This is a genomic window from Terribacillus saccharophilus (assembly GCF_002272745.1).
Lineage (GTDB): Bacteria > Bacillota > Bacilli > Bacillales > Amphibacillaceae > Terribacillus > Terribacillus saccharophilus_B.
The window spans coordinates 519,045-634,387 of sequence record NZ_NPBD01000007.1; the positions used below are offsets into that span (position 1 = coordinate 519,045).

The 115,343-nt window shown below is 43.9% G+C and carries 103 protein-coding genes (2 of these 103 cut by a window edge); 86 read left to right on the top strand and 17 right to left on the bottom strand.

Annotated features, from left to right (window positions below; translation table 11 throughout):
* Nucleotides 1–271: the 3' portion of a DUF1934 domain-containing protein gene (locus CHH58_RS09765; RefSeq protein ID WP_095232261.1), read on the top strand. 170 nt of this gene lie to the left of the window's left edge; the window shows 271 of its 441 coding nt (coding positions 171–441); the start codon falls outside the window, past its left edge; it ends in the stop codon at nucleotides 269–271.
* Nucleotides 268–1,938: an arginine--tRNA ligase gene (argS, locus tag CHH58_RS09770; RefSeq protein ID WP_095228027.1), complete on the top strand. Its 1,671-nt coding sequence runs from the start codon at nucleotides 268–270 to the stop codon at nucleotides 1,936–1,938. Before CHH58_RS09765 ends, argS begins: the two co-directional genes overlap by 4 nt.
* Nucleotides 1,939–1,979: 41 nt before the next feature.
* Here argS and CHH58_RS09775 read toward each other — a convergent pair whose 3' ends face one another.
* Nucleotides 1,980–3,167 carry a phospholipase D-like domain-containing protein gene (locus CHH58_RS09775; RefSeq protein WP_170937581.1) on the bottom strand — a complete coding sequence of 396 codons (1,188 nt, stop codon included), beginning with the start codon at nucleotides 3,165–3,167 and terminating at the stop codon, nucleotides 1,980–1,982.
* Between the two features lie 276 nt (nucleotides 3,168–3,443).
* Here CHH58_RS09775 and rsgA point away from each other — a divergent pair, with 276 nt between their 5' ends.
* The 21 genes from rsgA (at nucleotide 3,444) to glyA (ending at nucleotide 23,526) form a co-directional block, all read left to right on the top strand.
* The gene (gene rsgA, locus CHH58_RS09780; RefSeq protein WP_095228031.1) at nucleotides 3,444–4,502 is read left to right on the top strand and encodes a ribosome small subunit-dependent GTPase A; all 1,059 of its coding nucleotides are present in this window, start codon (nucleotides 3,444–3,446) and stop codon (nucleotides 4,500–4,502) included.
* 109 nt (nucleotides 4,503–4,611) lie between these two features.
* The gene (rpoE, locus tag CHH58_RS09785) at nucleotides 4,612–5,148 is read left to right on the top strand and encodes a DNA-directed RNA polymerase subunit delta (protein WP_095262440.1); all 537 of its coding nucleotides are present in this window, start codon (nucleotides 4,612–4,614) and stop codon (nucleotides 5,146–5,148) included.
* Between the two features lie 179 nt (nucleotides 5,149–5,327).
* Nucleotides 5,328–6,935, top strand: coding sequence for a CTP synthase (locus CHH58_RS09790; protein WP_095228034.1), 1,608 nt, complete (start codon nucleotides 5,328–5,330; stop codon nucleotides 6,933–6,935).
* Between the two features lie 142 nt (nucleotides 6,936–7,077).
* On the top strand, nucleotides 7,078–7,455 hold the full coding sequence (locus CHH58_RS09795; RefSeq protein WP_170937582.1) for a response regulator: 378 nt from the start codon (nucleotides 7,078–7,080) through the stop codon (nucleotides 7,453–7,455).
* Nucleotides 7,456–7,577: 122 nt separating this feature from the next.
* Nucleotides 7,578–8,441: a class II fructose-bisphosphate aldolase gene (locus CHH58_RS09800; protein ID WP_095219315.1), complete on the top strand. Its 864-nt coding sequence runs from the start codon at nucleotides 7,578–7,580 to the stop codon at nucleotides 8,439–8,441.
* 368 nt (nucleotides 8,442–8,809) lie between these two features.
* Nucleotides 8,810–9,451: a fructose-6-phosphate aldolase gene (gene fsa / locus CHH58_RS09805; protein WP_095232265.1), complete on the top strand. Its 642-nt coding sequence runs from the start codon at nucleotides 8,810–8,812 to the stop codon at nucleotides 9,449–9,451.
* A gap of 62 nt (nucleotides 9,452–9,513) precedes the next feature.
* Complete coding sequence (locus CHH58_RS09810) at nucleotides 9,514–10,800, top strand: UDP-N-acetylglucosamine 1-carboxyvinyltransferase (RefSeq protein WP_095262441.1); 1,287 nt, start codon at nucleotides 9,514–9,516, stop codon at nucleotides 10,798–10,800.
* A 478-nt stretch (nucleotides 10,801–11,278) separates the two neighbouring features.
* Complete coding sequence (gene rho, locus CHH58_RS09815) at nucleotides 11,279–12,565, top strand: transcription termination factor Rho (RefSeq protein WP_095228041.1); 1,287 nt, start codon at nucleotides 11,279–11,281, stop codon at nucleotides 12,563–12,565.
* Nucleotides 12,566–12,698: 133 nt separating this feature from the next.
* A complete protein-coding gene (locus CHH58_RS09820; protein WP_038564035.1) occupies nucleotides 12,699–12,944 on the top strand; it encodes a type B 50S ribosomal protein L31 in 246 nt (81 codons plus the stop codon).
* A 186-nt stretch (nucleotides 12,945–13,130) separates the two neighbouring features.
* Nucleotides 13,131–13,700, top strand: a complete 570-nt coding sequence (locus CHH58_RS09825) for a thymidine kinase (RefSeq protein WP_095228043.1) — start codon at nucleotides 13,131–13,133, stop codon at nucleotides 13,698–13,700.
* A 41-nt stretch (nucleotides 13,701–13,741) separates the two neighbouring features.
* Nucleotides 13,742–14,764 (top strand): SDR family oxidoreductase, encoded by a 1,023-nt coding sequence (locus CHH58_RS09830; RefSeq protein ID WP_095262442.1) that lies wholly within the window; start codon nucleotides 13,742–13,744, stop codon nucleotides 14,762–14,764.
* Between the two features lie 48 nt (nucleotides 14,765–14,812).
* Nucleotides 14,813–15,883 (top strand): peptide chain release factor 1, encoded by a 1,071-nt coding sequence (gene prfA / locus CHH58_RS09835; protein ID WP_095228047.1) that lies wholly within the window; start codon nucleotides 14,813–14,815, stop codon nucleotides 15,881–15,883.
* Nucleotides 15,864–16,748, top strand: coding sequence for a peptide chain release factor N(5)-glutamine methyltransferase (prmC, locus tag CHH58_RS09840; protein WP_249275089.1), 885 nt, complete (start codon nucleotides 15,864–15,866; stop codon nucleotides 16,746–16,748). The genes prfA and prmC overlap by 20 nt, the downstream gene beginning before the upstream one ends.
* Nucleotides 16,749–16,864: 116 nt before the next feature.
* Nucleotides 16,865–17,491 (top strand): stage II sporulation protein R, encoded by a 627-nt coding sequence (gene spoIIR, locus CHH58_RS09845; protein ID WP_095234142.1) that lies wholly within the window; start codon nucleotides 16,865–16,867, stop codon nucleotides 17,489–17,491.
* Nucleotides 17,492–17,554: 63 nt separating this feature from the next.
* On the top strand, nucleotides 17,555–17,923 hold the full coding sequence (locus CHH58_RS09850; protein WP_095234143.1) for a hypothetical protein: 369 nt from the start codon (nucleotides 17,555–17,557) through the stop codon (nucleotides 17,921–17,923).
* A 72-nt stretch (nucleotides 17,924–17,995) separates the two neighbouring features.
* Nucleotides 17,996–19,012, top strand: coding sequence for an L-threonylcarbamoyladenylate synthase (locus CHH58_RS09855; RefSeq protein ID WP_095228154.1), 1,017 nt, complete (start codon nucleotides 17,996–17,998; stop codon nucleotides 19,010–19,012).
* A gap of 250 nt (nucleotides 19,013–19,262) precedes the next feature.
* A complete protein-coding gene (locus CHH58_RS09860) occupies nucleotides 19,263–19,868 on the top strand; it encodes a low molecular weight protein arginine phosphatase (protein WP_095262443.1) in 606 nt (201 codons plus the stop codon).
* Nucleotides 19,869–19,917: 49 nt separating this feature from the next.
* Nucleotides 19,918–21,294 carry a methyl-accepting chemotaxis protein gene (locus CHH58_RS09865; RefSeq protein ID WP_170937583.1) on the top strand — a complete coding sequence of 459 codons (1,377 nt, stop codon included), beginning with the start codon at nucleotides 19,918–19,920 and terminating at the stop codon, nucleotides 21,292–21,294.
* Nucleotides 21,248–21,688 carry a ribose 5-phosphate isomerase B gene (gene rpiB, locus CHH58_RS09870; RefSeq protein ID WP_038564056.1) on the top strand — a complete coding sequence of 147 codons (441 nt, stop codon included), beginning with the start codon at nucleotides 21,248–21,250 and terminating at the stop codon, nucleotides 21,686–21,688. Before CHH58_RS09865 ends, rpiB begins: the two co-directional genes overlap by 47 nt.
* A 15-nt stretch (nucleotides 21,689–21,703) precedes the next feature.
* A complete protein-coding gene (locus CHH58_RS09875) occupies nucleotides 21,704–22,243 on the top strand; it encodes a TIGR01440 family protein (protein ID WP_095234145.1) in 540 nt (179 codons plus the stop codon).
* Between the two features lie 47 nt (nucleotides 22,244–22,290).
* A complete protein-coding gene (gene glyA, locus CHH58_RS09880) occupies nucleotides 22,291–23,526 on the top strand; it encodes a serine hydroxymethyltransferase (protein ID WP_095234146.1) in 1,236 nt (411 codons plus the stop codon).
* 95 nt (nucleotides 23,527–23,621) lie between these two features.
* Here the strand turns inward: glyA and CHH58_RS09885 are convergent, their stop codons facing one another.
* On the bottom strand, nucleotides 23,622–23,927 hold the full coding sequence (locus tag CHH58_RS09885; protein WP_095228059.1) for a hypothetical protein: 306 nt from the start codon (nucleotides 23,925–23,927) through the stop codon (nucleotides 23,622–23,624).
* A 599-nt stretch (nucleotides 23,928–24,526) separates the two neighbouring features.
* Between CHH58_RS09885 and upp the strand changes: the two genes are divergently transcribed.
* The 31 genes from upp (at nucleotide 24,527) to CHH58_RS10040 (ending at nucleotide 54,062) form a co-directional block, all read left to right on the top strand.
* Complete coding sequence (gene upp, locus CHH58_RS09890; RefSeq protein ID WP_038564063.1) at nucleotides 24,527–25,156, top strand: uracil phosphoribosyltransferase; 630 nt, start codon at nucleotides 24,527–24,529, stop codon at nucleotides 25,154–25,156.
* The gene (gene wecB, locus CHH58_RS09895) at nucleotides 25,143–26,303 is read left to right on the top strand and encodes a non-hydrolyzing UDP-N-acetylglucosamine 2-epimerase (protein WP_095228060.1); all 1,161 of its coding nucleotides are present in this window, start codon (nucleotides 25,143–25,145) and stop codon (nucleotides 26,301–26,303) included. The genes upp and wecB overlap by 14 nt, the downstream gene beginning before the upstream one ends.
* A gap of 65 nt (nucleotides 26,304–26,368) precedes the next feature.
* A complete protein-coding gene (locus CHH58_RS09900) occupies nucleotides 26,369–28,552 on the top strand; it encodes a S8 family serine peptidase (RefSeq protein WP_249275090.1) in 2,184 nt (727 codons plus the stop codon).
* A gap of 424 nt (nucleotides 28,553–28,976) precedes the next feature.
* On the top strand, nucleotides 28,977–29,348 hold the full coding sequence (locus tag CHH58_RS09905) for an ATP synthase subunit I (protein ID WP_095228064.1): 372 nt from the start codon (nucleotides 28,977–28,979) through the stop codon (nucleotides 29,346–29,348).
* Between the two features lie 20 nt (nucleotides 29,349–29,368).
* Nucleotides 29,369–30,100 (top strand): F0F1 ATP synthase subunit A, encoded by a 732-nt coding sequence (gene atpB / locus CHH58_RS09910; RefSeq protein WP_095228066.1) that lies wholly within the window; start codon nucleotides 29,369–29,371, stop codon nucleotides 30,098–30,100.
* 37 nt (nucleotides 30,101–30,137) lie between these two features.
* A complete protein-coding gene (gene atpE / locus CHH58_RS09915; RefSeq protein ID WP_038564072.1) occupies nucleotides 30,138–30,344 on the top strand; it encodes a F0F1 ATP synthase subunit C in 207 nt (68 codons plus the stop codon).
* Between the two features lie 126 nt (nucleotides 30,345–30,470).
* Nucleotides 30,471–30,989 carry a F0F1 ATP synthase subunit B gene (gene atpF, locus CHH58_RS09920; RefSeq protein WP_038566153.1) on the top strand — a complete coding sequence of 173 codons (519 nt, stop codon included), beginning with the start codon at nucleotides 30,471–30,473 and terminating at the stop codon, nucleotides 30,987–30,989.
* A 3-nt stretch (nucleotides 30,990–30,992) separates the two neighbouring features.
* Complete coding sequence (locus tag CHH58_RS09925; protein WP_095228068.1) at nucleotides 30,993–31,538, top strand: F0F1 ATP synthase subunit delta; 546 nt, start codon at nucleotides 30,993–30,995, stop codon at nucleotides 31,536–31,538.
* 18 nt (nucleotides 31,539–31,556) lie between these two features.
* The gene (gene atpA, locus CHH58_RS09930) at nucleotides 31,557–33,062 is read left to right on the top strand and encodes a F0F1 ATP synthase subunit alpha (protein ID WP_038564077.1); all 1,506 of its coding nucleotides are present in this window, start codon (nucleotides 31,557–31,559) and stop codon (nucleotides 33,060–33,062) included.
* 59 nt (nucleotides 33,063–33,121) lie between these two features.
* Nucleotides 33,122–33,988 carry an ATP synthase F1 subunit gamma gene (atpG, locus tag CHH58_RS09935; RefSeq protein WP_095228070.1) on the top strand — a complete coding sequence of 289 codons (867 nt, stop codon included), beginning with the start codon at nucleotides 33,122–33,124 and terminating at the stop codon, nucleotides 33,986–33,988.
* Nucleotides 33,989–34,011: 23 nt separating this feature from the next.
* Nucleotides 34,012–35,406: a F0F1 ATP synthase subunit beta gene (gene atpD, locus CHH58_RS09940; protein ID WP_095262446.1), complete on the top strand. Its 1,395-nt coding sequence runs from the start codon at nucleotides 34,012–34,014 to the stop codon at nucleotides 35,404–35,406.
* A gap of 38 nt (nucleotides 35,407–35,444) precedes the next feature.
* Nucleotides 35,445–35,849 carry a F0F1 ATP synthase subunit epsilon gene (locus CHH58_RS09945; protein WP_123921909.1) on the top strand — a complete coding sequence of 135 codons (405 nt, stop codon included), beginning with the start codon at nucleotides 35,445–35,447 and terminating at the stop codon, nucleotides 35,847–35,849.
* A 193-nt stretch (nucleotides 35,850–36,042) separates the two neighbouring features.
* A complete protein-coding gene (locus tag CHH58_RS09950) occupies nucleotides 36,043–36,276 on the top strand; it encodes a DUF1146 family protein (RefSeq protein ID WP_095228074.1) in 234 nt (77 codons plus the stop codon).
* Between the two features lie 78 nt (nucleotides 36,277–36,354).
* Entirely contained in the window at nucleotides 36,355–37,062 is a 708-nt protein-coding gene (locus CHH58_RS09955; RefSeq protein ID WP_095262447.1) for a YwmB family TATA-box binding protein, read from the top strand.
* A gap of 33 nt (nucleotides 37,063–37,095) precedes the next feature.
* Entirely contained in the window at nucleotides 37,096–38,403 is a 1,308-nt protein-coding gene (gene murA / locus CHH58_RS09960) for a UDP-N-acetylglucosamine 1-carboxyvinyltransferase (protein WP_095219341.1), read from the top strand.
* Between the two features lie 165 nt (nucleotides 38,404–38,568).
* Nucleotides 38,569–39,393 carry a M55 family metallopeptidase gene (locus CHH58_RS09965; RefSeq protein ID WP_095262448.1) on the top strand — a complete coding sequence of 275 codons (825 nt, stop codon included), beginning with the start codon at nucleotides 38,569–38,571 and terminating at the stop codon, nucleotides 39,391–39,393.
* A gap of 12 nt (nucleotides 39,394–39,405) precedes the next feature.
* Nucleotides 39,406–40,341 (top strand): ABC transporter permease, encoded by a 936-nt coding sequence (locus CHH58_RS09970; protein ID WP_095262449.1) that lies wholly within the window; start codon nucleotides 39,406–39,408, stop codon nucleotides 40,339–40,341.
* A 1-nt stretch (nucleotide 40,342) separates the two neighbouring features.
* A complete protein-coding gene (locus tag CHH58_RS09975) occupies nucleotides 40,343–41,296 on the top strand; it encodes an ABC transporter permease (RefSeq protein WP_038564099.1) in 954 nt (317 codons plus the stop codon).
* 4 nt (nucleotides 41,297–41,300) lie between these two features.
* Nucleotides 41,301–42,290: an ABC transporter ATP-binding protein gene (locus CHH58_RS09980; RefSeq protein WP_095228079.1), complete on the top strand. Its 990-nt coding sequence runs from the start codon at nucleotides 41,301–41,303 to the stop codon at nucleotides 42,288–42,290.
* A 24-nt stretch (nucleotides 42,291–42,314) separates the two neighbouring features.
* Nucleotides 42,315–43,940 carry a peptide ABC transporter substrate-binding protein gene (locus tag CHH58_RS09985; RefSeq protein WP_095232276.1) on the top strand — a complete coding sequence of 542 codons (1,626 nt, stop codon included), beginning with the start codon at nucleotides 42,315–42,317 and terminating at the stop codon, nucleotides 43,938–43,940.
* Between the two features lie 77 nt (nucleotides 43,941–44,017).
* On the top strand, nucleotides 44,018–44,944 hold the full coding sequence (locus tag CHH58_RS09990) for a S66 peptidase family protein (RefSeq protein ID WP_095232277.1): 927 nt from the start codon (nucleotides 44,018–44,020) through the stop codon (nucleotides 44,942–44,944).
* Nucleotides 44,941–46,038: a mandelate racemase/muconate lactonizing enzyme family protein gene (locus CHH58_RS09995; RefSeq protein ID WP_095232278.1), complete on the top strand. Its 1,098-nt coding sequence runs from the start codon at nucleotides 44,941–44,943 to the stop codon at nucleotides 46,036–46,038. Before CHH58_RS09990 ends, CHH58_RS09995 begins: the two co-directional genes overlap by 4 nt.
* Nucleotides 46,035–46,922, top strand: a complete 888-nt coding sequence (locus CHH58_RS10000; RefSeq protein WP_095262450.1) for a C40 family peptidase — start codon at nucleotides 46,035–46,037, stop codon at nucleotides 46,920–46,922. Before CHH58_RS09995 ends, CHH58_RS10000 begins: the two co-directional genes overlap by 4 nt.
* A gap of 106 nt (nucleotides 46,923–47,028) precedes the next feature.
* The gene (gene spoIID / locus CHH58_RS10005) at nucleotides 47,029–48,069 is read left to right on the top strand and encodes a stage II sporulation protein D (RefSeq protein WP_095228089.1); all 1,041 of its coding nucleotides are present in this window, start codon (nucleotides 47,029–47,031) and stop codon (nucleotides 48,067–48,069) included.
* A gap of 75 nt (nucleotides 48,070–48,144) precedes the next feature.
* Entirely contained in the window at nucleotides 48,145–49,062 is a 918-nt protein-coding gene (locus CHH58_RS10010) for a peptidoglycan DD-metalloendopeptidase family protein (protein ID WP_095262451.1), read from the top strand.
* Nucleotides 49,063–49,285: 223 nt separating this feature from the next.
* The gene (locus CHH58_RS10015; RefSeq protein WP_095228092.1) at nucleotides 49,286–50,353 is read left to right on the top strand and encodes an AimR family lysis-lysogeny pheromone receptor; all 1,068 of its coding nucleotides are present in this window, start codon (nucleotides 49,286–49,288) and stop codon (nucleotides 50,351–50,353) included.
* 213 nt (nucleotides 50,354–50,566) lie between these two features.
* Nucleotides 50,567–50,836, top strand: coding sequence for a sporulation transcriptional regulator SpoIIID (gene spoIIID / locus CHH58_RS10020; RefSeq protein ID WP_038564118.1), 270 nt, complete (start codon nucleotides 50,567–50,569; stop codon nucleotides 50,834–50,836).
* A gap of 180 nt (nucleotides 50,837–51,016) precedes the next feature.
* Nucleotides 51,017–52,018 carry a rod shape-determining protein gene (locus CHH58_RS10025; RefSeq protein WP_095228156.1) on the top strand — a complete coding sequence of 334 codons (1,002 nt, stop codon included), beginning with the start codon at nucleotides 51,017–51,019 and terminating at the stop codon, nucleotides 52,016–52,018.
* A 131-nt stretch (nucleotides 52,019–52,149) separates the two neighbouring features.
* On the top strand, nucleotides 52,150–52,968 hold the full coding sequence (locus tag CHH58_RS10030) for a flagellar hook-basal body protein (protein ID WP_095228094.1): 819 nt from the start codon (nucleotides 52,150–52,152) through the stop codon (nucleotides 52,966–52,968).
* 12 nt (nucleotides 52,969–52,980) lie between these two features.
* Nucleotides 52,981–53,778, top strand: coding sequence for a flagellar hook-basal body protein (locus CHH58_RS10035; RefSeq protein ID WP_095228095.1), 798 nt, complete (start codon nucleotides 52,981–52,983; stop codon nucleotides 53,776–53,778).
* A 20-nt stretch (nucleotides 53,779–53,798) separates the two neighbouring features.
* Nucleotides 53,799–54,062 carry a DNA-directed RNA polymerase subunit beta gene (locus tag CHH58_RS10040; RefSeq protein WP_095219355.1) on the top strand — a complete coding sequence of 88 codons (264 nt, stop codon included), beginning with the start codon at nucleotides 53,799–53,801 and terminating at the stop codon, nucleotides 54,060–54,062.
* A 34-nt stretch (nucleotides 54,063–54,096) separates the two neighbouring features.
* Here CHH58_RS10040 and CHH58_RS18185 read toward each other — a convergent pair whose 3' ends face one another.
* Nucleotides 54,097–54,255: a lmo0937 family membrane protein gene (locus CHH58_RS18185; RefSeq protein WP_123921910.1), complete on the bottom strand. Its 159-nt coding sequence runs from the start codon at nucleotides 54,253–54,255 to the stop codon at nucleotides 54,097–54,099.
* A gap of 122 nt (nucleotides 54,256–54,377) precedes the next feature.
* On the opposite strand from CHH58_RS18185, the gene fabZ reads away from it, so the two are divergent.
* The 9 genes from fabZ (at nucleotide 54,378) to CHH58_RS10085 (ending at nucleotide 63,620) form a co-directional block, all read left to right on the top strand.
* A complete protein-coding gene (gene fabZ / locus CHH58_RS10045) occupies nucleotides 54,378–54,800 on the top strand; it encodes a 3-hydroxyacyl-ACP dehydratase FabZ (protein WP_095220913.1) in 423 nt (140 codons plus the stop codon).
* Between the two features lie 116 nt (nucleotides 54,801–54,916).
* Entirely contained in the window at nucleotides 54,917–55,402 is a 486-nt protein-coding gene (locus tag CHH58_RS10050) for a competence protein ComK (RefSeq protein WP_170937585.1), read from the top strand.
* A gap of 88 nt (nucleotides 55,403–55,490) precedes the next feature.
* Nucleotides 55,491–56,117 (top strand): hypothetical protein, encoded by a 627-nt coding sequence (locus CHH58_RS10055; protein ID WP_095262452.1) that lies wholly within the window; start codon nucleotides 55,491–55,493, stop codon nucleotides 56,115–56,117.
* Nucleotides 56,118–56,309: 192 nt separating this feature from the next.
* The gene (locus CHH58_RS10060) at nucleotides 56,310–57,428 is read left to right on the top strand and encodes an acyltransferase (RefSeq protein ID WP_170937586.1); all 1,119 of its coding nucleotides are present in this window, start codon (nucleotides 56,310–56,312) and stop codon (nucleotides 57,426–57,428) included.
* A gap of 102 nt (nucleotides 57,429–57,530) precedes the next feature.
* On the top strand, nucleotides 57,531–58,205 hold the full coding sequence (locus tag CHH58_RS10065; RefSeq protein WP_095262454.1) for a hypothetical protein: 675 nt from the start codon (nucleotides 57,531–57,533) through the stop codon (nucleotides 58,203–58,205).
* A gap of 13 nt (nucleotides 58,206–58,218) precedes the next feature.
* Nucleotides 58,219–59,463, top strand: coding sequence for an efflux RND transporter periplasmic adaptor subunit (locus tag CHH58_RS10070; protein ID WP_095262455.1), 1,245 nt, complete (start codon nucleotides 58,219–58,221; stop codon nucleotides 59,461–59,463).
* 97 nt (nucleotides 59,464–59,560) lie between these two features.
* Nucleotides 59,561–60,649, top strand: a complete 1,089-nt coding sequence (locus CHH58_RS10075) for a glycosyltransferase (protein WP_095262456.1) — start codon at nucleotides 59,561–59,563, stop codon at nucleotides 60,647–60,649.
* A 179-nt stretch (nucleotides 60,650–60,828) separates the two neighbouring features.
* Nucleotides 60,829–63,228 (top strand): cell wall-binding repeat-containing protein, encoded by a 2,400-nt coding sequence (locus tag CHH58_RS10080; RefSeq protein ID WP_095262457.1) that lies wholly within the window; start codon nucleotides 60,829–60,831, stop codon nucleotides 63,226–63,228.
* Nucleotides 63,229–63,341: 113 nt separating this feature from the next.
* On the top strand, nucleotides 63,342–63,620 hold the full coding sequence (locus CHH58_RS10085; RefSeq protein ID WP_095228114.1) for an AbrB/MazE/SpoVT family DNA-binding domain-containing protein: 279 nt from the start codon (nucleotides 63,342–63,344) through the stop codon (nucleotides 63,618–63,620).
* A 43-nt stretch (nucleotides 63,621–63,663) separates the two neighbouring features.
* On the opposite strand, the gene CHH58_RS10090 is transcribed toward CHH58_RS10085, so the two are convergent.
* Nucleotides 63,664–64,434 (bottom strand): SDR family NAD(P)-dependent oxidoreductase, encoded by a 771-nt coding sequence (locus tag CHH58_RS10090; protein WP_095232286.1) that lies wholly within the window; start codon nucleotides 64,432–64,434, stop codon nucleotides 63,664–63,666.
* A gap of 190 nt (nucleotides 64,435–64,624) precedes the next feature.
* On the opposite strand from CHH58_RS10090, the gene CHH58_RS10095 reads away from it, so the two are divergent.
* The gene (locus CHH58_RS10095; protein ID WP_095228118.1) at nucleotides 64,625–65,239 is read left to right on the top strand and encodes a TetR/AcrR family transcriptional regulator; all 615 of its coding nucleotides are present in this window, start codon (nucleotides 64,625–64,627) and stop codon (nucleotides 65,237–65,239) included.
* Between the two features lie 15 nt (nucleotides 65,240–65,254).
* Here CHH58_RS10095 and CHH58_RS10100 read toward each other — a convergent pair whose 3' ends face one another.
* From CHH58_RS10100 to CHH58_RS10115, 4 genes are read right to left on the bottom strand one after another with little or no spacing between them, the layout of a single operon-like run.
* The gene (locus CHH58_RS10100; protein ID WP_249275092.1) at nucleotides 65,255–65,554 is read right to left on the bottom strand and encodes an EamA family transporter; all 300 of its coding nucleotides are present in this window, start codon (nucleotides 65,552–65,554) and stop codon (nucleotides 65,255–65,257) included.
* A gap of 7 nt (nucleotides 65,555–65,561) precedes the next feature.
* Complete coding sequence (locus CHH58_RS10105; protein ID WP_095234163.1) at nucleotides 65,562–65,918, bottom strand: EamA family transporter; 357 nt, start codon at nucleotides 65,916–65,918, stop codon at nucleotides 65,562–65,564.
* Nucleotides 65,884–67,632: a DUF6020 family protein gene (locus tag CHH58_RS10110; protein ID WP_095232289.1), complete on the bottom strand. Its 1,749-nt coding sequence runs from the start codon at nucleotides 67,630–67,632 to the stop codon at nucleotides 65,884–65,886. Before CHH58_RS10110 ends, CHH58_RS10105 begins: the two co-directional genes overlap by 35 nt.
* Nucleotides 67,632–68,600 carry a glycosyltransferase family 2 protein gene (locus CHH58_RS10115; protein WP_095232290.1) on the bottom strand — a complete coding sequence of 323 codons (969 nt, stop codon included), beginning with the start codon at nucleotides 68,598–68,600 and terminating at the stop codon, nucleotides 67,632–67,634. The genes CHH58_RS10110 and CHH58_RS10115 overlap by 1 nt, the downstream gene beginning before the upstream one ends.
* A gap of 291 nt (nucleotides 68,601–68,891) precedes the next feature.
* Between CHH58_RS10115 and murJ the strand changes: the two genes are divergently transcribed.
* The 5 genes from murJ (at nucleotide 68,892) to CHH58_RS10140 (ending at nucleotide 74,093) form a co-directional block, all read left to right on the top strand.
* Complete coding sequence (gene murJ / locus CHH58_RS10120; RefSeq protein WP_095228126.1) at nucleotides 68,892–70,403, top strand: murein biosynthesis integral membrane protein MurJ; 1,512 nt, start codon at nucleotides 68,892–68,894, stop codon at nucleotides 70,401–70,403.
* Between the two features lie 32 nt (nucleotides 70,404–70,435).
* On the top strand, nucleotides 70,436–71,818 hold the full coding sequence (locus tag CHH58_RS10125) for an O-antigen ligase family protein (protein WP_170937587.1): 1,383 nt from the start codon (nucleotides 70,436–70,438) through the stop codon (nucleotides 71,816–71,818).
* Between the two features lie 34 nt (nucleotides 71,819–71,852).
* Nucleotides 71,853–72,329: a PssD/Cps14F family polysaccharide biosynthesis glycosyltransferase gene (gene pssD, locus CHH58_RS10130; RefSeq protein WP_095220896.1), complete on the top strand. Its 477-nt coding sequence runs from the start codon at nucleotides 71,853–71,855 to the stop codon at nucleotides 72,327–72,329.
* Nucleotides 72,326–72,805, top strand: coding sequence for a PssE/Cps14G family polysaccharide biosynthesis glycosyltransferase (pssE, locus tag CHH58_RS10135; RefSeq protein ID WP_095228130.1), 480 nt, complete (start codon nucleotides 72,326–72,328; stop codon nucleotides 72,803–72,805). Before pssD ends, pssE begins: the two co-directional genes overlap by 4 nt.
* A gap of 196 nt (nucleotides 72,806–73,001) precedes the next feature.
* Entirely contained in the window at nucleotides 73,002–74,093 is a 1,092-nt protein-coding gene (locus CHH58_RS10140; RefSeq protein WP_095228131.1) for a glycosyltransferase family 4 protein, read from the top strand.
* A 60-nt stretch (nucleotides 74,094–74,153) separates the two neighbouring features.
* Here CHH58_RS10140 and CHH58_RS10145 read toward each other — a convergent pair whose 3' ends face one another.
* Nucleotides 74,154–75,233: a CDP-glycerol glycerophosphotransferase family protein gene (locus CHH58_RS10145; RefSeq protein ID WP_249275093.1), complete on the bottom strand. Its 1,080-nt coding sequence runs from the start codon at nucleotides 75,231–75,233 to the stop codon at nucleotides 74,154–74,156.
* 112 nt (nucleotides 75,234–75,345) lie between these two features.
* On the bottom strand, nucleotides 75,346–75,744 hold the full coding sequence (tagD, locus tag CHH58_RS10150; protein WP_095228135.1) for a glycerol-3-phosphate cytidylyltransferase: 399 nt from the start codon (nucleotides 75,742–75,744) through the stop codon (nucleotides 75,346–75,348).
* 384 nt (nucleotides 75,745–76,128) lie between these two features.
* Here tagD and CHH58_RS10155 point away from each other — a divergent pair, with 384 nt between their 5' ends.
* The 6 genes from CHH58_RS10155 (at nucleotide 76,129) to CHH58_RS10180 (ending at nucleotide 89,265) form a co-directional block, all read left to right on the top strand.
* The gene (locus CHH58_RS10155; RefSeq protein ID WP_170937588.1) at nucleotides 76,129–78,255 is read left to right on the top strand and encodes a CDP-glycerol glycerophosphotransferase family protein; all 2,127 of its coding nucleotides are present in this window, start codon (nucleotides 76,129–76,131) and stop codon (nucleotides 78,253–78,255) included.
* A gap of 322 nt (nucleotides 78,256–78,577) precedes the next feature.
* Nucleotides 78,578–82,231, top strand: coding sequence for an N-acetylglucosaminidase (locus CHH58_RS10160; RefSeq protein ID WP_095262460.1), 3,654 nt, complete (start codon nucleotides 78,578–78,580; stop codon nucleotides 82,229–82,231).
* Between the two features lie 201 nt (nucleotides 82,232–82,432).
* A complete protein-coding gene (locus tag CHH58_RS10165) occupies nucleotides 82,433–84,928 on the top strand; it encodes a peptidoglycan recognition protein family protein (protein WP_095262461.1) in 2,496 nt (831 codons plus the stop codon).
* A gap of 98 nt (nucleotides 84,929–85,026) precedes the next feature.
* Nucleotides 85,027–86,631, top strand: a complete 1,605-nt coding sequence (locus tag CHH58_RS10170; protein WP_095262462.1) for a glycosyltransferase family 2 protein — start codon at nucleotides 85,027–85,029, stop codon at nucleotides 86,629–86,631.
* Between the two features lie 206 nt (nucleotides 86,632–86,837).
* The gene (locus CHH58_RS10175) at nucleotides 86,838–88,385 is read left to right on the top strand and encodes a glycosyltransferase (RefSeq protein ID WP_095262463.1); all 1,548 of its coding nucleotides are present in this window, start codon (nucleotides 86,838–86,840) and stop codon (nucleotides 88,383–88,385) included.
* A 148-nt stretch (nucleotides 88,386–88,533) separates the two neighbouring features.
* Entirely contained in the window at nucleotides 88,534–89,265 is a 732-nt protein-coding gene (locus CHH58_RS10180) for a WecB/TagA/CpsF family glycosyltransferase (protein WP_249275094.1), read from the top strand.
* Between the two features lie 34 nt (nucleotides 89,266–89,299).
* On the opposite strand, the gene tagH is transcribed toward CHH58_RS10180, so the two are convergent.
* The 3 genes from tagH to CHH58_RS10195 all read right to left on the bottom strand — a co-directional run bounded on the left by tagH (nucleotide 89,300) and on the right by CHH58_RS10195 (nucleotide 92,446).
* Entirely contained in the window at nucleotides 89,300–90,088 is a 789-nt protein-coding gene (gene tagH, locus CHH58_RS10185) for a teichoic acids export ABC transporter ATP-binding subunit TagH (RefSeq protein WP_095262464.1), read from the bottom strand.
* A gap of 16 nt (nucleotides 90,089–90,104) precedes the next feature.
* A complete protein-coding gene (locus CHH58_RS10190) occupies nucleotides 90,105–90,938 on the bottom strand; it encodes an ABC transporter permease (protein WP_095260391.1) in 834 nt (277 codons plus the stop codon).
* 161 nt (nucleotides 90,939–91,099) lie between these two features.
* The gene (locus CHH58_RS10195; RefSeq protein ID WP_095262465.1) at nucleotides 91,100–92,446 is read right to left on the bottom strand and encodes an LCP family protein; all 1,347 of its coding nucleotides are present in this window, start codon (nucleotides 92,444–92,446) and stop codon (nucleotides 91,100–91,102) included.
* Nucleotides 92,447–92,695: 249 nt separating this feature from the next.
* Between CHH58_RS10195 and CHH58_RS10200 the strand changes: the two genes are divergently transcribed.
* The 3 genes from CHH58_RS10200 (at nucleotide 92,696) to CHH58_RS10210 (ending at nucleotide 93,356) form a co-directional block, all read left to right on the top strand.
* Nucleotides 92,696–92,923, top strand: a complete 228-nt coding sequence (locus CHH58_RS10200; RefSeq protein ID WP_093880544.1) for a DUF1659 domain-containing protein — start codon at nucleotides 92,696–92,698, stop codon at nucleotides 92,921–92,923.
* Between the two features lie 25 nt (nucleotides 92,924–92,948).
* Entirely contained in the window at nucleotides 92,949–93,158 is a 210-nt protein-coding gene (locus tag CHH58_RS10205; RefSeq protein WP_095228173.1) for a DUF2922 domain-containing protein, read from the top strand.
* 63 nt (nucleotides 93,159–93,221) lie between these two features.
* Nucleotides 93,222–93,356, top strand: coding sequence for a YvrJ family protein (locus tag CHH58_RS10210; protein ID WP_077307232.1), 135 nt, complete (start codon nucleotides 93,222–93,224; stop codon nucleotides 93,354–93,356).
* 20 nt (nucleotides 93,357–93,376) lie between these two features.
* On the opposite strand, the gene CHH58_RS10215 is transcribed toward CHH58_RS10210, so the two are convergent.
* Nucleotides 93,377–96,379, bottom strand: a complete 3,003-nt coding sequence (locus CHH58_RS10215) for a hybrid sensor histidine kinase/response regulator (RefSeq protein ID WP_095262466.1) — start codon at nucleotides 96,377–96,379, stop codon at nucleotides 93,377–93,379.
* 16 nt (nucleotides 96,380–96,395) lie between these two features.
* The gene (locus CHH58_RS10220; protein WP_095262467.1) at nucleotides 96,396–97,514 is read right to left on the bottom strand and encodes a response regulator; all 1,119 of its coding nucleotides are present in this window, start codon (nucleotides 97,512–97,514) and stop codon (nucleotides 96,396–96,398) included.
* A gap of 215 nt (nucleotides 97,515–97,729) precedes the next feature.
* On the opposite strand from CHH58_RS10220, the gene CHH58_RS10225 reads away from it, so the two are divergent.
* From CHH58_RS10225 to CHH58_RS10245, 5 genes are all read left to right on the top strand, one after another.
* On the top strand, nucleotides 97,730–106,420 hold the full coding sequence (locus CHH58_RS10225) for a SpaA isopeptide-forming pilin-related protein (RefSeq protein ID WP_095262468.1): 8,691 nt from the start codon (nucleotides 97,730–97,732) through the stop codon (nucleotides 106,418–106,420).
* A gap of 1 nt (nucleotide 106,421) precedes the next feature.
* On the top strand, nucleotides 106,422–107,012 hold the full coding sequence (locus CHH58_RS10230) for a class D sortase (RefSeq protein WP_095262469.1): 591 nt from the start codon (nucleotides 106,422–106,424) through the stop codon (nucleotides 107,010–107,012).
* A gap of 432 nt (nucleotides 107,013–107,444) precedes the next feature.
* Nucleotides 107,445–109,499, top strand: coding sequence for a choice-of-anchor I family protein (locus tag CHH58_RS10235; protein ID WP_095262470.1), 2,055 nt, complete (start codon nucleotides 107,445–107,447; stop codon nucleotides 109,497–109,499).
* A 106-nt stretch (nucleotides 109,500–109,605) separates the two neighbouring features.
* Nucleotides 109,606–110,532, top strand: a complete 927-nt coding sequence (locus CHH58_RS10240; RefSeq protein ID WP_095262471.1) for an AEC family transporter — start codon at nucleotides 109,606–109,608, stop codon at nucleotides 110,530–110,532.
* Between the two features lie 354 nt (nucleotides 110,533–110,886).
* Nucleotides 110,887–112,182, top strand: coding sequence for a CitMHS family transporter (locus CHH58_RS10245; RefSeq protein ID WP_095228187.1), 1,296 nt, complete (start codon nucleotides 110,887–110,889; stop codon nucleotides 112,180–112,182).
* Nucleotides 112,183–112,271: 89 nt separating this feature from the next.
* Here CHH58_RS10245 and CHH58_RS10250 read toward each other — a convergent pair whose 3' ends face one another.
* Together CHH58_RS10250 and CHH58_RS10255 are read right to left on the bottom strand one after the other, a co-directional pair.
* Nucleotides 112,272–112,472, bottom strand: coding sequence for a DUF2536 family protein (locus CHH58_RS10250; RefSeq protein ID WP_095234176.1), 201 nt, complete (start codon nucleotides 112,470–112,472; stop codon nucleotides 112,272–112,274).
* A 40-nt stretch (nucleotides 112,473–112,512) separates the two neighbouring features.
* Nucleotides 112,513–113,391: a GNAT family N-acetyltransferase gene (locus CHH58_RS10255; protein ID WP_170937589.1), complete on the bottom strand. Its 879-nt coding sequence runs from the start codon at nucleotides 113,389–113,391 to the stop codon at nucleotides 112,513–112,515.
* A gap of 166 nt (nucleotides 113,392–113,557) precedes the next feature.
* On the opposite strand from CHH58_RS10255, the gene CHH58_RS10260 reads away from it, so the two are divergent.
* The 3 genes from CHH58_RS10260 to galE all read left to right on the top strand — a co-directional run.
* A complete protein-coding gene (locus CHH58_RS10260; protein WP_283162821.1) occupies nucleotides 113,558–114,412 on the top strand; it encodes an ROK family protein in 855 nt (284 codons plus the stop codon).
* Nucleotides 114,413–114,431: 19 nt separating this feature from the next.
* The gene (locus tag CHH58_RS10265; protein WP_095228194.1) at nucleotides 114,432–114,689 is read left to right on the top strand and encodes a YciI family protein; all 258 of its coding nucleotides are present in this window, start codon (nucleotides 114,432–114,434) and stop codon (nucleotides 114,687–114,689) included.
* A 71-nt stretch (nucleotides 114,690–114,760) separates the two neighbouring features.
* Nucleotides 114,761–115,343 carry the 5' portion of a UDP-glucose 4-epimerase GalE gene (gene galE, locus CHH58_RS10270; protein WP_095262474.1) on the top strand. It continues 407 nt past the right edge of the window, so only the first 583 of its 990 coding nucleotides appear in the window; it begins with the start codon at nucleotides 114,761–114,763; its stop codon lies beyond the right edge, outside the window.

The following is a 115,343-nucleotide window of genomic DNA, read 5'->3' on the forward strand; positions in this document are numbered from 1 at the left end:
GATTACCATCACGGATGATAAGGTAAGTATCAAACGCTCAGGCGGATTTGATATGAAGCAAGTTTTCATAAAGAATCAGCCGACAGAGAACGTATACCGCCATCCTTATGGTACAATGCATATGGAAACAAGCACACACGCGATGACGTTCTCGCCGCTGGTAGCTGACAGCCCGGCGGAACTTACGATAAGCTATACAGTAACTTTAAATCAGGTGCAGTCTAGAAGACATGCACTGACGTTGCGTGTGCAGGAGGAGAGTAACGGATGAATATCGTACAACAAACAGAACAAAAATTAAAAACGGCGATCCAGGATGCTGTTTTAAAGGCTGGCTTAGCTGATAAAGAAACAATTCCTGCTATCATTTTAGAGCAGCCGAAAGATAAAGCGCATGGCGATTATGCAACGAATATTGCGATGCAGCTTGCTCGTGTTGCAAAAAAAGCACCTCGTGCTATTGCAGAGGATTTGCAGAATAACTTCGATTATGATCAGGCACCTGTAGAAAAGATTGAAATTGCTGGACCAGGATTCATCAACTTTTTCATGCGTAACAGCTACCTCGGTGAACTAGTATCCACTATTTTAGAAGCAGGAGATAATTTTGGCCGCACGGACGCAGGTAAAGGGGAGAAAGTTCAAGTTGAGTTCGTTTCGGCGAACCCGACCGGTGACTTGCACCTTGGACATGCCCGTGGTGCAGCAGTAGGGGATTCTCTTTGCAACATCCTCGATGCAGCAGGCTATGAAGTTGGACGCGAATATTATATCAATGATGCTGGTAACCAGATCAACAACCTTGCACGCAGTGTGGAGGCGCGTTATCTGCAAGCGCTTGGACAAGCAGCCGAGATGCCAGAGGATGGCTATCATGGTAAGGATATCATTGGTATCGGGAAACAGCTTGCCGAAGAGTATGGGGACAGCTATGCAGCGAAGCCGGAAGAGGAACGCCTTGCTTTCTTCCGCCAATATGGATTGGCATATGAACTGAAAAAGCTGGAGAAGGATCTTGCTGATTTCCGTGTTCCATTTGACGTGTGGTATTCAGAGACTTCCTTGTATCAAGACGGAAAAATCGATACGGCACTAGCCACACTTCGTAAAACTGACTATGTCTTTGAAGAAGATGGAGCAGTTTGGTTCCGTTCGACAGAGTTCGGTGATGATAAAGACCGTGTACTTATCAAACAAGATGGCAGCTACACGTATCTGACTCCGGATATCGCCTATCATAAAACAAAACTGGACCGCGGATTCTCCAAGCTGATCAACGTGTGGGGAGCCGATCACCATGGCTATATCCCACGTATGCGTGCTGCTATTCAAGCACTAGGCTATGACGCCGATACACTGGAAGTTACGATTATCCAGATGGTCAACCTGTTCGAAAATGGCGAAAAGGTGAAAATGAGTAAACGTACTGGAAAAGCAGTTACACTGCGTGAATTAATGGAAGAGGTCGGTATCGATGCGATGCGTTACTTCTTCGTTATGCGTTCCAGTGACTCTCACCTTGATTTCGACATGGATTTGGCGAAATCACAATCAAACGAAAACCCTGTTTTCTATGTGCAGTACGCATATGCCCGGATTAGCACGATGCTCGCGCAGGCTGCTGAAAAAGGATTCCAGGCAGAAGGTTCTTATGATGCGAGTCTTCTGACTGCTGAGAAAGAATTGGATCTTCTAAAACGTCTTGGAGAATTCCCTCAAGTAGTTGCAGACGCGGCTGAAAAACGCATGCCGCACCGCATCACACAATATAGCTTTGACCTGGCTTCTGCACTCCACAGCTTCTATAATGCGGAGAAAGTATTGAATCCAGATAACGAAGAGCTAACCAAAGCGCGGATCGCGTTGATGAAGTCTGTTCGTATCACAATTAAAAATGCACTGCGTCTCATCAGTGTTGAAGCACCAGAAAAAATGTAAAAATACAAAAGCCCGTCAACAGCAATGTTGGCGGGCTTTTTCTATAGGTAATTCCGCAATGGCCTAAAAAGGATTCCGGTCACCTTAGCAATCCATGGGCGTTTTTGGATAGTCTTAACTGAAGCTGCAATGCTTGATTGTTCATCTTTTTTCCAAAGAGCGAGCAGCTGGGCATAAAAGAGGTCGTTCTCCCTGATAGTCACAGTAAGCTCCTTATTAATTAGCAGACTCCGTCCATCCAGATTGGCAGAACCGACAGCACACCATAATCCGTCACTAAGCAGGATTTTCGCATGATAAAAGCCATTCTGATACAAGTTGATTCGTACGCCGTGCTGCAGCAGACGCCGGGCAAAGTGGAAAGACACTTGATTGACTACATAATGATCCACTTTGGACGGAAGCATCAGCCTGACATCCACACCTCTTTCTGAAGCTCGTTTGAGGGCAGCCTCGACACGTCTGGTCGGAGCACAGTAAGGTGTGCCGATATAAAGGTATTCCCTCGCATGATGTATTTGGTGCAGCAGCCAATCTTCGTAGCCATCTGACTCTGTAATAACAACTTCTATCTGCGCACCATCATGTGCTGGAGATTGTTTCGGTAATACGTGAAATGGATTCCCCCAATCAGCGGCAAATAGTTGTACAAATGTGTATACTGCCTCGCCTTCAAGCTTGACGACGCAATCACGCCAATAACCAAAACGTGGCTCCTTGCTCAAGTATTCTTTTCCGATATTGAATCCTCCGATATAGACACTGCGCTGATCAATGATGGTCACTTTCCGGTGGTTGCGGAAGTTCAGGTTATACAGGAAATAAGGAAAGCGCGGAATATTAGCAAATCGGAGCATCACTCCCGATTGGCGCAGACGCCTTCGTTCTTTTCGGGGTAAGCGGTAGCCGCCGATTCTGTCCAGCAGGAAGCGGATTTTGATTCCTTCCTGTGCTCGTTTTTGCAGTAATTCTGTCAATTGCTGTGTAGGTTCGTCCCATTTTACAAGAAAGAACTGGATATCCACTGACATCTGTGCAGCTTTTATGTCACGGATCAACGCGTCATAGAAGTTGACTCCATCATCGAACATGGAAACAAAGGCATGCTTATGACCGACCAGCTGATTGACTGCATTTCTTTTGCTGTACTTCCTGCCAAGCGACAAGTCCACCCATACAAGCACTATTATGAGGAACAGGAGAGCCAGCAGGAGGAAAAAGACATACATATACTGACCTCCTTTCCTAAAGTAATAATAGGCTTTACAAATATAGCCAATATCATGTATCATATAAACAAATCAAAGCGAACGGTAAAGCCGGACGCAGAAAGGGATGATGATTATGTTGACATACACGATGATGAAAAAGCCGTCCGTCACTACGCACATCCCTTCTGCTCGTCTGGAGTAGCAGATTATTTCTGCTATTTAAACTTCTAGTGGGAGGGCTGTGCAAACAGTCCTTTTTATTATGGCTAAAAAAGCTACCACTAGGAGGAAAATATGAACGAAGCATTGAATTTATTAGGATGGAATGACCAATTGGAAACAGCAAAGCAAGCATATGATAAGGCTTGGACGCCTGCTCGTATCGTGCTGGAGCATAAACATATGTACAGAGTGCTGGATGACCGAGGAGAGATGCTTGCGACACCATCAGGTAAGTTTCGGCAAACTGGAGATTTTCCAGCAGTCGGAGATTGGGTACTAGTCGATGCACGGCATGAAGAAGGGAAAGCGACAATACACGCTTTACTGCCGCGAAAAAGTAAGTTTTCTCGCAAAGAGGCAGGAGCGGTGACAAAGGAACAGATTGTCGCAGTGAATGTAGATTACGTGTATTTGGTGATGGCGTTAAATCAGGATTATAATCTTCGGAGATTGGAACGCTATCTATTGGCAGCTTATGACAGTGGTGCATCACCGGTCATCATTTTAAGCAAAGGGGACCTGTGTGATAACTTGGAGGAGAAATATAGTGAAGTGGAAGCAATAGCTCCAGGTGTGACTATCCATATTACGAGCGCAGTCGATAGAAGAGGAATTGACACGATCAGCAGGCAGCTCGCTCCCGGTGTAACCGCGGCCTTCCTAGGTTCTTCAGGAGCAGGTAAATCTACCCTCGTTAACATGTTATATGGAAAAGATGTACAACTGGCAGGGGGAATTCGTGAAGATGATGGCAAAGGTAAACATACGACAACGCATCGTGAGCTCGTACAGCTGCCAGGCGGCGGCATGATTATCGATACCCCTGGCATGCGCGAACTGCAGCTATGGGATCAGCAGCACACTGGTGTGTCAGCAGCTTTTACTGATATTGAACAATTGGGAGAAACATGTCGTTTCCGTGATTGCACGCACAATAATGAACCTGGATGCCGAGTTCTAGAGGCGGTGCAGGCCGGTGAGCTGGAGGAAGAGCGGCTTCACAGCTATTTTAAGCTGCAGCGGGAGCTTCAGTATCTTGATAGAAAGACATCTGCAAAATCACAGCTGGAACAGAAAAAACAGTTCAAACAGCTATCAAAACACGTCAAACAAGTTAAAAAACACCGCTGATCTGAAGAAATATTGCATTTTGATAGGCCTGGCAATATAATGTAAGGTATGGTTCTAAAACGGTAGACGTGAACATAACCAACTTATTGATAAAGGGAGTGCTGTGACAGTGGGTTTGAAAGAATACAGCAAAGAAGAGCTTGCTGACTTTTCCCTCGTGGAATTGACGAATCTGATTCTTGAGGAAGAAAACAAAGCAACCGATTATAAAGAGTTATTCAATAAAGTAGCTGACATCAAAAAATTGAGCTCCAATCAGCGCGAAGAATACTTGCTTCAGTTCTATACGGACTTGAACGTAGATGGTCGTTTCATGACAGGAGGATCCAATCTTTGGGGATTGAAAAGCTGGTATACAGTGGATCAATTTGACGAAGACGTTACAGTTGAACCTACGAAGAAAAGGAAAAAACGAGTGGCGGAAGAAGATGAGGATCTTGAAGAAGACTTCACATTGGACGAAGAAGGCTTTGACGAAGATTACGGCGATGAAGAGGAAGATGACGATCTAGCTGACGATGAAGTAGCGGAAGATGATTACGAAGGTGATTATCAAAGCGAGGACACGGACGAAGAAACTCGTGAAATCGTCGGAGAAGACATGCATATTACTGGTGAAGAAGATGACGATGAGGAAGACCGCTAAGCGAATTATTATCGCTGAATGTTATTGACTTTACACTGTAGAATCAGTATTATTTTATGTGGGCTCTTTAATTGTCCGAAGACGCGTTCCCTTAACAAAGGGAACGCTTTTTATTTTTTATCAAACTTTTTTAAGGACATGGGTATTCTATAAATAAATGCTAGAAATGAGGGATTACATTGACAAAGTATATCTTTGTTACAGGAGGAGTTGTATCTTCTCTAGGGAAAGGCATCACAGCGGCATCACTAGGCCGTTTGTTGAAAAATAGAGGCTTGCAGGTGACGATTCAGAAATTTGATCCATATATCAATGTGGACCCAGGTACAATGAGTCCATATCAGCACGGAGAAGTCTTCGTTACAGAAGATGGAGCAGAAACGGATTTGGACCTTGGTCACTATGAACGTTTCATCGACATCGATTTGAATAAATATTCCAACGTAACAACAGGTAAAATTTATTCCACTGTATTGAAAAAAGAACGTCGTGGAGATTATCTTGGAGGTACTGTCCAGGTTATCCCGCACATCACAAATGAAATCAAAGACAAAGTATTCCGTGCCGGAAAACAAACGAACGCAGATGTTGTCATCACGGAAATCGGCGGAACTGTAGGAGATATTGAATCCTTGCCGTTCTTGGAAGCGATACGTCAAATCAAATCCGATATCGGACGTGACAATGTAATGTATCTGCATTGTACACTTGTACCTTTCATCAAGGCAGCTGGAGAATTAAAAACAAAACCTACACAGCATAGCGTAAAAGAACTTCGCTCACTTGGTATCCAGCCGGATGCAATTGTTCTTCGTTCTGAAATGCCTATCAATCAGGATATGAAAGAAAAAATCGCATCGTCTTGCGATTTGGAAGTCAATGCAGTTGTTGAATGTATTGATGCCGATACACTTTACGATGTACCGCTAGCATTACAGCGCCAAAACCTGGATCAGTTTGTTTGCGATCATTTCAAATTGGAGTGTCCGCCAGCTGATATGACAGAATGGTCCGCGATGGCAGCGCATGTAACAAATCTTAAGAAAACTGTTCGCATTGCATTAGTAGGTAAATATGTGGAACTGCAGGATGCGTACATTTCCGTTGTGGAATCTTTGAAGCATGCAGGCTACCCTTATGACACAGATATCGAAGTGAAATGGATCAATTCTGAGGATGTAACAACTGATAATGCAGAGGAATTGCTTGGCAATGCAGATGGTATTCTTGTACCGGGAGGCTTCGGTGATCGCGGTATCCAAGGTAAGATCGAAGCAATTCACTATGCCCGTACAAGAAAAATTCCATTCCTTGGTATCTGCTTAGGTATGCAGCTGGCAACTGTCGAATTCGCACGTAATGTTTTGCATCTTGAAGGTGCACATTCCAGTGAGATCGATCCGCTTACTCCGCATCCAGTTATCGACTTGCTACCTGAACAGAAGGATATTTCCGATCTTGGCGGTACATTGCGTTTAGGCGTATATCCTTGCCGTCTGCAGGATGGTACGAAAACAAAAGAAGCTTATGGCAATGAAGATGTGATCTATGAGCGTCACCGCCACCGCTTCGAGTTCAATAACCAATACCGTGCCCAGATGGAAGAAAAAGGCCTTGTCTTCTCTGGTACAAGCCCTGATGGTCGCCTGATTGAAACGGTCGAAATCAAGGATCATCCTTGGTTCGTTGCTTCTCAATACCATCCAGAGTTCAAGAGCCGTCCAAACCGCCCGCACGCCTTGTTCCATGGTTTTGTCGGAGCATCTTTACAGCATAAAGAAAGCTGATTGTACGACCGTATACAATATTTTTGAGTGGAGAAGCAGGAATTTGGAGCTTTTTACTAGAAAAAGGTGTAATTGGGTCACAGCAGTGAACATTATGTCGAAGTAAGCTGTTGCTTGCTTCGTTTTCTAGGGGGATATGCGGATGAGTAAGCACGTGTTGATCGTGGATGACCAGCCAGGTATCAGAATTTTGCTGGAGGAAGTCATCCGGGAAGAAGGACATGAAGTGATTTCCGTCGGCACAGGAGCAAAAGCTCTTGATCAAATAAAAAGACAGAAGCCGGATTTACTGCTAATCGATTATAAGCTGCCGGTGCTCGATGGACCAGCGGTACTAGATAGGCTGAAGGAACAGGGTTTGTCTATTCCGACAATCATGATGAGCGGATTGGCGGAGGAAGCAGAAACTTTCCTGCAGAATTATGACTTTCTAATTTGTGTGCTTGCTAAGCCTTTTGACATACTTAATGTGCGAAAAATGGTGAATCAAGCAGTAAACGAGGGGTCGAATCAGGTATAAAAGTGCGGGAAATGTTGCACCATGACGGGTGAGTTGGTATTCTTATGTATGGAAGCGATAAATACACGACTTCACATAGATAGTTGCCGACCGTCGTGCAAATTTGAAGGAGGATTTTTGTTATGCCTTTAGTATCAATGAAAGAAATGCTAGATGTAGCAAAAGACAATCACTATGCTGTAGGACAGTTTAACATCAACAACCTTGAATTCACACAAGCAATCCTGCAAGCAGCACAGGAAGAAAGCTCTCCTGTCATCCTTGGTGTATCCGAAGGGGCAGCGAAATATATGGGTGGCTTCAAGACAGTTGTATTGATGGTTAAAGGTCTTTTAGAAGACTATAACATCACTGTCCCAGTAGCAATTCACCTTGACCACGGTTCAAGTTTCGAAACATGTGCGAAAGCGATCCATGCTGGTTTCACTTCCGTAATGATCGATGGCTCCCACCATCCATTGGAAGAAAACATCGCACTTACGAAGAAGGTAGTAGAACTTGCGCACTTCCACGGCGTATCTGTTGAAGCAGAACTTGGCCGCATCGGTGGACAAGAAGACGATCTTATCGTAGACGATGCAGACGCAGCGTATGCGATTCCTTCTGAATGTAAACAGCTAGTGGAAGAAACTGGCGTTGACTGCTTCGCACCAGCGCTTGGTTCCGTACACGGCCCTTACAAAGGCGAACCAAACCTTGGTTTCGACCGTATGGAAGAGATCTTTAACACAACAAGCCTTCCATTGGTATTGCACGGCGGTACTGGTATCCCGACAAAAGATATCCAAAAAGCAATCACGCTTGGTACTTCTAAAATCAACGTGAACACAGAAAACCAAATTTCTTCTGCTAAACGCGTTCGCGAAGTATTGGCAGAAAAACCAAATGAATACGATCCACGTAAATACCTAGGACCAGCTCGCGAAGCGATCAAAGAAACAGTAATCGGCAAAATGCGCGAATTCGGCTCCTCAGGCAAAGCGTAAGTAAAACCAAAAAAGAAAACTGCCCCCTGCGGACAGTTTTCTTTTTTTATTAAAACCGAAAAGCGGAAGTGACCGTTCAGAAACGAAGAAATAAGTGAAGGAGCCCCGTAGTGGATATTCCTACCAAGCGGAAATCTGGACAAACCCTCTGTTCTCAGGCTCTTCAACGGGACGGCCCAGAAGGCTAATAAGGTTTAGGAATGAGAAAATCGGTAACTTAACCTGTATAGTGACGTTATTTCGCTTACAGGAGAATCTCCTGCATACAAAACCGAAACCGAAGAAATTTACCTTAAACTCATTCAATCCTTTGCCATATAAGGGAGTCCTGCATAAACTACTTCGGAATTACTTAAGGAGTGGAACAAATGAAGTTCTTTGTGGATACTGTGAACTTGGAAGAAATCAAGCTAGCTAATGCACTTGGTGTGCTGTCTGGAGTGACAACGAATCCTACACTGGTGGCCAAGGAGGGTGTATCGTTTCACAATAGGCTCCGGGAGATAGCCGAAGAGGTGTCTGGCTCTGTCAGTGCGGAGGTTGTTTCAGATCAAGCCAATGAAATGGTGGAAGAAGGTAAGGAGCTTGCTAAGATTGCTCCGAATATTACCGTGAAGGTACCTATGACTCTGGAAGGGCTAAAGGCTGTTAAAGTTTTATCCGAGTTAAATATCAAGACTAATGTAACGCTTATATTTAACATAAACCAAGCATTGCTTGCGGCGCGTGCCGGGGCTACATATGTCTCGCCATTTATCGGAAGACTAGATGATATCGGGCATAGTGGAATGGACTTGATTGGTAAGATTGCGGAGATTTTCGATCGACACAAAATCCAGACGAAAATCATCGCTGCTTCCATCCGGCATCCGCTTCATATAACAGAAGCTGCTCAGCAGGGAGCGCATATCGCGACCGTTCCTTTTGATGTCCTGCGGAAACTTGTGGAGCATCCCTTAACAGATGCTGGAATCCAACGATTTCTTGCAGACTGGAACAGTCGTATATAGTATAATTATGGTAAAATAGAGGAAACTAACGTTGCTGTTATCCTAAATGTGAGGAGTTCCTTATGCAGAAAATACTAGTAGAGGGCGGAAACCTTCTTAAAGGAAAAGTGAAGATCAGTGGAGCGAAAAACAGCGCAGTAGCATTGCTGCCAGCTGCGATACTGGCTGAATCTTCCGTTTCAATAGAAGGGCTGCCCGAGATATCAGATGTTGAGACGCTAAGTGATTTGCTTGAAGAAATTGGCGGCAAAGTATCTAAAACCGATCAAACAATTACGATTGATCCTTCCGCAATGACATCCATGCCTCTTCCGAACGGAAAGGTGAAGAAACTCCGAGCATCCTATTATTTCATGGGTGCGATGCTCGGAAGATTCAAGCAGGCGGTCATCGGCTTACCTGGCGGCTGTTATCTGGGCCCTCGACCTATTGATCAGCATATCAAGGGCTTCGAAGCGTTAGGAGCAAAAGTGACGAATGAGCAGGGTGCCATCTATTTACGAGCGGATAAGCTGCGTGGAGCGAGAATTTATTTGGACGTTCCAAGTGTTGGGGCAACGATTAATATCATGCTTGCAGCGGTGCGAGCAGAAGGAAAGACAGTGATTGAGAATGCAGCCAAGGAACCAGAGATCATTGATGTAGCCACGCTTTTGACGAGTATGGGCGCAAAGATAAAAGGTGCTGGAACCGATGTGATTCGCATCGAAGGGGTTGATTATCTTCATGGATGCCGTCATACAATTATTCCTGATCGAATCGAAGCTGGTACGTATACAATCCTGGCTGCTTCCCAAGGGGAAGAAGTAATTATCGACAACGTCATTCCACAGCATCTGGAGTCCTTACTGGCGAAGCTGCGGGAGATGGGCGTAGAGATTGTAGAAGGCGAGGAACAGCTGATAGTAAGACCTGGAGCGAAATTAAATAGTGTGGATGTGAAGACACTGGTTTATCCTGGCTTCCCGACTGATCTGCAGCAGCCTTTTACGGCTCTTTTGACCAAGGCGTATGGTACTGGTGTTATTACGGATACCATCTATCAGGCACGTTTTAAGCATATTGATGAACTGCGCCGGATGAATGCTCAAGTAAAGGTAGAGGGAGGAGCCTCTATCGTTACTGGTTCCGTCAAACTCGAAGGAGCTAAGGTAAAAGCAAGCGATCTTCGAGCAGGAGCAGCACTTATCATTGCTGCATTGATGGCGGATGGCGTGACAGAAATTACCGGCGTTGAGCATATTGATCGCGGCTATGAGCGTATCACGGAGAAACTAGTCGCACTTGGTGCCAATATTTGGCGAGAAGAGATGAGCGAGCAGGAAGTCGAGCAGTTTCAGAACTCTTGAGAAGCTGCAGGAAAAGAGCCGAAGAGATTTATAACGAGTTAGCTATTCTTCATCTGTGCGGGCACAGCCTGCAAAAGAAATCGAATCTTGTCATCAAACCTTCATGATGCAGAGACTGGCGTAAGCCAGTCTTTTTATATAAAAAAATTCCTTCGTTCCACTTTAAAAATACAGTTGAATATTCAAGTACGAAAATGTATGATTAGTTATGCTAAAAAACGCAGCAAGTTTAAAAAAGCTGTATTGTGGTAAAAAATGATAGTTATAATCTTCTATTCTAGTTATACACTACCATCCTTCCTTTTCTTCCTAGTGCAATGCATGGTCAAAAAGAATCCCTTGCAACCTCATCGGTCATGAATGACGACCAATAGCTTGAACTAGATTCCACCTGTTTTGAAGCACCAATGAAGGAAATGACAATAAACAGCCAAACAGATAAGGACAAGTCCTTAAATACAATAGGTGTGGTGATTTTGTGGCTGAACTATCTATTTCTCAACTAGAAACATTAACTTTGAAAGAATTATACGCGATGGCTCGCGAATACCGCGTTTCCTATTATGCAAAACTAACGAAACGCGAATTAATCTTTGCCATTCTGAAAGCGCAGGCTGAAAAGGATGGTTTCCTTTTCATGGACGGCATACTGGAAATCATTCCATCCGAGGGCTTCGGATTCCTGCGGCCAATCAATTATGCTCCGAGTGCAGAGGATATCTATATCAGTGCATCACAAATCAGACGCTTCGATTTGCGTAATGGGGATAAGGTTTCCGGCAAGGTCCGCCCGCCGAAAGAAAACGAACGTTATTACGGTCTTCTGCATGTAGATGCAGTTAACAATGAAGATCCGGAAGTGGCGAAGGAACGTGTACATTTCCCTGCTCTGACGGCTTTGTATCCAGATAAACAGATGAAATTGGAAACCGAGACTCGCAAAGTGTCTACACGTATCATCGATTTGTTGACGCCGGTTGGTTTTGGTCAGCGTGGTTTGATCGTAGCCCCTCCGAAAGCAGGGAAAACGATGCTGCTGAAACAGATTGCCAACAGCATCACAACGAATCATCCGGATGCCAAGCTGATTATCTTGCTAGTAGATGAACGCCCGGAGGAAGTGACGGATATCGAACGATCCGTTCATCCGGATGTTGATGTTGTCAGTTCGACTTTCGATGAAGTGCCAGAAAACCATATCAAGGTTTCTGAGCTAGTACTGGAACGCGCGATGCGCTTGGTTGAGCATAAAAAGGATGTTATTGTGCTGATGGACAGCATTACACGTCTTGCCCGAGCTTACAACCTGGTTATTCCGCCAAGCGGACGTACGCTTTCAGGTGGTATCGACCCAGCGGCTTTCCACCGTCCAAAACGATTCTTCGGTGCTGCTCGTAACATCGAGGAAGGCGGCAGTTTCACAATCCTTGCTACTGCGCTTGTCGAAACGGGCTCACGCATGGATGATGTCATCTATGAAGAGTTCAAAGGAACAGGTAATATGGAGCTTCATTTGGATCGTTCCCTTGCAGAAAGACGTATCTTCCCAGCAATCGATATGGTTCGCTCCGGCACAAGAAAAGAAGAGTTGCTTGTCCCGAAAGGTCAATTGGATAAAATGTGGGCGATCCGCAAGACAATGCAGGATTCTCATGACTTTGCCGAGCGATTCCTGCGCCGCTTGAAAGCATCTAAAAACAACGAGGAATTCCTCGTGAATATGGAAGAGGACATGAAACGGAAAGGCACGAATAAGCGCGTCTGATTACATGGATTTCCTCTTGCAATGGGCTAGACAGACTGTTATAATCACGTTATGTGAGCTTTCACGACAGTTATCGGTCTCTCACAATAAACTCTGTTTCCAAGGGATTCAGGGCAAAAAGGAGTGCTAACGCATGAAAGAACAAATCCATCCGAAATATAACAAAGTTGTATTTCTAGATACTAGTTCTGACTACAAATTCTTGACTGGTTCTACTCAGAGTTCTGACGAAACAATCGAATGGGAAGATGGCAACACTTACCCTTTGATTCGTGTGGAAATCAGCTCAGCTTCTCACCCGTTCTACACAGGTAAGCAAAAAGCTGACAAAGCTGGCGGCCGCGTAGATCGTTTCAAGAAGAAATACAACTTGAGCTAATAGCTTAAGATATGAAGAAGAAAACAGGCAAACACCCTTTGCCTGTTTTTTCTGCTTCTAACCCCTTTTAAAGCTTACCATTACATGTACACTGATTATCCAGATATACATAAGTGGGATAGATATAGTATGGATAAAGATAGTGTACTGTGGCACTATCTTTTTTATTTGACAAGGAGAAATGACATGGCACAATTATTTTTCAAATATGGCGCAATGAACAGTGGAAAGTCGATTGAAATACTGAAAGTGGCCAATAATTACGAGGAACAAAATAAATCGGTTCTTATCTTCACTTCCGGCATCGATACAAGAGATGAAGTCGGCTATGTTTCCAGCAGAATTGGATTACGACGAAAAGCCATTCCGATTTTCGAAGAAACGGATATCATGGAAATCGTTAAATCTCACGAACCGACACCGCATTGTGTGCTAATTGATGAAGTACAATTCTTAAGTAAAGAGCATGTGCTCCAGCTGGCGGCAATTGTTGATACATTTGACATTCCTGTTATGGGCTTTGGATTGAAGAATGATTTCCAAAATGAACTGTTCGAAGGAAGCCGTTATATGCTCATTTATGCGGATAAAATCGAAGAGATGAAAACAATCTGCTGGTTCTGTGCACGCAAAGCAACAATGAACCTGCGGGTCGACGATGGCAAGCCAGTGTATACAGGAGATCAGATCCAGATTGGCGGCAATGACTCCTATTATCCTGTATGCCGCAAATGCCACACCAATCCGCCCCTTTAAATGAACTAAAACTACACAAATGAAAGAAGGGACTGGCAGAGATGAAAGCGTTATTTATTGGAGGTACCGGAACTATCAGCTCAGCAGTAACCGAATTGGCTGTACAACAAGGGTGGGAGCTGTTTTTGCTTAATCGCGGCTCGAAACCTGTACCAGAAGGATGTCAAAGTATCATAGCCGATATTACAGATGAAGCAGCAGTTGCAGCGAAAATCCAAGATATGCAGTTTGATGTTGTTGCAGATTTCATTTCTTTTACAGCATCAAATATAGAACGTGATATCCGTCTATTCGCAGATAAGACTAAACAATTCATTTTTGTCAGCTCCGCTTCTGCATACCAGAAACCGCCTCGTCACTATAAGACAACGGAGAGCACGCCGCTCGTGAACCCCTACTGGGAATATTCCCGGGATAAGATCGAAGCAGAAGAAGTGCTGCAAAGAGCGTATCGGGATAATGGGCTGCCTATAACAATTGTCCGTCCAAGCCATACATATGGCAATAAAAAGATTCCTGTGGCTTTCTATGGCGCAGGTGGCAGCTGGCAAATAGTAGAGAGGATCAAGCAAGGGAAACCTGTTCTCGTTCATGGTGATGGAACTTCGCTTTGGACCTTGACTCACAATACAGACTTTGCCAAAGGATTTGTTGGTTTGATGGGAAATCAAGCAGCAATTGGAGAGACAGTGCATATCACTTCTGATGAAGTCCTGACGTGGAACAGCATTTATGACATAATCGGAGCCGCTTTAGGAAAGCGTGTAGATAAAGTACATGTGTCGACAGATTTCCTCGTAATGTGCAGACCCGATCTGCAAGGATCACTGCTTGGAGATAAGGCGGAATGTGCTGTCTTCGATACAAGTAAAATAAAACGGCTCGTGCCGTCATTTGCAGCGACAAAGCGCTTTGACCAAGGTGTCAGAGAAGCAATCGAGAATATCGAACGCCGCCCGGATTGGCAACGGTCAGATCCGGAATTCGATCAGTTTTGTGACATGGTTATAGAGGCTCAGAAAGACGCAGCAGAACAGATTCGCCAAAGACTTAGCATGAATTGATTGGTTTGTTGGCAGAAGCTATAATAAAGCAAGGAAAGAGGTGTCACTATGCTAGATCGTTTACAAACACTAGAAGACCGTTATGAGAAACTGAATGAATTATTAAGTGATCCAGATGTGATCAGTGATACCAATAAATTACGTGAGTTTTCCAAAGAACAAGCAGGATTGACAGATGTGGTACAAGCTTATCGCGAATACAAGGATATCAGCGCACAAGTGGACGATGCCAAGACGATGCTTGCCGAGGAAAAAGATCCGGAAATTATCGAAATGGCCAAAGCGGAGATTTCAGAATTGTCACCAAGACTTCCGGAATTGGAAGAGCAGATGCGTATTCTAATGCTACCGAAGGATCCGAATGATGATAAAAACGTTATTATGGAAATCCGCGGAGCAGCTGGCGGAGATGAAGCAGCATTGTTTGCAGGTGATTTGTATCGTATGTACAGCAGATATGCGGAAGCACAAGGCTGGAAGACGGAATTGATGGAAGCGAATTCGACTGGAGTTGGCGGCTACAAAGAGATCATTTTCATGATCAATGGAGCCAATGCCTATTCCAATCTGAAGTACGAAAACGGGGCTCACCGCGTGCAGCGTGTTCCTGAAACAGAATCTGGCGGACGTATCCATACGTCAACAGCAACAGTAGTGGTTATGCCGGAAGCAGAAGAAGTGGAAGTAGACATTCAAGACAAAGATATCCGAGTGGATACATTCACGTCCAGCGGTCCAGGAGGACAGAGTGTAAATACGACGATGTCTGCGGTCCGCCTGACACATATGCCGACTGGAATCGTTGTGTCCATGCAGGATGAGAAATCCCAGATCAAGAACAAAGAGAAAGCAATGAAAATCTTGCGTGCTCGTATTTATGATAAGTTCCAGCAGGAAGCGCAAGCTGAATACGATGATGCACGTAAATCAGCTGTTGGTTCAGGAGACCGCTCTGAGCGTATTAGAACATACAATTTCCCGCAAAACCGCGTAACAGATCACCGAATCGGACTTACAATTCAGAAGCTGGATCAGATTCTGGAAGGAAAGCTCCATGAAGTGGTCGATGCATTGATCATGGAAGAGCAGGCGAAGAGACTTGAGCAAATCGGAGAATAAGCAGCAACCGACTATCAGTCAGGCGTTGCAGGAGGCTATCGCATTTCTGCAAACGCATCAGCGTGAAGAAAGAGTAGCGGAGCTTTTGCTTCTGTTTCATCTTGGCATCAATAAGACGGAACTTCTGATGAATATGAGGGAATCAATGGATTCTGTGCTATATGCTGCCTTCCGAAAAGATATAGAAGAGCATGCAGAAACAGGCATTCCGCTCCAGCACCTGACAGGAGAAGAGGAGTTTCTGGGCAGACGCTATTATGTGAATCGAGATGTGCTTATTCCGAGACCAGAAACAGAAGAGCTTGTACTTGGTGTAGAAAAAATAATTAAACAGCAGCTTGCTGGACAGGAATTAACCATTGCTGATATCGGTACAGGCAGCGGCATTATTGCTACATCTCTGAAGCTTGCTTTTCCTGCAGCTGAAGTGATCGCAACCGATATATCCGAGCGAGCTTTGCTAATTGCCAAAAGCAATAGCCGCACATTAGGTGCATCTATAAGCTTAAAGCAAGGCAGTTACCTGGAACCGCTCCAGTTGCTTGAAAAAAGGGTGAACGTGCTTGTTTCCAATCCGCCATATATCGATGAGGCGGATAAAGAACACATGGCCGACACGGTGAAAAACTTTGATCCAACTCTTGCTCTGTTCGCTGACGATAATGGACTTGCGGCTTATAAGGAAATCATCAGTGGATTATCGGATGTACTCACTTTTCCAGCTATTGCTGCCTTTGAAATAGGCTGGCAGCAAGGAACGGCAGTCCGCGATATGATAGTGGCGAAGTTCCCATCGGCAGAAGTGGAAGTAAGACAGGATATCAATGGTAAAGACCGTATGGTGTTTGCTTGGATACAAGAATAGAAGGACTGTGCTCTCAGGCACAGTCCTTTTTTTGTTGAAAAACTAGATTCATAGGTTTAATTCCTCCCAGCTTGTTCATACTGGTACCATCACACACAAGAAATGAGGTACCAAATATGAAAAAACTATTATTTTCCCTAACCGCAATCGTTCTATTATTTTTATATATTTTATATCCTGGAAGTGGCACAGAAGCTCAGGTAAGCAATAGTTCGCAAGCAGTAAAAGAAATTCCCGATGAAGCAATCCGCCTCCGTATTCTGGCTAATAGTAATTCTGACGCGGATCAGCAGCTGAAGCGTCTGATTAGAGATGAAGTGAATGCCCAGATCAATAGCTGGGTGAAGGATATGACGGATATTGAAGAGGCACGGGACCTAATTGAAGAACAGCTGCCTGAGATAAAGAAGACAGTTGCACGCGTGCTGAATGAGCAAGGAAAAAGCCAGGGGTTCAATGTAGAATACAGTGATGAAATTTCGTTTCCGGCAAAGCTTTATGGCTCTTATCTTTATCCGGCAGGGCAGTATGAGGCTGTCTTGATCACACTCGGAGAAGGGGAAGGAGAAAACTGGTGGTGTGTGCTCTTTCCGCCACTTTGCTTTCTGGATTTCTCCAGCGGCACTAGTGTAGCAGAGGCGGAAGTGAACGCAGATGCAGAACCGGTGGATGTAGCAGCGGAAGCTCCATTAGAAGAAGAAAAGCCCAAAGTGAAATTCTTTCTATTAGAATGGTTTAGCTAAAATCATATTATGTTCCTCCCGTTCATATAATCTATTAACTAGTAATAGACGGGAGGACTTTTTATGCGGTTAATACCTGCTCAAGCATGTGAGCTGTCTAAGTTGGATGAGTTTTTCGGCAATAGTCTGCCTCGTTGGAAGATGGAGCAGCAGAAGTTATATGAAGAAGGGTATATCATAGAGGCGGAAGAAGGATGGCGAGCTTTTTTCTGTTTGGAACAGTATGAACAGTCTCTTCGCGTACATTCCATGTACGTAAAGCCCCCAGCCAACGGGACAATCATCTTAACTTGCATGGAGCTTGCAAGCATCGAAGCAAGGAGGCGTGAAGCAAGCAGTCTGCGACTCATTAGCCATCATGAAACGCTTGATCAGCTCATGGCTCTGTATGGATTCGAAGCGAAGCAAGGCTTTTGGGAGAAGACGCTCTGACATTGGGGTTTGTCAGTCCATATGGTATCATAGCTCTTAGTGATATTTAGCAAAAGGAGCATCTGATCCATGATGGAAACGAAGCATTGGACTGTGTCACAGCAGTCCTTCGATAAAAAAGCGATGGAGGAGGCAGCGGCTCTTCTTAAAAAAGGAGAAGCTGTTGCTTTTCCTACCGAGACAGTTTATGGTCTTGGCGCTGATGCAACAAATGAACAAGCCGTCCGGAAAATATTTGAAGCCAAAGGTCGTCCTTCTGATAATCCGCTCATCGTCCATGTGGCGGACAAGGAGCAGCTGAAAGACCTTGTCGAGGAGGTCCCTGAAGTTGCTTATAAACTTCTAGAGGCATTCAGTCCTGGACCGATTACGATTATTTTGAAAAGTAAAGGAGCGGTTGCTCCGAATGTCAGTGCCGGACTAGATTCAATTGGTATCCGGATACCGAGTCACCCGGTAGGCTTACGTCTTTTGCAGGAGGTGGCTTTACCTATTGCTGCACCGAGTGCGAATATATCAGGCAGACCCAGCCCAACGAAAGCAGAGCATGTGGTCCATGATTTGGATGGGCGAATTGCTGGAATTATGGATGGTGGTCCGACTGGAATCGGCCTGGAGTCCACAGTGGTTGACTGTACGGAAGCAGTGCCAGTCATACTTCGCCCGGGCGGTGTGACAGCTGAAGCTATTCAAGAGGTCATCGGAACAGTGATGGTGGACCCTGGACTTGCTGGTGGGCAGAAAGAGAAACCGAAGGCGCCAGGTATGAAATATACGCATTATGCACCGGAAGCTCCGCTATATTTGGTGGACGAAGAGATGCAGCAGCATGCGGACAAGCTAGCTGAAGCCGGTGAGAAGGTCGGTATCATTGCAACAGAGGAGCTTGCGCAAATGCTGCAGAGTGAACGGATCCAAATCTGCGGCACAAGAAGTGATCTTTCTACAGTCGCAGAACATCTGTATGATGCGCTCAGACATTTCAAGAAATCAGATGTATCGGTCATCCTTTGTGAAAGCTTTGAGAAGCATGGAGTGGGCACAGCCATTATGAACCGGCTGGAAAAAGCAGCAACAGGAAGAATATGAGCAGTAGGGAACGTCGATTGGTGACGTTCCCTTTTTCTATTTCAGTTACGATAAGTGTTAAGATATAGCTGAATTTAAACAGATAGATGATTTCGCTGTTTGGTCGGTCATATCCTGATTATACGGGTACTGGAAAGATTTATAGCCTTTCGTAAGCACAAAAAAAGGTTCCATTTCCCCGACGATGTAAGAATGTCTCACCTGTTGTATACTACTAGTAGCACCATTTTAGAAGCAAGGAGAAATTTGGATGAAACTATTAATTGTTTGTACTGGCAATACGTGCAGAAGTCCGATGGCAGAAGCACTTGTACGCAAACGACTGCCGCAAGTGGAGGTACAGTCCGCTGGTATATTCGCTCATGATGGGTCACCCGCTTCTCATCAGGCGGTAACGGTCATGAAGGAGGCTGGGGTACTTTTCGGTCATCAATCCAAGCCTGTTACGAGAGAACGTGTGGACTGGGCGGATTTGATCCTGACGATGACAGAACAGCATAAACAATTATTGCTGGAGCAATATCCGCATGCGGCTGGAAAGCTGTATACACTACCGGAATACGCTTCACAGGAGGCAGCAGCTGCTTGGAAGTCACTGCAGGAAGCTTATGCTGATCTGGAAACGAAACGTGTTCGATTCGCCAGTAGCTTTTCTGGAGATCCTACTACATTCCAGAAAGAATTCATGTACGCCCACCAGCACGAAATAGCACACATTCAGGAGCTCGAGGCAAGTATGCCTGCAGCAGACATCATGGATCCTTTCGGGCGTTCTGTTGAGGTGTACCGGACGACTCTGAATGAATTGGAATTCTATGTTGATAAATTGGCAGAAAAGATTCACAATGAGAAGTAGGTAAAAAGACTCTCATACCAAAATATCAGCATGGATGGTGGATTATGTCATGAAAAGCTTCAGTCTGCGTCTCAAACTGGCGATCTTCGCCACAGTTCTCGCATTAGTCACCTATAGTGTGAGTGCATTGTTCATTTATATTGTGCATCCCTTTGTTCAGCAACATTGGAATGTTGCCGCACCAGTACTCGTTCTTCTGACACTATTTCTCGGTGTCTTGTGGACCGGGATACTAGCCTTTTCCGCAGCCCGCTTTATTACGAAGCCATTAAAGGATCTGGAAAAGGTTGCAACTAAAGCTGCTGATGGCAGCTTGGAGGAAGAATGGGAAGTTGTTCCTTCGAATGATGAGATTGGTGCGCTGACACGTGCTTTTCAAAAAATGCTGCATAACCTGAAGTCAATGATCTCAGACATTGATGCCAATGCGAAGGCGAATGATCAATACGCTAAACAGATCCAGTCTGAAACAATGACTGCATCTGAAAAAGTCATTGAAATTGATGGAATTATGCAGACGATGGCTGATGGAGCTCAATCAACATCAGGTGCGGTCGGCAGCATTGTGCAGTCACTCGACAACGCAACTGCATTGTCTGAGGATGTCCGGACCAAAGCGGATCAGTCCCAGGAACTATCTCATGGAATGGTCGGAAAATTGCACAGTTCACAGACAGTTGTGATGGATTTGGTACAGGGAATTCAAATGATCGCAGAAAAACAGGAGCATTCAATCGACAATGTAAAGCAGCTCGAAAAAAACGCTTCAGAAATCGAACAGATTATCCGTTTTGTTAGTGACATAGCGGAACAGACAAATCTGCTTGCACTCAATGCTTCAATCGAAGCTGCGCGTGCTGGCGAACAGGGACGAGGCTTCGCAGTAGTGGCTGAAGAAGTTCGGAAACTGGCGGATGAAAGCAGACAGGCAGCGCAGGACATTTCTGTTAACATCAAAGAAATTCAGCAGAATATTGGACAAGTTGTTACGGAAATCGATGAACAATTGGCACTGGCACGGAGTGAGGCAGAAAAAGGCTCCGAAAGCAGTGTCGTTATGGAAGAAATGACAGCAGCCATTACACATGTTGTTACGTCGATTCAGGAAATCGGCAAGCTAACCCTGCAGCAGCGGGAAGAAATTGCTTCCGTTACAAATCAGTCCAAAGGTGTAGCGACGCTTGCTGAGCAGGCATCAGCCGGAGCGCAGGAAGTGAGTGCCTCTGTACAGGAGCAAGCATCTGTCATGCATAACTTGGAGCAATTATCAGCATCACTCGAGGAGCAAGCAGGCAGGCTTAGAGACCAAATGAAACAATTCGAATTTACACAACAAACATCCGTGCATCACGCGGAATTCGGAAGGAAGGATGAAGAAAATGAAAGTAATTCTAACATCAGACCACGGTGGAGTAAATCTTCGTAAGGAAATTGCAGATCTTCTGACGGAGCTGAATATTGAGTTTGTGGATACAGGCTGTGATTGTGAGGGTTCTGTAGATTATCCGGATTACGGAATTCCAGCAGCGGAAAGAGTTGCAAACGGCGAATTTGATCGCGGGATTCTTATTTGCGGTACTGGTATCGGTATGAGTATTTCGGCAAACAAAGTACCTGGCATCCGCGCAGCACTCGTACACGATGTGTTCAGTGCGAAAGCTACTCGGGAACATAATGACAGCAACATGCTGGCAATGGGTGAACGTGTAATCGGGCCAGGTCTTGCACGTGAAATCGTTCAAACATGGCTTGGAACTGAATTTACAGCAGGACGTCACCAGAATCGCGTGAACAAGATCTCGGACTACGAAAACAAGTAAAAGAGAAGGGTGTACATGAAAGCAATCGCAGATCATATTCAGACTGTTGTAAGGGAGCTCGCTTCCTGTGGGTATTTGCATACGGGAGACTTATTTTTGATCGGGTGTTCGACGAGCGAAGTAGCTGGTGAGCGGATTGGCAGTGCGGGGAATATGGAAATTGCAAAACTGCTTTACCAGCAGCTGGAATGGCTGAAAAAAGAAACTGGCATAAATCTCGTATTTCAGTGCTGTGAACACTTAAATCGTGCTATTGTAGTAGAGAAGCATATCAGTCGGCAATACGGTTTAACCGAAGTTTCCGCGAAACCTGTTGCAAGAGCCGGCGGTTCTATGGCTGCTTGCGCTTATGAGCAGTTTGAGGATCCTGTGTTGGTCGAAGATATTCGGGCGGATGCCGGAATAGATATCGGGGAGACGATGATAGGGATGCATCTGAAGCCTGTTGCAGTACCATTCCGTCTCAAGCAGCGGTATATCGGCGGTGCCCGGATTAATACTGCTTATACAAGACCTAAACTGATTGGCGGCGTAAGAGCTGTGTACCCTGACTGAACACCGGCTACGACATACATCAACAATACACGAGGAGGCATGTTTCGATGAAACATATTCAAGCGAATGATCCAGAACTATTCCAAGCTATCGAAGACGAAAGAGGGCGCCAGCACGACAAGATCGAGCTGATTGCATCTGAGAACTTCGTATCACAGGCTGTCATGGAAGCGCAAGGCTCCGTACTCACAAACAAATATGCGGAGGGCTATCCAGGCCGCAGATACTATGGCGGTTGTGAATATGTTGATGTAGCAGAAAATCTCGCAATTAACCGAGCAAAGGAAATCTTCGGTGCAGAGCATGCCAATGTACAGCCGCACTCCGGTGCACAGGCAAACATGGCTGTTTATTTCGCATTTTTGGAGCCAGGCGATACGGTTCTTGGGATGAACCTCAGTCACGGCGGACATTTGACCCACGGCAGTCCAGTGAACTTCAGCGGTAAGCTGTATAACTTCACGGAATATGGTGTGGATCAGGAAACAGAGCAGCTCGACTACGAAGTCGTACGTGCAAAAGCGCTTGAAGTAAAGCCGAAGATGATTGTGGCTGGTGCAAGTGCTTATCCGCGTGAAATCGATTTTGCGAAATTCCGCGAAATCGCTGATGAAGTCGGAGCTTATCTTATGGTCGATATGGCACATATCGCGGGTCTTGTTGCAACAGGCGTACATCAATCGCCAGTTCCTTATGCAGATGTTGTGACAACAACAACGCATAAAACATTGCGTGGACCACGTGGTGGTATGATCCTTACAAAAGAGAAGTACGCCAAGCAGATCGATAAAGCTGTCTTCCCAGCAATGCAAGGTGGACCACTGATGCACGTCATCGCGGCAAAAGCAGTGAGTTTCAAAGAAATCCTGGATAATGATTTCAAAGCTTATGCGCAGCAGATTGTTGATAATGCACAGCGCCTTGCGGAAGGTTTGACAAAAGAAGGTGTCCGTCTTGTATCTGGCGGTACAGACAACCATCTGCTTCTTCTTGATGTAAGCAAGCTAGGTCTTACTGGTAAAGATGCGGAGCATGCATTGGATGAAGTCGGTGTGACAACGAACAAAAACACGATTCCATTCGATAAAGAAGGTCCATTCATCACAAGTGGTGTACGGATCGGTACAGCAGCAGTCACTACTCGCGGCTTCAAGCTGGAGGAAATGGACGAGCTTGCTGCTATCATTGCTACAACATTGAAGCATCATGATGATACAGAGAAATTGGAAGAAGTGAAAGGTCGCGTCAAAGCGTTGGCTGATCGTTTCCCGCTTTATAAGTAAAAGAAGAGAGACAGTCGCAGGGGCGACTGTCTCTTTTTTTAAAGAGTATTTTGTTGGAGTGAAAAGATTTAGGGAGCATTTTTATAGCAGTTTTGTCAATCTATTGCTTTTGTCTCTTTTAAACCTTTTCTCAATAATACTAAGGAAATACCATAAACTATGATTGTAATTGGTAATAACATAGTTGTAAAATCGCGATAGGTTTCTAACGAAACGGATTGAGAGAAACGTCGATATACTTCCATTAATAACCATCCAACTGGAAAAATAAATATTGACCAGCTCAGTGCTTTTAATTGTGCTAACTCGCCTTTCGCACTTTTAGATTCCTTACTTCGGGAAAAGCTAAAGATGATATATATGGCGATAAGATACAATGGAACTACAATTAGTGCACTCATTTAGAGATGGACCCTCCTTATCATTTTACAACTTAAGATAGTCTTTAATTCCAATTAATTGGGATTTAATGTGTGCTTCCAATATAACATAAACTGTGTTTGTTTTATTAATGCTGTATTTAAACTTCTGCTTAATCAGAAAGGAACCAGAAAGAGGCTGGAACAAAAAATCTTATTGAAAAAAACGAGGGTAAATCAAAATAGATATGATTTTAAGCACGATAAGTGCAGGCAGAATACGGAGACTCCCGCGGGATGAAGGCCTAGGTGAGACCCCGGAGTGAAAAGCACGAGGAGGCTCACCAGCCGCCCGCAGGAAAGCGGAGTATTCTGCCGGAGTGGCTCCGTCCGCCTCTTGGACTGGTTTGTCCCAGACTCAAGTGATCTTTTCCGCTTTTCGTTAGTGTCTAGCTCCAGTGACCAGAAACTGCGGCCTAAGCGATGAATCCCTGCGTGGAAAGATCATCCACTACGGGCTCCCTCACTTATTCCTCCGTTTCTTACCGGTCACTTACGCTTTTCGTATTGTCCCTTTTCTTTTGCAAATATCTTCTGTATACTATTAAAGATTTGAATATTTTTAGAGGGAGTGTTCGGAAATGGGTAATGTTTTTGTTTTGGATCATCCGTTAATTCAGCATAAGCTTACGTACATACGTGATAAGAATACAGGTACGAAGGAGTTCCGTGAGTTGGTGGATGAGGTTGCGGCGCTTATGGCGTTTGAGATCACACGTGATCTGCCGATGGAAGAGACAACGATTCAGACACCTGTCGTAGAAGCGAAAACGAAGGTACTTGCTGGTAAAAAAATCGGACTTGTGCCGATCTTGCGTGCCGGTCTTGGTATGACAGAAGGTATCCTGCGCTTGATTCCTGCTGCGCGTGTTGGACATATCGGAATGTACCGAGATCCGGAAACAATGCAGCCAGTGGAGTACTATATCAAACTCCCATCTGATATTGAAGAACGTGAATTGATTGTTATCGATCCGATGCTTGCAACAGGTGGATCTGCCAATGATGCCATCCACTCTTTGAAAAAGCGCGGCGCGAAACAGATCCGTCTAATGTGCTTAATCGCTGCTCCTGAAGGCGTGGAAGTGATCAAGAAAGAACATCCGGATGTAGATATTTATCTAGCTGCAATGGATGAAAAACTTGATGATCACGGTTATATTGTACCAGGCCTTGGCGATGCTGGGGATCGTTTGTATGGCACTAAGTAAAAAAAGAGTCATGCTTGTCTTCGGGACACGTCCTGAAGCAGTCAAGATGGCGCCACTTGTGCTTGAACTGAAAAAGCGGCCAGAGCAGTTCGAAACGATTGTCGCGGTGACTGCACAACAGCGGGAGATGCTAGATCAAGTACTTAGCATATTTGATATCAAACCTGATTATGACTTAAATATCATGAAAGCACGGCAAAGCCTGGCGCATATCACCACAAAGGTGATGGAAGGGCTGGACGAGCTGTATCAGGAGATAAAGCCAGATATCGTACTTGTACATGGAGACACGACAACTAGCTTTGCAGCATCACTTGCGGCTTACTATAATCAGATTCCTGTCGGGCATGTAGAAGCTGGATTGCGCACGTGGAACAAGTATTCCCCGTTTCCAGAAGAACTTAATCGCCAGCTGACTGGAGTAATAGCGGATCTTCATTTCTCACCTACTATCCAAGCTCGACAGAATCTGCTTGATGAAAATAAGAGTGTAGAAACGATTGCTGTTACAGGTAATACAGCGATCGATGCCTTACAGACTACTGTCGACCCGAACTATCAGCATCCTATCCTGGAACAAGCTGCCGACAGACGTTTAGTGCTGGTCACTGCTCATCGCCGAGAGAATCTTGGTGAGAACATGGAGCATATGTTCACTGCCATCAGAAGGATTGCAGATGCACATCCAGATACACTAATCGTCTATCCAGTGCACTTGAATCCAGCAGTGCGGGACATTGCAAATCGTATCCTCGGGAACCATGAACGAATTCAATTGATTGAGCCGCTAGGGCTGATTGATTTCCATAACTTTGCTTCCCATGCATACTTGATTCTGACAGATTCCGGAGGTGTCCAGGAAGAGGCACCGTCACTTGGAGTCCCTGTGCTTGTACTGCGCGATACAACAGAACGACCTGAAGGAATTCAAGCCGGCACACTGAAACTTGCCGGTACAGATGAAAAAGCTATTTTTGAAATGGCAGACAAACTTCTTCGTGATGAACAAGCGCATGAAGAAATGTCACAAGCGTCCAATCCTTATGGAGATGGACAAGCTTCAATTCGTATTGCCGATTATCTTCAATATTATTTCGGCTTACAATCACAGCCGCCTATACCATTCCAACCAGCTGACCCCAAATAGGGCAGCTGGTTTTTCGTATAGGGAATCTTCACTCGTGCATCCTAATGGCACAAGGGGGAGAGGCTGTGAAGCGATTTAGTTTACTGTTCATAAGTGTATTTATCATCATCGGTTTTCAGCCGGTTTCAGCTGCCGAGCAGAGGACGGTTATCATAGAACTGGAGGGCGACGTATCTGCCTATCGGGAGTATTTGGAGATGCATTATCCGTTCATTGAGATCGTGGATGAATTCGACACCTTGTTCCAAGGACTGGCGCTGCGCGCAACGGACGCGCAGCTGGATGAGCTGTCTCAGCACAGTCATCTGCTGAATATCCATCAGGTACATACCTACAAAGCAGAATCAAGAAAAACGGAAGTTCCATTTGTGACACAAGATTTCCTCGGTACAAGTGCAGCAGGTGTAACCGGAAAAGGTGTTAAAGTCGGCGTCATCGATACTGGAATTGATTACACCCATCCTGATTTGAAAAGGAATTATAAAGGCGGCTTTGATGTTGTTGACTGGGATGAAGATCCGATGGAGACAACACCAGAAGAAGGAGAAGCGACAATTCATGGGACGCATGTTGCTGGTATTATCGGTGCCAATGGCAAAATGAAAGGTATAGCTCCCGATTCTGAAATTTATAGCTATCGGGCACTGGGACCAGGCGGCACAGGAACATCTGTCCAAGTGATTGCTGCTATTGAAAAAGCGGTTGAAGATAAAATGGATATTATCAATTTGTCTCTAGGAAGCTCTGTGAACGGACCAGATTGGCCGACAAGTCTGGCAGTGAATAAAGCAGTGGAGATGGGCGTAAGTGTCGTAACAGCAAATGGGAATGAGGGTCCTGCCAATTGGACAGTCGGTTCTCCTGCTACTGCCACAAAAGCATTGTCAGTCGGTGCCGTTACCACTCCGCAAAAAACAGCAGTTTTGTACGAGCGGTTTTATAAAAAAATGATTCCGATTCTGCCGCTTCAAGGAGCGGTTGAGTGGAAGCAGCGTCGATCATTGCCGATTATGGATGGCGGTACCGGAGAAAAGCAGCTTCCGGATGCAACAGGCAAGATCGTCCTCTTTAAAAGAGGAAAAATACCATTTGCTGAGAAAGCTAGAGCAGCGGAGCGAGCGAATGCTGCTGCGGTTCTCATTTATAACGATGGGAGCGGCCCGTTGGAAGCCTCCATCCAGGATGGCGGAAAGCCAGTTTCTATCCCTGTTGCAGCAGTTACAAGGCAGGTTGGGCTATGGCTGCTTAAAAATGAGAAGACCGCACAACTGTCGGCTAAGCAAGTCGAGCTTCAGAATAGGATGGCAGCTTTTAGTTCGAGAGGACCTGTCACGAGAAACTGGGCCATCAAACCAGAGATATCGGCACCTGGCGCACCTGTATGGAGTACCGTACCCCAATCCGGCTATCAGGCTCTTCAGGGTACAAGTATGGCGGCGCCATATGTGGCAGGAGCACTGGCACTTGTTAAAGAAGCTCATCCAGAATGGACTGACGAGCAGCAGATTGGTGCACTGCTGACAACGGCACAGCTGCTCCAGAAGCCAAACGGCAAGCCCTATGATCCAATCGAGCAAGGTATGGGGAAAATGCAGCCGTCCAAAGCTATCTCCACACCAATCATTATTGAAAACCCGCTACTGCGGTTTGGCAAGATCGATACAAAGCAAGATGCAGAATATGTACTTACTGTCCACAATGTAAGTAACGTCCAGCAAAAGCTGCAATTCGATATGCCGAAAGCAGTGAGCGGTATACGCTGGAAGGTGCCAATGGCAGTGGAGCTTTCTCCGCATGAAACGAAACGGTTAAATATCAGCATCTCTGTCAATCCTGATATACAGGAAGCTGGTGTCCACCAAGGGTATCTATCGGCCCGGTTTGGTCAACAAGAAGTACATCTCCCTTACTTGTTTCTCTTAAAGTACGCAGATTATCCGAAGGCAATGGGACTCGAAATGGAATGGAAACCGCTTAACAGGAAAGGTGCCTACCACTATCAAATCTATTTGCCTGAAGGTGCGGATGAACTTAGAATCGACTTATATGACCCAGACACACTCATTTATAAGAGGAAGCTACTGACCAAAAAACAAGTGGATGCAGGGCTGCTAGAGGGCAGCATGAGCAAGAGGGAAGCTGGAAAACCGGGAGTCTATCTCGCTTTGATTCAGCTGCGTATGACTGATGGTAAGTATGTGAGTACAGAGCTGCCGCTTTATTTGTCAGACCAGATGCTCGTGAAATAGTACAAGCAAGTGAATTATATGTCACAGAATTGTCATATATGAACAGCTGATTATCCTTTATAATAGTAAGTGGAGGTCTATGCGTTTAGTAACGGATAGTCCTTTGCTTAATTGCTTTCGTGGAAGCGCATCCAACGTTGTTGTGGAAGGTAATTATTAACTTTGTAATTTATTTCACAATCTTGTATTGACACTGCTAATAGGCCTATTGTATTCTATAAATTGCGTGTGGTAGGAATTGAACTGGCAGGTGAGGGACGTAGTTTGCGCGCAACGTTTCAGCCACCAGCTTTCAACAACCGACGCAATTAACGCAGGAAGAAATACTTTTGTGGTTTGTAGGTTGAGAGATAATTACTGTACCGCTTTCCATACATAGTATCAGCAATTTTTTGTACGTCTTTCACGCATGGGAGTAAAGAAGATGCAGCAAACCAATAAGATGATAGACGCTCGACAAAGAAAATGGATGTTTTGTCTCCTGGCGATTCTTATACTAGGGGCAGCATTCACGCATTACCAACGCATTTTCCTCGGTCTACTTTTGGGATCCACTTTTAGTCTTTTCATGCTATGGTCACTACAGAGTAAAATTACAAAGTTTGTGGACGCAGCGGCTAAAAAACAAAGGATTTCCGGAATTGGTACCTTTAGCCGATTGGCAGCAGCGATACTTGCTGTAACAATCGCACATCGTTTTGAAGAGTATTTCCATCTTATTGGAGTAGCTGTAGGGATAGCTGCTTGCTACATCGTCATCTTAATAGATTCTCTAGTATTCAAGCTTAAAGACTAGCAACGAAAGAGGTGAATTAATTGAATCACGAATCACCAATGTGGAATGATGCCTTTGGCATAGAATGGCTTGATTTTAATCTTTCCACATCCCTGATGACCATCATTTCCTCGATCATAGTCTTTATCATTTGTGTTATGGGAAGTCGTCGTCTGCAACAGAGACCTGGGAAATTCCAGAATGTCATGGAGATGATTGTCGATTTCGTGAAAGGTGTAGTCGGCGGTTCCATGGATTGGAAAACCGGTAAGCATTTCTTACCTCTTGGATTAACACTATTCATGTATATTTTGGTAAGTAACATGCTTGGGGTCGTAGTGATGGGAGTATCCAGCGACCATACACTATGGTGGAAATCACCGACTTCTGATGCCGTCACTACATTAACACTATCACTCATGGTTGTTTTGCTCTCTCACTTTGCAGGTATACGGATGCATGGTATGAAGCACTACCTGAAAGGGTACGTCAAACCTATACCATTTATGCTTCCATTAAACCTTATCGAGGAAGTTGCAAACGTACTGACATTAGGTCTTCGTTTGTTTGGTAATATATTCGCTGGTGAGATTCTTCTATCCTTGATAGGTGAATCACTTGCATTTTCTGCACCGCCGTATACAACTATATTAGCTGTAATACCTATGGTGGCTTGGCAGGCGTTCAGCTTGTTCATCGGTGCAATTCAGGCATACATCTTCATCGTACTGACGATGGTATATATGTCTCACAAAGTCTCAAAAGATCATTAATTAAAAATGTATGTAAAAACAAGGAGGAAATTATATTATGGGTTCATTAGCAGCAGCAATTGCAGTAGGTTTGGCAGCACTTGGCGCAAGTATTGGTAACGGTCTTATCATCAGCCGCACAGTTGAAGGTGCCGCAAGACAGCCAGAGCTTGTAGGAACACTTAGAAACTTGATGCTACTAGGGGTTGCATTGGTTGAGGTTATTCCGATTCTAGCAGTAGTTATCGCGTTTATCGTAATGTAATTACTCACCTTATAATTTGAATGAATGGCGAAATTCTATCTGTTGAATATTCGCCATTCTTTTTGTAAGTCATGAATAAAGGAAGAAGCCGATTTAACTGTAACTGAGGTTAGAAGCTTGAAAGGAGTGGAACTGTTGCAAACACTTATCATCGGTGCTGCTATTGGTGGAACACCTGTAGGCAGTATGCTTGTCCAGATAATAAGCTTTATCATCTTACTAGCGCTTTTAGGCAAATTTGCTTGGAAACCTTTAATGAAAGTTATGCAAGATCGCCAAGAGTTTATTTCAAGTGAAATAGACGCAGCGGAGCAAAGCCGTAAGGATGCTGAAGCAGCAGCGAAAACAGCCGCTGAAGAACTTAAGAAAACTCGTGCGGAAGCACATGCAATAATAGAAGAAGCAAGAAAAGCGGGACAGCAGCAGGAAGAGCAAATCATTGCTATTGCGCGCCGTGAAGCTGAGCGCCTGAAAGACGCAGCGGTCGAAGATATCGCCAACGAAAAGGAAAAGGCTATGCAAGCATTGCAAGCACAAGTGGCATCCCTTTCCGTACAGATCGCAAGCAAAATCATCGAGAAAGAAATTACTTCCGACGATCAGGACAAGCTTATTAGTGACTATGTGAAAGAATTGGAGCGATAAGCTATGCGTGATGTGACCATTGTAAAACGATACGCAGAAGCGCTGTTCGAAGTAGCAGAGAATCGCGATATCGTGGAAACCGTGCGAGCGGAATTGCACACAGCGAAGCAAGTGGCACAAAACGATGCTGCTTTCCTCCGGTTCCTCTCAGAGCCAAAGATTGGCTTGGATAAAAAGAAAGCACTGATCGAAACTAGTTTTGCTGCAGGAAGCATCGAAGTTCGTAATACGTTAAAACTGCTTTTGGATGCTGGACGTATCAGCAGTATCCCGCAAGTGGCGGATGCTTTCCAGACGATGTTTGACGAAAAGCAAGGAACTGCACAAGCGACAGTGTATTCTGTCCGTGAGCTTTCCGATGCAGAGCGTCAGACAGTGGCAGAGACATTTGCGAAAAGGCTCGGCAAGCGAGCTGTTTCCATTGATAACAAGATCGATCCGACACTTTTAGGCGGTTTGAAAGTACGAATTGGCAATACAATCTACGACAGCTCAATTAAAAATAAGCTGTCTCGTATCGAACGTAATTTAGTAAATGTGAGCAAATAAGGATAGAGGTGAGACCGCATGAGCATGAGAGCTGAAGAAATCAGCGCGTTGATTAAACAGCAAATCGAGAGTTATGACGCTGAAATAGAAGTAAGTGATGTTGGTACTGTAATTCAAGTTGGTGACGGTATCGCACGTGTACATGGCTTGGACAATGTAATGTCCGGAGAATTGATTGAGTTCTCTAACGGTGTCATGGGACTTGCACAGAACTTGGAAGAATCAAATGTCGGTGTCGTTATTCTAGGCGAATACAAAGGCATCCGCGAAGGAGACGAAGTTCGTCGTACAGGACGTATCATGCAAGTTCCTGTCGGCCAAGAGCTTGTCGGCCGTGTTGTTAACCCACTAGGGCAGCCGATCGATGGTAAAGGTCCAATCGAAGCTAGCAACACTCGTCCGATCGAAGCTCCAGCACCAGGCGTTATGGATCGTAAATCTGTAGACGAGCCGCTTCAGACTGGTATCAAAGCAATTGATGCACTAGTACCGATCGGTCGCGGTCAGCGTGAGTTGATCATCGGTGACCGTCAGACTGGTAAAACATCCGTTGCAATCGATGCAATCCTTAACCAGCACGATCAGGATATGATTTGTATCTACGTTGCAATCGGCCAAAAAGAATCCACTATCCGCGGAACAGTGGAAACTCTTCGTAAACACGGCGCGCTTGATTACACAATCGTAGTGGCAGCAGGTGCATCTGATCCTGCACCATTGCTTTACCTATCACCGTATGCAGGTGTGGCTATGGGTGAAGAGTTCATGTACAACGGCAAGCATGTCTTGATCGTATACGATGATCTTTCCAAACAAGCAGCAGCATACCGTGAACTTTCCTTGCTTCTTAAACGCCCGCCAGGCCGTGAAGCATTCCCGGGGGATGTATTCTACTTGCACTCCCGTCTATTGGAACGTGCAGCGAAGCTTAGTGACGAGAAGGGCGGCGGTTCCATCACTGCATTGCCATTCGTTGAAACACAAGCTGGTGATATTTCTGCATACATCCCGACAAACGTTATTTCCATTACAGACGGACAGATCTTCTTGCAGTCTGATTTGTTCTTCTCCGGTGTACGTCCTGCGATCAACCCAGGTCTTTCCGTATCCCGTGTAGGTGGATCTGCACAGATCAAAGCGATGAAGAAGGTTGCCGGAACATTGCGTCTTGATTTGGCTGCATTCCGTGAGCTTGAATCATTCGCACAGTTCGGTTCTGACTTGGATGCATCCACGCAAGCTCGTTTGAACCGTGGTGCACGTACAGTGGAAGTACTGAAGCAAGGTTTGCATCAGCCGCTTTCTGTTGAAAAACAAGTAACAATCATCTATGCGCTTGTAAATGGCTACTTGGATGATATCCCGGTTGAACAAATCGTTCGTTTCGAGAATGAATTCCACACTTGGTTCGCAGCGAATCAAGCGGACTTGCTTAAAGGCATCCGTGAGACTGGCAAACCAGCTGATTCCGATCAGCTTAACAATGCGATTGAAGCGTTCAAGAAGACATTCGTCGTTAACTAACATTTCATAAATTACGGAATGCTGCACGTATTCCTTAGCGAAGGGAGGCTGCATGCGCTTTGGCATCCTTAAGAGATATCCAGAGTAAAATCAACTCTACCAAAAAGACGAAACAAATTACGAAAGCAATGCAGATGGTTTCAGCGTCCAAATTGAGCCGCGCAGAACAGAATGCAAAAGCTTTCGTACCATATAGCGAAAAAATGCAGGAGGTTGTGTCACAGATCGCTGCTTCAGACGATGCGACACATCCGATGCTGCAAACACGTGCAGTCAAGAAGACAGGTTATCTTGTCATCACGGCTGACCGTGGTTTGGCTGGCGGTTACAACAACAACGTTATCCGTGAAGTGTACCGTACCATCCAGCATCAGCACGCTTCTACAGATGAATATACGGTGATTGCTGCTGGACGATTCGGCCGCGACTTCTTTAAGAAGAACAATCTGCCGATCGCCAAAGAAATCATCGGTCTGCCTGATCAGCCGGACTTTGCTGATATCAAGCAGATTGCATCGGAAGCAGTGGAAATGTTCCTGGAAGCGGAAATTGATGAATTGGTGATGTTTTACAACCATTACAACAACGCCATCTCCCAGGAAGTTACTTCCCAGAAACTGCTGCCGCTAACAGATCTTTCTGCGGATACAGGACGTTCCGTACAGAGCATGTACGAATTCGAACCGAACGCAGAAGAAATTTTGAAAATATTGCTGCCTCAATATGCCGAGAGCTTGATTTACGGCGCGCTGCTAGATGCGAAAGCAAGTGAGCACGCAGCCCGTATGACAGCGATGAGAAATGCGACAGATAACGCCAACGAGCGGATCGATGATCTAACGCTTACTTATAACCGAGCACGTCAAGCAGCTATTACACAAGAAATCAGTGAGATTGTCAGCGGAGCCGCTGCGCAGCAATCCTAAGAATACAGATAGGAGGGGTCTAGATGAGCAATGGTATCATTACGCAGGTCATGGGTCCGGTTGTGGATGTACGTTTCCCGAACGGCCACCTGCCTGCCATCTATAATGCACTAGTTGTCCAAGTGAACGAAACTACTTCTTTGACATTGGAAGTAGCACTTCACCTTGGTGACGACAGTGTACGTACAATCGCGATGTCTTCTACAGAAGGAGTACAGCGTGGAAAAGAGGTAGTGGATACAGGAGCAGCAATCAGCGTGCCTGTAGGAGAAGTTACTTTAGGACGTATTTTTAACGTATTGGGTGAGACAATCGATTTAGATGAGCCTATCCAAGGCGAAATCAAAAAAGACCCGATCCACCGTGAAGCACCAGACTTCGATAACCTGGCAACAGAGACAGAGATCCTGGAAACAGGTATCAAAGTTGTCGACTTGCTGGCACCATATATCAAAGGTGGTAAAATCGGTCTCTTCGGAGGAGCGGGTGTAGGTAAAACCGTTCTTATCCAGGAACTGATCAACAACATCGCACAAGGACACGGCGGTATTTCCGTATTCGCGGGTGTTGGTGAGCGTACACGTGAAGGTAATGACTTGTACTTCGAAATGAAGGACTCCGGCGTTATCGCGAAGACTGCCATGGTCTTCGGTCAGATGAACGAACCGCCAGGTGCACGTATGCGTGTAGCACTGACTGGTTTGACAATGGCAGAGCACTTCCGTGACCAAGAAGGTCAGGATGTACTTCTATTCATCGATAACATCTTCCGTTTCACACAAGCAGGTTCCGAGGTATCCGCATTGCTTGGCCGTATGCCATCAGCAGTAGGTTACCAGCCGACGCTTGCAACAGAAATGGGTCAGCTTCAAGAGCGTATCACATCTACAAATAAAGGTTCCGTAACTTCCATTCAAGCAGTATATGTACCAGCCGATGACTATACAGACCCGGCTCCGGCTACAACTTTCGCTCACTTGGATGCAACAACGAACCTTGACCGTAAACTTTCCGAGCAAGGTATCTATCCTGCCGTAGATCCACTTGCATCTACATCCAGAGCATTGGATGCTAACGTAGTCGGAGAAGAACATTACAATGTAGCACGTCAAGTGCAGCAAACATTGCAGCGTTACCGTGAATTGCAGGATATCATTGCAATTCTAGGTATGGATGAGCTTAGTGAAGAGGATAAACTTGTCGTTTCACGTGCGCGTCGCGTACAGTTCTTCCTTTCTCAGAACTTCCACGTTGCTGAGCAGTTCACAGGCCAAAAAGGTTCTTATGTACCTGTTAAAGAAACAGTTGCAGGCTTCAAAGGAATCCTTGAAGGTAAATACGATCACATTCCGGAAGATAGCTTCCGCCTTGTTGGACGTATCGAAGAAGTGCTCGAAAAAGCTGGCGTTAACCAATAAGCAGCAATCATGTAATAGTAGGATAGGAGGGGCTCCTGATGAGTACCGTAACAACAAGCATTGTTACTCCTGATGGCCCTGTTCTGGAAGAAGACTATGAAATGGTTAGCTGTACAGCGGAAAATGGTGAACTTGGTATCCTTCCAGGTCACATTCCGTTGGTAGCGCCATTGAAGGTTAGCTCGGTTCGTCTACAGATCCAAGGTCGCACAGATTATGTTTCTGTAAGTGGCGGTTTCCTTGAAGTCCGTCCGGACAGAGTCACAATTCTGGCTCAATCAGCCGAAAGAGCAAGTGACATTGATGTGGACCGTGCAGAACAGGCGAAGCAGCGCGCTGAGAAACGTTTGCAGGATAAGCAGGCTAACTTAGACCAAATTCGCGCTGAACAAGCGCTTAACCGGGCAATCAACCGACTTGATGTCGCGTCTCACGCCCGCTAAAAAAAACAGCATTCCGACAAGGGATGCTGTTTTTTTTATTATTTCATTTCCTGGGCAATAATGATGGCGGGGTTTAGCAAATGCCGTTATAATTTGAAGGAAATGCGTTTAATAGTACGGAAATTAGGATAACAAGGTATTATGTGGCTAGAGGGCGCGCATATGCCTATGTATCCGTTAAGGAGTGTATATCATGTTTTCGGTAATAGGGCAGGATGCAATGCTGGGTATAGTTTCCCACATAGCTTTTATGGCAATTACTTGGCGTATATTGATGGGGGTCAATGTAGATGCATTAATTAAGAAAGGGAAAGTATTTGAGGCTCGGATGCTGCTTATTTTCCTTACGATTGTTATTGGAACAACGGTAAGTAACGTATTCCTTCAACTTGTAACTTGGTCGAAACAGCTCCAGTATTTACTCTAGTAATCTAGCATAAGTGTATAAGCTTTTTAATCTCTGTTCATACTGTTTCTAAAATGGTCGGACAGGGGAGAAAGAAAAATGAAACATTATCTTGGATTAATCGTAGTTATCATTATGCTATTAGGTAATAGTCTAGAATCTTATGGGGAAGCAAAAGCTGACGTATCAAAAGACGTAAACCGTATGTATGATGTATTGGAAAGTGAAGGGGCCGAGCTTATGTCCTTTGAAATCACAATACGAGAAACAATTTCCCGGGACGATATCGAGGGGAAGTTGATGGATTTGAATAACGCGGGGACTATTGTAGAAGAAAAAACGGAAAAAGCTACAAAATTTATGGTACATACCCCCCATAAACAAAATACTGTTGCCGAACGTATATTGTTGGTAGTACCTACAGATAAGGAATACCAGGCGGAACTCATCTATACTGTTTCTGGTTCAAAATGGACAGAAAAGGTACAACAATCTGTCCAAGACTTGACATCTGATGCAGAATCGCGATTTTTCACATATAATGCGACAAAATTCGCTTGTCTCAAAGCGGGTTTCGGTGATAAAATAAGCGGTGGTATTTTGTTTCAGAATGTCATGAAAAAATTAGATGTTCAACCACTAACGAATATGCAAGATAACGTTTACACTACGACAACAGGATATACAACACAATTGAAAGCCAGCCGTTCCTTAGCAGACAACATGAATATCCAGCTTGCGCTGCATGATGGGAATGGGCAATCAACCGTAACTGTAGGAACGCCTATCATAACGACTGAATATTAATATAGTGAAATTGGACGCGGAGGAGAATGTAACTTGGAAAAAATCATCGTCCGTGGTGGAAGGCAGCTTAAAGGATCTGTCAAGGTCGAAGGTGCGAAAAATGCCGTACTGCCTGTCATCGCAGCAAGTATAGTTGCAAGTAAAGGAAAAAGTGTTATTCATAATGTCCCGGCTTTAGCCGATGTATTTACCATCAATGAAGTGTTACGCAGCATGGGTGCTGAGGTGGTATTCAGCAATGGAACAATCACTGTCGATGCCACAAAGCAGATGACGACAGAAGCGCCTTTCGAGTATGTTCGGAAGATGCGTGCATCTGTATTAGTTTTAGGTCCATTGTTGGCACGTTTTGGTCATGCGAAAGTTGCACTACCGGGTGGCTGTGCAATCGGTTCCCGACCAATCGATCAGCACCTGAAAGGGTTCGAAGCGATGGGAGCAAGTGTACAGGTCGGCAACGGTTTTGTAGAATTACGTACTGAAGGACGCCTGCAAGGCGCTAAAATATATCTGGATGTACCTAGTGTAGGTGCAACAGAGAACATCATCACAGCAGCCGCACTAGCTGAAGGAACAACTATTCTTGAAAACTGTGCGAAAGAGCCAGAAATTGTTGATCTAGCAAACTATCTGAATGCGATGGGTGCGAAAATCGTTGGCGCTGGTACAGAAACAATCCGCATTGAAGGTGTCGAAGAACTATCAGGCGCTGAGCATGTTATGATTGCAGACCGTATCGAAGCTGGTACTTTCATGGTTGCAGCTGCAATCACGAAAGGTGATGTACTGATTGAAGGCATCGAAATGGAGCATGTGCGTGCAGCAGCTGCCAAAATGGAAGAAATGGGTGTCATCATCAAGGAAGAAGCAAATGGCATTCGTGTTATCGGTCCTGACAAATTGACAGCGACAGATGTTAAGACGCTGCCACACCCAGGATTCCCGACAGATATGCAGTCACAGATGATGGCTTTGATGTTATGTGCAGAAGGCACTAGCATTATTACAGAAACAGTATTTGAAAATCGCTTCATGCATGTGGAGGAATTCCGCCGCATGAATGCAAAGATTAAAATCGAAGGTCGCAGTGTTATCATGGAAGGTCCGACAAACATGCAAGGCGCCGAAGTAGCGGCAACAGATTTGCGTGCTGGAGCAGCTCTAATTCTGGCAGGATTAATTGCAGATGGTTATACGCGTGTTACAGAGCTTAAGCATTTGGATCGAGGCTATGTGAATTTCCATGGTAAATTAGCAGAACTAGGTGCAGACATCGAACGCGTTAATGATGAAGTGTTCGAAGAAGCAGCTGCTACAATGGAAGAAACATCAACATATTAAGGCTATCAAAGATAAGTCCCTTTGTGAGAAGGGGCTTATTTTTTTATGTCTTTGTAAGAAAACCTTCCCTACAAATTGGTAATTCTTCTTCCTAAGCGTATAGGGCTATGCTATAATTATTTAGAAAATTCAACTAATATAGAAAGTTCGGAAGAGAGGGGTAGGATGAAATTATACCTATCGGTAGACATGGAGGGAATTGTCGGTTTACCGGACTATACATATGTGGACAGCTCAAAACATAATTATGAACGGGCAAGACGGATTATGACAGCAGAAACGAATGTCATCATTGATGCAGCGATTGATGCAGGTGCAGAATATGTTTTTGTCAACGACAGCCATTCTAAAATGAACAACCTATTGGTAGAGGAATTACATGAAGGGGCTTATTTGATATCTGGTGAAGTGAAACCGCTTTCAATGGTGCAAAGTCTGGATGCGAGCTTTTCAGGAGCAATGTTTTCAGGGTATCATGCGCGAGCGGGGCAGTTCGGCGTCATGTCCCATAGCATGATCCATGGCGTTCGTAACTTTTTCCTGAATGATGAGCCGATAGGAGAACTGGGTTTCAATGCGTATGTTGCTGGTCATTTCGGAGTGCCGGTCCTGTTTGTCGCAGGTGATGATCAAGCGTGTTTGGAAGCAAAGCGGCTTATCCCAGAAGTAGTAACAGCACCTGTCAAACAGACAATATCCCGTTCTGCTATCTTGACGCTGACACCAAAGAAAGCAGGTAAGCTTCTTCGTGAAAAGGTGAAAGAAGCATTGGAGAAAGTGGCGATAGCGGAACCGCTCGTCCCACCGGATAAAGTTGTCCTGCGAATTGAATTTACCAACTATGGACAAGCGGAATGGGCCCATTTGATGCCAGGCACCTATATAGAGCCGGGTACAACCATAGTCGCTTTCCCTGCCAAAGACATCATCGAAGCATATCGTGCCATGCTCGTCATGACAGAGCTGGCAATGCATACGACCTTCAGTTAGGAGTGACAGCTTATGGCGATATATCTGATTCGCCGTTTTGTAATTATGATAGCAACCATTTTCGTTATCGCGACACTGACATTCATCCTGATGCACAGCATTCCAGGGAATCCGTTCACAACACAGGACCGGAGCACGAGTGAAGCTGTTCAGGAAAACTTGAATGCACATTACCATTTAGATGAGCCAATGATCGTTCAATATGGTATTTGGCTCAAATCCTTGGCAACCTTTGATTTCGGTCCGTCCATCAAGCAACCGACTGAAACAGTGAATGATCTGCTTGTCCGTGGGTTCCCGATATCAGCGGAGCTCGGCATGTGGACAATTACAATCGCCCTTATTTCCGGTATTACATTAGGTGTCCTTGCTGCGTTGAAACATAACGGCATTATAGATTATATAGCGATGACATTGGCCGTATTAGGTATTTCCATCCCGAACTTCATTCTGGCAACCTTGCTGATTCAGCAACTGGCTGTAAATCTGCAGTTGCTGCCAGCAGCAACTTGGTCTTCACCGATGCATATGATCATGCCGATTATTGCTTTGGCGACAGGTCCTACAGCGATCATTGCCCGTTTAACAAGATCCAGCATGCTCGAGGTTCTGACACAGGATTATATCAAAACCGCACGGGCAAAAGGCCTGTCGCCAGCCAAAATCGTCATCAAGCATGCCTTGCGAAATGCGCTGATGCCGGTAGTAACCATTCTCGGTACATTGGTTGCTGCTATTTTAACAGGTACATTCGTCATTGAACGTATTTTTGCCATACCTGGTATGGGAAAGTATTTTGTTGAAAGTATCAATAACCGTGATTATCCGGTCATTATGGGAACGACCGTTTTCTACAGTGCCTTTCTCATTTTCATGCTGTTCCTAGTCGATATCGTTTACAGCATCTTAGATCCGAGAATCAAGCTGCACAAAAAAGGAGGCAGCTGATATGGAATATCATAATAGACCAATTGATACGACTGGACAGCAAATACCGGATGATTGGTTCCAGCCGATAGAGAAGGATCTGAACAAAGCGGAAGAAGTAGCACGTCCGAGTTTGTCCTTCTACAAAGATGCATGGCTGCGATTAAAGCAAAACCGCTTAGCCATTACAGGATTGTTCTTTTTAATCGTCCTAATTCTAGCAGCGGTCTTTGCTCCAATCTTCTCGCCTTATTCCATTTCAGAAGGGGCATTACGGAATCAGAACCTGGCGCCATCTGCAGCACATTGGTTCGGCACCGATAATCTGGGACGTGATGTATTCACGCGCCTCTGGCACGGAGCACGTGTATCATTGTTTGTTGGAGTAGCTGCTGCCTTGATCGATTTCTTTATTGGAATCATCTATGGCGGTGTCGCCGGCTATAAAGGCGGACGTACTGACAGTGTTATGATGCGTATCATCGAAGTACTTTACGGACTGCCGCATCTGCTTGTCGTGATTCTGCTGCTAGTCGTGATGGGACCAAGTCTGTTCACGATCATTGTAGCCCTGACTATCACCGGCTGGATTGGGATGGCCAGGATTGTCCGCGGTCAGGTGATGCAGCTGCGCAACCATGAATATGTACTTGCATCCAAAACATTAGGAGCGAGTACTGGTCGAATCATCCGCAAGAACTTACTGCCGAATACGATGGGACCGATCATCGTGCAAATCACGCTGACTGTTCCATCGGCAATCTTCGCAGAAGCTTTCCTTAGCTTTCTAGGCCTGGGTATACAGGCGCCAAATGCGAGCTGGGGATCTATGGCCAATGATGGTCTGTCTGCAATTCTCTCTGGAGATTGGTGGCTGTTGTTCTTCCCTGCATTGTTCATCAGTTTAACAATGTTTGCCTTCAATGTACTGGGTGATGGCTTACGGGATGCATTCGATCCGAAGCTGAGGAGGTGACACAATGGAAAAGATACTTGAAATTGATGACTTACATGTGCATTTCTCGACATATGGCGGAACTGTCCAGGCTGTCAGGGGTGTGAATCTTTATTTAAACAAAGGAGAGACGCTTGCGATTGTTGGGGAATCCGGCAGCGGGAAAAGCGTGACGAGTAACAGCATCATGCAGCTCATTCCATCTCCGTCAGGTAAGATCGTCCGAGGTTCTATTCGTTTCAAAGGCAAGGATCTCGTACAAACATCGAAAAAGGAAATGCGCGCTATCCGTGGTGTCGACATCTCGATGATTTTCCAGGATCCGATGACAGCACTCAATCCAACTTTGACTGTCGGTGATCAGCTGACAGAAGGGCTGAAGCAGCACTCATCAGTGAGCATTGGCAAAGCGAAGAAGAAGGCCATCGAAATGCTTCGTCTTGTCGGTATAACCAATCCGGAGAGTCGGTTGAAGCAGTATCCGCATCAATTCAGTGGCGGTATGCGGCAGCGTATAGTCATTGCCATGGCACTGATCTGTGAACCGGATTTGCTCATAGCAGATGAACCGACGACAGCACTTGATGTGACCATCCAGGCGCAAATCATGGAGCTGTTTAAAGAGATTCAAGACAAAACAGGTGTGTCCATCATTCTTGTCACACATGATCTTGGAGTCGTTGCCCGTGTAGCAGATCGTGTCGCAGTTATGTATGGGGGGAAAATCATTGAAACCGGTGATAAGGATGATATCTTTTATCGTCCGCAGCATCCGTACACGATCGGTTTGCTGCAATCCGTGCCGCGGCTCGATATGAAAGAAGATATTTTGCAGCCAATCGATGGGACACCGCCGGATTTGTTTGCACCGCCGCAAGGCTGTCCATTTACTGCCCGCTGTGCGCATGCGATGCAGGTATGTGCAAATGTACATCCTGCTACCAGTTATCTTTCCGATTCACATCAAGTGGAATGCTGGCTGCAGGATGCACGTGCCAAACGGCAGCCAGTCTGATCAAATTTTTAAGGGGGAAAAGAGATGAAAAGAAACTGGAAATTATCTATGATTGCTTGTCTTGCTGTATTAGTCCTTTTACTTTCTGCATGTACTGCCAATAACAGTGCCGGCGGAAGCGGCGGTGGTGAGGAAGGGGAGGACAAGAAAGTCCTGCGTCTTAATAACGGACAGGAGCCTACATCCCTTGATCCGCCAGAAGGCTTTGACAGCGTATCTTGGGTTATGGTCAACAACTTGATGGAAGGACTGACTCGTCTTGATGAAAGTCACCAGCCACAAGCAGCGATTGCGGAGAGTTGGGATGTCAGCGAGGACGGCAAGGAGTATACGTTCCATCTTCGAGAGGATGCCAAGTGGTCCAATGGTGATGACGTTACCGCTAATGATTTTGTTTACGCATGGAAGCATATGCTTGATCCGGAACAGGCTTATCAGCCGGCTTTCCTTGCATATGTGATCGAAGGTGCCGAAGCGTATAACAGTGGAGAAGGCAGTGCGGATGATGTTGCTATTGAAGCTGTCGACGAAAAAACGTTCAAGGTAACACTTACAGCACCAACAGGATACTTCCTAAATCTATTGACTAACCCTGCTTTCTTCCCGGTCAATGAAAAAGTCGCAGAAGAAAATCCGGAATGGTTTTCAGAAGCAGACACATATGTGAGTAACGGTCCATTCAAAATAGACAGCTGGTCGCATGACAAAGAGCTGATTATGGTCAAGAACCCGGAATATTGGGACGCTGACACTGTGAAGCTTGATCAAGTGAACTGGGCAATGGTTGCCGATAGGAATACAGAGTATCAAATGTATCAGAGCGGTGACTTAGACAGATCCTCCATCCCAGCAGATAATGCGAAGGAACTGATGGAAAGTGATGAACTGGTAACCGAGGTACAGGCTGGTGATCAATTCCTTCGCTTCAATGTACAGAAAGAACCATTTACGAATGAAAAGGTCCGTAAAGCATTTGCAATGGCAATGAACCGCGATGATATCGTCGAGTTTGTCCGCGGTATTGGCGAACAGCCTGCTCGCGGCTTTGTACCATATGGCTTCGAAACACCGGATGGCGGCGATTTCCGTGAAGTGAATGGCGATCTAGTCCAGGATGATACAGCCGAAGCGAAGAAACTTCTTGAAGAAGGCATGCAGGAAGAAGGCTGGGATGAGCTGCCGGCTGTGACATTGACTTACGGTACAAATACGGAAAATGAACGCTTAGCAGAAGGTGTGCAAAATATGCTTTCCGAAAACTTAGGCGTTGATGTAACATTGCAAACAGTCGAATCCAGTGTATTTAGCGAAGAGCAGACAAAGCTCGTCTACCAATTGTTCCGCGGATCCTTCTTAGCGGATTACGGCGATCCGGTTAACTTCCTGGAGAGCTTTACAACTGAATCCTCTTCTAACCGTACAGGTTGGTCTAATGAAGAATACGATAAGCTGATTGCTGACTCGAAAACACAAAGCGATGAGGCGACGCGTTACGAGATGCTGATGGAAGCAGAGAAAATCTTGATGGATGAAATGCCGATCATACCGCTTCACTTCTACCAGCATGTGTACTTGCAAAAGACGAATGTGAAGAATGTCATCATGCACCCAGTCGGCTACTTGGAGCTGAAATGGGCGGATATTGAATAAAGCAGAGGAGGAGAAGTGGTGAGAGCCACTTCTTTTCTGTCTGTCATACCATACATATAGACTAGGAGCAGGAGGAGATATTTGTGAAAGCATCTGTATGGAAAAAAGGAGATACAATCGGGATTGTATCACCGGCAGGACCGATTAAACGCGAGGAACTCGAGCGCGGGATCAAGATTGTGGAATCATTGGGTCTCCGCGTGAAGCTAGGAAAGCATGTGTATGATAAATATGGCTATCTTGCTGGTACTGACACTGATCGAGCTGCTGATTTGAACGACATGTTCAAAGATAACGAAGTAAAAGGAATCATATGTGCCAGAGGCGGCTATGGTTCTGGACGAATAGTCGAATTACTCGATTATGAGATTATCAAACAAAAGCCGAAAGTGCTGCTGGGATACAGTGATATAACGTATTTACATACAGCGATACGGCAGCGGACAGGGCTGATTACTTTTCATGGCCCCATGGTGGCTTCTGACATGGGAGAATCTGATTTTGCCAAACTGAGTTATGATTTGCTGCAGCAGTTCTTCATTCCACAGGATGTTATCTATACAACGGCTATATCTCCGCTAGAGGCCATCGTGCATGGCAAGGCTACAGGAACATTAGTAGGAGGAAATCTATCTTTGCTGACGAGCACGCTTGGTACACCAGATGAAATTGATACAAAAGGTAAGCTTCTGTTGTTGGAAGATGTTGCAGAACCACCATATAAAATCGACAGTATGCTGAACCAGCTGAAGCATGCAGGCAAGCTGAAGCAGGCAGAAGGTATTCTTATCGGAGATTTCAATGGTTGCGACTCGAATGAACCAGAAACGTCGCTCTCCTTTGACCAAGTCCTTGTTGATTATCTGACTGACTTGGAAAAACCAGTGCTCAAAGGTTTCCGGATCGGGCATTGCAATCCGAATATCACAGTGCCGCTTGGAACAGAAGCAACGATGGATACAAAGACGAAAACCTTGCATGTGAGTCCTGGGGTAAGGGCATGAAGGTTGCTCGAATAGATGTATACCAATCTGCCGTTCCTTTGAAAAAAGCCTTCAAGACGGCTCTGCGAACGGTGACAGTAGCAGAGGCTATCGTTGTAAAAGTGACAACAGATGACGGTTTAATTGGCTGGGGTGAAGCCCCGCCGACACATGTGATTACCGGGGACAGCCTGGCAAGTATTCGTTATGCCGTTGAAGCTGTCATCAAACCAGCCATCGTCGGCATATCACTACTTGAACGGGATGCATTGTTCCACAAACTGCAGCACTGTCTTGTTGGCAACACAAGTGCCAAAGCGGCAGTAGATATGGCATTGCATGACTGTATTGCACAGTATGCTGGTATGCCGCTATATCAGCTGCTTGGCGGTGCTAAGGATACATTGGAAACAGACTACACTGTCAGCGTCAATACACCATCGGAAATGGCATCAGACGCATTAGGCTATGTAAAAGATGGTTTCAGCACCTTAAAAATAAAAGTCGGCAAGGACGATATAGAAACGGACATACAACGGCTTCAAGCAGTTCGGGAGGCAGTTGGCAGCAGCATCACACTTCGGCTTGATGCAAACCAGGGATGGGATAGGAAGACGGCAGTCCGTGCTATCACCAGGATGGAGGATATGGACCTGGACATTGAACTGGTGGAACAGCCCGTAGCAGCTGCAGATGTGAAGGGTATGCAATATGTCACAGCAAATGTTCAGACACCAATCATGGCTGACGAAAGCCTATTTTCACCGCAGGACGTCCTTACACTCCTGGAAATGCGTGCGGCTGACTTGCTTAATATTAAACTGATGAAAGCAGGCGGCATCCAGCCGGCACTGGATATCGCCCGTATCGCAAAGGGTTATGATGTAGAGTGCATGGTCGGCTGTATGATTGAGTCTCGGATAGGCATCAGTGCGGCAGCACATCTGGCGGCCAGCCAGCAGCATATTACGCGGGTCGACTTTGACGCACCGCTCATGCTTAAGGAAGATATTGTAACAGGAGGCGTCCGCTATGAAGGAAGCAGATTGCTGCTCAACGCATCGCCAGGGCTCGGTATCCTGGCAGTGGATGTTCAAGGAGAAAAGGTAATATGAAAGAAAAGGTAATCGCTGTTTCTGTTGCTAATCTTTGGACAAATCCGAGCTCCTCCAGACAAGTAGATATACCAATTGTTACTAACCCAGCTGACCCATCGCGCTGGTTGTCTGAGCTTTCCCATACCGACAGATTGGAGCTCCATGAAAACAATCTGCTTCAGTCTCAAGTGCTATTCGGTACGACAGTATGGGAAGTGGATAGAAGGGATGACTGGGTCAAAGTAGTGATACCTTCTCAGCCAACACCAAAAGAGGTAGAAGGATATCCTGGCTGGATTCCTGCTCGTCAGCTTGCGGCTTCGCTGCCGAAGTCAGGTCACATGATTGAAGTACGAGCGAAGCAGGCAACTCTTCTGGTAGAAGATACTGGCGAGGTGGTTCAGCTTAGTTTCTTGACAAAACTGCCTTTCGTTGAAGATTCAAGAACAGCCTTTACCGTTTTGACACCGCACGGTCGAGGAAGAATCTCTAAGTCGGAAGGTAGCCTCTGGACCGAGCGTGTGGAAGACGGCGAGGCGCTAATCACGTATGCAGAACAATTCATCGGCCTGGACTATTTATGGGGCGGGATGAGCAGCTGGGGCTATGATTGCTCCGGATTCGCCTACAACATGCATCTTGCAGGGGGTTATGTCATTCCTCGAGATGCCAGTGCACAGGCTTTGGGAGGGAAAGCTATTGCTTTGCCTCAAGCAAAACCAGGTGATTTGCTGTTCTTCGCCTATGAGAATGGTAAGGGACGTGTCCACCATGTTGGTTTCTATTATGGAAATGGAAAAATACTGCATGCCCCGAAAACAGGAAAACAAATTGAAACCCTGAATTTGGCTGGCACAGTATATGAAAAAGAGCTTTGTGCCGTCAGAAGATATTGGAGCTGATAGAGTGCCCGCGGGTACTCTATTTTTTTATGGGGAGATGTTCTAGCAATCCATAGAAGATACATAGAGTAAAGAGTAGACCAGCAGGCAGATAAGGAGGTCCTCTATGCAAAACAAGAAGCCAAGCACAAAACGACGCCGCCTCAAGTCCCACGTCATCATCAGCATCTTGATTATCTGTTTATTCACCGTCATCGTGGCGCTCCCGACTTTGATTGTAGTACCATTTATAGACCCCGGTGGAATGGAGAGGACGGCAACGGCAATGGAACAAGAAAAAGAGATCAAGGAAACAGCCAGCGTAGCGGTGGAAGTGAGCCGTACAGCAAGCAATTCAGTTGAAACGGTTCCGCTTGAGACGTATGTGACACGTGTGGTCGCGTCTGAGATGCCCGCCGACTTCGAACTGGAGGCACTCAAAGCACAAGCTGTCGCAGCTCGGACATATGTAGTGCGTTATATGGAAGATCATCAAGCAGAGAAACCGGAAGCAATTGAGGTATCTGATTCTACCAGCGACCAAGTATATAAGAACGAAGAGGAGCTCCGCCAGGCATGGGGCAAGGATTATGAGGAAAAAATGACGAAGCTGACAGAGGCTGTGGAAGGAACAAGCGGAGAGATTATCATGTATGACGGCGAACCGATTACGCCTTCATTTTTCTCCACAAGCAATGGATACACGGAAAATGCGGAGGACTATTGGGAAAATCCGCTGCCATATTTGAAATCAGTTGAAAGTCCTTGGGATAAGCAATCGCCCAAATTTGAAGATCAGAAAGTGATTGAAATAGAAGAAGCAGAAAAGCTGCTGGGTGTCGATATTGATCCGAATAAACCGCCAGGTGAGTTGAAACGTAATAGCAGTCAGCGCGTATCTGAAATAGAAATTGGCGGCAAGCAGTTTACAGGCAGAGAAATCCGTGAAAAACTAGGACTCAAATCGACAGATTTCACGTTATCGATGAAAGATAATCATCTGATCTTCCAAACTAAAGGATATGGTCATGGCGTTGGGATGAGTCAATATGGTGCGAATGGCATGGCTGCAGAAGGGAAAACGTACAAGGATATCTTGACGTACTATTATAAGGATACCGAGATTAATAAACTACCGGCAGAAGGTGCCAAGCTGGTGTCTAAATAAGATTGGAAAAATTTTCTGAAACGTATGTATAGGAATCTATCTTTGTGACGACAATGGTTGCAGAGGTGATGATCTATGAAGGAAAAAAATAGCGTTTCAAAATCTAAATGGAAACGTCTTTTCCGTAAAAAATGGTTTTTCCCAGCATTGTATCTTGGTATTTCTGCTCTGCTTCTGACAGCCGTATTGTGGTACCAAAGCGGAACAAATGATCCCGAACAAGCAGAGGATGATAAAGGCATCTTCGACTCCCTGAATTTCGATGGAAATGAAGAAGCAACTCCTGTAGCAGAACAAGATGAAGTAGTGAAAGCTCCTGTAGCAGAAGATGCAGAAGCAACAGTCGTAACGAAATTCTACGATCACAAAGCAGACAGCGAAGCCCAAGAGAATGCACTCGTACTCTACGACAACAAATACTATCAAAGCACTGGAGTGGATTACGCTGCAGCTGATGGCGAAGCCTTCGACGTCTTAGCCGCATTGAGCGGTACAGTGACAGAAGTGAAGGAAGATGCCCTGCACGGTAACGTTATTCAGATCGAGCATAAAAATGGAGTAGCAACATATTATGCAAGTCTGGAAGATGTGAAAGTAGAAGCAGGCCAAGAAGTGAAGCAAGGTGATGTGCTTGCAACAGCAGGACAAAGCCTATTTGCAAAAGATAAAGCGACGCATTTGCACTTTGAAGTGCTTAACGGCGATACACCTGTAAACCCGGAAAGCTTTTTCAACCAGCCTGTAAGCAAATTGCAGGAAGCGAAAACAGAAACAGAAGCAGTGCAGGAAGAAACAGCTGACACAACTGGTCAGAACGAACAGACGGAGACAGAAGCTCCAGCGGAAGAAGATGCTGATGCAGAAGTAACTCCAACAGACGAATCAGGTGATAAAGAAGAAACACCAGATAGATCTGATGAAGAAAAATCTCCAGAACAAGATGAGCAGCCAGAGGGCGAAGCGACGTCTTCCTCCTCTTCAGCTCAGACTTGATTCGGCAGAAGCACCCCGAGCCCGGGGTGCTTTTTCTTTAGGCATAAAGCAGTCCAACAATAAAACTAAGAAACCTAATAATTTGTCGAACGAATAAGCCTTGAAACCGCTTGAAATTATCTGAAAAGATGGAATAATGAAATGGTGCAAAACACAAAATGAAAGTCGAAGTCAAGTGATTATATGGAGGTAAGATTGGGAAATGTGAGAGGAGAAAGGAAAGTTGAATCAATCAAGTTTGCGTAAGGAAGCGACTGACTTGGGCAAGCTCTCAGTAGCATCAGGACGAATGAAAGATCTTTGGTCATTCACTCAGCTTGTGGAGACAAGTCATGATGTAAAGCAGGTTGTAGACCTGACAGCTAGTTTCTGTGTGCATTCCGCATCTGCCGATGTTCAGCTGGCAGGGATGGATTTCCTTGGGATGAATCACTACGAAGAAGAGCTTCGGCAGCTGATCCAGAAGAATAAGCAATCATTGCACCAGCGAAATAGATCGTATGCTTATTTATATGAATTAATAATCCAATACCAGGTGTACAAGCTGCCAGGTGACGAGTTTGAAAGGCAGATCAGCCGCCATCAAGCTGATTTTCCGGAGGCGAAGGCCTTGGTTCTGTTCGGCAGGATCTACCAGCATTTTCAATGCCACGATTATCATGCTATCGGCTACTATCTGGATGAATTACAGGAAACGATTTTACTAATCAAAGACTATTTCCTGCGTATCATGATGAATGTCCGGATGGACAAGCTGCTGTTCCAGTACCACTGGAAACGGAACGAATTAATCATTGCCAGAAAACATAGCAGAAACATTCTCCAACATACATATCTGCCAGGCCAGCGTGCTGTACAGCATTATAAAATGGGTTTGACCTTCCTTTTCGATGATAAGATTGCAAGCTTTTCTCATCTTGCTGAAGGAAGCAAGATGGCAAAACAATATAACATTACATGTCTTGCACAATTGCTCGACCGGCAAGTTCTGCCAATTGTAGCTGGCCACTTTGGTATTCTGCATTCGTATCTAACAGATGATCCACTTGCCCTTGCCTATATCGAGTTTCAGCTTGGCGAGGTAGAAAGTGCAAGAAAGCGCTATCCTAAGTGGGAACCTGAAAAACAAACAGCATTTTATAAATACTTCTATGGACTCATCCACCAGAATAAGGATTATCTGGTATCATCCTATCACCTATTCATCCGCAGACATAAAGACTTCTATTTTTCCCGTTTACCTATGCATGCCATTCAAAAAATAGATAACCGCAGACCTTCCACCAGCTGAGAGGGTCTTTTTTATGGAATAAAACAGCTCTGCAACTAATAAGATGTTACAAACCCAAGCAAGTGTTTGAAGGGAACGAGTGTGAAGCGCTTAACGCCGCAGATGCCCAATCATCTATGACTTGCAGAAGAAAAATACATATTCGAATTACTTCATCGCTTCTCATCTTGTCTCATGAACATCAAGAACCGTCAACTTAAGGAGGCATGGGCTGTGCATGATTATATCAAGGAGCGCACGGTGCGCATAGGTAAGCACATTGTGGAGACGAAAAAGACAGTTCGCGTGATTGCAAAGGAATTTGGTGTATCCAAGAGTACCGTGCATAAAGATCTGACAGAAAGACTGCCGGAAATCAATCCGGATTTAGCCAATGAAGTGAAGGAGATCCTTGATTACCACAAAGCTATCCGCCATCTGAGGGGCGGGGAAGCAACTAAACTCAAGTATAAGCTGGAAACGAACACGGACGCTCCTGCCTAAAATCCAACTTTCATCCTGTAAAGGTACATCCAATCCCTTTCCAATATTCCTACTTTTATCCTTATTTTCTTTCATAATTTGCTACTATTCTCCATGTTTTGTGCTACACTATAAGATAAGTAGCATTATGTTCTCGAACGGATGCGACATAGTTTCTATCTTTACAGGGAGGATCTGAGGATATTGGCACGAGATATAGGAATTGACCTCGGTACGGCAAACGTACTAATACATGTAAAAGGAAAAGGAATTGTTCTGAATGAACCATCCGTTGTCGCGATGGACAGAATTACAGGAAATGTACTAGAAGTCGGGGAAGAAGCACGACGCATGGTAGGCAGAACACCTGGAAATATTGAGGCGATTCGTCCGTTGAAGGACGGCGTAATCGCTGACTTTGATGTAACAGAAGCGATGCTCCGCTATTTCATCAACAAGATCAATGTAAAAGGTTTTCTATCCAAACCGCGCATGCTGATTTGCTGCCCAACGAACATTACAAAAGTTGAACAAAAAGCAATCAGGGAAGCGGCGGAAAAATCCGGCGGTAAGAAAGTATACTTGGAAGAAGAACCAAAAATCGCTGCTATTGGTGCAGGAATGGAAATTTTCCAGCCTAGCGGTAATATGGTTGTCGATATCGGCGGCGGCACAACAGATGTTGCTGTTCTTTCCATGGGTGACATCGTTACAGCACAGTCCATTCGGATGGCTGGAGATAAGTTTGATGCAGAAATCCTGCAGTATATCAAACGTAAATATAAGCTATTGATCGGTGAACGCACAGCCGAGAATATCAAAATTGAAATTGCAACAGTGTTCGAAGGCGCGCGTCAGGAATCAATTGATATCCGCGGCCGGGATATGGTAAGCGGTCTTCCGCGTACGATCACTGTTTATTCGGAAGAAATAGAAGAAGCACTGCGTGAGTCGGTTGCCATGATTGTACAAGCGGCGCGTACGGTACTGGAACAGACACCTCCTGAGCTGTCTGCAGACATCATTGACCGCGGTATCATCCTTACTGGAGGCGGAGCACTGCTTCACGGTATCGACCAGCTGCTTGCTGAACAATTGAAGGTTCCTGTATTCATTGCAGAAGATCCGATGGATTGTGTAGCAAAAGGTACTGGTATCATGCTTGAAAACATCGATAAACTGGAAAAACGAAAAGTAGTATGATAATTTGACCTCTTCTGTATACTTTGACCTCTTCTGTATACGGAAGAGGTTCAATTCGTTTAGGATTCTGCCGATATAATAGATAGAAACCAAAAACAGTGGCATCTAACTGCCTTAGGAGGACCGAAACATTGCTAAAAGGATTATATACAGCTGCATCCGGTATGCTCGCCCAGCAGCGCAGACAGGAAGTGCTGTCTAATAACTTAGCTAATGCGAATACGAATGGATACAAAGCAGATCAAGGGCAGCTGCGGGCATTTCCGGAGATGCTTCTGAAATCGATGGAGAGCAAGCAGACATCAGCGGACAACTCCCGTTATGTTACGACTTCCAAGGAAATCGGCAGTATCAATTCCGGCGTATATGTGCAAGAGACGATTCCGAACTTTGTTCAAGGAGATTTACGTGAAACAGGTATCAGTACAGATACAGCTTTGGTGGACGGTACGTATCCGGATGAAAATGGCTCTGTATTTTTCAATCTGCAGACAGCAGATGGCGAAGCGTATACTCGAAACGGTAATTTTACAGTCGATGAAGAAGGTTTTCTAACGAATGATCAAGGCAGCTATATACTAGATACGACAGGCAACCCAATTCAGACGAACAATCAGACGTATACAATGGCAGCAGATGGTTCTATGCAATTTAACGACGGCAGGAACATCCAGCTTGGACTGACATATGTCCAGGATGCAAATCTGCTGGACAAGCAGGGTGAAAACGTTTATACCGCAAGTGAGGAAGCCCAGACAGCAGATGCCCGAGCGACGGCTGGCGTGACGTACAATATCGTCCAGGGAGCAGTAGAAGGCTCGAATGTCGACTTGCAGCAGACAATGGCAGACATGATGCAGGCATACCGGACGTTCGAAACGAACCAAAAAGTATTGACAGCATATGATGAAAGCCTTGGAAAAGCAGTCAATGAAGTCGGGAAGCTGTAAAGGAGGAGTAAAATGAGCAGGATGATGACACAGGCTGCCGTAACAATGGGGCAGCTGCAGCAGCGATTGGATTTAATCGCAAATAATATGGCGAATACAAATACATCAGGTTATAAAGCGCAGACCTCTAATTTCTCTTCCTTGCTTTATCAGCAGATGAACAACCCGCCGAATGATGAGGCGAATGCAACAAGCCGGAGCACGAGTGACGGCATCCGGATCGGGTCAGGAGCATACATGAGCAGTACGAACCCGCTCATGACGATGGGAACTATCCAGACGACTGACCGCAATCTTGATGCAGCACTTGTCAACGACAACCAATACTTTACGATTACAGGCGATGATGGACAGCAACGCTATACACGATCTGGAAATTTCTATCTCCAGCCGCAGCAGGATGGGACAGTAGCTTTGACAACCGCAGATGGAGATTTGGTGAATGGTGTCGATGGACCTATTGCATTACAGTCGGATTTTGATAGTATTACAATCAATGACCGCGGAGAAATCGTTGTTGAACGTAATGGAGAAAATGCTGTGGAAGCGAACCTTCAGATCACAGCTATCGATAATCCACGCGTTCTGACACGTACAGGTGATACTGCCTTTGAACTGGCTGATCCTGCTCTTGCCCAATTGCTGGGTGCAGGAGACGTTGAACTGCAGGCAGGCAGCCTGGAAGGCTCGAACGTTGATCTTAGTGAACAGATGACTGCAATGGTGAATACACAGCGCGCTTATCAGTTCAATGCACGCTCGATTTCCATGAGTGATCAGATGAGCGGACTCATTAACCAGATTAGATAAGAATAAGGAGCCAGAACGCTATGTCGAGTAATGCATCCAAACTCCAGACAAAAGAACAACATGATAAACAGAAGCAGGCTGAAGGAGAAAAGGCACCGAAAAAACAGCGGAGAAGATTGTTTCCAATATGGCTCCGTCTGCTTGTTGTACCGATTATCCTGATCATCTTCCTGCTGCTAGGTTTGCTCTTCGGGTATGGTGTACTAGGAGATGGCAATGCACTGGACGTCCTCAAACGAGATACATGGACACATATTTATGACTTGGTAAACCAAAAGTCATAAAAAAGCTGGCTCCGGATTCCGGAACCAGCTTTTTCTATTTCCTGCCCCTGCTCTTTCTGATTGCATAAATAACGAACATGATCACAGCAATGATAAGGAAAATGTGAATGACCCCTCCGAGAATATTGAAAATGACACCAATGAGCCAGAATGCGACTACGATGATGCCGATCCATAATAAAAGATTAAGCAATTGGCTTCCCTCCCAGCAATTTTATGGAACAATACCCTTAACGCCAAACACGTTAAACATGCAAGCCTCATTTTTGGTATAATACGTTAGGAAAGACAACCATTCAGGAGGCTCACCATATTATGTATGATGTTCAACAAATCAAAGAAATAATCCCGCATCGCTATCCTTTCTTGCTTGTGGATCAAATAACTGAAATCGAAGAAGGCAAACGCGCTGTCGGAAAGAAGAATGTAACAATCAATGAACCATTCTTCCAAGGACATTTCCCAGATTATCCGGTAATGCCAGGTGTCTTGATCCTTGAGGCTCTTGCACAGACAGGTGCATTTGCGATGCTGATGAAAGAAGAAAACAAAGGAAAAATCGGCTTCCTTGCCGGTGTTGATAAATGCCGCTTCAAACGTCAGGTAAAACCAGGTGACACATTGAAGCTGGAAGTAGAGATTGTCCGCTTGAAGGGACCAATCGGTAAAGGCAAAGCAACAGCAACTGTTGATGGAGAGCTTGCTTGCGAAGCGGAAATCACTTTTGCAATTAAATAAGAGGGCGAAGCATTATGCTTCGTCCTTTTTTACTATTTTTTACATCTCCTTTACATATTGGAGCGGCTGTTTATAGTAATATAGTCTTGTATCAGTCAATATTGGAGGGGGAAATTATGCAAATAGAAAAAAAGGAACAGTACATCATTACCCGCAATACTATTGCTGTGTTTCGTTTGCACGATCCAGTGTATCAATCCCGTGTTCTTGAAGCCGATAAAGAAATATTAGTGGAACAATCACCTCTTTCGATCATTGATCATAGCTGCATGCAGTACGGATCCTCTTATGAGGGCAGGGTACATGCAATTGGCAGACTTCTGCGGACGGACAAGAAGGTACCTATTCCAGTGCATCCGGCTCATGGCGTTTTTATGCTCCCAACTTCCTCACCTACGAACACCAATTGCGTCTGGCTGTCCTTCTATCATATTCAATCCTATAAAGAAACGAAAAGCCGCACCCAAGTCAGCTTCTATAATGGTACTGCACTGTTTGTGGAAACATCTGAACGTTCCTTCGACCAGCAGTATAAAAGGACAGGGACTGTTATCGCCTTACTCAATAATGAACATTTCTTCATGGGGCAAAGCTTATCCTGAAACTATCAATCACTTCTTCTGCCGAAGCTGTTATGTTATCATGTAAACTATAATTACTAGCTTTGGAGTGGAGGAGGAAACCTGTCTTATGCGCGACACATACACCGGAGCCGATCTTCTGGAGCAGCTGCTGCTTCATAAAGACCAGCTTCTAACATCAATCAGACGGGAGGATATCGCCCTCGATGCGTTTTTACGCCAAGAAGCGAGACGGCCTGATCACAATCCAGTATTTCGATATGTACTGAAGCACTACATAGGTTTGGTCAATCCTAATCTGACAGAGGCATTCGAACATACCTTTTTCCGTCTGTTTCAGGAAGCCGCTCGTCAGCCGGACAAGCTGAAAATTGTTGGATTGACAGCAGCGTTATATGAAGTGAGAAACCGCCGGGGCAACCCTTCGATGCAATTTCCCCTCGTTACACATATGCTGCATCTACTGAATGTGCATTATCCGATATATGATCCGGCTAGAATTGCATTCCTCGGTTTGCCGTCTGCCAATCACCTAATCGGATTCGATAAGAAAATGACGCGTTATATCGAACAATACGGTCAGCTTTTTGAATTTTATCAATCGATTTTGCGAGACAGTCGTTTTGAGGCACTGGCTACTGCATTTGATGCGCATTTCAAAGGTTCTGGCTACGAGCGTCCGAGTGATGCCAAGAAGTTAGATTTACTTGTGCAGGCATTTAGCCAAACCATTTAAGCACTTACCAAGGTAAGTGCTTTTTTTGTGGGAAAAATTAGGACTAAATGGATAGAGTTTGTAATCATATTGCGCTCAGATTGTGTTGTCATTACAGTTCTGTTAAAAGTATTGCGGCACCCTGATCACAGGGTATATAAAGAGAAAAAGACGGATAGAATTTCTTAGAACAAAGAAAGCAGGTAGATGCACATGACGAGAAATTACTCCATTGATTTCTTCAAATGCCTAGCGATCTTCGGCGTCGTTTGTATTCATACACACACATTCCGAGACACGGCTGTTCCATTCGGAAACGGAGAAACCTGGGCATTCATCATCGATACAATCGCGCGCTTCTCAGTACCATTCTTCTTTGCAGCATCTGGCTATCTATTCGCCATGAAGCTGCAGCGAACAGATGATACATTCGCATACTTCAAACGATATACTGGTAAGCTGATCAGCTTGCTTGCAGCCTGGTTTGCTTTTTATTGGGTATATGATTTAATAAAAATGCTTTCTACTTCTAACGGAACCATGAGTGAGCAAAAAGCTGAGCTGACTGCTTACTTTCAAGATACCTTCCAATGGCGTACATTATTGGATGGGATATCGTATACGCAATTTCAGCTTTGGTTTATGTTTGCTTTGATTTTCTCGATCATCATCATTTATGCTGCTTACAGATTACGTCTAATGAAGCTTACATTACTAGTAGGTCTTGTGCTTAATCTGATTGGTCTCCTGGGACAATCTTACGGAGCACTCTTCCATGTTACGATGGAGGAGACAACAAGAAACGGAATTTACTTCGGTTTATTCTATACAGCATTAGGAGCTTGTTTTGGTTTATATGAAAAACAGATAGTTCATGCAGCGCAAGCAATCCGTGTAAGGACGATCGGTACAATAGTTGCTGTTGGCTTTGCACTGCAGCTGATGGAGCGTTCTATCCTCTATTACGGGCTGGATTTGCCGCAGGGAGAGTATCTCATCAGTACTATTCCTTTGACGATATTCCTTCTTCTGTTCACCTTGAAAGCACGTAACATCGGAAAGCATCGTTACGTTAGCATCATCGCTAAGAATGTAGTGGGTATCTACTTAATTCATACATTATGGCGCAGTATCTTGGACCAAGCACTCGATCAATCAGCTGTGACGCATACGTTTGTCTGGGGTCTGCTTTATGCACCTATTCTGTATATGCTATCTCTGCTTTCATATGTAGGCTTACAATATTTAAAAGACAAACTCAGCAACCCGGTTGTGCCAAAACGGACGAAGCATCGTACTGCACTTCGCCCAAGCAACAGCCTTATCAAATAGACTGGCATTTTACCAGTCTATTTTTTTATTGTAAATATATGTGCAAATTTTGAAAAATTACGGTAATCTTTTACTATATACATAGAAGAAGGATGGCAAAACATGACATATCATACGAATCCTTTCCGTCTCTTGACTAACCCGAAGGAGACATTATTTAAACTGCGGGAAGCGGAGCAGCTGCGTGGCCATTGGCTATGGACTGTCTTGATCCTGCTCGGTTTCTGTCTCGTCTATGCTGCACTAGGATGGGTTGGTGTCGGGACAGAGACGCTGAATCAATTGAATGCAGTGTACATAGGTTCTGATTACGAATACGCGAAGTTTTGGTTCATCATCGGACGTCTCGTCTGGGGACTCGCACTCGGACTTCTCATCATCTTTGTTGTGTCTCTCGTATTTTATCTGTTTTATGAAATTCCTTACCAGAAACTAGTTGTGCTCCAGTTAAGTGTTGGGGTTGTTTTTCTGCTGGAAGCTCTATCCTGGATGCTTCTATTGCTAGCAGCGGGCTTGGAATGGGATCGATCGCCGTTTTCACTTGGAGTAATTGCCGATCTGTTTACAGACAGACCCTGGGTTATCAGCTTGTTTGGTGCAGTATCATTGTTCCAGCTGTTCATCCTGTATTTCCAAACCAGATGCCTGCTTGTACTGTTCCCAGCAAAACGATGGCATGTATGGGCTGTTGTCGGTATGATCTATCTCTGTTACATTCTTTTGCTGACACTGCTTGGCGGAATTGGGAATAAGATTGTTGCATTCATCTTCGCATAGGAGGACTTGAAGGATGATGAAAAAGCTAATACTAACATTAGGAATCGTCCTTGTACTGGTTAACATTGCTATCCTGTTTTTGGATGATGATGGCCGAGTAGGCAGGACAAATTTTATACATAAGTGGGAGCAGGTAAAAGCGCAGGATGTAAAAGAGACGTTATCTGTCCCAGGTGTACTAAGCTCTGCACATGAAGTGCCAGTCTATTTGGAGTCAGAATCAGGATCTGTGTCGAAAATGCTTGTAGAGCCTGGCGATACAGTAGAAGAGGGAGCTGACCTTTTCACTTACCGAGTAGCTGATTATGCGAAAACATATCGTGAACTAACTGCTAGCATTACCTCGCTGGATGAAAAGGTGATGGCAGTCGAGCAGGCAATTTCAGAAGCAGGTGAGTCTGATTTTGCGGCCGCCGCATTTTCAAATGATGTGAATGTTATAGAAACAATAGACGGATCTGAGAACGAAGAAGATACGGAAGCAGCTAGTGAAGCACTGCAGCAGGCAACGGAAGAACAGACTGCCCAGCTGCAGGAGCAATACCGCATCAGTTTGGAGAAAGAGCTTGCCGAGAAGAATGCGGAGCTGACTGCAGCAGAAGAACAGCTGGCAGGTTTGGAGGAGACAGGTGAATATGTGACTGTCACGAGTCCAGCGGCAGGCACTGTTAAATCCATCGATGAATCTGGGAATAAGCCTGTTATTACCTTACAGAGCAGTGAACTCGTCATTACCGGAGAACTGACCGAAGCAGAGCGGAAAAAGGTGCAGAATGCTATGACGATTGAAGCGAAGCTTGATGATGGACCTGTTTTGGAAGGAGAAATCACGGAGTTGGCTGAACAACCAGCTGCTACGAATGGTAAGGAAAGTAAGTATCAGTTTGAAGCATCATATCTTGCAGAAGATGAACAAGCCGATAAGCTTTTAGCTGGCTATCATTTAGATACTGATATCTTACTTGCTTATGCCAGTCAAGCTCCTACAGTTAAACCAGCGCAGGTGGAAGACAATCAAGTTTGGAAAATGGCAAATGGTCAACTGTTCACCGCCAAAGTGGATACTGGGGCGCAGAACGGTAAACAGGCAGCTATCACATCGGGTCTGGAGGCGGGAGCATTCATTCCGGATAAACAAGGTGATTATTACCAAAACGAACCTTTCGTTACGCCGTGGAAAGCCCAGCAAATGAATTGGTCGTCTTGGAGTGATTCCTTCACAAGCTATGAATTCCTGCTCGGTCTGCTTGATCATTGATTGTAAATTGTTTCTAAAGAAGTAGACGATCCTACTGCAAGCCTTATCGAATAAGCGTACAATTTGTTTACAATTAAGTACGTAAGGGGCACATTGTATGAAAGTTCATTTGATTGCAAATATGTATCCAAGCAAGCAGCATCCCAATTATGGGGTGTTTGTCGAAAATACGGAGAAGATCCTTGCACAATCGGGGGTGAAATTCGACCGTACTGTCGTCACAAAACAATCGAGCTCCATCGGGAAGCTGATTGCTTATGCTAGTCACTTTATCAAAGTAATCGGAAAATCAGTATTCCGGAAATACGATGTCACCTATGTGCATTATGCAACGCATAATTCGATACCGGTGCTGATTGCCAAGAAATTGAATAAGAATATGATTGTTTACACAAACGTGCACGGCAGTGATGTTGTGCCAGAGTTTCAAAAACGTCAGAAATACCAGCCTTATGTGAAGCGGCTGTTAGAAGTATCTGAAACTGTTATTACACCGAGTTCTTATTATAAGCAACTTGTGCAGCAGAAATACGGTTTGACGAATCGGATTGAGATTTTTCCTTCCGGAGGTATCAACAAAGATACCTTTTATGAGAAGGAAACAAAGCTCGCTTGCCAAGAGCTGGAGATTAATGCAGCATATAGCTATATCGGATTTGTTGGTCGAATTGATAGAGGAAAAGGCTGGGATATCTATCTGAAGGCAGCCAAGCTGCTGAAGGAACAGGGAAAACTGGAAAACCATAAGCTATTGTTCATCGGTGATGGACTGGAAAAAGAAAACTTCAATAAAATGGTGGACGATTATGGTTTACGGGAAGATCTCGTACATTTCCCACTTCTGTCCCAGCAAAAGCTGAACAGTGTATACAATAGTATGACCGTGTTCTGTTTCCCGACAATGCGAGAAGGAGAAAGCCTTGGCCTTGTTGGTCTAGAAGCTATGGCATGCGGAACACCTGTTATCGGCAGCCGGATGGCAGGACTGTTAGACTACATGAAATACGGCAGGAATGGCTTTCTTTTTGAACCAGGATCAGCTGAGGAGCTGGCTGGATGCATTACTACTTATATGGAGCTGCCAGAAGCAGCGAAGCTGTCGATGCAGGAAGAGGCAAAACAGACGGCAGCAGCTTATGAAGTGGAAGCAATTAAGCCTCGTCTATCAAAAATATTCTCTGTATAAAGTCCAACTGCGGTTGGGCTTTTTTTATTAAGCGATTGTAAAATCGAGTTTTGCAATGTTAAGTTTCTTCCGAGTGTCTAGTAAAATCCACCTACCCTTTTTATAGTTTAAAAGAGGCAATACAAAATTCGACATAAGTATATTGTATTGTGAATCTAGTAAAAGGAAGAGGGTAACAGGTGGAAAGAAGCAGAGCGACGTATACACTTGTCTTTTTTGCTGGTCTTTTTCTTGCATGCTTAGCATTCATCCAGCCGGTTAATGTCTATGCGGAATCGAACAGTCATATTTTTTCAGAGGGTGCTGCAACAGTCCAATTGTCAGATGGTAAAACTGTCGAAGTGACGAATAATAATAATGGGGAGATTCGTATTAAAGGAGATTCTGGGACACTTTATGAATCCACGATCCCAGATGCAGATATTGCTTCTGTTCAGGAAACCAAAATGGACAATGCATCATATTTAATTGTAGAGTATCGTACGCATGGAACTGCCCAAGCTCTGCAATTCGACGTTTTGCACGTCACAAGTGAGAAACTGGAACGCATTTATCAATCCGATTTATATGAAGGAGCAAGACTCACTGTAGACGAGGAAGGGGCACAGCTCGAAGTCAGCTACCCGAAAATCGAACAGGATGTACCGCTTGCAGAGCCTGAAGAAGTATATATCGAAGCATTTACAGTAGATCAGCAGCAAGTGACGAAAGAGGATGCGCGGACAGAGCTGACTGCAAGTGCTGCAAAAGCACGCATGTTCCGTGCTAGTGCTACAGGCTATACAAACCCGAGCTATGATACAATCAGCCGTAAGCTGACAGCCGCTGCAGTTAAATACGATGTGCCATCGGAGATTGTTAAATCAATCGCTTTTCGTGAAAGTGGCTGGAAACAGTATTGGACGGGAAGCACACCTTCCTATCAGGCTTCTTGCAGCATTGCGGATGGATCCAATGTCGTGATCGGCTATGACTGTATTGGTATTGGAATCATGCAGGTTTCCGATTATAACCGCAATGACACCGAGGAAATTGAGCGACTGATGCATGATATCGATTATAATATCGATCGCGGGATGCAAATTTTGAAAGACAAATGGAATGAAGCCAACTCGAAAGCTGAATCCTCTTTAGCATATAATTTGATTCCGAAGGTCAACGATGGAAATCCTGATAAATTAGAAAACTGGTATTTTGCCATTCTGGCATATAATGGCCGGTTGGAACGGAATGACCCAATTGCTAATCCGCAAACTGCTTACCAAGAGCTTGTTTATAAGGAGATGGAGAATCAGTCGTTAATAACGACGACACCTTTTCCGACTCATCTTTTAACACCTGGCAGAATTAGCGGAAAACTTGGTTCGTACTTCTCATTCAAGACAAACCAGGTCTCCACACCAGGACCATTGCATGAAAGCACGCAGAATTATAGCAGTGGCAGCACAGTCTACGTTACAGCTGACAAGCTAACGTTGCGCAATAGTCCGAATGGATCTTCTGTCGGTTCCTTGCCGCGAGGAGAGAAGCTGACAATCACTGGCGGCTACACTGCAAATAATTCCAATATGAATCATTATGTTTGGTACCCAGTGCGTACTAGCAGCGGCAAGACTGGTTATGTAGCCAGCGGCTATTTGAGCAAGGCACCTGTTGTCGTACACAATCTTGAAGGGTCCCGCCGTAATGCCACTAGTGCGAGTATCTCCAACTACGGCTGGCATTTGGAATCTCCTGAAGCAGTCGTGCTTGGGAGAAGTGACTTGCCAATCGATGCTTTCACAGGAAGTGTCCTGGCGGCTCAAATGGATTCTCCGCTTCTGTTAACTGATCAGAATAAGTTGGAGCAGGTAACAGTTACGGAGATTGATCGACTGAATCCATCCACCATTTATATTGTCGGGGCAGAACCAGCTATTTCGAAAAATGTCGAGAACGATTTGCGCAAGAAGTTTCCTAATAGCACAATTGAACGGGTAGCCGGCTCCACTCGCTATGCAACAGCTGTAAAAGTAGCAGAGGAAGTAGCTACTGTGGCGAGTAAACCATCAGAAATCTTCCTGGCAGTCGGAGATGAGACATCACCGGATGCGTTGACGATAGGACCTCATGCGGGCATTGAGGGCATCCCTATCTTGCTGACAAGAACAGGGGAACTGCGTGATGAAGTGAAAAACTATATAAAACGCAATAGTATCAAAAAAGTGACGATTATTGGCAGTGAGACAGTTGTGTCCAAACGCGTAGCGGATGCAGTCAAGCAGCTTGGTGCCTCTGTGGAGCGCGTCTACGGAGCTGATCGCTATTCAACGAATGCTGCTGTTATCACGAAGTATTATGGAACCAATCCGGATCAAGTATTCTTTGCAAACGGTCAAACGACTGTAGATAGTCTGTCGGGTGCACCTTTGGCAGCCAAGTATGATGCACCGATCGTTCTTACGAGACCGGATGCTGTCACGAAGCCAACACGAGCTTTCCTGAATAAGATTACCGATCAGCCGGAAATCTTCTATCTCGGTTCGGATGCAGCCATCACGGATCGGACACGCAAGGAATTGGAAGGAATACTTCAGTAGCACAAGAGGGCGCAAACATAATTAGTGTTTGTGCTCTTTTTTACGACAATAATATTTTCAATAATTAGAAATATATAGTATAGTGTTAACATCACAGTAAAGGAGGCGTTTTCATGAAGAGTACCGGGATTACGAGACGGGTCGATCATCTTGGGCGTGTCGTCGTGCCGAAAGAAATTAGAAGAGAGTTCGGCATTGAAGAAAAAGATCCTGTGGAAATTTTTGTCGAAGGTGACAAGATCATCTTCCGAAAGTATCAGCCTGGTTTTACTTGTGCCATAACGGGAGAAATCACGCCGGAAAACAAGCAATATGCAGACAACCTGTACTTAAGTCCGGAAGGTGCCCGCATCCTCTTTGACAAACTAAAAGAAGAATTTAATACCATTTAAAAAAGACGCAGCAGACAGGTTCCTGTCACTCGTCTTTCTTTTTTTACACAGAAGTTGTGCCTTGTCCTCCATCAACACGGTAATAAGAACCGTTGATGAAGCTGGAGCGATTAGAAGCAAGGAAGAGCATCAATCCAGTTACCTCTTCGACTTCTCCATACCGATTCATAGGTGAACTCGCTTCAAAGCCTCGGCGGGCTGTCATCTCATTCCCTTTAGCTGCTTTTGTTTCGATAGCTTCCATCCATTCTGTATCCAAAGATGAAGGGCAAATTGCATTCACTCTTATACCATAGTCTGCGACTTCCAATGCTGCTGTCTTATTGAGGCCGAGCATGGCGTGCTTAGAGGCGACATACGTGCTCATACCGGGCCCGCCCAGTAGGCTGCCGCTGCATGCGGTATTCACGACCACGCCTCTTTTTTGTTTGATCATGGCACGTAAAACATGCTTTAAGCCGAGGAAAGCGCCGACAACATTCACCTGAAGTACTTCCTCCAAGCTCGCAGCAGTTTGTTCTGTAATCGGAACAAAATCACCACTTAATCCTGCCTGGTTGATGAACACATCAATTCTTCCAAATCGGTGAACTGTCTTTTCAACAAATTGTTCTACCTCTGCTTCTTTCGTGACGTCTGCAGGAAGCAATATTTTTTCTGTATCAATAGTTGCCGCAGCCCTTTCCAATGCCTTTTCTGAAAGGTCGATCAATGCAAGCTTGGCGCCTGCTTCTGCAAAAGCTTTGGCTGCAGCTGAACCGATTCCGCCGGCAGCACCAGTGATCAAAACGACCTGTCCTTGGAATTCCTTCACTGTGCGAGCCTCCTTTTTATATGTAGAAGATAATAGCTGAAGATTTTGAGAAGGTTATGTCATAGTAATCTTAGCGCATTGACAATTAGGTAACAATGCTCAATAATCTAGGTAATGTAACCTATTCAACAAATAGATTAAAAGAATGTAAGATGGATATTATTAATGAACAAAAAAGGCGGTTTTGTTGATGAAATTAAGAACGGACCGACGCAGTAAAAGAAGTGTGAAGGCACTTAAGCAGGCATATATCGATTTGATTCTGGAGGAAGAAGATAAGCGGATCAGCATCCAGCAAATAGCCGATCAAGCCGACTATAACCGGGGTACTTTTTACAAGCATTTTGCCGATAAGGAGAGCTTGAAGGAAAGTATCCTTACTGATTTCCTGGATGGCATTGCCATTGCATTGTTAGAACCTTATAAGGAAAGCGCTTATGTCGATTTACAGGAGCAGGCTCCGTCTACGATGCGCATATTCACGCATATCTATGAAGAAAGACGTGTATTACAGGCACTGCGAATTCTTTATCCTGATATAGCTGACAAGATGCAGAGAGTATTCGTTGAATGCTTATCAGGTGATTTTTATATGGAGACAGAAACTCCAAGGATTCCGGTTGATTATGACCTGATGATTCACTTTCAAATGGCTGCTACTGTCGGCTTTATCATGCGCTGGGCAGACTCTAATTTCAAATTTTCCACCTTGCATCTTTCGGAACAATTTACAGAATTAGTTCGGGTACGCCCATATAGACTAGTCAATACAACTGTACAAAAGGAAAACGACTCCCACAATTAAATTGGGAGTCGTTTTTCATAGAACCAGACAGGCAGCGCCGGCGACAAGCAGGACGACACCAAATATTTGACGCAGGCGAATATGTTCTTTTAAGAAGTAATACGACAGCATTAGTGTCCACACATAGGTAATGGCCGTCAGTGGGAAGACGACAGAATAAGGCAGCAATGTGAGCACATAAATATTGATCAGTGCAGCCGAACCATAACAAGTGAGACCGATTAGAAGCGTATGATACGTGTGCGTTGATGGATCACTGGCTCGTTTGAAGAAGAACCCACCACCAGCTCCAAGCATCGTACAGGAAACTAACAAGATCCAGCTAATTCTCCCCACCCCCTATCAGGACTGCCCCAACGATAATCAACGCAGTCCCGATAATATGCATGGCAGAAATATGCTCATTCAAGAAAATTGAACCCATCACTAATGCAAAAACATAACCAAGGCTCAGCATTGGATGCAGCACACTAAGCTTGCCGAAACGGAATGCAATCATCATCGTAACTGCTCCTGCTCCATAACAGGCACAGCCGATCAGGAGGGGAATATTGATTTCCCCGTCCGCAACTTTCCATAGCAACTGACCGACACTTGTAAAGACAGCTGACAATAAGATTAAAGCTATACCGAGCTTTTGCTTGCTATGAATGTTGTGTTGGGGTTGTGCGTTCTCCATGGCTTGGCTCCTTTCCTTTCTTGTACAAACAAGCAAAGAGTAGGAAGAAGATACTCACCATGCAGTTGCTGACTTGATAGCGATAATCCTGAGCCGGCAGTCCGACAAACATCGTCCCTGTATTAAGCAGGACAGGCAAAATTGGCAGCCAGGCAATAGCCCCGAGCTTACGGGAAGCTATCAAGCTGAACAGGACGATGAAAATGCTGAACACAACTGGACGCCAGAAGAGCTCTTCCGTATGGTAGCGGGATGTTTCAAGTCCATATTCTATAACATCATACAAAGTCTGACTCACGGGCTTTGTTTCCAAGCCCATACTGTTTGGATCAACATCGATTGTGTAAGGGTTTGTATAGCCATCAATGGGCTTGTTAATTTGCCATATAAGAGAAGTTTGCTTTAAATAAGCCTCTATGACGGTAGAAGGATTTTGCTTCACAATTTCGAACCAGACCGATATGTACTTACCCATATCCGCCACAATAACATCATCCTTAAAATTATCATGGAACTTTATTCGGTCTGTTAGATATGGATTATACGCATCCCAGTCATCAATTGGCAGTATAGTATCCAAATAAGCAAGCTGCTTCTCTGTCAGCTCTCCATCCTGGGACACGACTGCAGCAATTTGCTGCGTCGGGATACTCATGGATTCATTCGGATTGGCCGATTGGATGTTGTAAGCCGTAAATACTGGTCCGGTGACGACGATATAAAGTGCGGAAACCAGCACGAGCGGTGTCAGCAGTTGTTTCCAGTTTCGTCGATAAGCAATGAGCATGCCGATGGCCGTTAAAATGGCAATTGGCAATCCGTTATTCCGGAAGAATGCAATGCCGAGAAGTACTATCGTAAATGTTGCAATGCCACTCCAAGTCCGAAGATTCTTCCCTTCCTGCAGCACTGTTTTCATAACAAATAGTGTCAAGAAGACGATGAAGGTGCTATAAACAACATCCTTCCAAAGAATGGTGGAGAAAATGCCGTTGACCGGCAGTACTGCCCATAGAAGAGCCGCAATCCAAGCAATACCCTTTCCAAGTCCATACTGACGGAAGGAATAGATTCCATAAGAATAAACAAACGACATGAGCAGAATCTGGAATATGACGACGATAGCCGGGGAATCCCAGATCATTGTTAATACTAAGATAACCATTGTGTAAGCAAATGGATGCCAGTTATTGAACTCCATGTTCTCTACTTGCCGCCAATGGTTCAAGGAATCGGGACTCATATTACCCGGGAAGAAAGCGAGTAAGTAGAACATCCAGACGAATATCATCGGGAGCATATACCAAAGGATTTGCCACCTGCTTACCGTCGTCTTCTGCCACATATAACCTCCACGCAGCAGGATAAAAGCAATGAAGGAAAAGAAGCAGAAGATCGTAGCGAGTGAAAAAAGATCCACAAGCACCGTCTCATACCAAGGGCGATTGATGAACAGCGGCCAGTCAATCAAACTGATCAGCGTATATACTGACAGCAAAATGATGGCAATCGTTATGTATCGCTTCTCGAGAACAGAATGAAGAATTTGTTTTCTAAGCTTTAGAAAAGCATAAAAGAAACAAATACTAATAACAGAAAGAGCAGCATATTTCAAAAGCGACGTATCCTGCTTTGCCTGCATAATAGCCAATACAGAAATAGTGGCTGCAAGACCTGCAGCCACACTGATCAAAAGGTTTCGAACGCGCGTCATTACATGGAGCCTCCAGTTCTGGTCATACCTTGAACAGGTCTTGGTTTGTTATCTGCCTGAATTCGGTTCAATTCCAATTCGTATTGTTTACGCTGATTGGAAGCAACGGTATCTAATATCGCGCCGCAAGCGAAGCTTAGCACTGACAGGACAACTAATCCAACAGCGAGAATGGCGGAAGGAACCCGTGTAATGAACTCGGTCGCGAAATATTCAGCAATGACCGGAATGCCGACAGCTAGCCCAAGTATCAGAAACAGAAGGGACCAGGCTGTGAAAAAGAGCATCGGTTTGTACTCCTTAAACAGGGTGAAAATCTTATAAAGCACTTTGCGGCCATCAGCCAAAGTATTTAATTTGGAATAGCTTCCTTCGGGACGGTCCCGATAAGGGATTGGTACTTCGACGATTGCAAGCCGCTTATCGAGTGCATGGATAGACATCTCGGTCTCGATTTCGAATCCGGGACTCATGATTGGCATTGTCTTGACAAAAAGACGATCAAAGGCACGGTAGCCAGTCATGATATCGCTAAGCTTCTTTTTATATAGGAAGTTAATGCAATTTTTCACCATTGTATTCCCAAGATTATGGAACTTGCGCTTATTCTCTTTTACGTATGTGCCATTGGACAGGCGGTCACCGATAACCATATTGGCTCGGCCTTCTTGGATCGGTGCAATCAGGTCATGGACGAATTCAGCAGGATATGTATTATCCCCATCAACCATTACATAACAATCCGCTTCGATATTGCGGAACATAGAACGGACAACATGTCCTTTACCTTGCTGGTATTCGTGACGAACAATTGCGCCATGTCTCCGGGCAACCTCGCTCGTCTTGTCTTTTGAGTTGTTGTCGAACACATAGATATCTGCATTTGGCAGCTGGTTCCGGAAAGCATCGATAACATCACCAATTGTTTGTTCTTCGTTGTAGCATGGAATCAATACAGCTATTTTCAATACGTACACTCCATTCCTTTTCTAGGATATGTCGAACCAAGTCTAGCAAAGGATTATTGTGCAACTGTTAACCAATGGTGAAGTAATTGTAAATAGTATGAATATACGAATATTTTGTAAATTTATGCCCCAGCCCAGTTACTGGAAGGGGTGAGGGTGTGTTGCGTGCTATGCAGTACGTTAAGTTACTGTAAATTGCCTTGAAACGCCTTTCTATTCAGTCTTATAATTTAGCCAGCAATACGCATCCCATGAGCTATATCTGAATGGGCAATAGAGAGAGGTCCTATCATGAAGTCGAAACTTCGCATCGCCAGTCTGCTGCTGCTGTTCGTGACCCTCGTGCTAAAGGTATCAGGGTTGATCCGGGATATGCTAATTACCAATTATTTCGGAGCCGGCAGTGAATCGGACGCTTACTATGCGGCATTCGCATTGCCGAATATGTTCATCTTGTTCCTGACAACAGGGATGAAGAGCGCATTCGTTCCAAGTTATATCAAATACAAAGAAAAGAGCAGAGGGCTTTCGCATCTGCAGGATGTATGGAAAGGGACGCTGCTGTTCAGTTTGCTGATCTCGATTGTCTTCATCTTTATCGCGCCGGTATATATTCGTCTGCTGTTTCCGAATCTAACAGGCGATACAGCGCAGATGGCAACGATTATGACGATCATTTTCCTTTCATCGTTATTATTCGTCGGCATCAATGCTGTGCTCGAAGCTTACTTCGATGCCGAGAACAAATACTATTTATCGGTATTGGCACAAGCAATCGTGCTCTTAGGAACAATAGGAAGTGCCTTACTCTTCGCTGATGATATAGGAGCCTATGCTTTTGCATTCGGTAACTTGGCAGGCGTAATCCTAAGCTTGCTATTTAAGCTTTTGCTTCTGCTGCCTAAGCGAACGCTTACCTTAAAAGACAAAATAAATTGGGAAGAAAACAAGCGCTTCTACCATATTTTTATTCCAGTGGCGCTAACAGCGATGATCGGCCAAATTACATTGATGATTGATACATCCTTTGCCAATATGCTTGGCAGAAGCTTCGCTACATATTTAAATATCGCAAAGAACTTAACGCAATTTCCGCAGAATATTATCGGCGTCACCGTCGGCACAATCGTATTTCCAATGCTTGCTGCCGCATATGCAAAACATGATATGAAAGGCTTTAAGGAGAATATCACACGCGGTCTGCAGATTATGTATTTTGTCTTGCTGCCTGTTCTGACAGGTATGATGCTGCTGATGCCGGAGATTGTCACCCTTCTTTTTGTAAACGGAGAATTCACTGCACAGCATGCAGAAAAGACGAGCATCGCAGCTTACTATTACTTCGGAACCATCTTGTTCTACAGTCTGGTTATTATCGTTAACAATGGTTTTTATACGATGGAAAAGGGACATTACATGATGCGGCTCGGGTTCCTATCAATCGGTTTGAAGCTCTTGCTCAACTACTTATTCACAGAAAGCTTTGGTTTCATCGGTATCCCGCTTTCTTCATCTGTGACGGGCTTAATCTATGCAGTCGCCTGCTTCCTTATATTCAGGAAGCTCACGGGTGGAATACCTATTAAAGGGATGCTAGCAGATGTGGCCAAGACAACTGCCAGTGTACTCATCATGGGAATCGCTGTCCTCTTAATCAAAGGGGCTTTGAGCGATGTACAGCCTATCCTGACAATCCTAATATGTTCAGCAGCCGGTGTCATCGTATTTCTGATCTGCGTATTCCTGATGAAAATCAAATCATTCTACATATTATTGGGAAGAGGCGGCCCGACTGCTAAGTAATTGGCAAGAGTGGCACGAAGGAGGACAATCATTTGCAAGCTCTGACACAGAAACTCAAGGACAATTATCATATATTCGAAAAGCTGTTCATTTTCTTCATTTTGGCTCAGCCGTTTCTCGACCTGCTGTCGTATTTCTCGATACCGGTTTCCAATCCAATTCGGCTGCTCGTCATTCCGATTGGAGCATTGTATATGATTAGCTACCCAGATCGGCGCTGGAGCAGAAATACTTTCATATACATGCTAGTGCTGGCTGTCTATTTTGCCATTAACTTCAGTGTCAATCTGATTTGGAAGGATCCTGTTTCAGCGGCAGGCGAATTGACATTTATCCTTAAGACATTCTTCTTCATCACTGCCTTACTCGTTTATGTGATGATTTTCCGTCATATCGGAGAAAATAGGGAATGGAAAGTGATTGTACCGAAATATCTATTTATTAACACAAGTGTTGTCAGTGTCGTGATGTTTATTGCCGAACTTACTGGTACAGGTAAGCGGAGCTACGACTACTTGGCAAAGCAAGGCCATTCCGGCTGGTTCTTTTCCGGTAATGAAATCAGTGCCATTTTAGGTATGGGTTTCTGTGGTGCGATCATCTACTATCTGTTCATAAAGAAGGGCCTTCTGGCGCAAATTATCTGTACAGCACTAATAGCCGTCATGATATGGGCAATGCTGACAATCGGCACGAAAGTTGCATTCGGAGCAGCCCTGCTGGTGTTAGGGATGGCGTTCCTAATACTTCTCATACAAGCAATCATTAAACGAAGCAACTTCATCCAGTCTGGTGTCGTGTTAGTCTTACTTGCAGTTACCGTGTTCATCTCGCCTGAGATGCCTATCGGCAATAACCTCGGGTTGTCGGTAGATATGGCAAATGAAAAGGCGGCACAGCAGCAGGAACAAGCAGAAGCTCCGCCATTACCGGAGGAAGAAGGTGGGGAAGTTCCGCCTCCTGGCAGCGTCAGACAGTGGAGTTCCTGGCAGCTCATGGCGTTGAATGGCCGGGAAGAATTCTTTGGCACTGTACTTTATTATTTTGAACGGGCACCAGTCATCCAAAAAGTATTCGGCATGGGAATCGGCGGAAACTACACCGGGGAAGAACCGAGAATCATCGAAATGGATATCCTGGATTGGTTCTTCGGCTTTGGATATCTTGGAACACTGATCCTCGTACTGCCACTGCTATTCGTCATCGGCAGTATCCTGGTATTCATATTCAAGCAACGATTCCGGACAGTAAGCGCAACTGCTTTGTTCAGCGGTGTCGGAGCTTGTATCGGTCTTGGTGCAGCATTCATTGCCGGCCACATTCTATCGTCACCGGCTTCCGGATTTTATCTGGCGTTGTTTCTCGGGTTCCTGTATGGGTTGGTCAAGCAGAAACCGGAGAAGTTCTTTCAATAGCATCTCACCTTAACTGGAATGGAGCGAATCTTTGATGAAAACGAAAAAGAAAAAATTGCTTCTGATCTCATCCATTGGCGGACATTTAACACAGCTTTTGCAGCTGGAACCGCTATTCAAAGAATATGACTACCATATCGTGACAGAGAAATCCGAAATTACGGAGCAAATGAAGGGCAAGCACCCGATGAGCTTTCTTGTTTACGGAGCACGTAATTATCCTTTTCGCTATATATTCAAGTTTAGTTATAATATTATAAAATCGATTTTCTTATTCCTGAAGCATCGTCCGGATGTCGTCATCTCCACGGGAGCACACACATCCGTGCCGATGTGCTATATCGCTAAACTGTTCGGGAAACGTGTCATTTTCATTGAGAGCTTTGCGAAGTCCACTTCGCCGACCATTTCTGGAAAGCTAATCTATCCGATTGCTGATTTATTCATTGTTCAGTGGGAAACGATGAAACAGATTTACCCGAAAGCGGTCTATGGGGGGTCCATCTATTGATACTGGTCGTCTTAGGTACCCACGAGCTTCCATTCACCCGTCTGCTCGAAGAAGTGGAACGGCTGAAACGAGAAGGATTCATCACCGAGGAAGTTATAGTCCAGGCTGGACACACGAAGTTTGACAGTGACTTATTAACGATTAAACCATTCGTTAACTACGAAGTCATGGATCAGCTGATGGAAGATGCCCGGCTTGTTATCACGCATGCAGGAACCGGATCGGTTATCTCCGCCTTGAAAAAAGGTAAAAAGGTCATCGCAGCAGCCAGACTGAAAAAGTATGGAGAACATAACGATGATCATCAGCTGCAGCTAATGTCCATCTTTCTGGAGCAAAAGCATATCCTTAGTTGGGGAGAAGGAGAGGACCTGGGCAAGATAATACAAGATACAGAGAGCTTCAAGCCAGAGCCATTCCAATCCGGAAAAGAGCGAATGTTCACGATTTTAAGCAACTTCATCAAAGAAGCTTGATAAATGTAAAAGAAATGTAAAGGCACTTGACCCGGTTATGATGTAAACTTTACATTGTGTGTAATTGTGTTTTGTCAACAGAAACATTATAATAGTACAGAACCTACGCAGAATACTGTCGAAATCTAGTAATTTATGATACTTGGATTATAAAAGAATATTTAGAACGATTTGCAAGCTATTTAGGAGGATACAAATGGTACACATAACGCCTTTAATCATAGCGTTGGCAGTTTGCTTCATTCTTTCGATCGCGCTGACGCCTATGGTGAAAAAGCTGGCATTCGCAATCGGAGCAACGGACAAACCAAACGCTAGAAAAGTACACCAGAAAATTATGCCGCGACTGGGCGGATTGGCCATTTACATCAGTTTCATCATCGGTTATTTGGTTTTCATGCCACATGATTCGAACACAGCACCAATCCTGATTGGTGCAACAATGATCACTTTGATTGGTATGTTGGACGATAAGTTCATGTTATCCGCAAGAGTGAAGCTTATCGGACAGATTGCAGCTGCAACTGTAACAGTTTTGGGCGGAATTCAGATCGACTTTGTAACATTGCCATTCACTGGCCGTATCGAATTCGGTGCTTGGGCAATTCCAATCACGATTCTGTGGATTGTCGGTATAACGAACGCCATCAACTTGATTGATGGGTTGGATGGATTAGCAGCAGGAGTTTCAGCTATCGCGTTATTCACAATCGCTATGATAGCAATCAGCATGGGTAACCCGATTTCTGCAATGATGGGCGTCCTGCTTTTGGGCAGCACACTTGGCTTCCTAGTTTTCAACTTTCACCCGGCTAAGATATTCATGGGAGATACAGGGGCACTGTTCCTCGGGTATATGATTGCTGTTCTATCCGTAAGCGGTTTGTTCAAAAACGTCGCATTGTTCTCCTTGATCGTACCGATCATCATTCTCGGCGTACCGATTCTGGATACGACATTTGCCATTATCCGCCGGATTGTACAGAAGAAGCCTTTGTCAGCACCAGATAAGCTGCATTTGCATCACTGTCTACTAAATCTAGGATTCTCGCATCGTCAGACTGTTATAGTAATCTATGCAATCAGCGGAATCTTCAGCATTACAGGTGTCCTTTACACAGAAGCAACCATGTGGGGATCGGCCATCCTGATTATTGCCTTGGCAATAGTAATCGAATTGATTGTCGAAATTACTGGATTGATTAGCGATCGCTATCGTCCATTACTCAATATGGTAGGTTTCCCGAAAGTGACAGAAGAAGAACGACGCAAACAGCATCAGCAATAAAACGAAACCCTTCTCCACTGGAGAAGGGTTTTTTTTATACAAAAAAACACGCTGATAACATCAGCGTGTAGTCTGTGTAGACGGATTGGCTGTAGCAGCAACGGCCGGATTGGACATGTACATAGCCTGTACGAGCTGCTCACTAGCGTGTCCGTTCGAATATTGGTTCCACTGCTTCGAGAAAGCCTGAACCTTTTCCAGTTGGAAGTCACTCTTTTTAATTACTTTGATGAGTGATTTTGTATCTCTGACCATTGGTCCAGGTAATGATTCGAGATATTCGTCTGACACGCCGCGTTTTCTCTGGTAATCCTCTAGATCATACGTAAAGAAGATAATCGGGCGATTGAGCAGAGAATACTCAAATGGTATCGAAGAATAATCTGTAATCAAAATATCCGTCACTAGTAAAAGCGGGTTGATATTTTTGTAGTGTGTTACATCGATTACGAAATTCGGATAATAGTTTGCTAAATCCCATGTAACAGCAGGATGGAGGCGAAGGAACAATACATATTCCTGACCCAGCTCCCGATATAAGCGTTCGATATCAAGTTCTATCTTAGGCTTGGCCAGTTCATCATCTCGATAAGTAGGAGCATATAGGATAACCTTACGCTTCTTGATAATCGGATATTGCTCAGTAATTTCTTTTTCAATTTGCTCGATTTGACTATTGTCAAAGAAAAAGTCCGTCCGTGGCATACCAGTTCGCAGTATATTCGCATTCGAAATTCCGAAGCTTTCCTGGAAGATGGACGCCATTTTTTCAGAACCGACCGTTACATATGTGAAACGGCTGTATACTTGTTTAAATCTTTCCTGAGCCCTTGGACTTCTTGTCTGAACAGAAGGATCTGTCAAACCGAATTTTTTCATCGCACCTGCTGCATGCCACAGCTGAATGCATGTAACGTTCGGTTTGAAATCCGTTACGGCAAGAAAGCCAAAATAGTTATCTACCATCACGACGCGTGAAGTAGCCAGATGATAGATACCTTTTACAAAAGCACTAATATTCGTCATGGCAAATGGTACAATCTCCGCATCAAGATCAGTGAATTCTTCCCGGCAGGAAGAGGTTTTTAATATAACTATTTCTCCCGCATTCCATTTCTCAAGCGATTTAGCCGTATACAAAACATTATCCCCAAAAGAGGAAACCAAGGTGGTTTTGTTCTTTTGGGGAAATAGCTTGAAACATATGAATAGCGTTTTGAAGAACGCTAGATAGAGAGAAATAGCTAATTCTCTAACCATTATCCACTTCTAAAAGATCGTCTTTGATCTTAGAAGTAGAGATACCAACTGTACGTGGCAGATAAACAACTTCGCAATGGTCTTTCAAGAAGTCGAATTTACCTTCCCAGTCACTGCCCATGACGAATACATCAACATTATGGTCCACAACGTCGTGGACTTTCTGATCCCAGCTTTCTTCTGCGATTACTTCATCTACATAACGAATCGCTTCAAGGATCATTTTGCGGTTTTCAAAGCTGTGATAAGACTTCTTGTCCTTCAGCTTGTTGAATTCATCAGAAGAAATTGCCACAATCAGATAATCGCCCATTTCTTTCGCGCGGCGTAGTAAATTCACATGGCCCCAGTGCAACAAATCAAATGTACCGTACGTAATTACTTTCTTCATTGTTGTGCCTCATTTCCTTTGTAGTTTGGTTTTTCATATATAAAAGTTGTCTGCATCTTCATTGTCACAGTGTAAGTATAGATCATAATATTTACACCTGATTAACATTATATTTACATTTTAATTAAATTTCAAGTCTGCTATGATAATAGAATGCAAATATATGCGCGAATTGTCGAAAACGCATACATATTTACCTAATTTTTCTTCATTTGGTTATAAAAATGTATATATGACTATGCATGAAACATGCTAACGAAGAGCATAAGATTCATTTTAAATACGAAGTATATGTAAAGAACTTTACAAATGCATTGTTGAATTACCTACATATGAATTTTATAATAAGGAATGGATTTGCAAGTTGAGAGGAGAAAGTACTGCATGGAAAACATCAGCCTTCGAAATAGGAGAGCCATATCGGTTCGAATTGAAGCGGGGATATTCTATATGGAGATTCCAATCAAAGCCTCCTACATCGCTGATTATGAGACATATCGATTCCTGTTGATGAATCGTTATACGAACGAAGACATTTACCTTACTTTTGAAGAAGACCATAGCGTGGATGAATATACGATTTGTAAAGTTACGCTGGATCCTAAGGAACACACGCAGATGCTCCAGGATGGAGTTATGTGGGATCTTTACGTTGAACGGGAAAATGAAGGGGAGACGAAGCGGGCTCGGATTTCTAATCCGCCGGAGCATCTACAATATCATTCCTATTTCATACCAGGAACGGAAAAGGTATTCTATCCGTATCGCACCGGGAAAGGGAACATCTCTTACCGTGTGAATGATTATGTTTTCTTTGCCAATTTGGAAGAGATTCATTTAAAGAAATCGGGAGTATTGCACTTTTCCGGTTCAATTAACTATGCTCCGCTATACCAAAGTGATGCTTACAAATTGGAAGAGCTAAAACTTGTGGTAACAAACAATTTGAATGAAGAGGAAGAGCTCACTTTCCCGCTTCAGTTCAAAGAACGTGAGGATTTAGCAGATAAATATGAAGGGAATGAACTGCTCCGTCACTCTGGTTTTGAGGGAGTATTCGATATAACACCGCATATTGATTTGTCCGATAAAAAGTTTTTGAAATTCTATGTCGAACTAACTTATTCACATAACGGTGAGCTTCAGACGATCCGAAGTATTCGTATGCGCCATTTGAAAAAAGATTCGACTTTGCCAGCGTCTGTAAAAACGACTGTTAATGGTAAGAAATACAAGATGACTGTGAAATTGACGAAGAAGTCGAAATTTCTTTCTGTTCAGACTGCTGAGTATTTCTTTATTCGGGAAAGTATCTCGCGAGCGAGACGTAAGTGGGTTAACATTCGCAGAGGCCGATTCCTTAAGAACAGTTATCAGCAAGTGTTCAAGCTATTTGGTGCTATCTTGCCAGTTGATAAGAAACTAATGGTTTTTGAGAGTTTTCTCGGCAAACAATATAGTGATAATCCAAGGGCAATTTATGAGTACATGCGGGAACACCACCCCGAGTACAAAATGTATTGGAGCTCGGATCGTCGAGCAGTCCCTTACTTCGAAACGAAGGATGTTCCTTATGTGCGCAGATTCTCAATTCGCTGGCTATTCCTTATGACAAGAGCAAGGTATTGGGTATCAAATAGCCGTCTGCCGCTTTGGATTCCAAAACCCGATCATACGATTTATTTGCAAACCTGGCATGGAACACCGCTTAAACGCCTTGCAGCGGATATGGACGAGGTTCATATGCCTGGTACAAATACAGAGGCTTATAAGCGCAATTTCTTATTCGAAGCTTCAAAATGGGACTATCTAGTTTCGCCAAATGCGTATTCCAGTGAAATTTTCGCAAGAGCGTTTGGCTTTGAAAAGGACATGCTTGAAACAGGATACCCGCGTAACGATTTCCTTTATACTCATAATAAGCCGGAAAATATAGAAGCGCTTAAAAAAAGCTGTGGAATTTCTGAGGATAAGAAAATTATCCTCTATGCGCCGACATGGCGGGATAATCAGTTCTATCAGAAAGGGAAGTATAAGTTCGATTTGGAGCTGGATCTAGAACGTATGCGTCAGGAACTAGGTGACGAATACATCGTGGTCTTACGTCTGCATTATCTTGTTGCGGAAAACTTGGATCTTTCCAGTTATGAAGGATTTGCTTATGACTTTTCCAAGCATGAAGATATTCGTGAACTTTACTTAATGGCAGATATGCTGATTACGGATTATTCTTCTGTATTCTTTGACTATGCTAACCTGCGACGTCCTATGATGTTCTTCGTATATGATTTGGATGACTATCGAGATAACCTCCGCGGATTCTATTTTGATTTTGAAGAAACTGCACCTGGTCCATTGTTCAAACAAACGGAGCAAATTATCCAGGAAGTGAAACGGATTGACAGGGAAGGCTATCAGCCAGATGCACGATTCGAAGCCTTCTACAACCGATTCTGTTACTTAGAAGATGGGAAAGCTTCAGAGCGTGTTGTAAAACAAGTAATTAAATAATGTGAACCACCGTCACAATTTGACGGTGGTTTTTTATTAATTTATTTGGATTAGAAATCAGGAAAAAGTCAATTTCAATAAAATGGTAAAAATTGAATCTATAGTACTATTTTAATTGTAAACTAAATGAAAATTTGATAATAGATTGTAAAGCTTTGTTTGATTTTGTAGAATTATAGATAAATAGGTAATTAGTTGCCTATTACATACCATTGTTACCTATCCCTAGTAAAAACGAAGGAGTGGTCGATGAGTTTATCGATACAGAAACAACGATGCGATGGCGTCTGCACATTGAAAACTGAATATTTTGGAGGGTGAAATGAAGAAAGTTACTTATTTATTGATTGCTATCTTATTATTTAGTGCAATATCTCCGGCGAATTATGTTTTTGCAGCTGAATCGGGCAGCAGCTCTGATGTAGTGAAAGAACAAGAAAAGCTTTCAGATACTCAAGCGGAAGAGGAAGAAAAACAGACCAATCAGGTTGAAACGCCTGTTGAGCAGAGGGAGTCGGAGAGTACTGCGGATGGAACAACAACAGAAACTGAGAAAGAATCAGGGAGTAGCAGTGTATCTGAGGAAGAATCCTCCTCCAATTCATCAGAAGTTACTGATCCAAAAGCGCAAGAAGGTGTTCCTTCAGTAGAACAGCATCAGGAAATCGAGCAATCTGTGGAGCAGACTGAAGAGCAAGAGAAAGAAGAAGCCGAAAAGACAATGCGTGCCGCTTCTGTTAAGGTAGCTGCACCTGTTGAGACAGCTATAGACATAATGGGCCATCTTAATGGAGATGCTGTCATTTATCCAAATTTGACGGACACTTCTAAATCTATATCTGCAGCTGATGCAGGTTATACAAACATTGTCTATTATTTGAAGAAACAAGCTAAATGGAACAATGAAACGTATTATTTAATCAGCAAACAGCCTAGTGCGACAGAAGGTATTGTAGGCTGGGTTAAAGCTTCCGATATGGATACGCGTACCCATGGAGCTAAAACTGTTCAACAAGCAACTTTCACTGTAAAAGGAACTGGTAAGGCATATACGAAGCCATGGGGCGGTTCAAAAGATCTGGTATACACACTGAATGCATATAAAGGTCAGTCATTCCAGGTCGATTATTCTGAAAAAGTCGGAAGCATCACATATTATCATGGCACACTTGCTGGGAAAAAAGTCTATATTGATACGGCATATCTGACTTCATACGAAGATAGTACAACAAGCAGGTTGGGTCATTTAAATGCAAATGCCAAAATATATGATGATATTTCAACCCTTTCCACTTGGAAAGATGCGGAAGATGCAAATCTGACGAATGCCGTGTATTACATCAAGAAACAAGCAATCGTAAATAATACATTGTATTACTTACTCAGCAAACAGCCTAGCAGCACAAAGAATTTGGTGGGTTGGGTAAAGGCTTCTGATATGGATACCCAATCCCATGTCACCACTGATAAAGAAGCGAAAACTTTTGTAGTGAAAGGTACTAACAATGCCTATACGAAAGCATGGGGCGGAAAGAAAGATATCGTTTTTAATTTATCTAGCAAAAAAGGTCAACTATTCCAAGTCAACTTGACTGAACAAGTCGGCAACGATACGTGGTATCGCGGTGTGCTTGCTGGGGAGGAAGTATTCATCAAATCTTCTTATCTGGAAGCTTATAAACCGACAGTTAAAGAAGAGAGTACTAGTATATTGGGTCATTTGAATGGGAATGCAGTAATTTATCCTGATTTAAATAATCCTGCTAAGTCTATCAGCGCTTCCAAAGAAGGATATACAAATGCGGTATACTATATTAAGAAGCAAGCTAAAGTTGATGGCGTACTCTACTATTTGCTAAGCAGACAGCCTAGCAGTACAAAGAATTTGGTAGGTTGGGTGAAGGCGTCAGATATGGATGCACAACCCCATGTTACTACTGATAAAGAGACGAAAACTTTCGTAGTGAAAGGGTCAAACAACGCCTATACGAAAGCATGGGGCGGAAAGAAAGATATCGTCTTCGGTTTATCCGATAAAAAAGGCCAACTGCTGGAAGTCAATTTGACGGAGCAAGTCGGCAATGATACTTGGTATCGCGGTATGCTTGCAGGGAAGGAAGTATTTATCAAATCTTCTTATCTTGAAGCTTATAAACCGACAGTTACAGAAGAGCGTACTAGTTTGTTAGGACATTTGAATGGGGATGCAGTGATCTATCCTGATTTGAATAATCCTGCCAAGTCTATCAATGCCGACAAGGAAGGGTACACGTACGCGGTATATTACATTAAGAAACAAGCTAAAGTTGATGGAGTACTTTATTACTTGCTCAGTAAACAGCCTAGCAGCACGAAAAATCTGGTGGGTTGGGTAAAAGCAACTGATATGGACACAAATACTCATGTCACTACTGATAAAGATGCGAAGACTTTCGTAGTGAAAGGGACTGGGAAGGCTTTTACGAAAGCGTGGGGCGGAAACAAAGACCTCGTTTATGATTTGTCAACCCAAAAAGAACAGCTGTTCCAAGTTAATCTGACAGAAAAAGTCGGCAATACTACTTGGTATAGAGGAATGCTTGGCGGTAAAGAAGTCTTTATCGATGGTAAATATCTGAACGCCTATGAGGAAAGCAAGACTAGTAGACTTGGTCATTTGAATGCGAATGCCAAAATATACGATGATTTATCCAAGCTTTCTTCATGGAAAGATGCGGAAGATGCAAATCTGACGCACGCTGTGTATTACATCAAAAAACAAGTGAAAATAGGTAATACACTATATTACTTGCTCAGTACGCAGCCTAGCAGTACGAAGAACTTGGTTGGTTGGGTAAATGCTTCTGATATGGATACCCGTTCCCATGTTACTATCGATAAAAACAGTAAGACATACTATTCAAACGGTGAAGGTAAGTCTTATACAAAAGCATGGGGCGGCAAAAAGGACTTGGTTGAATCAAGTATGTCCTCCTTTGCAGGTAAAGGATTCTCTGTGAACTTAACAGAGAAAGTCGGCGATGATATTTGGTATCGCGGTGTCTTGAATGGTAAAGAAATGTGGTTGCATGAAGACTATGTAACGGTAAGTTACGAACAGAAACAAACATTTGATTTAACCCTGAAGGAAGCAATAGCAATTCAAGAGAAAGCTTCTCCTCAAACTGATAAAGAGTACGATACATACGTATCTGCTGAATATATCAAAAATAATACTGTTACAGCTGATTTATTGAATGTCCGAGGCGGTCCCAGCACAAATTATTGGGTCGTTGGTACGTTGAAGAATGGTGCCAAAGTCGATATCATCCGTCAAGTTGGTAGCTGGTATCAAATAGAATTCACAAACAGCCGACAATGGGTTAATCCTAGTTCTGCTGATATTGAGTATTATTTGAATCCGAATAACTTTATCCATGATGATCGCCAGAAATTCCAATTCCTTGATCTTACTCGATCTAGTGATGTTACAGAAGCAACGCTGAACAAATATCTAGACGGAAAAGGAACACTGGAAGGTCAAGGGAAAGCGTTCATCGATGCAAGCAAATTATATGGCATCAATGATATTTACCTTGTGTCCCATGCAACACTTGAGACAGGTAACGGTAAATCTCAGCTAGCACAGGGTGTCAACTATAATGGAACAAAAGTATACAACATGTATGGAATCGGTGCCTATGATTCCTGCGCGGTAGAATGTGGTGCTGAGAGAGCTTATGAAGAAGGCTGGACAACACCATATAAAGCGATTGTCGGCGGTGCTAAATACATCGGTGCCGGATACATCAACTCTGGTCAGAATACGCTTTATGAGATGCGCTGGAATCCACAAGCTATGGCAAACACAGGTGCCTATGGCAAACAATATGCTACAGACATAGGCTGGGCCTATAAGCAAGTCAATACAATGTATAATCTCTATCAAACTATCGGTGTTTATACATTGTATCTAGAAATACCAAGTTATAAATAATCATAAAGCACATTATCTTACAAGATAATGTGCTTTTTTTGTAAATCATCGTTTAAAAAGTTAATTTTTATGCCGATATACATCAATAGGGAAAAGGTATAGCAATCTATTAAGATTTATTACACAGCACAATAGATAAGTAGGCATATCCAGTCAACTGAGTCGCTATTACCGATCTCAATCTAATACATAGAGGTAATTATGAAAAGAATAATCAGCATTAGTGCAATCTTTCTTTTGTTATTTAGTTTATTTCCTTTTAACACGTTCGCTGAGCCTAATTATGCTGCAACAAAGAGTGTGGACTCTAGTACAGCAGAGTCAGAAGAGAATATAGAGAATCCTGAAGATATAATAAGTGAAGAAGGCGATTCTACTGAAGTGACAGAACAGCAAAAAATACCGGAATCAGATAAAACGGCTGATAAAGAAGATACATCTTCTGAACAAGATAAGCAGAATGAGACTGGGGAAGAAGTAAAAGAGGAAGCAGATACGACTCAAGAGCAGACAAATACGGTTGAACCTGCAGAAAAAGAAGCCGAGGAAGAGGGAAATACACCAAAGTATAATGAATTAGGTATTAAAGAAGGTACAATGGTGTACGGACTAGACATCAGCAAACTTTCAGCAGAGCAATTGCAGTATATCCCAATTGAATGGCGCGATGGTGTAGAGGAGCCTAGCTTCCGTTCTTCCTCTGCTCAACAGTTTTCAGCCAGCCGGGCAAATTACCCCGATGTGAACAAATGGATCAAAGATAATAAGCCAGCAGTAGCTTCCATTAAAACGGAGCATAAAAGCTTTTTCACAAAGTTCAACTATAGAGGCGGACGGGGCGCTGTTGAAGGGGTCGTGGCTCATGAAACAGCGAATCCGAACTCATCGATACGTAACGAAATCGACTATATGTCCAATCACCACCAGAATGCATTTGTCCATGCATTTGTCGACGGCGGGAATATTATTGAAATCCACCCAACGGATCTAGGTGCGTGGGGAGCGGGTTACTACGCCAACCAAAGATTTGTGCATGTTGAACTAGTGGAAGTCAACAGTTACGAAGAGTTTGCCAAATCCATCAATAATTACACAGATTACATAGCCCATGTACTTGCGCAATACAACCTTGGTGTTGATGATGCAGAAGGTGATGGAAAAGGAACTTTATGGTCGCATAATGCGGTGAGTAGGTACCTAGGCGGTACAAATCATGTCGATCCACACGGATATTTTGCCAAATACGGTTATCAATGGAACGACTTTGTAAAGCTAGTAAAAGAAAGATATGATCAAAAGGCGATCAAGTACAGCAATACTAGTAAACTAGGTCATATCAAGTCCTCAAACACTACAATCTATCCTGATGTTACAAAGCTTACCAACAGTTTCAAAGCTGGCAGTACGTATACAAATCAGGTGTATTATATTAAAAAGCAAGCTGTGGTTAATGGTACAACTTATTATTTGCTAAGTACACAGCCTAGTAGTACGAAAAATACGATCGGATGGATCAAGGCCAGCGACACGCAGATGCAAGAACATCGTACCGTAAACAAAGAAAAGGCAACTTATACCGTCAAAGGGTCAGGAAAAGCCTACGATAAGACATGGGGCGGCTCTAAGAATCTCGTTTATGATTTGTCGAAATTAAAAGGCGCAGCCTTTGAAGCTAATATGACAGAAACAGCTGGAAATAATACATGGCTACGAGGCAAATTAAACGGGAAGGAAGTATGGATACTTTCCAGTGAGCTGTCTGATAAACGTAAAATATCCAACACAAGCAGGCTCGGACACCTAAATAAAGGTGCTAAAATTTACACGGATATTTTAACTTCTGATAATTACCGTTATGCGGATGATAAGGATTACAATCAAGTTTATTATATTAAACAGCAAGCAGAAAAGAATGGGCGTACTTATTATCTGATCAGTTATGCTCCAAGCAAGGTAAAGCAGCTCGTCGGCTGGGTTGATTCCAGTCAAATGGAAACACTCTCCCATACGACATATAGTAAGGACAGACAAACCCTCTATGTAAAGGGTACAGGTAAATCTTACAGCAAGGCATGGGGCGGCTCGAAAGATATAGTTGAGAAAAATATGAAGCAGCTGGAAGGACAAGCATTCCAAGTTGATTTGGTCGAAAAGGTGAACAAAGCCACTTGGTACCATGGAACAGTGAATGGCAAACAAATGTGGCTACACAGTTCCTACCTTTCTACAAAGACAGAGAAAAAAATCAGCAGATTAGGGCATCTTAATGGAAATGCTGTTATTTTGAAACAGCCTGGTATGCCGCTTGATGCCAAACAGGCAAAAGATGGCTATACAAATGCTGTCTACTATATCAAAAAGCAGGCTGTTGTGAATGATAAAACGTTTTATTTAATAAGCACCCAACCGAGCAGCGTAAACGGCACAGTCGGCTGGGTTGATTCCAGGCAAATGGAGACACATCCTCATACGACTTATAGCTATGAGAAGCAAACTCTTTATGTAAAAGGCACAGGTAATGCTTACACGAAAGCCTGGGGCGGCTCAAAGGATCTAGTCTACAATTTAAAAAATCATAAAAATGGTGTATTTAAAGTCAATCTCATCGAAAAAGTAAACAAAGCAACTTGGTATCGCGGGATGCTGAATGGAAAAGAAGTTTGGATACATTCTGCGTACTTGAAAACATCAAAATGAAGTTTGACGTGCATATCTGCGGATATGCACGTTTTTGTTACATAGTTTGACAAAAGACGGTAAAATAGAGAAGTACAGTAGGAAAAGTGGAGGAATATATGAAATACACAATAGCAGTGCCGGTATATAATGATGAAAATACAATAAAAGCGTGTTTGGATAGTATCATAAATCAGACAATCGGGACAGAGAAGCTTGAGGTCATTTGTGTTAATGACGGTTCGACAGATAAGAGTCCTGAGATCTTAGAAGAATATAGTGCAGCGTATAATTTCATCAAGGTCTTACATCAAGAAAACAGCGGATCACCAAGTGCTCCTCGAAACAGAGCAATTGAAGCGGCAACTGGCGATTTCATCTTTTTCATCGATGGAGATGACTATTTTGGATTGGAAGCTTTTGAACGAATGGAAGAAAAAATAATTGCATACAATCCGGATATTGTCGTAGGGAAATACGTAGGCGTTAATCGCGGTGTCCCAACAGCTATATTCACGCGCAATCCAGACAACTTCCAATTTGTTGGATCCAACGCTCTGTATTCAATCGGAGCAGTGAAGCTATTTAGAGTAGAGATGTTGCTAAAGCATAACATCCGTTTTCCAGAACATTATTCATTGGGAGAAGATCAGCCTTTTATGGTAAAGGCCTATGCCTATTCTTCTTCTATCGCATTAGTGAAAGATTATCCAGTTTATTATGCAACCAACCATTTGACCGTTGGACGGGAACAGCTGACCAAGCAGACAATTAAAGGAAAGAGCTATATGCACGCGATGACGGATTCTCTTAATATTATTCGTGATCTGGAGCTTCCTATTGAGAAGAAATTAATAGTGTATTATCAGTACGTACATCGAATCCTGCACGTAGAATTGCGCTCCATCATTGAACGTTCATTCCTCATGGAAGATAAAGTGTATATCTTTAACGCGTTGAAGACATTGATTAAAGAACATAATTTCTTGGAATTCTATGGTTATTTCAATAATAGGCAAAAACTATTACTTCGTATCATCGAGCAAGGGGAACTTGAGGATCTGATTAATTTCTGGTATGCCGAAAGTCACCCTGGTAATATGCAAGTGTTTCATGGACTTGTCTATCCGAAATCAGAAAAAGCCTATGAGCTAGCCAAGGCTGAATCACTTTCCTTCCATCGAGCAAATAAAATGCAAGCGGTGGTAACCCGTATCTCTAAGGGTGCGGAAGGCGTTGTGTTGGAAGGGTACAATTATCATTCACACGTGGATGCTGAAGATGAAAAACTGTTTCTGAAGCTGATCAATCGGGAAGATAAGAGAACAACGTCTATCGAGATGGTAAAAGGACCAAAAAACAATGAGGCACCTGTACCAATCCAATCTGATATGCTGCAGCAGCAAGTATCAACATTCCATGCAGTCATTCCATTTACGATGTTAAGTTGGCTTAATACAAGCGACGGTGTTATCGATTTGCATGTAGTCAGCAGAATCGAAGACTATAACATTACAGCCCGTGTTGTAGGAGAAGTGCTGGAGAACCAGAAAATAAAAGGGGTATTGAAGGAGAAGCGAAACAGCATTGTTGTAGCAGAATCGTACAACACAAAACACGGAAACTTATCCTTTAAACTGCATCTAACCAATAAACCAAAACCAAAGCAACTTACCAAACAACAGCGGATGAAAAATAAAATAAGACGTATAATACAATCTTGATTGTTATTTTATTTTGATTTAAACGCTGTTTATGCTATTTTTATTTAATAGACCAATCCGCTGATTTAAGTGATCCAGATGTAGAGGATGACGCATTCTATGTGGTGGCTAAAGAGGAAATGTACCAACAATAGTAGAAAATGATTGTGTAATATCAATAGTTGTTTTCTAACTAAAAATGAAGATTGTTTAGGAGGATACAGAATATGAAAACACCTGTATTCGTATTTAATTCACTGAATGTAGAGCGCGGCGGGCTCACGAAGGCCGTAATGAAACGCGCAAATGTACTGGCAGAGCACTATGAACAAGTGGTTTTCTTTACCCTTGCTTATCAGCAGGATCATAAGAATATCATCGAGAAGTTATATAAATCAGGTCAGCTTAGCAGAAAAGTCGAGGTACGGAATTTTTATACTGATCTCCTAATTATACAAAAGGGAGATAAACCTGAAAAAGCTAAAACAGATTTGGAAGGCATGCGGGCTATACAGGATAAGAAAAGTACACAGCTCGCATATCGTTATTATGAGAATGGATTTTATAAGGAATATCGACGTTTCAATGGAGATGGTTCCTTGAAACTGATCGATTATATGGATGAAAGCCGTACTCGTCTAAGTCGTGCAGAATACCTTAGGGATGGCCGTCTTGTTCGTACGAGTCATATGGATTATGCAACAAACAAGCCTAAGTTGCATCGTTACCTCTTGGAAGATGGTACGTGCAAACTAACAGCCTGGGTAAATCCATCTGGAAGTGAAAGTCGTGTCATTATATTTGGTGAGCAAGATGTAGAGTATGACTCCATTAACATGGCTTATGCAGCGTGGATCGGACAAGCTATAAAGGATTATGCTACACCTGTATTAATGTCTGATTCTCGTAAAACAGATGAAACAGTATTGTTAGTAGAAGCAAATGTAGAAAAGATTGCAGTTGCGCATAATAATCATTTTGAATCTCCATATGATGCTTCTGCTAACACAAAGAAATCATGGGTACATTTTACAGAAGGAATTAATTCGTTTGATTCTGTTGTCTTTCTGACACATGAACAGGAAAAAGATATTACTTCTCGCTATGATGTAACGACAAAGCTTCATGTCATTCCGCATGCTGCTCCAGATACACCTAGTGCACAACAAGATTACAATCCAAAAGTAGCTGTGACATTGGCTCGATTTGAACCGCAGAAGCGTTTGGATGAAGGTATTGCAGCCTTCAAGCACGTAGTGGACAGCATACCTGATGCTGAATATCATATTTACGGAATGGGTCCGCTTGAAGGAGAATTAAAGGCTCAGATCCAGCGACTTGGCCTTGAGAAGAATGTGAAGCTGTTAGGTTTCTCATCTGATCCGACAGCATCCTATCAGTCGGCTGCTTGTACCATTCTCACATCTGATTTCGAAGGCTTCGGTATGGTGCTTACAGAGACACTTGCAGCTGGAACGCCAGCGGTTGCCTATGATATCAAGTATGGACCGAAAGATATTGTCAGAGATGACGTTGACGGTTATCTTGTCAAAAAAGGCGATCAAAAGGCGCTAGCGGATAAAGTGGTAGCTATCATGAATGACAGCAATCTTCGAGACAGACTATCAGAGCGTGCCACAGAAGTTATTGAGCGATTCAGCGAAGAGAGCTTCAAAAAAGATTGGGTGGAAATGTTCGGACAATCCTATACCTCTTCAGAAAACGATAAGTCGCAGGAGAAGAAACGTTCTTTCTTCGGATTTGGCCGTAAATAAGAAAACAGCCGGTATATTACCGGCTGTTTTCTATTTGTGTAAATTCTATGTGAATAATTGTAAAGTTATTGTTTTCGTGGCATAATGGGAAAGTCTATCATACGAAGATTCCTACCTGATGGTTTGATCTTGAAAGGTTGTTACAAGTGTGTCAAATCAAGAAATCGTAGAAATAATGGATATTCCTTTTAATAAATTAACACAAAAAGAACTATTGCAGCAGCATCTTTATCCTCGGATCAACGCTGGTGAACGTACGTATATCGTAACGGCAAACCCGGAGATTGTTATGCAAACAAGAGTGGATGCTGTATATAAAAAAAGCGTCAAAAGTGCTGATTATATAATACCCGACGGCGCAGGAGTCGTCGTTGCTTCTAAAATACTTGGTAACCCAATTGAAGAACGTGTGACGGGATTCGATCTGATGTTCAAGCTGCTCAGCTATGCAGAAAAGCATAACCTTAGCTGCTACTTCCTTGGAGCGAAACAGGAAGCAAACGAACGAGCGGTAAACCGTGTACGCTCTCAGTATCCTGGTATCCGTATTGCCGGAAGCCACCACGGATATTTTAATGCTGACGCAGAAGCATCGGTGGCGGAGCTAGCAGCCGCAACAAAACCAGATCTTATCTTTGTGGCAATGGGTTTCCCGAGACAAGAGAACTTTATCGCTGCTCATAAACATCTATTCGAAAAAGGTGTATTCATGGGTGTCGGCGGGGTATTCGACATATTAGCCGGAGAAATGAAGCGTGCACCTCAAGCCTGGATAAAACTGAATTTAGAGTGGCTGTACCGTTTAATAAAGCAGCCTTTTCGCTGGAAACGGATCCTTAAAGCATTTGAATTTATGTTCCGCGTCCTTATACGCAAATAAAAAGACAGAAAGGCAATTAGCCTTTCTGTCTTTTTTAGTTTGCTGCACCTGCAATGGCGCGCTCACGATATGCTTCTTTTTCTTCCTTGGACATCTTCTTGTATTCATTGAGGAATTGGTCGTATTTCGGAATGACTTCGTCGATAGATCCATATTCCCGTACTTGTCCGAATTCCAGCCAAAGTATTTTATCGCAGAACTGCTTCATTTGTCCAAGGGAGTGGCTGACGAAAATCATCGTTTTGCCTTTATCCTTGAATTCATGCATCTTGGCAAGGCTCTTCTCAGCGAAAGCTTTATCACCTACGGATAAAGCTTCATCGATAATCAATATCTCAGGATCGATATTAACAGAAATAGAGAAGCCAAGGCGTGATTTCATTCCGCTTGAATAGTTTTTCACCGGCTGGTCGATAAATTTCTCCAGCTCAGCGAATTCAATGATTTTCGGTTCAAGCTCGGCAATTTCTTTCTTATTAAGTCCAAGCATCAAACACTTTAGTTCAATGTTCTGTCTGCCCGTCAAATCACCCTTCAAACCAGCGGAAACAGCAATCAAAGCTGCATCACCATTTAGGGTGACAGAGCCTGTCGTTTCCGGAACGATACCAGCAATGATATTCGACAAAGTCGATTTACCAGATCCGTTGATACCGATGAATCCAACAACATCACCTTTTTCAGCTGTAAAGCTGACATCGCGCAATGCGTAAAAATCTTCCCCGTATTCCTTTGGGAAAATGATGTCTTTAATACGGTCTGAGCTTTTGCTATATAATTTATATTTTTTGCTTACATTTTCAACGATAATTGATTTATCCATAAAAATCCCTTTCTAATTAGAGAAAGTCGATAAAGTGTCTTCTGAAACGAATATGCAAGGCGGCACCAATCATGAAGATGATTGCGGTGACTACCCAGAAGTAGATTGTGTACTCCCATGAGTTAATGAAGTACCAGCCATTCTGCCCCATCAATGATGCACGGTAGCCTTCGACAAGATAATAAAGCGGGTTAAGCTTCATTACTAATACCAAGAAATCCGGAAGCCTATGGGAGATCCAAAGGATAGGTGTCAGATATAGCACCATTCTTAAAGTCGCTTGAAGAAGCAGCTGAATATCCCGTATAAGCGTTGTTAGAGTTGTCATAAGCAGTACAAAAGCATACGTAAATGCTACTGTAGCTATGATGAAGTATGGAAGTTGCACTATATAGATACTAACCGGATATCCGGTGAATTGCATAAGGATAATTGTGAACACTACAAGAATTAAATGAGGATAAAGCTTCGAGAATATCGTGATATTTGGTATCACGCTCATTGGGAAGTTCATCTTCGATAATAACCGTAGTCTGGAATAGATAGATTTAGAACCTTGTGTAGCTGCTGGTTGGAAAAACATCCAAATAATTAAACCTGCAACGAGCCAAGGAAAGAATTGTAAATCTTCTCCTCCTGAGGGATTCGGAATCTCACGTGGTTTACCGCCACTGATTAAATAACCGAACACAAGCCAATAGATGGCAATTTGTATCAGCGGACTTATAACTTCCCACGCCAATCCAAGGTAGTTAGCATTATTGTTATTCCTTAGTTCATAAAGCGATATGCGTCGAATGAGATTAAAATGCTTGAATTGTTCTTTGAGAACAGTAATTGCTGATTTCATAAAAAAGTCCTTCCTGCTAGGATGTTCTTTTGTTCAGACCTCTTAAATTATACTAGCAACATCAATAGAAAACAATTTTAATTTACACTGCCTTTACAATAGAGAGCGATGATGTGACAAAAGGAACTGCCACCCAAAAGAGGGGTGGCAGTTTCGGTAGTTTATGGTGTTACAGTACTTCCTGTCGAGTCGACAGAAGTGCTGTCATTTGTCGTGGTCCCTGTTGTATCTTCATAGGTTGTACCACTTGTAGAGTTGCTCGATGTGCTGTCAGTACTAGATCTGCCTGTATCATAGCTTGAAGTGCCAGTGCTTCCATCTGTCGGTGAGCCGCTAGTTTCGGTGCTATTATCGGTAGAACCAGTTTCTCCAGTAGTTCCTGTGGTGCTATCAGTTGTACCAGTTTCACTGCTTGTAGAACCAGTAGAGTCAGTCGTTCCAGTACTATCTGTCGTACCGGTAATATCGTCATAAACTCCGCTGCCATCGGTTTCCACACTATCCGTGTCTACTTCCTCAGACAAATCAAGATGCTCACGAAGCTGCTTTTGAATATCTGCCAGAGAAGTTGGATCAACTTGGTAATACCAAATGCCGTCAGATAGCTTACCGCCGGTGCCATCAAGGTTCAATGTGTTAATCTTCAGGTCATTGCTTGTACCATAAGAGATAAAACTCTTGATCTGATCAAATGTAAGACTTGTACTTAGGTTGTCGCCTACATCCTGAATTAATGCATCATATTTAAATACTGATCCTGCAGAAGATGCTTTTGTGATCATTGCCTTAATGATTTCCTGCTGGCGTTTACCGCGTTCGATATCGTTATCGTAATGACGGGTACGTGCAAGGGCTAGTGCTTCTTCGCCATTAAGCTCCTGCATTCCTTCTTCCAAATGAATAGCATCTTTCTGATCCTTAGAGTTCTGCTCATACAGCTCGTAAGGAACTTCTACATCAATACCGCCAAGTGTATCAATAATGTCCATGAAGGCATTGAAGTTGATTTCTGCATAATAGTCAACGGGAACGTTAAGGAAGTTCTCCACAGTTTCTACACTAGCTTGGGCACCGCCATAAGCGTGTGCGTGGGTGATTTTCGTCTGACGATCGACTTCCGGTACGTACACATAGGAGTCACGCGGGATGCTCAAAAGATCTACGCTATGTTCTTTCTTATTGAAAGTAGCAAGGATCATCGCATCGGAGCGGGAATTTCCTTCATCGCGTGTGTCACTGTCGTCCACTCCCATGAATAGAATCGAAACATTGTCCTCCACCGGGTCGACTGCTTCATCTCTCAATGCTGATTTGTCTCGTGTATCTGCGACATGGGCATTATCAATGGCACTGGCTGCGGAGGTCCATAAATGAGCAGCATACGCTGCTCCTCCTGCTCCAAGGATTAAAACGGGGATAAGAAGCAGCATCAAAATTCGTTTTTTATTTACTTTTTTCTTCACTATTCGCCTGGGAGGCTGGGCTTGGTAAGGTGACCTTCTTCTCATGATTAAACTCCTTTATTTACTGATGTATCTGTATGTTTATTCATTAATTTTGCTGGTAAAGTCTACCTGTTAGCAGAACATGCTAACCTTAATTGTACTATGAAACAGTAACAACGTAAAATTACTATTATATTACAAGTCTTTCCCGCTAGTGACTGGGCTTAGGCAGTGCTCATGAACAATTTTCTAAACTTTTTCCACACTTTTTCGGGGCAGGTTCCGATTATAGCTGTGAAAGGAGGGGAGAACATGGCAGTCATTGCAACCCATAACAAAACACGCCTTAGCATCGTATTGTATGATGGCGTGGATCCGGACACAGGCAAAGACAAATACAAAACAAAATCTTTTAACAACATCAGACTTGATGCGACACCGGATGAGCTGCAGGCATTCGCCGATGCATTGGTACCATTGCAGCAGCGCAATCTGTACGCAGTAGAAAAGAACGACCACTCGATCCTGCGTGAATCTTAATTCGACAGAAAAGGAGGAATAAACCTTGAAGAAGCTTGATCTACAGTTTTTAAATGAAGCTGGCAAGACTGTGACCATCAGCTTGGAGCAGCCCGTTGAACCATTCGACGAGGCAGCAATCAATCAGGCGATGGATGTGATTCTCACGCAGAATGTCATCTCTTCGAGCGGCGGACCGCTTGTCTCGAAAAAAGCAGCCCGTATCGTCGATCGTACCGTAGAGGAAGTATTTTAATCCCAATGGAGTGCAGCCGCTGAGAGCTGCACTCCTTTTTAAATAAGAAAGGAGGCGTACCAGATGGAGCCATGGCTTGCGATCATAAAGGAATTCGGATTTCCGGCAGCAGTCACCTTCTATTTGATGCACCGGATCGAAAACAAGTTGAATACGCTGATTGCTTCCATCCATAGTCTGCCGGAGAAGCTGAAATGAAGAAGACCAGCTTCCCTAAGTTAAGGGGTGCTGGTCTTCTTCTTTCCTTCTGTTAGCGGAACTGTAATCTGTATAGTTGTCCCCAGACCTGCTTCGCTGCACAATAGAAGCCCGCAGCCATTTAATTTTTGCAGACGGGTGTGAGTATTGATCATGCCGATGCTATCTGTGTGTCCTTCAGATGTATTCAAGAATCGCTGTTTATCGGGCGGAATGCCAACTCCGTCATCTTTAATATGAATGATGGCATTGTCTTCTTTTTTAAATAATTGAATGAGGATAGAACCACCCTCTTCTTTTGGCTGCAGCCCATGAAGGACAGCATTCTCAACTAAGGGCTGCAGTGTCAGGGGAGGGATAAAGAATTGCAGTTCGCGGTCTATATCCCACTTCACTTGAAGCCTTTCGCCAAATCGTTCCTTCTGGATATATAAATAGGAACGTACTAGATCCAGTTCCTCTTCTATAGGAATGGTGCTCGATAAATTTTTTCCATTGAAACTAGTTTGCAAGTAGTTGCCAAATTCCTGAAGCAGACGCATCATGCGGTCCGTATCGATCGTGCTCAGTGCTGCGATTGTATTCAAAGTATTAAAGAGAAAATGTGGATGAATCTGCGCTTGAAGCCATGCTGCTTCAATACGAAGGCGATCCTCGATCGAACCTTTAAGCTCCAGCATAGATTTGATCCGTGTTTTCATTTCAATCATATCTACCGGTTTTGTGACATATTCATTGGCACCTGCTTGGAAACCGGCATAGACATCTTCAGGCTGAGAGCGGGCTGTAAGCAGTAAAACTGGTAATTCTGTAAGGTTGTATCGGCTGCGGATCGTTTTCGTCAATTGGAAACCGGATATTTCCGGCATCATCACATCGATGATTAGTAAATCCCATTTCTCAGTGTCTAGTTGTTGGATGAAATCGGATGGTGATGCAGTTGTGCTGATGTGGTAGCCATCCGCTTCCAAAGCTTGTTTAAGAATCATTAAATTCACGGGGTCATCATCTATCGCGAGAATACGATAACCAGAGGCAGCTGGAACACCTTGTTCCGTAAGCTGTTCCGCAGCGGCAACCTCGGTGAAGGTAATATTTCCCGTGATGGATTTATTCTTCTGTTCCGCAGCGAGTGGTAAGCTGAGTGTAAAGACAGAACCTTTTCCCAGTTCTGATTCTGCGGTTAAAGAACCACCGTGCATCTCGGCCAGCTGTCTGCTGATACCAAGACCAAGACCGATCCCCTCGCTTTCGGAAATAGAATTGTTTCCTTTCTCATAAGGAAGGAAAATGCGTGTTTTGGTATCCGAATCCATTCCGATACCAGTATCCATTACCTTAACTTGGAGATACGATTCATCTGCTGAAACCTTGATTGTGATGTTCCCTTCCGGCGTAAACTTCAACGCGTTATGAAGCATATTTGTCACAATCTGTGTGACTCGATGTTCATCTGCATATATGTAAGGAAGGCTATCCGACATTCCCATGTGTATTGTTACATTCTTCTCATCCGTCATAAATCGAAGCATATCCACTGTTCCAACCAAGATTGGTTCAATGGAGATAGAAGCTGGTTCGAGACGGACCTTATTGGACTTCATCTGGGTAACGTCAATCAGATCGTTTATAAGATAAGACATCTTCCGACTAATTGTTTGAATCAGTTCGAGCTGATATCTACTGCGATTCTTAAGCTTATCTTCTTGCTCCAGTACACTTTGAACCATATTCATCATCCCATGCAAAGGTGTGCGTAGCTCATGGGATGTGTTCGCTAAAAATTGGTCTTTTCGTTTCTGTTCTGTTTCCAATTCCTCGATGTATTGCTTGTTCTCTGCTTCCGTCTGGAAAAAGCGGAGGAACCAAAAGCTGCAGAAGCATACTAATGCAAGTGTAATATCGAAAGGATAGAAGCCAGCCTTGATGGCAGCCCGCAGGGTATCCTCCAAGATTGGGAGATTACCTACAAATATAGTCCAGGCTACATGAGAGACAACGGCAGCACCAGCGAGAAACAATGGTAAGGCTCTCTCTCCACTAAGAAAAACAGTACGGAATAAAATCAAAAAGATGATGGAGAAAGCTATTGATAGGGAAATAGCAATTCCAATAACATATCGCACGATTTCTATCGGTGCTGCAAGAATATAGATCAAGTACGCTGTAAACAGGAAATAAAGAATTTTAAATGGCCATTTGGAAGCAGCTTTTGTGAAGGTAAAGACAACAAAAAGCAGAAAGAAAAAGCTTAAGCCAATATAACTGAAATAAACAGTTCTTACATACCATTCGTGACTCAGTGGCATCACATAACCCAAAGTATTGTAATCGGAAGTCACAACAGCTATGCTCGCCAATAGAGCTGCTATCGAAAAGAATAAGGTGCCAATTTTCTTTGGTTTCATTAAATAAAGTACAAATGCATACAATGCGTGGATAAATATGATGGCACCAACAAAAAACTGGAGTAAGCCTGCTTGATATGTTTCCTTTTGAATCTGCTGTGACGAGCCAAATCTCACGTTGATCAATGACCGTGCCCGCTCATTGCCGTGGAATTCATCAAACGTGAGCCTGATTTTGAGTTGACCGTTCTCATCTGCTCGTAAATCTGTAACAGAAACAGGAGTGGGCGGCCCTTTTTCGAAGTCTGTTGCTTGATAAACGAGCTGATCGTTGGCATATACCGAGAAATTAGAATAAAGAGATCGGACGGACAGAGCATAGCGGTCAACTTGCTCACCGACTTGTATAGTCATTTCATAAGTACCTGCAGCTTCTGCTTGCATATACTTTGGAAGGTCTGTATAGAGAGGATTATCAGATTTGCTTGTCTGCTTCCAATCTCCATTCAGTGCAATAGAATGACTGTTTGAAAAATCAACTTGGCGTGCGTCCAACTGCCCTTCAGCTGCCTCAGGCTGAACATCAGGTGTCTGTGTGTGATACCAGACTATTCTACCCAACGTCAAGACAACTGCAAAAGCTAAAATGATCATCAGTTTCGTGCTGCGTTTCATATTGTCCTCCTGCTAGTCAAGCCTGCATATGCCGTTCTTTCCACGATTCGTACCAATCCACCAGTTCTGCTTCCGGAGCAATATCAAATTCTTCCTCCAGCATCTGCTTTAAGCGTTCATACTGTTGCACAACTTGACCGGATACCCCTGAAATATCATATACATGCATGAGTCGTATATAACTGTGCGCAATATACGGGTAATCCGATTGCATACGCAAGTAAAGCGAAATGGCATCTTCCACAATGTTCTGCTCCTCTAAATATAACCCAACCTGTGTAGCAGTTTTATACCAATTCTCTCTCAGCTGCCTCTGCTCCGATTCTGCCCAAGCGTAAGCTTCTGCAGAGAAATAATCCCCTTTGTATTCCCGAAGGAGTCCTTGATAACTGGTTAGAGAATGCTCAGTCAATGCCGGAAGTTGTGTTAATTGATTCCGCCATTCCATAACGTCAACTTCAGCATCTCCTAAGTGAAGCTGGTAGCACTGATTGGCGCTGCTCAATGACAGACCGGGAACCGATGCAGACAATGTCTTCCGGATAACATAGATAGTGGAATACAGCTGCGTAAAAGCCTTCTCAGGCTCCTTCTCTTCCCAGAACTCTTCAACCAGTACATCTTTTCGTACGGGCTTCTCTGCATGATGAAGCAGATAGCAGAAAACCTCCTTAGCTTTGGATGTTCGCCATTGAACAGGCAATGTCTCACCAATCTGAAGGAATTGTAATGTTGGCATACAGTTGATGCGAATAGGTGCATGAGATGCAATTTTCTGGACTTCCGTGTCCGAGCGGTGGATCGTCTTCCTTAATCTATCTTTCTGAATTGGCTTCACAATATAATCCAGGGCATTTAATTCAAACGCCTGAACGGCATATTCATGGTAACCAGTAACGAATACAATTGGTAAATTCGGATGTTCTTCTTGTATGGATGCTGCAAGTTCGACGCCATTTATAGAGCCAATCTTTATATCTAGAAAAAGCAGTTCTGGTTTCTTTTCTTTAATTTTTTCTGTTAATCCACGAGAGGTCTGATAAGCACCGACAATAGTAAAGTCTCCAATGCTATGTAATTGTGTTTCGAGAAATTGCAGCGCTAACGGCTCATCGTCTACGAGCATTACTCTCATACTATAGCCTCCTGCATAAAGTCTTCTAGCTAGTATTATAACAATCTGTTGTGGGAATTAAGCCTGTATTTGGAAGATTTTTTGCCTTTCGACAATATTTGCAGGTCTTTTATCACTCCTTTTTGGATAAAATGTACAGTTTTTGTTCAGAATCCTTTGCTAATGTGAGGAAGTCTGGCTGATACCGATAAAAAATTGTAGAGGAGAACGAGAGAGTGATAAGAAAGATTCCTGTAATGATGCTTATTACCATCCTGCTTATGCAAACTGTATTATCTGGTTCACTTGGAACCGCACAAGTTTTTGCAGAAGGAACGAATTCGGAAGCTTTTGAGGCGGTAATCAAAGTAACTGATATGGAAGAGAACGCTATCAGTTCTGAGAATCGTTTAGACAGAGACGCACAGCTAACACTGAAAGTGAATTGGAACAAAAACCAGCACACATCAGATCATACATACAAGATTACACTACCAGAACAACTTGACTTTACGATGATTGAATCAACAAATCTGCTTAATGCAGAAGAAGCTGAAATCGGAAAATATGAACTGAAAGATGGGGTACTATCTTTCCAATTTACGAATGAAGAACAAGAACCTGCAAGTGGAGAGCTGGAGGTTACAGCGCAGGTTGTCGAGACTCTTCAGGCGAGCGAGGAGCAAGAGACCAACTTAACTTTCCTCGTGGAAAACAAAGAACAGGTAGTTCCGCTATTTTTAAATCCAGCAGCTGATAAAGAACCGCTGCCGGAGGAAGAGCCTGTGGAGGAACAACAAGAAGATAAGGCTTCAGCTGAACCAGTGAAAGAAGAGGAGCAGCCTGTGGAAGAAGAAAAAGCGGCGGAGGAATCTGCAGCTGACAAGACTGAAGAAACAGATGAGCCTGTAAAAGTAGAGGCTGAAGAAACAGAGCCAGAACAAGAACAAGCGGAAGAAAATGATGAAGTAAAACAAGAAAAAAATGAAATAGCGGCAGAAGATCGCCTTACAGGTGAAATAGAAGAAAATATCATCTCAAACATCGTATTAAAAGACAAAGATGGAAACATCATCGATGCCGGCGAGAATCCGGAAAACCATCCTGCATTAGGGGATGAAGTAACAATCGATATGGAGTGGGCACTGCAAAATGGTCATCGATATGGAGAAGGTTCAACTTTCACTTTCTCGCTACCGGATTATTTTGCAATCTACAATGATGTAGACGGACAGCTTGAGTTTGGTGATGAAAGTGTAGGAACGTACAAACTGAGCATGGATGGAATGGTTGTCATGACGTTCAATGACAATATCACCAAGCTATCCAATGTAAAAGGTACGCTGCAATTCTGGACAGAGCTGCATGAAAAAATTGAAGGAAGTATCGAACAGGAAATCATTTTTACTATCAAAGAAGAAGACGTGGCGGTTATTCCAGTTAAATTCCAGCCGAAACCTGGAAATGCAATCGATAAATCTGGGAAGACAGATCGCGGTTATAACGCCAAAGAAATCACTTGGACAGTTGATTTCAACAAACAGTTGAAGACTATCGAAGATGCTGTACTGAAAGACCCGTTGCAAGCCAATCAACGGTTGCAGCCTGATTCGATCAAGGTATATAAGCTGGATGTTCAGCTTGATGGCAGTGTAAAGCAAGGGGAAGAAGTAAGGCCTTCTGCCTATACAGTACAAGAGGAACCTTTCCAGATCAATTTCGGCCAGCTTAAAGATGCTTACCGTGTAGAATTCAAGACAGATATTACGGATGCTGAAGGTACGAGATATGAGAATACAGCATTCTTGACAGGTTCGAACACAGAAGAGTTGTCAGCAAAGGCTTCTGTCGGTGTCAGTCGGGGTAAACCGCTGGCGAAACGCAGTATCGCTTATGATGCCGCAAAGCAAACCATTACATGGGAAATTCAATATAACTACAATGAAAAAAACATCCAGCAGCAAGACGCTGTATTGGAAGACTTGTTCGATGCTAGTCACGTGCTGATTCGCGAATCATTGAAGGTCGAAAAAATCACGATTGGCGAAAATGGACAGCAAGCAGGGACTGAACCGTATACGAACTATCGAGTGGACGAACAGCCTGCTGCAGATGGAAAGCGCGGATTCCAGCTACAATTTAACGAAGATATCCAGAACGCTTATAAAATTACGTACCAGACCAAAGCAGATGGCCGTGTCATGGATGACGGCCGCATCAACAATAGTGTGACAGTTGGAGATAACAAGAGTGAAACTGGCCAGGGAGTCAGTCAGCAAGTACTCTCAAAAGGCTACTCCAATATCAACTATAAGGATAAAACGAATAACTGGACCATTGATTTCAATAAAGATTCCCATAAGATGACAGATGTCTACATCACGGATACTTACCCGAATAAGGGACTGACGATGAAAGAGGATACGTTTAAGATAGTGGATCGTGCTACTGGTGAAACAGTATCCAAGAATGAATATGAACTTGTTGTAACAGCAGACGGATTTACGGTCAAGTTCAAAAACGAGATCAAGACACCGTATCGCATCACCTATACTACTGCATTCAAATATGACCAGCTTGGAGAACAAAAACAGTTCCGAAACCATGTCCAGCTTGATTGGAAAGATGAGTCAGGCAAAGACCAGACCAAAGAGGCAGCAGCAGGATTCAATCCGGATAACTACACAGTGAACAACGGCTTTAAAAACGGATCCTATAATGCTGTTTCGAAGGAAATTACATGGAATGTCGGAGTCAACTATGACTTGAAAGACTTGGATAATATTGTTGTGACAGATTATATCCAAGGCAAGCAAAACCTGGTCGACGGGTCACTGAAGGTATATGAAGTTGAACTGACCGGCGGCAATAATGGTGTCAGAAAAGGTGCAGAGCTGCAAGAAGGTACAGATTATCGTGTGGAAACTGTTAAGAACGATAAGAATGAGCCTGGATTTAAGTTGCATATCGTCAAAGATAACAGTAAGCCATATTGGATTGAGTACAAAACAAGCTTAGCTGGCGAACTGATTGTAAATCGTTACGATAACACAGCTACATTGACTAGTGATGGTCTGGATCCAATCAACTTGAATGCACAGGTTTCCGTTTCGAATGGGGGCAGCTACAACGTAAAAGATGGCTCTCAAAACGGAAATGTGATCAATTGGAAGATTGACATCAATAAAGGCCAATCACATGTATTGAAAGCGAAAGTAACTGATGAACAGCAAGCAAACCAGATCCTTTTAGAAGACAGCTTCAAGCTATACGAAACAAATGTAGCGCAAAATGGCGGTCTTTCAAAAGGCGGGGAAGTTCCAAAAGAAGCTTATAAACTCGATATCAATACAGCTGACGATGGCAGTCAGACGTTTGAGTTATCTTTCCTGGATGATATCGATCGCTCTTATATCCTGGAATACCAATCGTATATCAATGCTGCAAACGGCGAGTCGATCAGCAATAAAGCAACCTTCTCGGGTGAAAATATCACAACAGAAACAGTCGAATCAGGCAAGACGATCGTCGTCCGCAAGAGCGGAGGAAGTGGTACTGGTTCGGGAGAATACGGCAGCCTGGAAGTGTCCAAAGTGGACGCAGCTACAGGCGAGTCACTAGCTGGTGCGACATTCACGTTGTATGACAGTGAAGGGAAGATTGCAATCCGTACTGTGACAACAGGTGAAGATGGCAAAGCTCTATTCAAGAATCTGTTGTATGATGACTATCTCCTGAAAGAAGACAAAGCGCCGGAAGGCTATGTGGTCGGCATCCAGGATACACAGAAGGTCACCGTGGATGGAGAATCGAAAACGACTATTCAAAACAAAGAGATTACGCGAGATGTGAAACTGACGAAATATGATAGCGAGACGAGAGAAACACTTCAAGGAGCAGTTTTCACATTAGAGCAGCAAGTGGATGGAGAATGGAAACAAATCCAGGAGAACCTAACAACAGGTGAAGATGGAACAATTTCTGTTACAGATTTAGATGCTGGTAACTACCGTTTCATTGAGACAGAGGCACCGGATCTATACGATTTAAATAAGGATCCTGTTTACTTTGAAATCAAAGCGGAACAAACAACTGTTACGACTGTTACAAAAGATAATGCAGTCAAAAAGGGCAGTGTGAAACTGCAGAAGACCGATGAAGCAGGCAATCCACTGCAAGGTGCAGTCTTCACCTTGAAAGACGCCGCAGGCAAAATAGTAAAAGATAGACTCACAAGTGATGAAAATGGTTTGGTAGAAGTAAAGGATTTGCGACCAGGTAAATATGAAATCGTTGAAACGAAAGCACCGGAATTCTACCAGCTGGACGCAGCGGTGCATGAGTTTGAAATTAATCCAGCTAAACAAGCAGAAATAGATCTTGGTAAGATTAAGAACAAGTTAGTCACTGGTTCTATTCAACTGACAAAAGTTGATGCAGATCAGAAAGAGACATTGCTTGCAGGAGCTGTGTTTGAACTTCAAACGGCAGATGGCAAGATGTTGAGAGAAGGTCTGACAACAAATGAAGCTGGTGTGCTCGTTGTGGATCAGCTTGTACCAGGTGATTATCAGCTAATCGAAACAATAGCGCCAAAGGATTACCAACTTGATCAGACACCAATACCTTTCACGATTGAGAAGAGCAACGAAGCAACGGTTCAAGTAGAGCGTGAAATGAGCAATAAGCTATTGCCAGGAGAAGTAATCCTGACAAAAGTGGATGACAGAGATGATTCTCTTCTAGCCGATGCAGAGTTTTCGCTTTATAAAGAAAATGGAGAGCTCATTCATGAAGGGTTAAAAACCGATGCAGAAGGAAAGCTGACTGTTTCTGATTTGCAGCCAGGCAGCTATTACTTCCAAGAAACAAAAGCACCGAATAATTATGAGTTGAATGGTGAAAAACTGCCGTTCACTATCGAGCGGAGTCAAGCAGAAGCTGCTCTAGTCAGAGCGGAAAATACACTTACACCAGGAGCGGTTTCTTTGGTCAAGGTAGACGAAGATGATCAGAATCTTCGTTTGACAGGTGCAGAATATAAACTACAGGATGCAAATGGCGAGGTTGTGAAAGAAAGTCTTGTCACGAACGAAGAAGGAAGAATTGTCGTTGAAGATCTTGCTCCAGGTACTTACTACTTCGTGGAGACGAAAGCACCTGAACATTATCAACTGGACGACACACCAATTGAAGTGAAAGTAGAAAAAGGGCAGCAAGAAGCAGCTGTTGTCACTGCTACGAATACGCTTATTCCAGGAAGTGTCGTGCTGGAGAAGATTGATAGTGTCGATCATAGCATCACGCTGGAAGGCGCTTCCTTCAAGCTGGTGAACAGCAAGGGCGAAGTTGTGGAAGAAAGACTGGTAACGGACAAAGATGGACGCATAATAGTCAACAATCTAAAGCCAGGCGAGTACCAGTTCATCGAAATCGACGCACCACAAGATTATGAGCTGGATGCAGAGCAAGTTACATTCACTGTTGAAAAGAGCCAGAAAGAAGCGCTTGTGATTCAGCAGACGAATACGCTCAAGCCTGGTGAAGTCGAACTGACGAAGGTCAATAAACATGATACAGGCGAAACATTAGCAGGTGCAGAATATGCTTTGAAAGATGCGTCAGGTAATGTTGTGAAAGAAAATCTAGTAACTGATGTAAACGGCAAAATTGCTGTAACTGGTCTAGCTCCAGGAAAATATCAATTTGTAGAAGTGAAAGCGCCAGAGCATTTTGTTTTGGATGCAACGCCAATCACATTCGAAATCGAGCGAAGCCAGGCAAAAGCAGTATCCGTAACAGCTGTCAATGAACTGAAAAGAGGCGCTGTTGAAATCACTAAAGTCGGTGAAGATAGTCTGGATAAAGGTCTGGAAGGCGCAGAATACGAGCTGCGGACAAAATCTGGAGACATCGTTGCAATAGGCAAAACGGATGAGACAGGAAAAATTCAATTCAAAGATCTGCTTCCAGGTGATTATGAGATTGTCGAAATAAAAGCGCCATTTGGTTATGACTTGAACGCTGCTCCGATCCCTGTAACGGTAGAACGCAGCCAAGAACAGCTGCTCGCAGTACAGCAAGTGGACGAATTGACAACAGGCTCTATTTTATTGAAGAAAGTCGACAGCAAAGAAAATACGATTGGTCTTGCCGGTGCGGTATTTGAATTGCAGGATGAAACAGGCAAGACGATTAGAGAAGGCTTGATAACCGACGAAAACGGTGAACTATCCATCACAGATTTAAAACCGGGTGATTATCAGCTTGTCGAAACACAAGCACCGGCAGATTATAAGTTGAACGACACACCAATTATTTTCACAATCGAAAAGGGACAGCAAATCACTCCGACAGTGGAAGTAGAAAATACACTTACACCTGGTGCTGTATCTTTGATCAAAGTAGATAAAGATAATGAAAATGTGCCGCTTCAAGGAGCAGAATATAAGCTAGTTGATGAAACTGGTACAACTGTTCAGGAATACTTGGTCACTGATCAGGATGGACGTATTATTGTTACAGATCTTACGCCAGGAAAGTATCAATTCATTGAAACGAAAGCACCGGAAAATTACGTGCTGGATGCAACACCAATAGATGTGGAAGTTACACGCAGTCAGAAGGAAGCAGCTGTAGTTTACGCAGAAAACGAGCTTATTCCTGGAAGTGTTGTTTTAGAGAAGAAAGACAGCGTGGATGAATCTATAACTCTGGCAGATGCAGAATTCAAGCTAGTGGATAGCAAAGGCAACGTTGTCGAAGAAAAATTGAAGACAGATGGAAACGGCAGAATTGTAGTAGAAAATCTCAAACCTGGTGCATACCAGTTCATTGAAACGAAATCACCAACAGATTATGTACTCGATGACAAACCGATAGACTTCGAGATTGCGAAGAGTCAGAAAGAGCCACTACTCATCACAGCAAAGAATACACTCATCCCGGGTGGAGTGGAATTGACGAAAGTCAACTCTCATGACAATAGCGAAAAACTTGCAGGAGCTGTATTTGAACTACAGGATCAGGATGGAAATGTGATTGAAAGAGATCTTACAACAGATGAATCCGGTAAGATCACGGTAGACGGCCTGGCACCAGGGAGCTATCAATTCGTAGAGACAGAAGCGCCGAGTGACTTCCTGACAGATAAGACCCCGATCACCTTTGTGATTGAAAGAAGTCAGACAGAGAAGGTAATGCTGACAGCGGAAAATGACCTGAAGAAAGGTTCTCTGGAGATTGTTAAAGTTGACAGTGAGGATGAAAAGACCGCTTTAGAGGGGGCATCATTCGACCTGTTGACAGCTACTGGAGAAAAAATTGCTTCCGGTAAGACGGATAAAGAAGGAAAGCTTCACTTTAAAGATCTAGTTCCTGGTGATTACCTTATCAAGGAAACAGAAGCGCCATTCGGCTATGACTTGGATCCGACACCGAAACAGGTGACAATTGAACGCAGCCAGCAAGAAACTGCTGTGATTCAGTTGAACAATGAACTTTCAACAGGAGCAGTTCATCTTGATAAGGTGGACAGCGTTGATAATAATGTAGGGTTAGCAGGAGCCGTTTTCCGTTTACTGGACAGCAATGGAGAAACACTGCAGGAAGGTCTGACAACAAATATTGATGGTCTGCTGACAATCACGGACTTGAAGCCGGGCGATTATCAGCTTATCGAAACAAGCGCCCCGGAAAACTATGTACTGGATGATACACCACTTAACTTTACCATTGAAAAAGGACAGCAAACGCCACTTACAGTAACGGCAGAGAATGCGCTTAAGCCAGGCGTTGTATCACTTATTAAAGTGGATAAAGATAATCCGGAAATCCATCTCGCAAATGCGGAATTCCGTTTACTTGATGACAAAGGAAACATCGTGAAAGAGCAGTTGCACACAGACGGCGAAGGGCGCATCATTGTCGAGGATTTGGCTCCAGGTTCGTATACGTTTGTTGAAACGAAAGCACCTGTTGGGTATGAACTGGACAATACACCTATCGAAGTAACGGTAGAAAAAGGCCAAAATGAAGCAGCTGTCGTGACAGCGGTGAACGAATTGACGCCAGGAACAGCTGTATTGGAGAAAGTCGATGCAGATGATAGTACTGTGAAACTAGAAGGTGCTGTTTTCAAACTAGTGAATGACAAAGGCGAAACAATTCAAGAAGACATTGTTACAGACGAAAATGGTCAAATCACTATCGAAGATCTGAAGCCAGGAAACTATCAATTCATCGAAACAAAGGCGCCGGCTGGATATGATTTGAATAATACGCCAATTGTAGTAACAGTAGAAAAAGACCAGCAAGAAGCAGCGATTGTAACGGCTGTAAACTCACTGACCCCAGGAACAGCTGTGTTGGAGAAAGTAGATGCTGACGATTCATCCAAATTGCTAGAAGGTGCTGTATTCAACTTGCTAGACGAAAAAGGGAATATGGTTAAAGAAAAGCTTATCACTGATGAAAATGGCTGGATCACTGTTGAAGGCTTAAAGCCGGGTAACTATCAGTTCGTCGAAACAAAGGCTCCAGCTGGATATCAGTTAGGCGATAAGCAGGTTGCATTCACAGTTGAGAAAGCACAGGTTAATCCGGTAATCGTAACTGTTGAAAACACGGCAGAGACGACACCTGAAAACCCTGAGGAACCTAACACACCTGAGCAGCCAGCAAATGGTGAAACACCAAATGACTCCGATAAAGATCCAGCACCAGGAAAAACTACGGTTCCTGCAGCAGGAGATGGTACAGGTACAAAACCAACGGTAAATAACCAGCATGGACTACCAGCGAGTTTGCCGCAGACTGGCGAGCAGCTCCTATCATTGATTTTGATGGCTGGTATCATTTCGTTCGGCGTTGGAGGATTGTTCATTTGGAATGCATTCCGAACGCAGACAGAAAGAAAGAGGCAGTAGAATGAAAAAAGGCAAACTGATAGCAGGGGTAGTGTTTCTTTTGCTAGGAGTGGCGTTAGTTGCCACTCCCCTCTCTATAGAAAGAATGCATGCGAAAGAAGTGAACGAATTAGAAAAAGCCTTCGCTAGTATTGAGGCAGGAGACGTACCGCAAGTCGGGGGAGAGAAAGATCAAAGGTGGTCGGAGGATGAATTAGCGGATATGATGAAGCTTGAAATTCCATCAATCGAATTAGAGCAATATGTGCTTAATGAGACAACAGATGAGAATTTAGCTACAGCATTAACGCAAATTAAGACGAATCAAAATCCTCCTAAGGACAATTTCTCGATAGCTGGTCATCGCGGATATCGCGGTGGTCGTTTCTTCAGACAGTTACCTGAAGTGAAGGCAGGAGCAGAAATTAAACTGCAGGATAATGATGCAACCTATATATATGAAGTAGACAGTGTAAAGATTGTGGAGCCTGATGATATCGCAATACTGGAGAATACAGATAAACCAGAGATTACATTAGTTACATGTACACTCTCAGGAAAACAGCGAGTTGCTGTAACCGGTAAATTGATAGAAGTTGTACAAAAGGGTTAAAAAAACGCGCTATTTACAACAATTTATTATTTATATTCCTGAAACTGTTTAAGAGAAACCAAATGCAAACCGATAATTGCTTTAGGAGAAAATTCTGATGCTGTAGGAAGGACGGACCAATGATCATTAAAGAAAACGACTTTTTTGTTGGTTTGTGGAATGCCATTTTGGTTTCTGGGTTATTTTATGCATGTCTGGTGTACATGTATTTACTGTTTTTTAGATAAATTAGATCTTCTATCTTACATGCGTGGGGACGTTGAGGGGTACGGTCTTAAAGAAATATAAAACTACTAGGATGCCATTGAATTGGCATCCTTTTTTATTTCCTGCAACATTACAAGAACTTCATACACTTTTAACAGGAACTTCAAGCCCGTAAGCTATGATGACTATCATACATATTCTAATGATAGAGTTGGGGTGGCGAAGGTGAAGAGTTGGAAGAAATGGACAGCGATGTCACTAGCGGCAGCTAGTTTAGCATTGCCCACTGTCGGACAGGCAGAAGAGTTGAAGGTTTATAACAGAGATCAAGCACAACCACTTCAAGTAGAACAGATTGGTCGCTATAACAGTGGCAGCGGAATTGGTGAAGGTGGTACAGAAATCGTAGCGTATGATGCTAATACAAAACGCGCTTTTTCTGTGAACGGAGCAGCTAGAGCTTTAGATATTCTTGATTTAAATGGATTGAATGAAGGAAATGGAGAGATTCCGCTTCTGAAACGTGTATCTTTGGAATCATTCGGGGGGAGTGCGTCCGATGTGACGAGTGTTGCGATCCACCCAGAAGGTGATTATATTGCAGTTTCGGTACCAAGTGAAGTAAAGACCGATCCAGGCCATGTTGTCCTGCTCGATACGGATGGCAACAAGCTGGCTAGTGTTGAAGTAGGGGCATTGCCGGATATGGTTACTTTCACACATGATGGTACAAAGGTGCTCGTTGCCAATGAAGGGGAGCCTTCTGATGATTACACAGTTAATCCCGAGGGTTCCGTCAGTATTATTAATGTAGGAAATGGTTTAGACAACCTGACAGCAGAAACAGCAGCATTCACCGATGACATCGTGGAATCGGATGTACGCAAAGTAAATCCGGATCCGGAAAATTCATCTTACGCAGAAAACTTGGAACCAGAATACATAACTGTAGATAAAGATAATCGTTATGCGTATGTAGCTATTCAGGAAAGCAATGCAATTGCGAAGCTTGACTTGCAATCGAACAGCTTCTCGACAGTGAAGAGTTTAGGATATAAGGATTTCTCGAAAGAGGGCGTGGAACTGGATCCATCCAATAAAGATGATGGTATCCAGATCGGCAATTGGCCAGTGCTCAGTATGTACATGCCGGATGGAATGACAGCATTCCAATCGGGTGGTAAGACGTATCTTATTACAGCCAATGAAGGCGATGCCCAGGACTGGGAAGGTTTCTCAGAAGAAGTGCGAGTAGCAGATCTGGCAGCAGAGGATGCTTACGCATTGAATGCCGATCTTTATGCAGGATACACACAGGAACAGCTTGACCAGCTTGTGCAGGATGGCTTATTTGAGGACGAACAGCTAGGCCGTTTGAACACAAGTATTGTGGCCCCGAAAAATGCTGACGGCAAATATGAAGCTGTTTATGGATTCGGCGGGCGGAGCTTCTCGATCTGGGATGCAGATTCACTACAGCAGGTATACGATAGCGGTGCTGATTTTGAAAAAATAACAGCCGAAGCAAATCCGGATTATTTTAATACAACAAACGATGAAGACAAGCTTGATAACCGCAGTGATGATAAAGGACCTGAGCCAGAAGCAGTTATTACTGGAGATGTAGATGGCAGAACGTATGCATTCATTGGTTTGGAGCGGACTGGCGGTATCATGGCTTATGACGTGACGAATCCAACGATCCCTACATTCTCGACGTATTTTTCCAGCCGGAACTTCCAAGGAGATGAAGCCGCTGTGGATAGTGCAAGCGGTGATGTTGCACCGGAAGGACTGACGTACATCCCTGCCGAAGAAAGTCCGACAGGTCAGACGCTGCTATTAGCAGCGCATGAAGTGTCAGGTACGATTGCTGCCTACGCACTTGGGGAGAAAGCCGAAACGCAGCCAGAACCTGTTCCAGAAGAAGAAGAGACAGAACAGCCGGTAACAGAACCGACTGAGCCGGGAGAGGAAGAACCCGCAGAAGAACCGGTAAATGAAGAAGAAACATCCAACGTGGAAGAACCGAAGCAGGATACTGAGAAAGTAGAAGAACAAACAGAGACTGTGACGGAAAACACGACGACAGAGCCGGAATCGAAGGAGCAGGACAGCGTTCAGATAGCCGCTTCTGCTAAATCAGATAATGATGACGCAGAAGGACAGCCATTACCGAATACGAGCACGAATGTGTTTAATTGGCTGCTTGGAGGCGTTGCGCTTGTTGCTGCTGGTGTCATTTTCTTTGGCATTAACAAGCTGCGCAAAAGAGCATAATGGAAGCAGCCACGTATAGTGGCTGCTTTTTTGATTGCTTCCTATAGAGTTTTGATAAAGGTAGGAGTATAATACCCATGTATTCGCTTACAAAAGGAGGGAGCACATGGCTGTATTATCATTGATTTTCTTGGAAGTTATTGCGCCTTTATTGATTCTTCTTGCTGTCGGCGTCATCCTGCAGCGAAAATTTTCATTACAGCTGGGGACCTTGTCCAAGCTGCTGACGTATTGCTTCCTGCCTGTGAACGGTTTTATTAATATGTATCAAAGCAGTATGCCGCTTTCTGTGTTTGGTCAGATCATCTTATTCCTGCTGCTATTTACGGCATTTTCCATCAGCTTTACGGAAATTACGAGCAGACTGTTCAAGCTCGATCGAGGAGTGGCTGCTACCTATAAGAACAGCGTGGTGCTTATGAACTCAGGGAATTATGGAATTCCTGTCAGTCAGCTCGTTTTTCAGTCAAATCCGCTCGGGGTATCCATTCAGCTGATTGTCATGGTGTATCAGAATCTACTCACCTTTACATACGGGCTTTACAATATGGTGAGTGTAAAAAGCCAAGGGAATGCTATTTTGAAGGAACTTCTAAGGCTGCCAATGATTTATGCTATTATCCTCGGTGTGTTATGCGCATCGTTCCATGTGGACATTCCGACATTTCTATGGAATCCTATCACTTCCATAGCCGATGCCTTCCTTGCTGTGGCCTTGTTAACGCTTGGAGCTCAAGTAGCGCAGATCCAGTTGAAGCGTCCGCATGTTGTGCTTTATTTGAGTACGATAGCACGCCTTCTGATCGGTCCGGCTGCAGCCTTAGGTATCATTTTCCTGCTTGGTTTGGACGGAACTGTCGCACAGTCACTGTTTATTGCCAGCTCATTTCCGACTTCCAGGAACAGTTCAATATTCGCCTTGGAGTATAATAACAATCCAGATTTAGCAGCACAGACTGTTCTAGTAACGACAATTTTGAGCAGTATTACTGTCACCATCGTAGTGTATATGGCCGGTATTCTTTTTGGGTAAGGTATATTTTCTGATAGAGAAAGGTAAAAGTTTTGGGTAACAAAATGCAATAGGTTTATTAGAAATGAAAACTATGGATGGTGGAATAGTATAACCTATAACGGTTAATTGTGTTATACGGTAATGAGCGTATAACGTGTTTATAATGATATAAACATAGGTTATTCTACCTGATTTTAACTAGGAAAAGCTGTCATAGAGCCCATTCTGATTCTATGGGTAGTTTTCTTACTTAAAAAAGTAACAAAACTGTTGAAATTATATTTGGAAGCGCATACAATAGTTGTAATATATTATTCAACGCTGCTTAGGATTTGGGGGAATTGTTTCAGGAGACGATGAGGGGGATTTAGGATGTTAGCAATAATGGGTTTCTTGATGGTCTTTCTATTCATGTATTTGATTATGACGAAAAAGCTATCTGCGCTCATTGCGCTGATGATCATCCCGGCTATATTTGCAGTTCTGACCGGGCATGCTCGTGACTTAGGGGAAATGTCACTGCAAGGTATCACAGATTTAGCACCAACTGGAATTATGCTATTATTCGCGATTCTTTATTTTGGAATCATGATTGATGCTGGTTTATTCGATCCTGTCGTCGGCAGTATTTTGAAAGCGGTTAAAGGAGATCCGACGAAGATTGTTATCGGTACGGCTGCTCTTGCACTAGTCGTGTCCTTGGATGGAGATGGAACGACAAGTTATATGATCACTGTTTCTGCGTTCTTCCCGCTGTATCAGCGATTAAAAATGAATCCGCTCATATTACCGGCAATCGCCGTTATGTGTGTAAGTTTGACGAACATGGTGCCGTGGGGTGGACCGACAGCGCGTGCTGCTGCTGCCCTTAATGTTGACGTGGGCGATGTATTCGTTCCATTAATTCCGACTATGATTGGCGGAGCAATCTGGATTTTCTTCACTGCCTACATTATGGGACGCCGCGAAAAGAAACGTCTTGGTGTTGTTACATTCGATGATGCAGAACGGCGAATCTTGCAGCAGCAGGCTGCTACAGTTGATGCATCACTAAAACGTCCTAACTTATTATGGGTCAACTTCGCATTAACGGCTCTATTGATGTTCGGTCTAATCGAGGGTGTCATGCCACTACCAGTATTGTTCATGCTTGCATTTGCAGTGGCGATCACGATCAACTACCCGAACTTGAAACTGCAAAAAGAGCGTATTGCTGATCATGCTGGAAACGTACTAGCTGTCGTATCGCTTGTATTTGCCGCCGGTATTTTCACCGGTATCCTTTCTGGTACTGAAATGGTAGATGCGATGGCATCAAGCCTTATATCCATCATTCCAGATTCATGGGGTCCTGCTTTCAGTATTATTGTTGCAATCACGAGTATTCCATTCACATTCTTTATGTCAAATGATGCTTATTACTTCGGTGTTGTACCAATTTTGGCAGAAGCAGCTGCCAACTACGGCTTCGCACCAGTGGAGATTGCTCGTGCATCCTTGCTCGGACAGCCTGTCCACCTACTGAGCCCGCTTGTTCCGGCTACATACTTGCTGGTCGGAATGTCGAAAGTAGACTTCGGGGAATTCCAGCGATTTACTATTCTCTGGGCAACCGGAACAGCATTTGCTGTTATTGCGGTAGCGGTTGTTACCGGGATTATCTTCTAAGAACATAAAAATACCGTCCGCAATGGACGGTATTTTAGTGTGAAGATTTAGCTAGATAAGATGTAATTAAAAGCGTACTAAACAGTAAACTATCTCGCTTTAAAATGCGCAACAGCACTATAAAAACGTCTGCCATTCTCATCTACGTGCATGTTATGTGCAACATGGTGCAGCTCAAGTAGAATTGCTTTGTTGTGCTGGATTTGTTCGTTGATTTTCTTTTCTAATGTGGACAAGTCATGTGCTTCGAAAAATTCGACCTTGTCTTTAAGCATTTCTAAATCTAGCATTGCTTTTCGTTCCTTTCTATCACAGCTTTATCCCATTATATTATGCATGGGACAATTCGGGAAACTGGAAATCCGCGGGCAGCAGCTCTGGTTTGTTTACAAAGAGCGTATCTCGTTCAGTGTGTATGTGAGTGAAGGGTTCCAAATCAGCAAAAGTCGGTGTGAAATGGAAGATGACTTCGGTTACACCTGGTTGAGCGACGTAATCTGCAATTTGCCTCCAGACTAGCCGTGTCTGGCTGATCACTTCATATAAATGCATTGTCTTGCCAATCTTTTTATAAAGCAAAAGAGCTGCAGGCTCTAATAGCTCAATAATCTCTATTTCCGGATCATACAATGTGTGGAAGCCAAGAATATGCTGGGCATCTGACACATCGAGAATGTTAGACTGCGGATGGCGTTTGCCATAACGGTCAAGCAGTACAACCATGTCCTGCGGATTAACAGCAGGCTTCAGCTTTCGGTAATCCGGAACCGGGCGCGGTTCAGAAGATACCGGAATGGAAAACAGTTTTTCCTGTACAGCAGTGAAGCCAAGTTTTTCGTAGATACTTTCCACACCTGGCCGGGAAAACAGATAGATGAGATCGGTGTCCATTTCGTACTGCTGAATGACACGCTGCAGCAGCTGCGTAGCCAGTCCTTGGTTCTGGTAGCTTGGGTCAGTCATGACGGTTCCGATTTGAATTGCTTTTGTCTTTTGTTGGTTGATATGTACCGTGAGTGCGCTTACAGAAACGTTCGCGACAATTTGAGTATTATCAGCGAAAGCATGCGTGTGATAACGTTCATTCCACAAGCCGCTTTTATATAATAATTCAAAATCAAAGCCAAAAGTTTTTCTGGCTAGTTTATTAAAACTTTTACGTAAATCGTGTTCATGCGCAAATGCAGTTACTGCTTGCAGAGCAGCCATCATGCATCCCCCCATTTCTGACAGACTAATCAAGTTTTTAAGATTATTAGATACAATTCAATATTTCTATTTTATAACAATTTCCGCATTTGTACAGTCTAGGGTAACTATTGACGCAGAAGGAGAAAAATTCCATAGTAGAATAAGAGAGACAAATGAGGTGATAGTGATGCGATATGGAGCAATTGAAGCAGGCGGTACGAAATTCGTCTGTGCTGTCGGTGACGAACATGGAAATATAGAAGAAAGAGCATCTTTCCCGACAACGAAACCGGAAGAAACGCTGCAGCTGGTGTTTGACTTCTTCCATGGTAAACAGATCGAAGCACTAGGAGTAGGTGCCTTTGGGCCTGTTGATGTAAAAGAAGACAGCCCGAATTACGGCACAATCGGCAACACACCAAAGCTGCAGTGGAAGGACTATCCGCTGCTGTCGGAACTTAAGAGTAGGCTAGGTGTGCCGGTCAAGCTGGATACCGATGTGAACGCAGCTGCTTTAGGGGAGTATATGCACGGAGCAGCAAAACATGCAGACAGCTGTCTGTATATTACGGTTGGAACAGGTATTGGTGCTGGAGCAATTGTGAATGGAGAAACCTTACAAGGCTTCTCTCATCCGGAAATGGGTCATCTGCTAGTTCGTCGGAATGCTAATGATGCATTTCCAGGTAAATGCCCGTATCATAAGGACTGTTTGGAGGGGCTGGCCGCTGGTCCAGCTATTGAAGCCCGCTGGGGGGAGAAAGCACAGAAGCTGTACCATCAAGAAGCAGTATGGCAGATGGAAGCCTATTATTTGGCTCAGGCAATCATGAGCTACACATTGGTGCTAAGTCCAGACAAAATCGTCATGGGCGGCGGAGTCATGAAAAAGCAAGGCCTTCATGAGATGATCCAGCAGGAGCTGGAAACATTTATGCAGCGTTATGTCCCGCTGCCGGAAAATTATCTGGTTCCGCCAGGTCTCGAAGATAATGCAGGTATTGTCGGAGCACTCATGCTTGCCAAAACAGCAAAATAAAATAGTAGGAGAGATTCTGATGAAATACTTTGCAGCATTTCTTAAAATGGAGAAGCCTGAATTAAATCAACAATACCGCCAAGCACATTTGGATTTTCTAGCTGACTTGGACGAAAAGGGATTCATTTTCGCCAGAGGAGCATTCGCTGATGGAACAGGCGGTCTGGTCATCTATCAGACAGAAGACGAGTCGGAGGCAAGAGCACTTGCTGAGCAAGATCCTTACTTGGTTAATGGTGTGCGCAGTCTAGACCTGCATGAATGGAATAAGATGTGAACTTAACAATTTTTGTAAGCGGAAGCGTGCTATAATTTGATTGATAATATAAGAGAATCGAGGGACAATCTATGAAAGTACTAGTTACTGGCGGTGCCGGCTATATTGGATCTCATGCGGTATCCATGCTTTTGGAAAAAGGGCACGAGGCAGTCATCATTGATAATGTGATTACCGGCCATTTGGCAGCAGTAAACAAGGATGCGGTCTTTTATGAAGGAGATCTTCGTGATGCAGCATTCCTTGATGATGTATTCACGAAGGAAAAAGTTGATGCAGTTGTCCACTTTGCAGCAAGTTCCCTTGTTGGGGAATCGGTTGAGGATCCGTTGAAGTACTTTGGCAACAATGTGTATGGAATGCAAGTGCTGCTTGAGACAATGCGTAAACATGAAGTAAAGAAGATCGTCTTCTCTTCTACAGCAGCAACATATGGCGACACAAATGTTGTGCCGCTTACGGAGGATCTGGATACGAATCCGGAAAGTCCATATGGCGAGTCCAAGCTGATGATGGAAAAAATGATGAAATGGTGTGACGGAGCGTACGGTATTAAATTCGTCTCATTACGTTACTTTAATGTTGGCGGTGCCCATCCGGAAGGGCAGATTGGTGAAGATCACCGCCCGGAAAGTCATCTGATTCCAATCATCC

Excerpts from the sequence above, each read along its gene's own strand:
- argS (WP_095228027.1), top strand. The coding sequence starts at position 268 with ATGAATATCGTACAACAAACAGAACAAAAATTAAAAACGGCGATCCAG.
- CHH58_RS09775 (WP_170937581.1), bottom strand. The coding sequence starts at position 3,167 with ATGTATGTCTTTTTCCTCCTGCTGGCTCTCCTGTTCCTCATAATAGTG.
- rsgA (WP_095228031.1), top strand. The coding sequence starts at position 3,444 with ATGAACGAAGCATTGAATTTATTAGGATGGAATGACCAATTGGAAACA.
- CHH58_RS09795 (WP_170937582.1), top strand. The coding sequence starts at position 7,078 with ATGAGTAAGCACGTGTTGATCGTGGATGACCAGCCAGGTATCAGAATT.
- CHH58_RS09800 (WP_095219315.1), top strand. The coding sequence starts at position 7,578 with ATGCCTTTAGTATCAATGAAAGAAATGCTAGATGTAGCAAAAGACAAT.
- fsa (WP_095232265.1), top strand. The coding sequence starts at position 8,810 with ATGAAGTTCTTTGTGGATACTGTGAACTTGGAAGAAATCAAGCTAGCT.
- CHH58_RS09810 (WP_095262441.1), top strand. The coding sequence starts at position 9,514 with ATGCAGAAAATACTAGTAGAGGGCGGAAACCTTCTTAAAGGAAAAGTG.
- CHH58_RS09820 (WP_038564035.1), top strand. The coding sequence starts at position 12,699 with ATGAAAGAACAAATCCATCCGAAATATAACAAAGTTGTATTTCTAGAT.
- CHH58_RS09825 (WP_095228043.1), top strand. The coding sequence starts at position 13,131 with ATGGCACAATTATTTTTCAAATATGGCGCAATGAACAGTGGAAAGTCG.
- CHH58_RS09830 (WP_095262442.1), top strand. The coding sequence starts at position 13,742 with ATGAAAGCGTTATTTATTGGAGGTACCGGAACTATCAGCTCAGCAGTA.
- prfA (WP_095228047.1), top strand. The coding sequence starts at position 14,813 with ATGCTAGATCGTTTACAAACACTAGAAGACCGTTATGAGAAACTGAAT.
- spoIIR (WP_095234142.1), top strand. The coding sequence starts at position 16,865 with ATGAAAAAACTATTATTTTCCCTAACCGCAATCGTTCTATTATTTTTA.
- CHH58_RS09850 (WP_095234143.1), top strand. The coding sequence starts at position 17,555 with ATGCGGTTAATACCTGCTCAAGCATGTGAGCTGTCTAAGTTGGATGAG.
- CHH58_RS09855 (WP_095228154.1), top strand. The coding sequence starts at position 17,996 with ATGGAAACGAAGCATTGGACTGTGTCACAGCAGTCCTTCGATAAAAAA.
- CHH58_RS09860 (WP_095262443.1), top strand. The coding sequence starts at position 19,263 with ATGAAACTATTAATTGTTTGTACTGGCAATACGTGCAGAAGTCCGATG.
- CHH58_RS09865 (WP_170937583.1), top strand. The coding sequence starts at position 19,918 with ATGAAAAGCTTCAGTCTGCGTCTCAAACTGGCGATCTTCGCCACAGTT.
- rpiB (WP_038564056.1), top strand. The coding sequence starts at position 21,248 with ATGAAAGTAATTCTAACATCAGACCACGGTGGAGTAAATCTTCGTAAG.
- CHH58_RS09875 (WP_095234145.1), top strand. The coding sequence starts at position 21,704 with ATGAAAGCAATCGCAGATCATATTCAGACTGTTGTAAGGGAGCTCGCT.
- glyA (WP_095234146.1), top strand. The coding sequence starts at position 22,291 with ATGAAACATATTCAAGCGAATGATCCAGAACTATTCCAAGCTATCGAA.
- CHH58_RS09885 (WP_095228059.1), bottom strand. The coding sequence starts at position 23,927 with ATGAGTGCACTAATTGTAGTTCCATTGTATCTTATCGCCATATATATC.
- upp (WP_038564063.1), top strand. The coding sequence starts at position 24,527 with ATGGGTAATGTTTTTGTTTTGGATCATCCGTTAATTCAGCATAAGCTT.
- wecB (WP_095228060.1), top strand. The coding sequence starts at position 25,143 with ATGGCACTAAGTAAAAAAAGAGTCATGCTTGTCTTCGGGACACGTCCT.
- CHH58_RS09905 (WP_095228064.1), top strand. The coding sequence starts at position 28,977 with ATGCAGCAAACCAATAAGATGATAGACGCTCGACAAAGAAAATGGATG.
- atpE (WP_038564072.1), top strand. The coding sequence starts at position 30,138 with ATGGGTTCATTAGCAGCAGCAATTGCAGTAGGTTTGGCAGCACTTGGC.
- CHH58_RS09925 (WP_095228068.1), top strand. The coding sequence starts at position 30,993 with ATGCGTGATGTGACCATTGTAAAACGATACGCAGAAGCGCTGTTCGAA.
- atpA (WP_038564077.1), top strand. The coding sequence starts at position 31,557 with ATGAGCATGAGAGCTGAAGAAATCAGCGCGTTGATTAAACAGCAAATC.
- atpD (WP_095262446.1), top strand. The coding sequence starts at position 34,012 with ATGAGCAATGGTATCATTACGCAGGTCATGGGTCCGGTTGTGGATGTA.
- CHH58_RS09945 (WP_123921909.1), top strand. The coding sequence starts at position 35,445 with ATGAGTACCGTAACAACAAGCATTGTTACTCCTGATGGCCCTGTTCTG.
- CHH58_RS09950 (WP_095228074.1), top strand. The coding sequence starts at position 36,043 with ATGTTTTCGGTAATAGGGCAGGATGCAATGCTGGGTATAGTTTCCCAC.
- CHH58_RS09955 (WP_095262447.1), top strand. The coding sequence starts at position 36,355 with ATGAAACATTATCTTGGATTAATCGTAGTTATCATTATGCTATTAGGT.
- CHH58_RS09965 (WP_095262448.1), top strand. The coding sequence starts at position 38,569 with ATGAAATTATACCTATCGGTAGACATGGAGGGAATTGTCGGTTTACCG.
- CHH58_RS09970 (WP_095262449.1), top strand. The coding sequence starts at position 39,406 with ATGGCGATATATCTGATTCGCCGTTTTGTAATTATGATAGCAACCATT.
- CHH58_RS09975 (WP_038564099.1), top strand. The coding sequence starts at position 40,343 with ATGGAATATCATAATAGACCAATTGATACGACTGGACAGCAAATACCG.
- CHH58_RS09980 (WP_095228079.1), top strand. The coding sequence starts at position 41,301 with ATGGAAAAGATACTTGAAATTGATGACTTACATGTGCATTTCTCGACA.
- CHH58_RS09985 (WP_095232276.1), top strand. The coding sequence starts at position 42,315 with ATGAAAAGAAACTGGAAATTATCTATGATTGCTTGTCTTGCTGTATTA.
- CHH58_RS09995 (WP_095232278.1), top strand. The coding sequence starts at position 44,941 with ATGAAGGTTGCTCGAATAGATGTATACCAATCTGCCGTTCCTTTGAAA.
- CHH58_RS10000 (WP_095262450.1), top strand. The coding sequence starts at position 46,035 with ATGAAAGAAAAGGTAATCGCTGTTTCTGTTGCTAATCTTTGGACAAAT.
- spoIID (WP_095228089.1), top strand. The coding sequence starts at position 47,029 with ATGCAAAACAAGAAGCCAAGCACAAAACGACGCCGCCTCAAGTCCCAC.
- CHH58_RS10010 (WP_095262451.1), top strand. The coding sequence starts at position 48,145 with ATGAAGGAAAAAAATAGCGTTTCAAAATCTAAATGGAAACGTCTTTTC.
- CHH58_RS10035 (WP_095228095.1), top strand. The coding sequence starts at position 52,981 with ATGAGCAGGATGATGACACAGGCTGCCGTAACAATGGGGCAGCTGCAG.
- CHH58_RS10040 (WP_095219355.1), top strand. The coding sequence starts at position 53,799 with ATGTCGAGTAATGCATCCAAACTCCAGACAAAAGAACAACATGATAAA.
- fabZ (WP_095220913.1), top strand. The coding sequence starts at position 54,378 with ATGTATGATGTTCAACAAATCAAAGAAATAATCCCGCATCGCTATCCT.
- CHH58_RS10050 (WP_170937585.1), top strand. The coding sequence starts at position 54,917 with ATGCAAATAGAAAAAAAGGAACAGTACATCATTACCCGCAATACTATT.
- CHH58_RS10055 (WP_095262452.1), top strand. The coding sequence starts at position 55,491 with ATGCGCGACACATACACCGGAGCCGATCTTCTGGAGCAGCTGCTGCTT.
- CHH58_RS10060 (WP_170937586.1), top strand. The coding sequence starts at position 56,310 with ATGACGAGAAATTACTCCATTGATTTCTTCAAATGCCTAGCGATCTTC.
- CHH58_RS10065 (WP_095262454.1), top strand. The coding sequence starts at position 57,531 with ATGACATATCATACGAATCCTTTCCGTCTCTTGACTAACCCGAAGGAG.
- CHH58_RS10070 (WP_095262455.1), top strand. The coding sequence starts at position 58,219 with ATGATGAAAAAGCTAATACTAACATTAGGAATCGTCCTTGTACTGGTT.
- CHH58_RS10075 (WP_095262456.1), top strand. The coding sequence starts at position 59,561 with ATGAAAGTTCATTTGATTGCAAATATGTATCCAAGCAAGCAGCATCCC.
- CHH58_RS10085 (WP_095228114.1), top strand. The coding sequence starts at position 63,342 with ATGAAGAGTACCGGGATTACGAGACGGGTCGATCATCTTGGGCGTGTC.
- CHH58_RS10095 (WP_095228118.1), top strand. The coding sequence starts at position 64,625 with ATGAAATTAAGAACGGACCGACGCAGTAAAAGAAGTGTGAAGGCACTT.
- CHH58_RS10105 (WP_095234163.1), bottom strand. The coding sequence starts at position 65,918 with ATGGAGAACGCACAACCCCAACACAACATTCATAGCAAGCAAAAGCTC.
- CHH58_RS10110 (WP_095232289.1), bottom strand. The coding sequence starts at position 67,632 with ATGACGCGCGTTCGAAACCTTTTGATCAGTGTGGCTGCAGGTCTTGCA.
- murJ (WP_095228126.1), top strand. The coding sequence starts at position 68,892 with ATGAAGTCGAAACTTCGCATCGCCAGTCTGCTGCTGCTGTTCGTGACC.
- pssD (WP_095220896.1), top strand. The coding sequence starts at position 71,853 with ATGAAAACGAAAAAGAAAAAATTGCTTCTGATCTCATCCATTGGCGGA.
- CHH58_RS10140 (WP_095228131.1), top strand. The coding sequence starts at position 73,002 with ATGGTACACATAACGCCTTTAATCATAGCGTTGGCAGTTTGCTTCATT.
- tagD (WP_095228135.1), bottom strand. The coding sequence starts at position 75,744 with ATGAAGAAAGTAATTACGTACGGTACATTTGATTTGTTGCACTGGGGC.
- CHH58_RS10155 (WP_170937588.1), top strand. The coding sequence starts at position 76,129 with ATGGAAAACATCAGCCTTCGAAATAGGAGAGCCATATCGGTTCGAATT.
- CHH58_RS10160 (WP_095262460.1), top strand. The coding sequence starts at position 78,578 with ATGAAGAAAGTTACTTATTTATTGATTGCTATCTTATTATTTAGTGCA.
- CHH58_RS10165 (WP_095262461.1), top strand. The coding sequence starts at position 82,433 with ATGAAAAGAATAATCAGCATTAGTGCAATCTTTCTTTTGTTATTTAGT.
- CHH58_RS10170 (WP_095262462.1), top strand. The coding sequence starts at position 85,027 with ATGAAATACACAATAGCAGTGCCGGTATATAATGATGAAAATACAATA.
- CHH58_RS10175 (WP_095262463.1), top strand. The coding sequence starts at position 86,838 with ATGAAAACACCTGTATTCGTATTTAATTCACTGAATGTAGAGCGCGGC.
- tagH (WP_095262464.1), bottom strand. The coding sequence starts at position 90,088 with ATGGATAAATCAATTATCGTTGAAAATGTAAGCAAAAAATATAAATTA.
- CHH58_RS10190 (WP_095260391.1), bottom strand. The coding sequence starts at position 90,938 with ATGAAATCAGCAATTACTGTTCTCAAAGAACAATTCAAGCATTTTAAT.
- CHH58_RS10195 (WP_095262465.1), bottom strand. The coding sequence starts at position 92,446 with ATGAGAAGAAGGTCACCTTACCAAGCCCAGCCTCCCAGGCGAATAGTG.
- CHH58_RS10200 (WP_093880544.1), top strand. The coding sequence starts at position 92,696 with ATGGCAGTCATTGCAACCCATAACAAAACACGCCTTAGCATCGTATTG.
- CHH58_RS10210 (WP_077307232.1), top strand. The coding sequence starts at position 93,222 with ATGGAGCCATGGCTTGCGATCATAAAGGAATTCGGATTTCCGGCAGCA.
- CHH58_RS10215 (WP_095262466.1), bottom strand. The coding sequence starts at position 96,379 with ATGAAACGCAGCACGAAACTGATGATCATTTTAGCTTTTGCAGTTGTC.
- CHH58_RS10220 (WP_095262467.1), bottom strand. The coding sequence starts at position 97,514 with ATGAGAGTAATGCTCGTAGACGATGAGCCGTTAGCGCTGCAATTTCTC.
- CHH58_RS10230 (WP_095262469.1), top strand. The coding sequence starts at position 106,422 with ATGAAAAAAGGCAAACTGATAGCAGGGGTAGTGTTTCTTTTGCTAGGA.
- CHH58_RS10240 (WP_095262471.1), top strand. The coding sequence starts at position 109,606 with ATGGCTGTATTATCATTGATTTTCTTGGAAGTTATTGCGCCTTTATTG.
- CHH58_RS10245 (WP_095228187.1), top strand. The coding sequence starts at position 110,887 with ATGTTAGCAATAATGGGTTTCTTGATGGTCTTTCTATTCATGTATTTG.
- CHH58_RS10250 (WP_095234176.1), bottom strand. The coding sequence starts at position 112,472 with ATGCTAGATTTAGAAATGCTTAAAGACAAGGTCGAATTTTTCGAAGCA.
- CHH58_RS10255 (WP_170937589.1), bottom strand. The coding sequence starts at position 113,391 with ATGGCTGCTCTGCAAGCAGTAACTGCATTTGCGCATGAACACGATTTA.
- CHH58_RS10265 (WP_095228194.1), top strand. The coding sequence starts at position 114,432 with ATGAAATACTTTGCAGCATTTCTTAAAATGGAGAAGCCTGAATTAAAT.